The organism is Marinobacter bohaiensis (assembly GCF_003258515.1).
In the GTDB taxonomy this organism is placed as follows: domain Bacteria; phylum Pseudomonadota; class Gammaproteobacteria; order Pseudomonadales; family Oleiphilaceae; genus Marinobacter_A; species Marinobacter_A bohaiensis.
Map to the genome: position 1 here is coordinate 114041 of NZ_QGEH01000001.1, position 113589 is coordinate 227629.

General features: G+C 65.0%; 103 protein-coding genes and 1 riboswitch (2 of these 104 only partly in view). Of the genes, 58 read left to right on the plus strand and 45 right to left on the minus strand.

The window, feature by feature from the left end; genetic code table 11:
* Together DKK67_RS00500 and DKK67_RS00505 are read left to right on the plus strand one after the other, a co-directional pair.
* Positions 1 to 41: the final stretch of an NAD(P)H-dependent flavin oxidoreductase gene (locus tag DKK67_RS00500; protein ID WP_111493340.1), read on the plus strand. Its footprint begins 934 nt before the window's first position; the window shows 41 of its 975 coding nt (coding positions 935-975); the start codon falls outside the window, past its left edge; it ends in the stop codon at positions 39 to 41.
* An 11-nt stretch (positions 42 to 52) separates the two neighbouring features.
* On the plus strand, positions 53 to 952 hold the full coding sequence (locus tag DKK67_RS00505) for an SMP-30/gluconolactonase/LRE family protein (RefSeq protein WP_111493342.1): 900 nt from the start codon (positions 53 to 55) through the stop codon (positions 950 to 952).
* Between the two features lie 11 nt (positions 953 to 963).
* Here DKK67_RS00505 and DKK67_RS00510 read toward each other — a convergent pair whose 3' ends face one another.
* Positions 964 to 2649: a phytoene desaturase family protein gene (locus DKK67_RS00510; protein ID WP_111493344.1), complete on the minus strand. Its 1686-nt coding sequence runs from the start codon at positions 2647 to 2649 to the stop codon at positions 964 to 966.
* Positions 2650 to 2932: 283 nt separating this feature from the next.
* Here DKK67_RS00510 and DKK67_RS00515 point away from each other — a divergent pair, with 283 nt between their 5' ends.
* Positions 2933 to 3340: a globin gene (locus tag DKK67_RS00515; RefSeq protein WP_111493346.1), complete on the plus strand. Its 408-nt coding sequence runs from the start codon at positions 2933 to 2935 to the stop codon at positions 3338 to 3340.
* A 139-nt stretch (positions 3341 to 3479) separates the two neighbouring features.
* On the opposite strand, the gene ccoM is transcribed toward DKK67_RS00515, so the two are convergent.
* Positions 3480 to 3611: a cytochrome c oxidase subunit CcoM gene (ccoM, locus tag DKK67_RS21895; protein WP_265735501.1), complete on the minus strand. Its 132-nt coding sequence runs from the start codon at positions 3609 to 3611 to the stop codon at positions 3480 to 3482.
* Between the two features lie 290 nt (positions 3612 to 3901).
* Between ccoM and DKK67_RS00520 the strand changes: the two genes are divergently transcribed.
* Positions 3902 to 4231 (plus strand): potassium channel family protein, encoded by a 330-nt coding sequence (locus DKK67_RS00520; protein ID WP_162628696.1) that lies wholly within the window; start codon positions 3902 to 3904, stop codon positions 4229 to 4231.
* Here DKK67_RS00520 and DKK67_RS00525 read toward each other — a convergent pair.
* The gene (locus tag DKK67_RS00525; RefSeq protein ID WP_162628697.1) at positions 4223 to 5881 is read right to left on the minus strand and encodes a mechanosensitive ion channel family protein; all 1659 of its coding nucleotides are present in this window, start codon (positions 5879 to 5881) and stop codon (positions 4223 to 4225) included. The genes DKK67_RS00520 and DKK67_RS00525 overlap by 9 nt on opposite strands.
* Positions 5882 to 6320: 439 nt before the next feature.
* Here DKK67_RS00525 and DKK67_RS00530 point away from each other — a divergent pair, with 439 nt between their 5' ends.
* Positions 6321 to 7388: a BMP family ABC transporter substrate-binding protein gene (locus tag DKK67_RS00530; protein WP_111493352.1), complete on the plus strand. Its 1068-nt coding sequence runs from the start codon at positions 6321 to 6323 to the stop codon at positions 7386 to 7388.
* A 280-nt stretch (positions 7389 to 7668) separates the two neighbouring features.
* On the opposite strand, the gene DKK67_RS00535 is transcribed toward DKK67_RS00530, so the two are convergent.
* Complete coding sequence (locus DKK67_RS00535) at positions 7669 to 9027, minus strand: amidohydrolase family protein (RefSeq protein ID WP_111493354.1); 1359 nt, start codon at positions 9025 to 9027, stop codon at positions 7669 to 7671.
* 560 nt (positions 9028 to 9587) lie between these two features.
* Between DKK67_RS00535 and DKK67_RS00540 the strand changes: the two genes are divergently transcribed.
* The 4 genes from DKK67_RS00540 to DKK67_RS00555 all read left to right on the plus strand — a co-directional run bounded on the left by DKK67_RS00540 (position 9588) and on the right by DKK67_RS00555 (position 12448).
* Positions 9588 to 10589, plus strand: a complete 1002-nt coding sequence (locus DKK67_RS00540) for an ABC transporter substrate-binding protein (RefSeq protein WP_111493356.1) — start codon at positions 9588 to 9590, stop codon at positions 10587 to 10589.
* 130 nt (positions 10590 to 10719) lie between these two features.
* Complete coding sequence (locus tag DKK67_RS00545) at positions 10720 to 11724, plus strand: isopenicillin N synthase family dioxygenase (protein ID WP_111493358.1); 1005 nt, start codon at positions 10720 to 10722, stop codon at positions 11722 to 11724.
* 114 nt (positions 11725 to 11838) lie between these two features.
* Positions 11839 to 12168 carry a type II toxin-antitoxin system RelE/ParE family toxin gene (locus DKK67_RS00550; RefSeq protein WP_111493360.1) on the plus strand — a complete coding sequence of 110 codons (330 nt, stop codon included), beginning with the start codon at positions 11839 to 11841 and terminating at the stop codon, positions 12166 to 12168.
* The gene (locus DKK67_RS00555) at positions 12158 to 12448 is read left to right on the plus strand and encodes a helix-turn-helix domain-containing protein (RefSeq protein ID WP_111493362.1); all 291 of its coding nucleotides are present in this window, start codon (positions 12158 to 12160) and stop codon (positions 12446 to 12448) included. The genes DKK67_RS00550 and DKK67_RS00555 overlap by 11 nt, the downstream gene beginning before the upstream one ends.
* 127 nt (positions 12449 to 12575) lie before the next feature.
* On the opposite strand, the gene DKK67_RS00560 is transcribed toward DKK67_RS00555, so the two are convergent.
* The 7 genes from DKK67_RS00560 to xdhA are packed head-to-tail and all read right to left on the minus strand — an operon-like array spanning position 12576 to position 20731.
* On the minus strand, positions 12576 to 13793 hold the full coding sequence (locus DKK67_RS00560) for a urate hydroxylase PuuD (protein WP_111493364.1): 1218 nt from the start codon (positions 13791 to 13793) through the stop codon (positions 12576 to 12578).
* Positions 13774 to 15135, minus strand: coding sequence for a guanine deaminase (gene guaD, locus DKK67_RS00565; RefSeq protein ID WP_204355694.1), 1362 nt, complete (start codon positions 15133 to 15135; stop codon positions 13774 to 13776). Before guaD ends, DKK67_RS00560 begins: the two co-directional genes overlap by 20 nt.
* Before the next feature lie 5 nt (positions 15136 to 15140).
* Positions 15141 to 15485: a hydroxyisourate hydrolase gene (gene uraH, locus DKK67_RS00570; protein WP_111493366.1), complete on the minus strand. Its 345-nt coding sequence runs from the start codon at positions 15483 to 15485 to the stop codon at positions 15141 to 15143.
* The gene (uraD, locus tag DKK67_RS00575; RefSeq protein ID WP_111493368.1) at positions 15482 to 15982 is read right to left on the minus strand and encodes a 2-oxo-4-hydroxy-4-carboxy-5-ureidoimidazoline decarboxylase; all 501 of its coding nucleotides are present in this window, start codon (positions 15980 to 15982) and stop codon (positions 15482 to 15484) included. Before uraD ends, uraH begins: the two co-directional genes overlap by 4 nt.
* Complete coding sequence (gene xdhC, locus DKK67_RS00580) at positions 15983 to 16861, minus strand: xanthine dehydrogenase accessory protein XdhC (RefSeq protein WP_111493370.1); 879 nt, start codon at positions 16859 to 16861, stop codon at positions 15983 to 15985.
* Positions 16846 to 19215: a xanthine dehydrogenase molybdopterin binding subunit gene (gene xdhB, locus DKK67_RS00585; protein WP_111493372.1), complete on the minus strand. Its 2370-nt coding sequence runs from the start codon at positions 19213 to 19215 to the stop codon at positions 16846 to 16848. The genes xdhC and xdhB overlap by 16 nt, the downstream gene beginning before the upstream one ends.
* Positions 19208 to 20731, minus strand: a complete 1524-nt coding sequence (gene xdhA / locus DKK67_RS00590) for a xanthine dehydrogenase small subunit (protein ID WP_111493374.1) — start codon at positions 20729 to 20731, stop codon at positions 19208 to 19210. The genes xdhB and xdhA overlap by 8 nt, the downstream gene beginning before the upstream one ends.
* Before the next feature lie 311 nt (positions 20732 to 21042).
* Between xdhA and DKK67_RS00595 the strand changes: the two genes are divergently transcribed.
* The 10 genes from DKK67_RS00595 (at position 21043) to DKK67_RS00640 (ending at position 31237) form a co-directional block, all read left to right on the plus strand.
* On the plus strand, positions 21043 to 22587 hold the full coding sequence (locus DKK67_RS00595) for an ABC transporter ATP-binding protein (RefSeq protein WP_111493376.1): 1545 nt from the start codon (positions 21043 to 21045) through the stop codon (positions 22585 to 22587).
* Positions 22574 to 23683 (plus strand): ABC transporter permease, encoded by a 1110-nt coding sequence (locus DKK67_RS00600; protein ID WP_111493378.1) that lies wholly within the window; start codon positions 22574 to 22576, stop codon positions 23681 to 23683. The genes DKK67_RS00595 and DKK67_RS00600 overlap by 14 nt, the downstream gene beginning before the upstream one ends.
* A gap of 1 nt (position 23684) precedes the next feature.
* A complete protein-coding gene (locus DKK67_RS00605; RefSeq protein WP_111493380.1) occupies positions 23685 to 24611 on the plus strand; it encodes an ABC transporter permease in 927 nt (308 codons plus the stop codon).
* A gap of 154 nt (positions 24612 to 24765) precedes the next feature.
* Complete coding sequence (locus DKK67_RS00610) at positions 24766 to 25539, plus strand: outer membrane protein OmpK (protein WP_111493382.1); 774 nt, start codon at positions 24766 to 24768, stop codon at positions 25537 to 25539.
* A gap of 56 nt (positions 25540 to 25595) precedes the next feature.
* Positions 25596 to 26288, plus strand: a complete 693-nt coding sequence (locus tag DKK67_RS00615; protein WP_111493384.1) for a TetR/AcrR family transcriptional regulator — start codon at positions 25596 to 25598, stop codon at positions 26286 to 26288.
* A gap of 2 nt (positions 26289 to 26290) precedes the next feature.
* Positions 26291 to 27217, plus strand: coding sequence for an allantoinase PuuE (gene puuE, locus DKK67_RS00620; RefSeq protein ID WP_204355785.1), 927 nt, complete (start codon positions 26291 to 26293; stop codon positions 27215 to 27217).
* Between the two features lie 180 nt (positions 27218 to 27397).
* Positions 27398 to 28414, plus strand: coding sequence for an allantoicase (gene alc / locus DKK67_RS00625; RefSeq protein WP_111493388.1), 1017 nt, complete (start codon positions 27398 to 27400; stop codon positions 28412 to 28414).
* Positions 28411 to 28902, plus strand: a complete 492-nt coding sequence (locus DKK67_RS00630; protein ID WP_111493390.1) for an ureidoglycolate lyase — start codon at positions 28411 to 28413, stop codon at positions 28900 to 28902. Before alc ends, DKK67_RS00630 begins: the two co-directional genes overlap by 4 nt.
* Before the next feature lie 7 nt (positions 28903 to 28909).
* The gene (locus DKK67_RS00635; protein WP_111493392.1) at positions 28910 to 30256 is read left to right on the plus strand and encodes an amidohydrolase family protein; all 1347 of its coding nucleotides are present in this window, start codon (positions 28910 to 28912) and stop codon (positions 30254 to 30256) included.
* Between the two features lie 21 nt (positions 30257 to 30277).
* A complete protein-coding gene (locus DKK67_RS00640) occupies positions 30278 to 31237 on the plus strand; it encodes an isopenicillin N synthase family dioxygenase (RefSeq protein ID WP_111493394.1) in 960 nt (319 codons plus the stop codon).
* Between the two features lie 54 nt (positions 31238 to 31291).
* On the opposite strand, the gene DKK67_RS00645 is transcribed toward DKK67_RS00640, so the two are convergent.
* Positions 31292 to 31849 carry a carboxymuconolactone decarboxylase family protein gene (locus tag DKK67_RS00645; RefSeq protein ID WP_111493396.1) on the minus strand — a complete coding sequence of 186 codons (558 nt, stop codon included), beginning with the start codon at positions 31847 to 31849 and terminating at the stop codon, positions 31292 to 31294.
* A 173-nt stretch (positions 31850 to 32022) separates the two neighbouring features.
* Here DKK67_RS00645 and DKK67_RS00650 point away from each other — a divergent pair, with 173 nt between their 5' ends.
* Positions 32023 to 32649, plus strand: coding sequence for a TetR/AcrR family transcriptional regulator (locus DKK67_RS00650; protein ID WP_111493398.1), 627 nt, complete (start codon positions 32023 to 32025; stop codon positions 32647 to 32649).
* Between the two features lie 59 nt (positions 32650 to 32708).
* On the opposite strand, the gene DKK67_RS00655 is transcribed toward DKK67_RS00650, so the two are convergent.
* The 5 genes from DKK67_RS00655 to DKK67_RS00675 all read right to left on the minus strand — a co-directional run bounded on the left by DKK67_RS00655 (position 32709) and on the right by DKK67_RS00675 (position 38548).
* A complete protein-coding gene (locus DKK67_RS00655; RefSeq protein ID WP_111493400.1) occupies positions 32709 to 33206 on the minus strand; it encodes a 6,7-dimethyl-8-ribityllumazine synthase in 498 nt (165 codons plus the stop codon).
* Positions 33207 to 33420: 214 nt separating this feature from the next.
* Positions 33421 to 33571: riboswitch (FMN riboswitch) on the minus strand.
* Positions 33572 to 33670: 99 nt separating this feature from the next.
* The gene (gene tkt / locus DKK67_RS00660) at positions 33671 to 35656 is read right to left on the minus strand and encodes a transketolase (protein WP_111493402.1); all 1986 of its coding nucleotides are present in this window, start codon (positions 35654 to 35656) and stop codon (positions 33671 to 33673) included.
* Between the two features lie 37 nt (positions 35657 to 35693).
* Entirely contained in the window at positions 35694 to 36653 is a 960-nt protein-coding gene (gene tal / locus DKK67_RS00665; RefSeq protein ID WP_111493404.1) for a transaldolase, read from the minus strand.
* 219 nt (positions 36654 to 36872) lie between these two features.
* Positions 36873 to 37526 (minus strand): dihydroxyacetone kinase subunit DhaL, encoded by a 654-nt coding sequence (gene dhaL / locus DKK67_RS00670; protein ID WP_111493406.1) that lies wholly within the window; start codon positions 37524 to 37526, stop codon positions 36873 to 36875.
* Positions 37527 to 37555: 29 nt separating this feature from the next.
* On the minus strand, positions 37556 to 38548 hold the full coding sequence (locus tag DKK67_RS00675; protein ID WP_111493408.1) for a dihydroxyacetone kinase subunit DhaK: 993 nt from the start codon (positions 38546 to 38548) through the stop codon (positions 37556 to 37558).
* Between the two features lie 439 nt (positions 38549 to 38987).
* Between DKK67_RS00675 and rpiB the strand changes: the two genes are divergently transcribed.
* From rpiB to DKK67_RS00710, 7 genes are all read left to right on the plus strand, one after another.
* On the plus strand, positions 38988 to 39485 hold the full coding sequence (rpiB, locus tag DKK67_RS00680; protein ID WP_111493410.1) for a ribose 5-phosphate isomerase B: 498 nt from the start codon (positions 38988 to 38990) through the stop codon (positions 39483 to 39485).
* A gap of 72 nt (positions 39486 to 39557) precedes the next feature.
* A complete protein-coding gene (locus tag DKK67_RS00685; RefSeq protein ID WP_111493412.1) occupies positions 39558 to 40538 on the plus strand; it encodes a sugar-binding transcriptional regulator in 981 nt (326 codons plus the stop codon).
* Between the two features lie 290 nt (positions 40539 to 40828).
* On the plus strand, positions 40829 to 41941 hold the full coding sequence (locus DKK67_RS00690; RefSeq protein WP_111493414.1) for an MDR/zinc-dependent alcohol dehydrogenase-like family protein: 1113 nt from the start codon (positions 40829 to 40831) through the stop codon (positions 41939 to 41941).
* Positions 41942 to 42028: 87 nt separating this feature from the next.
* Positions 42029 to 42685, plus strand: coding sequence for a DUF2291 family protein (locus tag DKK67_RS00695; RefSeq protein WP_111493416.1), 657 nt, complete (start codon positions 42029 to 42031; stop codon positions 42683 to 42685).
* On the plus strand, positions 42682 to 44226 hold the full coding sequence (locus DKK67_RS00700) for a sugar ABC transporter ATP-binding protein (RefSeq protein WP_111493418.1): 1545 nt from the start codon (positions 42682 to 42684) through the stop codon (positions 44224 to 44226). The genes DKK67_RS00695 and DKK67_RS00700 overlap by 4 nt, the downstream gene beginning before the upstream one ends.
* A gap of 57 nt (positions 44227 to 44283) precedes the next feature.
* Positions 44284 to 45441: an ABC transporter permease gene (locus tag DKK67_RS00705; RefSeq protein WP_111493420.1), complete on the plus strand. Its 1158-nt coding sequence runs from the start codon at positions 44284 to 44286 to the stop codon at positions 45439 to 45441.
* Between the two features lie 60 nt (positions 45442 to 45501).
* Positions 45502 to 46470, plus strand: a complete 969-nt coding sequence (locus DKK67_RS00710) for a D-ribose ABC transporter substrate-binding protein (RefSeq protein WP_204355695.1) — start codon at positions 45502 to 45504, stop codon at positions 46468 to 46470.
* Between the two features lie 287 nt (positions 46471 to 46757).
* On the opposite strand, the gene DKK67_RS00715 is transcribed toward DKK67_RS00710, so the two are convergent.
* The 4 genes from DKK67_RS00715 to proC form a co-directional block, all read right to left on the minus strand.
* Positions 46758 to 48083 (minus strand): TRAP transporter large permease, encoded by a 1326-nt coding sequence (locus DKK67_RS00715; RefSeq protein WP_111493422.1) that lies wholly within the window; start codon positions 48081 to 48083, stop codon positions 46758 to 46760.
* Positions 48080 to 48604, minus strand: a complete 525-nt coding sequence (locus tag DKK67_RS00720) for a TRAP transporter small permease subunit (RefSeq protein ID WP_111493424.1) — start codon at positions 48602 to 48604, stop codon at positions 48080 to 48082. Before DKK67_RS00720 ends, DKK67_RS00715 begins: the two co-directional genes overlap by 4 nt.
* 70 nt (positions 48605 to 48674) lie before the next feature.
* The gene (gene dctP / locus DKK67_RS00725) at positions 48675 to 49736 is read right to left on the minus strand and encodes a TRAP transporter substrate-binding protein DctP (RefSeq protein ID WP_111493426.1); all 1062 of its coding nucleotides are present in this window, start codon (positions 49734 to 49736) and stop codon (positions 48675 to 48677) included.
* A 56-nt stretch (positions 49737 to 49792) separates the two neighbouring features.
* Positions 49793 to 50620 (minus strand): pyrroline-5-carboxylate reductase, encoded by an 828-nt coding sequence (proC, locus tag DKK67_RS00730; protein WP_111493428.1) that lies wholly within the window; start codon positions 50618 to 50620, stop codon positions 49793 to 49795.
* A gap of 279 nt (positions 50621 to 50899) precedes the next feature.
* Between proC and DKK67_RS00735 the strand changes: the two genes are divergently transcribed.
* Both DKK67_RS00735 and DKK67_RS21470 read left to right on the plus strand, forming a co-directional pair.
* Positions 50900 to 51646 carry an AraC family transcriptional regulator gene (locus DKK67_RS00735; protein WP_111493430.1) on the plus strand — a complete coding sequence of 249 codons (747 nt, stop codon included), beginning with the start codon at positions 50900 to 50902 and terminating at the stop codon, positions 51644 to 51646.
* A 221-nt stretch (positions 51647 to 51867) separates the two neighbouring features.
* The gene (locus DKK67_RS21470) at positions 51868 to 52038 is read left to right on the plus strand and encodes a DUF1127 domain-containing protein (protein ID WP_162628698.1); all 171 of its coding nucleotides are present in this window, start codon (positions 51868 to 51870) and stop codon (positions 52036 to 52038) included.
* A gap of 1 nt (position 52039) precedes the next feature.
* Here the strand turns inward: DKK67_RS21470 and DKK67_RS00740 are convergent, their stop codons facing one another.
* The 4 genes from DKK67_RS00740 to DKK67_RS00755 all read right to left on the minus strand — a co-directional run bounded on the left by DKK67_RS00740 (position 52040) and on the right by DKK67_RS00755 (position 56845).
* A complete protein-coding gene (locus DKK67_RS00740; protein ID WP_111493432.1) occupies positions 52040 to 52783 on the minus strand; it encodes a sulfite exporter TauE/SafE family protein in 744 nt (247 codons plus the stop codon).
* 78 nt (positions 52784 to 52861) lie between these two features.
* On the minus strand, positions 52862 to 54898 hold the full coding sequence (locus DKK67_RS00745; protein WP_111493434.1) for a putative bifunctional diguanylate cyclase/phosphodiesterase: 2037 nt from the start codon (positions 54896 to 54898) through the stop codon (positions 52862 to 52864).
* Positions 54899 to 55086: 188 nt separating this feature from the next.
* Positions 55087 to 55866 carry a DUF3750 domain-containing protein gene (locus DKK67_RS00750; RefSeq protein ID WP_111496711.1) on the minus strand — a complete coding sequence of 260 codons (780 nt, stop codon included), beginning with the start codon at positions 55864 to 55866 and terminating at the stop codon, positions 55087 to 55089.
* A 103-nt stretch (positions 55867 to 55969) separates the two neighbouring features.
* On the minus strand, positions 55970 to 56845 hold the full coding sequence (locus DKK67_RS00755; protein WP_111493436.1) for a DMT family transporter: 876 nt from the start codon (positions 56843 to 56845) through the stop codon (positions 55970 to 55972).
* Positions 56846 to 56961: 116 nt separating this feature from the next.
* Between DKK67_RS00755 and DKK67_RS00760 the strand changes: the two genes are divergently transcribed.
* Together DKK67_RS00760 and DKK67_RS00765 are read left to right on the plus strand one after the other, a co-directional pair.
* Positions 56962 to 57858, plus strand: coding sequence for a LysR substrate-binding domain-containing protein (locus DKK67_RS00760; RefSeq protein WP_111493438.1), 897 nt, complete (start codon positions 56962 to 56964; stop codon positions 57856 to 57858).
* A 29-nt stretch (positions 57859 to 57887) separates the two neighbouring features.
* Positions 57888 to 58400 carry a GNAT family N-acetyltransferase gene (locus DKK67_RS00765; protein WP_111493440.1) on the plus strand — a complete coding sequence of 171 codons (513 nt, stop codon included), beginning with the start codon at positions 57888 to 57890 and terminating at the stop codon, positions 58398 to 58400.
* Here DKK67_RS00765 and DKK67_RS00770 read toward each other — a convergent pair.
* The 5 genes from DKK67_RS00770 to DKK67_RS00790 all read right to left on the minus strand — a co-directional run bounded on the left by DKK67_RS00770 (position 58387) and on the right by DKK67_RS00790 (position 61767).
* On the minus strand, positions 58387 to 59697 hold the full coding sequence (locus DKK67_RS00770) for an arsenic transporter (protein ID WP_111493442.1): 1311 nt from the start codon (positions 59695 to 59697) through the stop codon (positions 58387 to 58389). The genes DKK67_RS00765 and DKK67_RS00770 overlap by 14 nt on opposite strands.
* A 10-nt stretch (positions 59698 to 59707) precedes the next feature.
* Positions 59708 to 60430 (minus strand): arsenical resistance protein ArsH, encoded by a 723-nt coding sequence (gene arsH / locus DKK67_RS00775; RefSeq protein ID WP_111493444.1) that lies wholly within the window; start codon positions 60428 to 60430, stop codon positions 59708 to 59710.
* Entirely contained in the window at positions 60427 to 60840 is a 414-nt protein-coding gene (arsC, locus tag DKK67_RS00780; RefSeq protein WP_111493446.1) for an arsenate reductase (glutaredoxin), read from the minus strand. The genes arsH and arsC overlap by 4 nt, the downstream gene beginning before the upstream one ends.
* A 9-nt stretch (positions 60841 to 60849) precedes the next feature.
* Positions 60850 to 61200 (minus strand): ArsR/SmtB family transcription factor, encoded by a 351-nt coding sequence (locus DKK67_RS00785; protein WP_111493448.1) that lies wholly within the window; start codon positions 61198 to 61200, stop codon positions 60850 to 60852.
* A gap of 69 nt (positions 61201 to 61269) precedes the next feature.
* Positions 61270 to 61767, minus strand: a complete 498-nt coding sequence (locus tag DKK67_RS00790; RefSeq protein WP_111493450.1) for a GNAT family N-acetyltransferase — start codon at positions 61765 to 61767, stop codon at positions 61270 to 61272.
* A gap of 124 nt (positions 61768 to 61891) precedes the next feature.
* Between DKK67_RS00790 and DKK67_RS00795 the strand changes: the two genes are divergently transcribed.
* The 5 genes from DKK67_RS00795 to DKK67_RS00815 all read left to right on the plus strand — a co-directional run bounded on the left by DKK67_RS00795 (position 61892) and on the right by DKK67_RS00815 (position 68916).
* A complete protein-coding gene (locus DKK67_RS00795) occupies positions 61892 to 62374 on the plus strand; it encodes a GNAT family N-acetyltransferase (RefSeq protein ID WP_111493452.1) in 483 nt (160 codons plus the stop codon).
* Positions 62375 to 62794: 420 nt separating this feature from the next.
* Positions 62795 to 64264: a DUF1254 domain-containing protein gene (locus DKK67_RS00800; RefSeq protein ID WP_111493454.1), complete on the plus strand. Its 1470-nt coding sequence runs from the start codon at positions 62795 to 62797 to the stop codon at positions 64262 to 64264.
* A gap of 333 nt (positions 64265 to 64597) precedes the next feature.
* Positions 64598 to 65554 carry a BamA/TamA family outer membrane protein gene (locus DKK67_RS00805; RefSeq protein ID WP_111493456.1) on the plus strand — a complete coding sequence of 319 codons (957 nt, stop codon included), beginning with the start codon at positions 64598 to 64600 and terminating at the stop codon, positions 65552 to 65554.
* 463 nt (positions 65555 to 66017) lie between these two features.
* Positions 66018 to 68012: an alkyl/aryl-sulfatase gene (locus DKK67_RS00810; protein ID WP_111493458.1), complete on the plus strand. Its 1995-nt coding sequence runs from the start codon at positions 66018 to 66020 to the stop codon at positions 68010 to 68012.
* A 70-nt stretch (positions 68013 to 68082) separates the two neighbouring features.
* Positions 68083 to 68916, plus strand: coding sequence for a transporter (locus DKK67_RS00815; RefSeq protein ID WP_228160479.1), 834 nt, complete (start codon positions 68083 to 68085; stop codon positions 68914 to 68916).
* 9 nt (positions 68917 to 68925) lie between these two features.
* On the opposite strand, the gene DKK67_RS00820 is transcribed toward DKK67_RS00815, so the two are convergent.
* Together DKK67_RS00820 and DKK67_RS00825 are read right to left on the minus strand one after the other, a co-directional pair.
* Complete coding sequence (locus DKK67_RS00820; RefSeq protein ID WP_111493460.1) at positions 68926 to 69708, minus strand: spermidine synthase; 783 nt, start codon at positions 69706 to 69708, stop codon at positions 68926 to 68928.
* Positions 69709 to 69750: 42 nt separating this feature from the next.
* Positions 69751 to 70821, minus strand: a complete 1071-nt coding sequence (locus DKK67_RS00825) for a transporter substrate-binding domain-containing protein (protein ID WP_111493462.1) — start codon at positions 70819 to 70821, stop codon at positions 69751 to 69753.
* A 310-nt stretch (positions 70822 to 71131) separates the two neighbouring features.
* Here DKK67_RS00825 and DKK67_RS00830 point away from each other — a divergent pair, with 310 nt between their 5' ends.
* The 3 genes from DKK67_RS00830 (at position 71132) to DKK67_RS00840 (ending at position 75982) form a co-directional block, all read left to right on the plus strand.
* Positions 71132 to 73309: a cytochrome c3 family protein gene (locus DKK67_RS00830; protein ID WP_228160480.1), complete on the plus strand. Its 2178-nt coding sequence runs from the start codon at positions 71132 to 71134 to the stop codon at positions 73307 to 73309.
* 156 nt (positions 73310 to 73465) lie between these two features.
* Positions 73466 to 74920, plus strand: coding sequence for a membrane-bound lytic murein transglycosylase MltF (gene mltF, locus DKK67_RS00835; protein ID WP_111493466.1), 1455 nt, complete (start codon positions 73466 to 73468; stop codon positions 74918 to 74920).
* A gap of 168 nt (positions 74921 to 75088) precedes the next feature.
* Positions 75089 to 75982 (plus strand): sulfotransferase family protein, encoded by an 894-nt coding sequence (locus DKK67_RS00840; protein WP_162628699.1) that lies wholly within the window; start codon positions 75089 to 75091, stop codon positions 75980 to 75982.
* Between the two features lie 12 nt (positions 75983 to 75994).
* Here DKK67_RS00840 and DKK67_RS00845 read toward each other — a convergent pair whose 3' ends face one another.
* The 5 genes from DKK67_RS00845 to phnD are packed head-to-tail and all read right to left on the minus strand — an operon-like array spanning position 75995 to position 80358.
* A complete protein-coding gene (locus DKK67_RS00845; RefSeq protein WP_111493470.1) occupies positions 75995 to 76957 on the minus strand; it encodes an HAD-IIA family hydrolase in 963 nt (320 codons plus the stop codon).
* A gap of 2 nt (positions 76958 to 76959) precedes the next feature.
* A complete protein-coding gene (gene phnE, locus DKK67_RS00850) occupies positions 76960 to 77769 on the minus strand; it encodes a phosphonate ABC transporter, permease protein PhnE (protein ID WP_111493472.1) in 810 nt (269 codons plus the stop codon).
* Positions 77766 to 78587 (minus strand): phosphonate ABC transporter, permease protein PhnE, encoded by an 822-nt coding sequence (phnE, locus tag DKK67_RS00855; protein ID WP_111493474.1) that lies wholly within the window; start codon positions 78585 to 78587, stop codon positions 77766 to 77768. The genes phnE (DKK67_RS00850) and phnE (DKK67_RS00855) overlap by 4 nt, the downstream gene beginning before the upstream one ends.
* Positions 78584 to 79396 carry a phosphonate ABC transporter ATP-binding protein gene (phnC, locus tag DKK67_RS00860; protein ID WP_111493476.1) on the minus strand — a complete coding sequence of 271 codons (813 nt, stop codon included), beginning with the start codon at positions 79394 to 79396 and terminating at the stop codon, positions 78584 to 78586. The genes phnE (DKK67_RS00855) and phnC overlap by 4 nt, the downstream gene beginning before the upstream one ends.
* A 14-nt stretch (positions 79397 to 79410) precedes the next feature.
* On the minus strand, positions 79411 to 80358 hold the full coding sequence (phnD, locus tag DKK67_RS00865; RefSeq protein WP_111493478.1) for a phosphate/phosphite/phosphonate ABC transporter substrate-binding protein: 948 nt from the start codon (positions 80356 to 80358) through the stop codon (positions 79411 to 79413).
* 377 nt (positions 80359 to 80735) lie between these two features.
* Between phnD and dctP (DKK67_RS00870) the strand changes: the two genes are divergently transcribed.
* From dctP (DKK67_RS00870) to glcF, 7 genes are all read left to right on the plus strand, one after another.
* Positions 80736 to 81845, plus strand: a complete 1110-nt coding sequence (gene dctP, locus DKK67_RS00870; protein WP_111493480.1) for a TRAP transporter substrate-binding protein DctP — start codon at positions 80736 to 80738, stop codon at positions 81843 to 81845.
* Positions 81846 to 81990: 145 nt separating this feature from the next.
* Positions 81991 to 82698, plus strand: a complete 708-nt coding sequence (locus DKK67_RS00875) for a TRAP transporter small permease subunit (RefSeq protein WP_111493482.1) — start codon at positions 81991 to 81993, stop codon at positions 82696 to 82698.
* Positions 82698 to 84248: a TRAP transporter large permease gene (locus DKK67_RS00880; protein ID WP_111493484.1), complete on the plus strand. Its 1551-nt coding sequence runs from the start codon at positions 82698 to 82700 to the stop codon at positions 84246 to 84248. Before DKK67_RS00875 ends, DKK67_RS00880 begins: the two co-directional genes overlap by 1 nt.
* 108 nt (positions 84249 to 84356) lie before the next feature.
* Positions 84357 to 84782 carry a GlcG/HbpS family heme-binding protein gene (locus DKK67_RS00885; RefSeq protein ID WP_111493486.1) on the plus strand — a complete coding sequence of 142 codons (426 nt, stop codon included), beginning with the start codon at positions 84357 to 84359 and terminating at the stop codon, positions 84780 to 84782.
* Between the two features lie 75 nt (positions 84783 to 84857).
* Positions 84858 to 86315 carry an FAD-linked oxidase C-terminal domain-containing protein gene (locus DKK67_RS00890; RefSeq protein ID WP_111493488.1) on the plus strand — a complete coding sequence of 486 codons (1458 nt, stop codon included), beginning with the start codon at positions 84858 to 84860 and terminating at the stop codon, positions 86313 to 86315.
* Positions 86312 to 87376 (plus strand): glycolate oxidase subunit GlcE, encoded by a 1065-nt coding sequence (gene glcE / locus DKK67_RS00895; RefSeq protein ID WP_111493490.1) that lies wholly within the window; start codon positions 86312 to 86314, stop codon positions 87374 to 87376. The genes DKK67_RS00890 and glcE overlap by 4 nt, the downstream gene beginning before the upstream one ends.
* A 4-nt stretch (positions 87377 to 87380) precedes the next feature.
* Positions 87381 to 88589, plus strand: a complete 1209-nt coding sequence (gene glcF, locus DKK67_RS00900; RefSeq protein ID WP_111493492.1) for a glycolate oxidase subunit GlcF — start codon at positions 87381 to 87383, stop codon at positions 88587 to 88589.
* On the opposite strand, the gene DKK67_RS00905 is transcribed toward glcF, so the two are convergent.
* Positions 88590 to 89999 (minus strand): CHAD domain-containing protein, encoded by a 1410-nt coding sequence (locus DKK67_RS00905; RefSeq protein ID WP_162628700.1) that lies wholly within the window; start codon positions 89997 to 89999, stop codon positions 88590 to 88592. It lies immediately after the preceding gene.
* A gap of 172 nt (positions 90000 to 90171) precedes the next feature.
* Between DKK67_RS00905 and DKK67_RS00910 the strand changes: the two genes are divergently transcribed.
* Positions 90172 to 91071 carry a bile acid:sodium symporter family protein gene (locus DKK67_RS00910; protein WP_111493496.1) on the plus strand — a complete coding sequence of 300 codons (900 nt, stop codon included), beginning with the start codon at positions 90172 to 90174 and terminating at the stop codon, positions 91069 to 91071.
* Between the two features lie 40 nt (positions 91072 to 91111).
* Here the strand turns inward: DKK67_RS00910 and DKK67_RS21475 are convergent, their stop codons facing one another.
* Both DKK67_RS21475 and DKK67_RS21480 read right to left on the minus strand, forming a co-directional pair.
* A complete protein-coding gene (locus tag DKK67_RS21475) occupies positions 91112 to 91492 on the minus strand; it encodes a hypothetical protein (protein ID WP_162628701.1) in 381 nt (126 codons plus the stop codon).
* A 232-nt stretch (positions 91493 to 91724) separates the two neighbouring features.
* A complete protein-coding gene (locus DKK67_RS21480; RefSeq protein WP_162628702.1) occupies positions 91725 to 91958 on the minus strand; it encodes a hypothetical protein in 234 nt (77 codons plus the stop codon).
* A 211-nt stretch (positions 91959 to 92169) separates the two neighbouring features.
* Between DKK67_RS21480 and DKK67_RS00915 the strand changes: the two genes are divergently transcribed.
* Together DKK67_RS00915 and DKK67_RS00920 are read left to right on the plus strand one after the other, a co-directional pair.
* The gene (locus DKK67_RS00915) at positions 92170 to 93111 is read left to right on the plus strand and encodes a LysR family transcriptional regulator (RefSeq protein ID WP_162628703.1); all 942 of its coding nucleotides are present in this window, start codon (positions 92170 to 92172) and stop codon (positions 93109 to 93111) included.
* Positions 93112 to 93240: 129 nt separating this feature from the next.
* On the plus strand, positions 93241 to 93906 hold the full coding sequence (locus DKK67_RS00920) for an SDR family oxidoreductase (RefSeq protein ID WP_111493500.1): 666 nt from the start codon (positions 93241 to 93243) through the stop codon (positions 93904 to 93906).
* 4 nt (positions 93907 to 93910) lie between these two features.
* On the opposite strand, the gene DKK67_RS00925 is transcribed toward DKK67_RS00920, so the two are convergent.
* From DKK67_RS00925 to DKK67_RS00940, 4 genes are all read right to left on the minus strand, one after another.
* The gene (locus DKK67_RS00925; protein WP_111493502.1) at positions 93911 to 95131 is read right to left on the minus strand and encodes a response regulator; all 1221 of its coding nucleotides are present in this window, start codon (positions 95129 to 95131) and stop codon (positions 93911 to 93913) included.
* Positions 95132 to 95212: 81 nt separating this feature from the next.
* Positions 95213 to 97027: a BMP family ABC transporter substrate-binding protein gene (locus DKK67_RS00930; protein ID WP_111493504.1), complete on the minus strand. Its 1815-nt coding sequence runs from the start codon at positions 97025 to 97027 to the stop codon at positions 95213 to 95215.
* A 170-nt stretch (positions 97028 to 97197) separates the two neighbouring features.
* The gene (locus tag DKK67_RS00935) at positions 97198 to 98256 is read right to left on the minus strand and encodes an AraC family transcriptional regulator (protein WP_111493506.1); all 1059 of its coding nucleotides are present in this window, start codon (positions 98254 to 98256) and stop codon (positions 97198 to 97200) included.
* Positions 98253 to 99176: a GGDEF domain-containing protein gene (locus DKK67_RS00940; protein ID WP_111493508.1), complete on the minus strand. Its 924-nt coding sequence runs from the start codon at positions 99174 to 99176 to the stop codon at positions 98253 to 98255. The genes DKK67_RS00935 and DKK67_RS00940 overlap by 4 nt, the downstream gene beginning before the upstream one ends.
* Before the next feature lie 380 nt (positions 99177 to 99556).
* Here DKK67_RS00940 and DKK67_RS00945 point away from each other — a divergent pair, with 380 nt between their 5' ends.
* From DKK67_RS00945 to DKK67_RS00985, 9 genes are all read left to right on the plus strand, one after another.
* A complete protein-coding gene (locus DKK67_RS00945; RefSeq protein ID WP_204355696.1) occupies positions 99557 to 102094 on the plus strand; it encodes a TonB-dependent receptor in 2538 nt (845 codons plus the stop codon).
* Between the two features lie 77 nt (positions 102095 to 102171).
* Positions 102172 to 104094: a phytase gene (locus DKK67_RS00950; RefSeq protein ID WP_111493510.1), complete on the plus strand. Its 1923-nt coding sequence runs from the start codon at positions 102172 to 102174 to the stop codon at positions 104092 to 104094.
* A gap of 3 nt (positions 104095 to 104097) precedes the next feature.
* Entirely contained in the window at positions 104098 to 104880 is a 783-nt protein-coding gene (locus tag DKK67_RS00955; RefSeq protein ID WP_111493512.1) for a DUF3450 domain-containing protein, read from the plus strand.
* The gene (locus tag DKK67_RS00960; protein ID WP_111493514.1) at positions 104880 to 106307 is read left to right on the plus strand and encodes a MotA/TolQ/ExbB proton channel family protein; all 1428 of its coding nucleotides are present in this window, start codon (positions 104880 to 104882) and stop codon (positions 106305 to 106307) included. The genes DKK67_RS00955 and DKK67_RS00960 overlap by 1 nt, the downstream gene beginning before the upstream one ends.
* The gene (locus tag DKK67_RS00965) at positions 106307 to 106879 is read left to right on the plus strand and encodes a MotA/TolQ/ExbB proton channel family protein (RefSeq protein WP_162628704.1); all 573 of its coding nucleotides are present in this window, start codon (positions 106307 to 106309) and stop codon (positions 106877 to 106879) included. The genes DKK67_RS00960 and DKK67_RS00965 overlap by 1 nt, the downstream gene beginning before the upstream one ends.
* Entirely contained in the window at positions 106872 to 107288 is a 417-nt protein-coding gene (locus tag DKK67_RS00970) for an ExbD/TolR family protein (protein WP_111493518.1), read from the plus strand. Before DKK67_RS00965 ends, DKK67_RS00970 begins: the two co-directional genes overlap by 8 nt.
* Positions 107285 to 107950: a TonB family protein gene (locus DKK67_RS00975; protein ID WP_111493520.1), complete on the plus strand. Its 666-nt coding sequence runs from the start codon at positions 107285 to 107287 to the stop codon at positions 107948 to 107950. The genes DKK67_RS00970 and DKK67_RS00975 overlap by 4 nt, the downstream gene beginning before the upstream one ends.
* 1 nt (position 107951) lies before the next feature.
* Entirely contained in the window at positions 107952 to 109151 is a 1200-nt protein-coding gene (locus DKK67_RS00980) for a tetratricopeptide repeat protein (RefSeq protein ID WP_111493522.1), read from the plus strand.
* Positions 109152 to 109185: 34 nt separating this feature from the next.
* Positions 109186 to 111195 carry a PhoX family protein gene (locus DKK67_RS00985; protein ID WP_111493524.1) on the plus strand — a complete coding sequence of 670 codons (2010 nt, stop codon included), beginning with the start codon at positions 109186 to 109188 and terminating at the stop codon, positions 111193 to 111195.
* 625 nt (positions 111196 to 111820) lie between these two features.
* On the opposite strand, the gene DKK67_RS00990 is transcribed toward DKK67_RS00985, so the two are convergent.
* Positions 111821 to 113589 carry the 3' portion of an NADP-dependent isocitrate dehydrogenase gene (locus DKK67_RS00990; protein ID WP_111493526.1) on the minus strand. Its footprint extends 481 nt past the window's final position, so 1769 of the gene's 2250 nt are visible here — the last part of the coding sequence; its start codon lies beyond the right edge, outside the window — the gene reads right to left on this strand; its stop codon occupies positions 111821 to 111823.

Consider the following 113589-nt stretch of genomic DNA (forward strand, 5'->3'; position numbering starts at 1 on the left):
CCGAGACCCTGATTCGTCAGCGTCTGGCCGGGTGCCTGTAAGGAGCTAGGCTATGGCGACGCTGCAACCGTTTGTCGACGGCGGCACCTTTTTTGAAGGGCCGCGCTGGCACGACGGCGCCTGGTGGGTGTCCGACTTCTACGCGCACACCGTCAGCCGTATTGACGCCGGTGGCCGGCGCGAGACCGTGATGGAGGTGCCGGGCCAGCCGTCGGGGCTGGGCTGGTTGCCGGACGGCTCGATGCTGGTGGTGTCCATGCTGGATCAGCGCGTCCTGCGGCGTTGGCCGGATGGTCGGGTGACCACCCACGCCGACATTGGCCACCTCGCGACCGGCCACGCCAACGACCTGGTCGTTGCGCCCGACGGCGGCGCCTGGGTGGGCAACTTCGGCTTCGACCTGATGGCAGGGGAAGCCATGCAGCCCGCCTGTCTGGCCCGGATTGCACCGGATGGCGCAGTCAGCACGGCCGCGACGGACCTCTATTTCCCCAACGGCGCGGTGATCACGCCGGAGGGCCGGACGCTGATCGTCGGTGAGACCTTCGGCAACGCCATGACGGCGTTCAGCATCGGCGCGGACGGCACGCTGTCCGACCGCCGCGACTGGGCCCGCTTCGGCCCGCGCCCGGAGCCGGGCGCCGAGCGCACGGAACTGCTACGGCAACTGGCGGTGGGGCCGGACGGCTGCTGTCTCGATGCGGATAACCACCTGTGGGTCGCCGATGCCTTCAACCAGCGCTGCATCCGGGTCGCGCCGGGCGGTGCCATCGTCGATGAACTGAAGCCCGCCAATGGCCAGGGCGTGTTTGCCTGCATGCTGGGCGGCGACGACGGTCGCACCCTGCTGGTCTGCGTAGCGCCGGATTCCAGCGCGCGGCGCCGCAAGCTCGCGCCGGAGGCGAGCCTGTGGACGGCGCGGGTCGACGTGCCGCATGCCGGCCAGCCCTGATCCGGCCGCGCTCAGCCGGTTTCGGTCACCAACTGGAGGTCGGGGCCGGCGGCGCCCCGGTCGACAAAGATGCGCTTGGCCAGTCCCGCCCCTTTGACACCCCGGATCGCCAGGGTGGTGACCAGTCCACCGATCATGGCCCCGACCACGCCGCAGGTCAGGATATCCTGACCGGTCAGGTAGAGCCCGGGAATCTCTGTTTTCGGCCGCAGCCAGTCCTGGTCGAAGCGCTCCGGGGTGTGCTCCAGCCCATAGATCTCGCCCTGGTCGTAGCGGCAGAACCACGCGGTCGACAGGGGCGTGGAGGTCTCCACGTAATCGATCCGCCCGCGCAGCTGCGGCAGCTTGTCGTACACCGTTTCCAGCACTCTTTCCGTTAACCGCTGCTTCAGGGCGTCGTAGGCGTCACCCCGCTTGCCCCAGGTGGCGTGCTTCCAGGGTTCGAACTGGCTCCAGGTGGTGGGGGCCACTACTTCGATGGTGGCGGTGCCGGGGCAGCGGTTGAGGTAGTCCGGATCCTTGGCCGACGGGAAGGAGATATAGACCACCGGCAGCGGCGCGTTGTCCGGATCCGCCAGGAAGTGCGCCACGTTGGCGTCGTGGTGTTCGTCGGGGTAGATCCAGAAGTTGGTTTTCGGCAGTTCCAGCTCCGCGGCCGTGGCGTTCAGCCCGATGTAGAGGCCGAGGTGCGACATGGACGGTTCAATGTGCCGGCGCTGGCGGGCGTATCCGGTGCGGCGCACCACCTCGGCCGGTAACAGTGTCTCGAACGTGTTGATCACACCCGCGTTGCTGATGATGCGCCCGGCGTGGATCGTGTGGCCGTCCGCCAGGCGCACGCCGCAGGCCCTTCCCTTTTCCACCAGAATCTCGGTGACATCGGCGTAGGTCATCACGTCGCCGCCGCCGGACTGGATGACGGGGATGATCGTGCGGGCCATCTCGGCCGCGCCGCCCACCGGGTAATAGCCGCCGTGGATGTAGTGCTTGGCGATCAGCGCATGGATCAGGAAGCTGGAGTGCTTCGGTGTGACGCCACAGTCGCCCCACTGGCCGGTGAGGGCACCGATCAGCGCGGTATTGTCGGTGAGTTCGGACAGCACCTCGTGCGTGGTCTGGTTGAAGCACTTGGGCAGCATGAGGCGCAGGGCCCGGCGGGTCAGCGGCGACGCCAGCTTTGGCGAGAGTTTGGACAGGGTGTACCACTGCACGCCCGAGGCGACCTTGTCGAGCAGCCGGATGTAGCGGTCGATGGCCTGGGCGTCGTCCGGAAAGGCGTCCACCAGCGATTGCCGGAAGCCGTCCTTGCCCGCCCGCAGGTTGACCACCCGATCCCCCAGGTAGAAACGGTCGTAGTTGTCGTCCATTGGCGCCCACTTGAGCTGGCCGTCGGTGATGGTGTCGAACAGCTTGCGGCCTAGGGTGTGCGGGCTGCCCATATCGCCGATGTAGTGCACGCCCACGTCCCACTCGTAGCCGTTGCGGCCGTAACTGTGGGTAAAGCCGCCGGCGGTGTAGTGCTGCTCCAGCACCAGCACTTTCTGGCCTTCCCGGGCCAGCAGGGCGGCGCTGGTCAGGCCGCCGATGCCGGAACCGATGACGATGGTGTCGTAGTCCGCGTCGACGCGGCTGGCGCGGTAGCGTTTACCGATGCGGATGGTGCTGGGTTTCAGTGAGGTGGCGGCGGTGACGGTCATGGGCATCCTCTTGTTGTGTTGTTTTCGGCTTGTCGTGTCGTTTCTGGCTTGTTGTGTTGTTCTGGGGTCTGGCGTTTCTCCAATGTACGACGAAAGTCGAGAACTGCCCAGTTCACGGTTGCACACCGTTACAGGCGATGCCGCCTTTTCTTGATGGGTGTCAATGAAATGGCGGATTTCGAGGGCGGATACTGACGTAAGCCTGTGGCGGCCTGCGGCGCTCTGCTAAGCTCCCGGCGCCCGCTCGCAGGGCCAACGGCTGAATTAGGGAGGATCACTGACCATGGCTGTGGTTGGTTCGAAAGACAGCGACATTGTTTTCCAGAGCTATGGACGTTGCTGCAACGACGACAATTTTTTCAAGCATTTCTACGACCGCTTTATGGCCAGCTCGGACGCGATCCGGGAGCGCTTCGTGGACACCGATATGCCGGCCCAGCGCCACCTGTTGCGCAACGGCATCATGCAGCTGGTGCTGTATTCGCGGGGGATGTCCGACGCCAAACTCCGGGCCCTGGGAGAGAGTCACTGCCGACACGCCTTCAACATCCGCCCAGAGTGGTACGACCTGTGGATCGAAGCCCTGATGGCCACCTTGCGTGAATACGATCCCCAGTTCACCCTGGACGTGGAGGCCGCCTGGCGCCGTGCGATTGCACCGGGGGTGGAGTTGATCAAGAGTGCCTACTGAGCCTTATCCGACATAAAAAAAATCCCCCTGACGGACGGAGTCAGGGGGAAAAGCTCGATCTGCTTTTTATCGACCGGTTTTCAGTCTGGCTGGTGTCGGACGTGCCCGTCTCTTGCTCCCCGTGTCTCCCTCGGAGCCCTCATTGACGAGGGTCTTTGTGCTTCACCTTCCGGTGGGAATCCTTGTAAATGAACCAGCCCACGCCGCCGAAGAACGCGCAGGCCAGAATGGCCGTGGCAATGCCCGCAATAACGACTGCATCTGTGTACATGACAGCTCCCCCTGTCCCCGTAGTCGATGGTCATACTCTATGACGCGCTCGCCCGAGCCGATTTGATTTGCATCAATTGATCGGACCGTGACCTTTGATCTCAATCAAGGTTTGGGGGGCCGCTGCTAGTGTCTCGTCTGGTTAATTCAATGATCTGCCAAGCCCCGGAAAGCCATGAGAGCAAGGCGGGCGACGCCGGTGTGGTGGTTCCCAATCAAGGGATGGACACTGGCTGCAACGGGTGCACGTGATTAGACTGTAAGCCGTTCCCGTCACGGATGCCGAGGGATATGGCCTTTACCACCGAGTTCCTGCTGTTGTTCTTCCACCATCTGCTGCTGGCGGCCCCCATCCTTGGGTTCCTGGTTCTGCTGATCCTCGGGCTGGGGCTCTGGGCCGGCCGGTTGGAGCGCTGGCCCTGGCGCGATGCGCTGTACTGGGCCTGTATCACCGGCACCACCGTGGGTTACGGCGACCGGGTGCCCGTCCGCGGTTGGGCACGGTTCCTGGCGATCGTCATTGCCCTGGCGGGGCTGGTGCTCAGTGGGCTGATCGTGGCCATGGCGGTCAGCGCCGGCAGCGAGGTCTTCGCTCAGTTGCAGGCAGCCCGTTCAGGTTGAATCCCGCGCGTTGCCGGATTCGTCCGGCGGCCTGGCCGGGGCCGCGTACCACCGTTCCTGTGGCACCAGCTTGGGTTCGTCCGGGTCGCTGATGTAGGCCGGCGTCATGATCGCCACGCCGTATTCGTTGAACACATCCAGGACGTGGCGATGCAGTTCCGCCGCTCTATAGAAGCGATGCGCCGGCGAATCGATGCTGACGTTGAGTTCGTAGGTGACCGCGAAATCCCCCAGGGCCTTTTCCAGCACGAACGGTGCCGGTTTCTCCAGCAGGCCCCGGGTGCGCGCCGCCGCTTCCTTGAGCATGGCTTCCACCTGACGCCAGGGCGTCTCGTAGCCAATCCCGACTGTGGCGCTGAGCATCAGGCCGTTCTCCGCCGCCGACCGGGTCAGGTTGGTGACCGGGCTGTTGAGGATCAGCGAGTTGGGCAGCACGATTTCCTCGTTGCGGAAGGTGCGCAGGTGCGTAACCAGCAGTCGCGTTTCCCGCACGGTGCCGGTGTATTCGCCTACCGTGATGACGTCGCCGATGCTGAAGGCGCGGCGGTAGGTCATGGCGTAGCCAGCCACCACGCTGGACACCGCCGACGAGGCGCCCAGCGATACCATGATGCCCAGCAGGATCGACAGGCCCTGGAAGGCGGCGCTGCCGGAGCCGGGAATATAGGGATAGGCCAGCACCACGGTGAGCAGGACCACGAAGAAACGCAGCAGCTTGTAGGTGGGTTGCGCCCATTCCGCCTCGAAGCCGCCGATGTGGATCCGGCCCCGCTCGATGCCACGGAAGAACAGCTGCATGAGTTTGAGCAGGTAGCGTGAGACCGCCACCAGCACGACCAGGAAAACCAGCTCCGGCAGGTAGTCGAGGAAGGCGCTGACGATGCTGACCACCGGCTCGGTGAACAGCGTCAGCAGGGTGCGGGCGGTGCCGTGGGTCCAGGGGAACTGGTAGAGGACGAACTCCAGGCCCAGGTAGGCCACGACCAGCACGGTGGCGATGCGCAGGAAGCGGATGAACCCGGTCAGGGCCGCCCAGATGTTGTCGGCCCGTACCAGCTCGAAGGATTCGATCTTCAGATCCTGAACCCGTCGCCGGTAATGCTGGTCAAGAAACGCCAGCAGGCGCCGGTAGAGGAACAGGGCCAGCCACAGCAGCGCCAGGGTCAGCACCAGTGCGGCGCCGGCCTTCATGCTGGCCGTGGCCAGATAGTCCGAGCTGCGCTGGTTGCGATAGCGGGTGATGGCGTCCGCCGTCCGGCGCTGGAACGCCTCGGCGACTTCCTCCAGGGGCGCACCCTCCGCCATGGCATCGACGGGGAATACGGTCAGCAGCGGTGTCTGCGCGGCGGCGATCTCGACCCGGCCGTCCCGACCTATGCTGCGAATACTGTCCACCGCCACTGTATGATCGGATGCCACCTCCAGGATGTTGCGGCGGATGTTGGCTGCGCGCTCCGCCGCCGGAAACGACGCCGTGCCGGCGATTCGGAACAGCGGGCGGCCATCGACGTTGACGCTGGCGGTGTCGATCTGGCTGGGGTCGGGCGCCGTCTCCTGGGCCAGTGCCGGGCACGCCAGGAACCACAGCGTGGCCGCTGCAATGAGGGTGGCCAGGCTGTGCCTGATGGAACGTCCGGTCCCGTTGTGCATCGCTGTCATCCTAACGTGACGGGGCCGGTGGCGGCGGTGACGGCCGCGGTCCCTGGCCCGGTATCGTCCTTCGGCCGATGCCCGTGGAGCACGGCATCGGTTCCCGCCATCAGTATAAGAAATTCCCGGCCATCTCACCGAAAGCCTGGAAAAGCGATGGTTATCCGACGTGGCTGGCCTGGTTGCGCTATCGTGGTGCAATAGAGCGTGAGGAGCTGGGGCTTCGATGTGGCGTCGAACAGTGATCCGGCGCGGAATACCGGGTGTCGCGATATTTCCTGAACAATTGGCCAGCTTTTTGCTCAACAAATCCGCAGTGCTGATTCATGCCCGGAATCTGCATCGTGATTCGATAACAGGTTAAACTCACGGGCCACGACTGAGTCGCTCTAAAAAGAAAGTGATATCGAGAAAACGATACCAACAGGAGAGTGTGCGAATGCGCTTTTTCAAGAAACTGGCTGTGCTGGCTGCCCTGGTGATCCCCATGCATGCCCTGGCGGAAGATCCGTTGAAAGTGGGTTTTGTCTACGTCGGCCCGATTGGTGACCACGGCTGGAGTTACCAGCACGATCAGGGACGTAAGGCCCTGGAAGAACACTTTGGCGACAAGGTGCAGACCACTTACGTGGAGAACGTCAGCGAGGGCGCGGACGCCGAGCGCACCATCCGTCGTCTGGCCCAGGCCGGTAACGACGTCATCTTCACCACCTCCTTCGGCTTCATGAACGCCACCGCGCGCGTAGCCAAGGAATACCCGGACAAAACCTTCCTGCACGCCACCGGCTACAAGCGTGCCGAGAACCTGGGCACCTACCTGGCGGTGACCTATGAAGGCCGCTACGTCAGCGGCACGGCGGCGGGCCTGGTGACCGAGTCCAACAAGATCGGCTACATCGCCTCCTTCCCGATCCCGGAAGTCATCCGTGACATCAACGCCACCTTCATGGCGGCGCGCAAGGTCAATCCGGACGTGGAGCTGAAGGTGGTGTGGGTCAGCACCTGGTTCGACCCGGCCAAGGAAGCGGATGCGGCCAACACCCTGATGGATCAGGGCGTGGACGTGATCGTTCAGCATACCGACAGCCCGGCCGCCATGCTGGCCGCCGAGAAGCGCGGCAAGTGGGCCGTGGGCCAGGCGTCCGACATGTCCCACTTCGGTCCGCACGCGCACCTGCTGTCCGTGGTTGACGACTGGGCCCCGTACTACATCGAGACCGTGCAGGACGTCATGGACGGCACCTGGGAATCCGAGGACACCTGGGGCGGCATCGCCGAAGGCGATATCAAGATCGCTTCGATCAGCGATCGTCTGAGCGACGAGCAGCGCGCCAAGGTGGATTCGGTCATCGAGGGCATTCGCAGCGGCGAGATCCAGCCCTACGCCGGCCCGATCTACGACCAGGACGGCACCCTGCGCGTGAAGGAAGGCGAAGTCGCCACCCACGAACAGCTGACCAGCATGGACTGGTACGTTCAGGGCATGACCGCGACCATGCCGAACTGAACGCTGTCGAATCCGGCGGACACCGTGTCCGCCCTGGATGACGGTCAGGCCCGAAGCGTAATGCAACGGGCCTTTTTTGTGGCTGGAGAATGGGGGGTGCTGCGATAAGGGCAGTGCGGTGCAGATTGACCACCCTCAGGTGACACCTCAGGCAGGCCTTTCGGCCTGCTCGGAAGCTGAGGCGTCCGCTACACAGTATGGTGCATCCTTAACCGTTGCCGGTATGGCGGGAGCGTGTAGCCGACGCTTCAGCTTCGGAGGCGCCGTCAGGCGCCCTCATTCAGGCTACTCGAGTCAGCAGATCCCGAAGCCCGTCCCGAACGTTTTCAACCAACGCCCGCTCATCCAGCCCCAATACCGAACCGTCCTCGACCACCGGTTTGCCGTCCACGAAGCTGTGCTTCACCTGCACCGGCTCGCCGCACATCAGCGGCGCGAACAGGGGCGTGTGCACGCCGGCGAACCTGGGCTGGTCGATATCGTAGAGCGTCAGGTCCGCGGCCATGCCGACGGCCAACTCGCCGGTGGCCTCCAGGCCCAGCAGTCGGGCGCCGCCACGGCTGCCCCAGTCGAGCACCCGGTCGAGGGTGGTGGCGTCAGGGCCGTGTACGGCGCGATGGATCAGCCAGGTCAGGTTCAGCTCCTGCAGCATGGAGCCGGACTCGGCGGAGGCGGAGCCGTCCACACCGATGCTGACCGGCACGCCCTGTCGCGCCATCTCGATCACCGGCGCCACGCCGCTGCCCAGCCGGCAGTTGGACGTCGGACAGTGGGCGATGCCGGTTCCGGTCGCCGCCAGGCGCTCGATCGCGTGGGCGTCGCTCTGCACCAGGTGGGCGAACCACACGTCCGGGCCCAGGAAGTCACAGCGCTCGGCGTAATCGATGGCCGCCAGGCCGTACTTTTCCCGGGCCTGGACGTTATCGAAGCCCACTTCCAGCAGGTGCGAATGCAGGCGTAGCCCATGACCGCGTGCGTAGGCGGCGATCTCTTTCAGGAAGTCCGGCGGGCTGGAGTGCACCAGGCTCGTCGGCGCGGCCACCAGACGGCGCATGGCGTCCGGAGCGGCCTGGTGATAGCGGGCGCGGATGCGTTCCATGCGCGCCAGCACCTGCTCGGTGGTTTCCGGTGCGATGTTGTGCCGGGCCAGCCCTTTGTGGCTGCCTTTCTCCACCGCGCTGCCGCGACACAGCACCAGGCGGATGCCGAGTTCGTCCGCCGCCTGCCAGACCGCGTCCTCCAGTTCATCCGGCGTGTCCCGGTGATAGAGGTAGTGATGGTCGGCGCAGGTGGTGGCACCGGAGCGTAGCAGTTCGTACAGGCCCAGGCGGGCGGCGTGGTACATCAGCTCCGGGCGGATCTGCGGCCAGAAGCGGTAGGGCACCGACGCGAGCCAGTCGCCCAGCCCCTGGTTGAGGCCTTCGGGCACGCCCTTGAGAATCGACTGGGCCAGGTGGTGATGGGTGTTTACCAGGCCGGGGTAGACGACGCAGCCGCGGGCGTCGATGACCGTATCGCCGTCTCCGGGCATGAGGTCGCGGCCGAGGGCGACAATGCGGTTGCCGTCGATGCGCAGGGCGTTGGCATCCGGGTGTTGCGGGGCGAAAACCCCGGCGGCGTTGCGGATAAGGTAGGGCATAGCGGGCTCCTTTGCGGGCAAAGAGCAATGTCCCGGAGCGCGGTGTGCGGGCTCCTGACCGCTTCTACTCTTTCGGGGGACGGGGGCGGGAATCACCGGTCGAATCCCGTTCCGTCCAGTTGGTCAGTTTTGTGGATACCCGGACTCAAAGCAACTTTCACTCCAGCACCCCGAGCGCCAGGACCACGGCCCGGGTCCTCGTGAGCGCCCGGTATTGGACCGATTGGCTCAAAAGGTGCCCCCGATTGGTGCGTGGCGTCGTTTGGGTCAGACCCTCAGGAAAACGGCGTGCGATCGCCGGGGCTGATCCGGCGCCGTTTTCCCGCCGCTGGCACGCCACCTGCTTTGTCGGGGATACGTGACTGAGTAGAAGCAGTCAGGTTCTCCTCCGGGGAATCGGGGCATTGCTCATCGCGCATCGGCGGGTGTTGGACACCGCGGCCGGGCGCGATTGGTGCGATGTCCGAGCCGATTGCCCCGCCTCCCGCGAGTCGTCCGACGCCTCCCTTGAACGATGGTCTGCGCATGAACCCAAGACGCAGGCAGCAAGGAGACAGGACATGACATTCAAGCACACACTGCCCCGCGCACTGACCTTCGCGACCCTGACTCTGGGTGCCCAGCTCGGCTTCGCGGCGGACAAAGTGACCTTTCAGCTCGATTGGCTGCCCGGCGGCGACAAGGCGCCGGTATACGTGGGCATCGAGGAAGGTTTCTTCGCGGACGAGGACCTGGAGGTCCGCGTGGTCTCCGGCCGCGGCTCCACCGACGCCATCACCAAGCTGGTCGCCGGTCAGGCGGACGTGGGCCTGTTGGATCTGGTGTCGCTGCTGGTGGCCCGCGCCCAGGACGACAACATCCCGGTCAAGGGCATCTATTCGGTCTTCAGCGAGGCCCCGCATGCGTTCTTCTCGGTGGAAGGTTCCGGCATCGAGTCGGTGAAGGATGTGGCCGGCAAGACCGTCGCCACCTCGCCGTTCAGTTCCTCGAACCTGTTCTTTCCGCTGTTGCTGGACGTGAATCAGGTGGACGAAAGCGGCATCAAGCTGGTCAAGACCGACCCTGGCGCGCTCAACCCGATGCTGCTGACCGGGCGCACCGACGTAGTGATCAGTTGGGTCACCGACACCGAGAAATACCAGGCCATGGCCGACCAGGCCGGCAAGACGCTGAACGTGATGCCCTGGTACGACGCCGGTCTGGCGTTCTATTCCACCTCGGTGATCGCCAGCGAACGCTTTCTGGAAGAACGCCCGAAGGTGGCGCGCCGCTTCGTGAAAGCATACGCCAAGGCCATCGAATACACCTGGGCCCACCCGCAGGAAAGCGGCGCCATGGTGCACGCCCAGGTCCCGGACGTGGACCCGGCCATGGCGGCGGACACCATCCGTTCCATCCGCCCGCTGGTCTACAACGAGGCCAGCGAGACCCAGGGCATGGGGGCGTTCAACCCGGAGCGTCTGGCCACCACCTGGCACTGGACCGCCAAGGCCCAGGAGATCGACGAAGCGTCTTTCGACCCGGAGACGGCCGTGGACCGGTCGTTCATGCCCGGCTCGTAAGAGCCTCAACGGCGGGCCGGGGCACCGGTCCGCGCCCAGTACGGAGTAGAAGCGGCGGGCGAGGGTCAACCTCGCCAGGCATTGCTCCAATCAACGGCGGGGCGACCTGCCAAGCCATTGGAGAAAACGAATGAGTCAAAGCAAAGCCTACGGACTGAAAGAACTGGAATTCGAATCCACCATCGGCGGCGAGGGCATCGAGACCGATCGCCAGATCCCGCTGATCGATCTGAGCGATTTCGACAATCGCCGCGCCGAGATCACCGAACAGTTGTGGCAGGCGGCCAGCGAGGTGGGCTTCTTCCAGCTGGTCCATCACGGCCTGGACGTGGCGCGGGTGCGGGAAGCGTTCGCCATGGCGGAGGCCTTCTTTGCCCTGGACGCCGACACCAAGGGCCGGTTTCCCCTCAAGGAAGGCCTCAATACCGGCTGGGAGTTCAAGTCCCAGGTGCGTCCGTCCACCGGCACCGCCGACGAGAAAGAGTCTTTCCAGGTGACGCTGCCCTACATGGACGACCTGTGGCCGGGCCAGACCACCCTGCCGGAATTCCAGCGCGTGATCCTGGATTTCGAGCACTGCTGCTGGCAGGTGGGCATGGAGATCCTGTCCTGCTTCGCCGACAAGCTCGGTTTCGAGCGCGACTTCTTTACCCGGGCTCACGATCGCAGCTCACCGGAGTACCAGAGCACCCTGCGGCTGCTGCACTACCTGCCGTTGCCGGAAGGCGCCGAGTACCCGCCCGGCACCTGGCGCGCCGGTGCCCACACCGACTTCGACTGCCTCACCATGGTGTTCCAGAAGGAAGGCCAGTTCGGCCTGCAGGTGTGTCCCGGCAAGGACGCCCAGGGCCGCGCGGACCAGGAATGGACCAGCGTGGTGCCGCGGGACGACGTCATCACCTGCAACATCGGCGACATGCTGATGCGCTGGAGCGACGACAGGCTCCGATCCACCCTGCATCGGGTGCGCATGCCGCGCCCCGGCGAGTATCAGGGTCCGCGCTACAGCATGGCGTTCTTCTGCCAGGCGAATAAGGACGTCATGATCCAGGGGCCGGAGCAGAAATACCCCGCAATCTCCGCCCGGGATTACCTGCTGCAGCGGATCAACGCGAACTTCGCCGGGAAGATGTAGATAAGGATGAAGACAAAAGCCCGCGCCGGGAGGTGCGGGCTTTTTTTTGGCTGAACAATTTTGATGCTGTCTCCATTATCATTTATGATAACCTTCAGGAATTAGGATGATTCTATGACATGGGACGTTAGATTTTACGGCGACGTCCAGCAGGACATTCTGGGTATGCCGCCTAAGATCCAGGCACGAATGATCCGGTTGCTGGAGATGATCGAGAAATATGGCGCGAATCTGGGTGCACCTCACACCAAGGCAATGGGTGGCGGGCTTTTCGAGATTCGCGCAAGAGCCAAGGAAGGGATCGGGAGAGGGTTTTACTGCTATATGAAGGGTGAAGCGGTCATGGTGCTTCACGCCTTCGTCAAGAAGACCCAGAAAACGCCTTTGAAAGAGCTGAGGCTTGCGCAAGAGCGGCTTCGGGAGGTGAAACAGTATGAGTCTTAAGGCACTTAAGCAGAAAGCATTTCAAAATAAAACGGTGCGGAACGAATACGACAAGCTGGCGGGTGAGTTTGAATACATTGAGCAACTGATCAGCATGCGTGCTCATGCGGGACTGACTCAGGACGACTTGGCCAAGCGGATCGGAACCGCCAAAAGCAATATTTCTCGCCTGGAAGGCGGTCGGGGCAACCCAAGCTGGAGCACCCTGAGGAAATACGCCTCGGCCTGCGGCTACCGAATCAAGCTGGAAGCTAACGAGGACACTAGCTCTCGTCCATAGCGAGCAGCCGCCATCGTTTGCGTGAGCTCACGTAGTGGTCACTCTAGCTTCCGGGCAGGCCGCAGGGCCTGCCCGGCAAAAGCTCGAGGCGTGAAGTCTCTGCGACACGGACTTCCCGGATCTTCCTTTACTTGTGCGCCTGCAACCAGGCCCCCAGCTTTTTGCGATCCTCCTCGGTCATGCCGGTGGTGTTGCCCAGCGGCATGTACTGGCTGTTCACCGCGGCCTGCATGATCTGGTCGTTGTGCTGCACCACTTCGTCCAGGGTGTCCAGGGCGATGCCGGCCGGCGCGGCCTGGAACGCCGGGCTACTGGGCTCCTTGGCGTGGCAGCCCGCGCAGTGGGTGCTGACCAGGGAGTGAATGTCCGCGTCGCTGACCTCGCCGGCTGCCTCGGCCGCCGCTGCCGCCTGGGCCGCGGCCTGTTTGCCGGTGGGCGGGGCGATCACGCCGATCAGGATCACGGTCATGATGCCGCAGGCGAGGATGATCGACGGCCGGTACGCGCCGCGATGCTTCAGGTTGAAGAAGTGGCGCGCGAAGGCGGTAATGAACCCGATGGCCGCCAGGATAAGCCAGCCGTGGGCGTGGCCGTACAGCATCGGGTAGTGGTTGCTGATCATGATGAAGATGACCGGCAGGGTCAGGTAGTTGTTGTGGGTCGAACGCAGCTTGGCCAGGGCGGCCAGCTGGGCCACCCGCTCGTCCGGCTCCCGGCCCTGTTCCACGGTTTCCACGAGCGCCCGCTGGGACGGCATGATACCAAGGAACACGTTGCCCACCATGAGGGTGCCGATCACCGCGCCCACGTGGATAAACGCGCCACGGCCGGCGAACACCTGGAACAGCGCCCAGTCGACCACCAGCAGTAGGGCGAATAGTACCGCCCCGAACGCCATCCCGTTCCGGGCCAGCGGGCTGCGGATCAGCAGTTCATAGACCAGCAGCACACCGCCGATGAAGCCCAGACCGATCAATGCGGCGGACAGGGTGGACAGTTCCACCTTGGCGTTGTCGATCAGGTAGCCGGGGGAGCCGAAGTAGTACACGGAAAACAGCAGCGCGGTGCCGGACAGCCAGGTGCTGTAGGCTTCCCACTTGAACCAGTGCAGGATGCCGGGCATTTTCTCGGGCCCCAGCTTGTACTTGGCCACTTCGTAGAAGCCGCCGCCATGGACGGCCCACAGGTCGCCCTTGATGCCTTTTTTCTTCTTCCACTCGGGCGGATCTTCCAAGTGGTTATCCAGCCAGATGAAATAGAACGACGCCCCGATCCAGGCGACGCCTGCAATCACATGGAACCAGCGGATGAGCAGGCTGAGCCATTCACTGAGGTAGGCGGCCATCGGTTACTCCTTTCTCTGAAATAGGGTCTGCATCCCGATCGAACCGACACTGGCCGGCAATGTAGGTGCGTTGGATGACCCGGTCGTCGCCCAGGATCATCAGGTCGAACAGCCTGTCGCGCAGGCTGGTGCTGTGCTGCTTGAGGCTCAGCATGGGGGTGGCGTCCGTATCCAGCAGTACGAAATCGGCGATCTTGCCGGGGGCGAAGTTGCCGATCTCGTCGTCCCGGTGCAGCGCCTTCGCGTTGCCCAGGGTGGCCAGGTAGAACGCCTGGAAGGGTGTCAGCGCCTGCTCGCGCAGCTGACAGACCTTATAGGCCTCGGCCATGGTCTTGAGCAGCGACAGGCTGGTGCCGCCCCCCACGTCCGTGGCCAGACTCAGGGGGACGCCCGCCTGATGGGCGCTGCGCAGGTCGAACAGGCCGCTGCCGAGGAAGGTGTTGGACGTTGGACAGAAGGCGATGCGCGCGCCCGTTTCCACCAGCCGCTGGCGGTCGCCGTCGTTGATGTGGATGCCGTGGGCCAGCACCGCCCGGTCGTTGAGCAGGCCGTAATGGGCGTAGACGTCCAGGTAATCGGCCCGGTCCGGGAACAGTTCACTCACCCAGGCGATTTCCGCCTTGTTCTCGGCCCAGTGGGTCTGCATCAGCACGCCCGGGTTGTCCGCCACCAGTTTGCCGGCCAGCTCCAACTGACGCGGCGTGGAGGTGGGCGCAAAGCGCGGGGTCACGGCGTACTGCAGCCGGCCCTGATGGTGCCAGCGGTCGATCAGCGCCTGGCAGTCCCGGTAGCTGCTCTCGGCCTCGTCGCACAGGCCTTCCGGGGCGTGGCGGTCCATCATCACCTTGCCGGCGGTGATGGCCTGGCCGCGGGCCTCGGCGGCCTCGAACAGGGCGTCCACCGACTGCGGATGCGACGTGCAGAACACCAGCCCGGATGTGGTGCCGTGGCGCAGCAACTGGTCGAGGAACCGATTGGCCTGGCTCCTGGCCCAGTCGGTCTCGGCAAAGCGCATTTCCGCCGGGAAGGTGTAGGTCTCCAGCCAGTCCAACAACTGGGCACCATAGCTGCCGATCACCCCGAGCTGGGGCAGGTGCACGTGGGTGTCGATAAAGCCCGGCAGGATCACGTGCTCCGGCCAGTGCTCGATCGGCGTGCCTTCAGGCAGCGATCCGATCAGCTCATCCGCGGAGCCGACGGCCTTGACCCGTCCGTCCTCGACCACCAGCAGCCCGTCCTCGAACCACTCGTAACTGTTGTCCGCCGGTGTCTCCAGGCCGGGATCGGCCAGGAAATGCAGCAGCCTACCCCGGTAGGCCTGCACCGGTTGCGATGACGCCATGGTGATCAGCTCCCGCGGTAGGTCGAGTAGCCCCACTGATTGAGCAGCAGCGGCACGTGGTAGTGGTCCTGGTCACCGCTGACGGAGAAGTCGATGGTCACCTGGGGGTAGAAGCAGTCCTTGCCGTAAGACTGGAAGTAATCGCCTGTGGCAAACGTCAGGCGATACAGGCTGGTCACCAGCGGGCCGTCGAACCATTGGCCGATGCGGCCGTCGCTGTCCGTGGTGCCCTTGGCCACCTGGGTCCAGCCGTCGCCGTCCTGCTGCTCGAGGGTCACGACGACGCCTTCGGCGGGGTAGCCGCTGCCGAGGTCGAGGATATGGGTCGTAATCGGGCTGCGTTCGCTCATACCAGTTTATCCAGTCTCAGGTGGGTGATTTTTGCCTGCTCGCGGCCGGCGTTCTCGATTTCCTGCGCGCGGGTGTTGGGCAGGCGCGCTTCCAGCAGGGCCAGCATCTCGTCGGCGGACTTGCCCGTGGCGCAGACGATGAAGATAAAACCGAATGTCTCGTGATAGGCGTCGTTGCCGTCTTTCAGGCGATGCAGCACGTCATCGCTGGCGACGGCCGTGGAAGACTGCTCGCCGCTGGCCAGGGCGTGGGTGTTGGCGTACTTGGCCTTGAGACTTTTCACGTCGCCGATCTTGGGGTGGGCGTCGAACGCCGCGAGCCAGTCGCTCTCGGTCATGGTCGGCCACAGGGCCTCGGCCTTGCGGTGCAGGTCGTCGCGATCGGTAAACGGACGGGCGGCGACCATGCCCTCGATCCAGCGGTCGGCGGCGCAGCAGGTGCGCAGAACTTCGGCAGCCTCGGTCGCGCTCATCGCGTTGAGGGATTCCAGGGACATTCAGTTCTCCAGCTTCGGGTTTGACGTGGGCGCCGGTTCGGCGTCTTCCCGCATCAGGGTTTTCAGGTTGGACCAGGACAGGCCGCGGCGGGACGGTTTGTCCGTCGTTTCGGTCGCCAGTGTCAGCAGCTCGGCGGATATCGACACCGCCACTTCCATAGGCCGCTTGCCGGGCACGTCGCGCCGGCCGACCGGACAGCGGATGCTGTCGATCTGCGCGTCGCTGTAGCCGCGATGGGCCAGCCGCTGTCGGAACCGTTCGGCCTTGGTGTCGGAGCCGATCAGGCCGATGGAGGCGGCGTTGCCCGCGTCCAGCAGGGTGCGGCACAGGTCAAAGTCCAACTGGTGATTGTGGGTCAGGATCACCACGTGAGCGCCATCGGCCAGCGCGGCGGCATCGCCCACCGGATCGTCGGTGTGATGACGGCGCACGTTCACCGGCAGCTCGTCCGGGAAACTGTCGGCGCGGTTGTCGACCCAGGTAATCTGCCAGGGCAGCTCGCCCATGATGGTGATCAGCGACTTCGCCACGTGACCGGCGCCGAACACCAGCAGTCGGCCATCGCCGCCGGCATGGCCTTCCATCAGGACCGCCACACTGCCGCCGCAGCACTGACCGAGGCTGGCGCCCAGCGGGAAGTGGGCCATCTCGTAGGTGTAGTCCCGCGCCGCCAGACGCTCCCGGGCGCTGGCGATGATGCGGTACTCCAGGTGGCCGCCGCCGATGGTGTCGTGGCTCTGCTCGCCGGTAACCACCATCTTGCTGGCGGGTTCGCGCGGCACCGAACCGGTCACACCCAGCACGGTCACCAGCACGTAGGGTTCACCGCGCCGCTCGCAGTCGGCCACGGCTTCGTACCAGTTCAGGCGCTTTTGCATGAGGAATCGCCTCCGTTTTCGGCTAGCCACTGCCGGGTCGCGGTAACGGCCTTGAGAACCTGCTCCGGCGTGGCCGGGCTGTCAAAAGGCGGGCTGTAACGATAGTCCGCCAGACTGGCGACGGCGTCGCGCAGGGCGCACCAGACCGCAATGCCCAGCATCAGCGGCGGCTCGCCCACCGCCTTGGAGCGGAACACCGTCGCTTCCCGGTTGGGGCTGTGGGGTAGCAGGGACACGCGGAAATCCTCGGGCGCGTCGGACACAGCCGGGATCTTGTAGGTGGCCGGACCGGTGGTCATCAACTGGCCCTTGTCGCTGTACATCAGTTCCTCGGTGGTCAGCCAGCCCATGCCCTGGATGAAACCGCCCTCGATCTGGCCGATGTCGATCTCCGGATTCAGGGACTGGCCCACATCGTGGAGGATGTCGGTGCGCACCACCCGGTACTCGCCGGTCAGGGTGTCCACCACCACTTCGGAGCAGGCCGCGCCGTTGGCGTAGTAGAGGAACGGGCGGCCCTTGCCGGTTTCCGGGTCGTAGTGGATCTTGGGTGTGGCGTAGAAGCCGGACGACGACAGCGACACGCGGGCCATGTAGGCCTGCTGCACGAAGTTGGCCCAGCCAAAGAGGTCCTTGCCCACACGCACCTGGTTGTTGGCGAATTCGACGTCGTCGGCCGAAACACCGTAGGTCTCAACCGCAAACTCCACCAGTCGCGCCTTGATCTTCTCGCAGGCGTCCAGCGCCGCCATGCCGTTCAGGTCGGAGCCGGAGGAGGCGGCAGTGGGTGACGTATTCGGCACCTTGTCCGTGCGGGTGGCGGAGACCTTGATGCGGTCGATGTCCACCTGGAACGCGGAGGCCACCACCTGGGCGACCTTGATGAACAGACCCTGGCCCATCTCCGTGCCGCCGTGGTTCAGGTGGATGCTGCCGTCGGTGTAGATGTGCACCAGCGCGCCCGCCTGGTTCAGGTGCTTGGCGGTGAAGGAGATGCCGAACTTCACCGGCGTCAGCGCCAGCCCGCGTTTGACCACCGGGCTGCGGCGGTTGAACTCGGTAATGGCCCGGCGCCGCTCGCGGTAATCGGAACTGGCCTCCAACTGCTCGATCAGTTCGGGCAGCACGTGCTGTTCCACGGTCTGGCCGTAGTGGGTCTTGTCCCGGTCCGGGCCGTAGAGGTTGCGCTTGCGCACGTCCAGCGGGTCGAGGCTGCGGTGGCGGGCGATGTCGTCCATGGCCCGCTCGATGATCATCATGCCCTGCGGGCCGCCGAAACCCCGGAACGCGGTGTTGGACACCGTGTGGGTCTTGCAGCGGTGACCGACCACCCGGGCCTGGTCCAGGTAATAGGCGTTGTCGGCGTGGAACATGGCGCGGTCGACGATGGCGTCGGACAGGTCCGGCGAGTAGCCGCAGCGTCCGGCCACCATGATGTCGGCGCCGTGGATCAGGCCCTCGTCGTCGAAGCCGATGTCGTAGGTGTTGTAGAAGTCGTGGCGCTTGCCGGTCTGGACCATGTCGTCCGGCCGGGCCATGCGGTATTTCACCGGCCGGCCGGTGTGCCGGGCCAGCAGGCTGGAGATACAGGCCAGCGGCGCCGCCTGGGTTTCCTTGCCGCCAAAGCCGCCGCCCATGCGGCGCACTTCCACCTGCACTTCGTGAATCGGCAGGGCCAGCACCTCCGCTACCAGCTTCTGCACCTCGGACGGGTGCTGGCTGGAGGTGTGCACGAACACGCCGGCGTCCTCGGTGGGTTCCACCAGACACGCCTGACCTTCCAGGTAGAAGTGTTCCTGCCCGCCCACGTCCATCTCGCCCCGCAGTCGGTTCGGCGCCTCGGCCAGGGCCTTGTCCGGATCGCCCCGTTCCTGGGTGTGGGACGGGCGCACGAAAAACTGTTGGGCCAGCGCGTCTTTCGTCGTCAGCACCGGTTCCAGCGGCTCGTACTCCACCTTCGCCAGCCGGGCCGCCTGACGCGCGGCGCGCAGGGAGGTGGCCGCCACCGCGAACAGCGGCTGGCCGATGAACTCGACGATCTCGCCGGCCAGCACCGGGTCGCCGGGAAACACCGGGCCAATGTCCGTGTGGCCGGGCACGTCGTTGACGGTCAGCACGGCTTCCACGCCGGGATAGGCGCGCACGGCGCTCAGGTCCATGGACTTGATGCGGGCGTGGGCCTGGCTGCTCTGACCGACGGCGGCGTGCAGCAGACCGGGCGGCTCGGGCAGGTCGTCGATGTAACGGGCCTGGCCACTGACGTGCTTCCAGGCGCTGTCGTGGGCGATTTTCGAGCCGGCAGTGCCGCGTGCCGACACCGGCGGCTGAACGAGATTATCGGGCAGTTTACGCATGAGGGCTCACCTCCACAGGAGCAAGATCGGTCACCGTCAGGGGCGTTGATGAATCAGAGGGGCCGCCCGTTTCCAGCAGGGCGCGCTGCAGCAGGTTGCCGGCCACCTGCAAGCGGTAGTCGGCGGAGGCGCGCACGTCCGACATGGGGGTGAAGTCGCCGGCCAGGGCGGCGATGGCGGCGGTAACCGTGGCGTGGTTCCAGGGCTGTCCCTGCATGGCCTGCTCCGTGGCCGCGGCCCGCCTGGGAATGGCGGCCATACCACCAAAAGCGAGGCGACAGTCGCTCACCGCGCCGTTATCCAGTTGCAGCCAGAAAGCACCGAGCACGGCGGAGATGTCGTCGTCCAGACGTTTGGAGATCTTGTACAGCAGCAGGTGCTCGCCGGCTTTCGGCAAGGGCACCCGCACGCCGCGGATGAATTCGTGGGGCTGCAGCTCGGTCTGCTTGTAGTCCCGGAAGAAATCCGCGAGAGGGATCCGGCGCACGCCGTCCAGACTGTCCAGTTCCAGCTCGGCGTTCAGGGCGATCAACGCGGGGGGCATGTCGCCGATGGGGGAGGCGTTACCGATATTCCCGCCCAGGGTGCCGCGATTTCGAATCTGTAACGATCCCAGACGTTCCAGTAACGGTGCAAAGTGGGGCCAGTAACCGGGCAGCACGTCATTGAGCTGGCGGTAGGTCAGACCCGCACCCAGGTAGAGGTGATCGTCCGTCACCTCCAGTCGCTGCAGGTCAGCGACCCGCTCGACGCTGATCAGGTGATCCAGGTCGCGCAGCTGCTGGGTGATTTCCAGCGCCAGGTCGGTGCCGCCGGCGATCAGGCGGGCTTCGGGGTATTGCGCGCGCAGGGTGCGCAGCTCGTTCAGGCTGCCCGGAAGGTCGTGACGGTGCCCCGGGCTTTGCAGTCCGCCTCTCTCGCCCTGGATGCGTTTCAGGGTGGCCTGCATGGCGCTGTCCTGCAGCCAGGCGGGACCGCTGTGGGGGCGGTCCTTGCGGCTGGGTTCCCAGGTTTCCACGCAGGCGCGGCGGCCGGCCTCGACGATCGGCCGGTAGCCGGTGCAGCGGCACAGGTTGCCGGCCAGGGCTTCCAGCAGCTCGTGGTGGGACGGTGGCTGGGCCAGGCGCTGCGGATTCGCCTGCCGCTCCGTGTGCAGGGTAAACAGGGACATCACGATACCCGGCGTGCAGAACCCGCATTGCGCACCGTGACAGTCGATCATGGCTTTCTGGACCGGGTGGACAGGTTCTTCCTTTAGGACATCCACGGTGACCAGATGTTTCCCGTGCAGGCTGCCGATCAGGGCAATGCAGCTGTTGACGCTTTCATAGCGCAACCGGCCGCTGGCGCCGTCCGGGACGCCAATGCTGACGGTGCAGGCGCCACAGTCGCCGGAGGCGCAGCCTTCCTTGGTGCCGGTGAGCCGCATTTTGGTGCGCAGCCACTCCAGGATGCTCAGGTTTGGGTCGGCCTCCGTCAGTTTCTGCGGCTCGCCGTTGAGAAAGAATTCGATCACAGGTCTCACCATCTTGCGTATTATGTTCGCCCTGAAAGTTTGCCGGAGGCCGTTCGTGGCGGGGCTCCGGGGCAGGCGGTTTGTATGGCGTAACAGGCAGATGCCCGTTATTGAATCCACCTTCTGACCGATGGTTTTGCAATTTTCTGACCAATTAGTCGAGTTTATAGCAAATTTGATTTTTCTCGCCACTTGGCAAGCAAATTGCTAACAACACGAAATGTTGATTATCTGGTCAGTTTATTGGGAAGTGACAGGACGGTTCATTTCCATAACAACGAATCCGGTCACTTTGATTACGAGGTAAAGACATGACGGCAGTGGCTCGGCTACGTCTGGAGAACATCGTCAAGGAGTACCCGGGGTGCCGGGCCAACGACGGTGTCGACCTGACCGTGGCCCCCGGCGAAATCCACGCCCTGCTGGGTGAGAACGGCGCTGGCAAGAGTACCCTGATGAAGGTGATATACGGGGTCATCCAGCCCGACGAAGGCACCCTTTTCTGGGACGGTGAAAAGTTGACCCTGCAAGGTCCGGCCCATGCCCGCCAGTTGGGGATCGGCATGGTGTTCCAGCACTTTTCCCTGTTCGAAACCCTGACCGTGGCGGAGAACATCGCCCTGGGGCTGCCGGCCAGTCAGGCCAGGGATCGCAAGGCGCTGGAACAGCGCATTCGCGAGGTGTCCCAGCATTATGGCATGGCTCTGGACCCGCGCCGCTTCGTGCACAGCCTGTCGACCGGCGAGCGCCAGCGGGTGGAGATCGTGCGCTGCCTGATCCAGGACAGTCGCCTGCTTATTCTCGACGAGCCCACCTCGGTGCTGACCCCGCAGGAAGTGTCCGATCTGTTCCGCACCCTGCGCCAGTTGGCGGGTGAGGGCTGCAGCATCCTGTTCATCAGCCACAAACTGCAGGAAGTGCGCGACCTGTGTCACCACGCCACGGTGCTGCGCAACGGCAAGGTCACCGGCGAATGCGACCCCACTGAAACCTCCACCGACGCCATTGCCCGTCTGATGGTCGGCGACGAAACACCGCTGACCACCGAGGTGCCGCCGGCCAGCCCGGGCGAGCCGCTGCTCAGGGTGCGCGGACTGACCCACAAGAGCAGCGACCCGTTCGGTACCAGCCTGAATAACGTGGCCATGGAGCTGCGCGCGGGCGAGATCGTCGGCATTGCCGGGGTGGCCGGTAACGGCCAGGACGAACTGCTGCGGGCCCTGTCGGGCGAGCTCAAGGCCGCACCGGAACAGGTGCACCTGGCGGGCCAGTCGATCGGTCAGCTGGGCCCCGACGCCCGCCGTCGTGCCGGCATCGCCGTGGTGCCGGAAGAGCGCCTGGGCCGGGGCGCGGTGCCGGACATGTCACTGGTGGACAACACCCTGCTGACCGCGTCCGCCCGCGGCCTGGTGAGCCGGGGCTGGGTGTCCTACCGCAAGGTGCGCGATTACGCCCGCCGGGTGCGCGAGCGCTTCCAGGTGAAATCGGACGGCGTCGACGCCACGGCGCGCAGTCTGTCCGGCGGTAACCTGCAGAAATTCATCATCGGCCGCGAGGCCCTGCAGGAGCCGCAATTGCTGGTGGCCTCGCATCCCACCTGGGGCGTGGACGTGGGCTCCGCCGTGGCCATTCACGAAGTGCTGGTGGAGCTGCGCGACAAGGGCGCGGCCGTCCTGCTGATTTCCGAGGACCTGGAGGAGCTGTTTGAACTCTGTACCCGCATGGGGGCCATCTGCGCGGGCCGTCTGTCGCCCATCGTGCCCACCGAATCCCTCACCATCGAGCAGCTCGGACAATGGATGGCCGGCGACTTTGACGACCAGGCGGCCGGGGAGGTAGACCATGCTGTTGCTTGAACGCCGCCAGGTGAATTCCCGCCTGATGCAGTACGCCTCGCCGATCCTGGCGCTGGTGCTGACCCTGATCACCGGCTTCCTGATTTTCCTGGGCCTGGATCGGGATCCCGTCGAAGGCCTGCGTCATTTCTTCATCACGCCAATCAGCGACGCCATCGGCTGGGCGGAATTGGGCCTCAAGGCCGCTCCACTACTGCTGTGCGCCGCCGGCCTGACGGTCTGCTACCGGGCCAAGCTGTGGAACATCGGCGCCGAGGGGCATTTCCTGATGGGGGCCGTGGGCGCCACCATCGTCGCTCTCCAGATCGGTGAGAGCAGTGGCTTCTGGGTCCTGCCGCTGGTGTTGCTGGCGGGGATCGTCTTCGGGGCGCTGTGGTCGGCCATCGCCGCCTTCCTCAAGACGCATTTTCACTGCAACGAAATCCTCACCACCATCATGCTCAACTACATCGCGCTGAACCTGCTGCTGTTCTGCGTGCACGGGCCGCTGAAAGATCCCTACGGCTTCAGCTTCCCGCAGTCGGCGATGTTCGGCGACTCGGCCCTGTTGCCAATGCTGATCCCCGGTACGCGCCTGCACATCGGCCTGCTGTTCGCGGTGCTGGCGGCGGTGGCCGTGGGCGTGCTGTTCGCACGCACCTTCATTGGCTTCCAGCTCAAGGTGCTGGGGGAAGATGAACAGGCCGCGCAGTTCGCCGGCTTCCCGCGCAAACGGCTGATCTGGTTCGCCTTCCTGGTCGCCGGTGGGCTGGCCGGTCTGGCCGGCGCGTCGGAGGTGACCGGCCCGATTGGCCAGCTGGTGCCCCAGGTATCGCCGGGCTACGGCTACACCGCGATCATCGTGGTGTTCATGGGGCGCATGAAGGCGGTCGGCCTGATCCTGGCCAGCGCGCTGCTGGCACTGACCTTCCTGGGCGGCGAGATGATGCAGATCGCCATGAACCTGCCCAAGGCCATGACCGGCCTGTTCCAGGGGCTGTTGCTGTTCTACCTGCTCGCCTGTGACGCGTTCATCCACTACCGGGTGCGTCTCAAACACAAGCCGGTGGCCGAGAGCCGCCCGGCGTCCACCCCCGTCGCCACACAGGAGAGCTGAGATGGAACTGGATATGATCGTCAACATCCTCTCCGCCACCGTGGTGGCCGGCACGCCGCTGCTGATGGTGGCCCTGGGGGAACTGATCTGTGAGCGCTCCGGCGTCCTCAACCTGGGGCAGGAAGGCATGATGCTGATCGGCGCCGTGGCCGGATTCGCCGCGGTGTTCGCCACCGGCAGCCTGTTGGCCGGCGTCATCGTCGGCATGCTGGCGGGTGTCGCCATGTCCCTGCTGTTTGGTTTCATGGCCATCACCCTGGCGGCGAACCAGTACGCCGCCGGCCTGGCCCTGACCATCTTCGGCACGGGTCTGAGCGCCTTCATCGGCGCCGACTACGTGGGCAAGACCATCGACGGTTTCACCAAGATCGCCATTCCCGGCCTGAGCGACATCCCCGTGCTGGGGCCGGTGCTGTTCAACCACGATCTGCTGGTTTACGTCTCCCTGGGGCTTTTCGTGGCGGTCTACGTCTTCCTGCGCCACAGCCGGGGAGGCCTTTTACTGCGGGCGGTGGGCGAGTCGCCGGAATCGGCCAACGCCAACGGCCTGCCGGTGCTGCTGATCCGCTACCTGGCGGTCAGTTTCGGCGGTGCCCTGGCGGGCCTGGCCGGCGCCTACCTGTCCCTGGCCTACACCCCGCTGTGGACCGAGGGCATGACCGCCGGCCGCGGCTGGATCGCCCTGGCACTGGTGGTGTTCGCCACCTGGCGGCCGGTGCGGGTGCTGCTGGGCGCCTACCTGTTCGGCCTGGCCAGCATCCTCCATCTGGTGCTGCAGGGCTTTGGCTGGGACATCTCGCCGGAACTGCTGGCCATGCTGCCTTACGTGGTCACGGTGGTGGTGCTGGTTTTGCTGTCCGCGAATCCGACACGGACCCGGTTGCACACGCCGCTGTCCATCGGTCAGCCCTACCGGCCCAATCGGTAACAGAGAAGAAAGCAAGGGAGCGCGGCTGTGGAGGGACAGCCGCGTTCCCAAGCGTGCGAGTAGATAGAGAGCCCGTCAGAGGTTCCGCGATTTCAATAACGAGAAATGCCACTGCCAACGATGCCTAGAAGAAACGACAGAGGATAGATTGACCATGAAGGCACTTCGTAAAACATTGCTAGCGACCTGTGTTATGGCGGCCTGTATGCCGGCGGCGCATGCGGAAAAGTTCTTCGGCGGCTCCAGCATCACCGTGCTGCACAGTGCGGACTATGAGGATTTCGGCGGCAAGAAAGAGGACACCTTCTTTACCTTCGAAAACGTCACGGCCCACAACTGGGGCGGTACGTTCTTCTTCATCGACCGCAACCACGGCCACGGCAGCTCCGAGGGTGACGACGACGTATACGGCGAGTTCTCTCCCACTCTCAGCATGAACTGGCTGAGCAACAACGACCTCAGCTTTGGCCCGATCAAGGATGTGCTGCTGACCGGTACCTACGAGTTTGGCGGCGGCACCGAGTCCAACAACTATCTGGTTGGCCCTGGGCTGGCGTGGGATGTGCCGGGCTTCCTGTACTTCAACACCCTGTTCTACTACGCCAACAACAACGCCGACGCGCCGGGCTTTGACGATCCGGGCGACGACTGGCAGACCACCATCACCTGGGGGCTGCCGTTCGAAGTGGCGTCCGCCAAATTCCTGTTCGACGGTTACATCGACTGGTCCACCGCCACCCGCGACCACGCCAGCGAATTCCACTTCAACCCGCAGTTCAAACTGGACATCGGCGACTTCGCCGGTCATCCGGGCATGCTCTACGCCGGTATTGAATATTCCTACTGGAACAACAAGTACGGCGAAGCCGATGATAGCGTGATGGACACCGAGAGCGCGGTCAGTGCCCTCGTGAAGTTCCATTTCTAAACCCTGTTGGGGAGGCCGGGATTCCGGCTTCCCCGCTTTCAAAGCGATGGACGCTCATGACTCAGCAGCCTGAAGCCAGAATCAACGAGATCGGGGACGCGGCGGAAAACGGCCGGGGCCGTCGATACCGTCCGGGGCGGATTCGGGAAAAGAACCGTGAACGGATTATCGCCGCGGCGGAGGAAGAGTTCGCCCAGCACGGGTTCCGCGGCGCGACCATACAGAACATCGCCGAACGGGCGGAGCTGCCCAAGTCCAACGTGCTTTACTATTTCAGCAACAAGAAGCGCATTTACTCGGCGCTGTTCGACGACATCATGAGCCGCTGGAATGCGGTGTTCTCCGAGATTCGTCCGGAGGACGATCCGGCCGAGGCGCTGGAGACGTTCGTGCGCACCAAGGTGGAAATGTCACGCCAGCATCCCATGGCGTCCCGCCTGTTCGCCCAGGAAATCATCCAGGGCGCCCCGTTCCTCAAGGATCACCTGCGCACCAACATGCGCGAATGGGTGCGGGGACGGGCCAAAGTGATTCAGCAGTGGATCGATGACGGTCGCATGGCGCCGGTCGATCCGGTGCAGCTGATTTTTTTGATCTGGTCCTCGACCCAGCATTACGCGGACTTCCAGGTCCAGATCCTGATGGTGGAAAACAAGGCCGAATACGAACCGCAGGACTTCGAGCACGCCGCCAATTTCCTGACCGGCGTCATCCTGCGCGGCTGCGGACTGGAGCCGACGAAACGATGAGCATCCACGACGATTATCCCCGCGACCTGCGCGGCTACGGGGCCGAGCCGCCCCACGCCAACTGGCCGGGAAAAGCACGGATCGCCGTACAGTTTGTCCTCAACTACGAGGAAGGGGGCGAGAACTGCGTCCTGCACGGCGACAGCCACTCGGAAATGTTCCTGTCCGAGATCATCGGCGCCCAGCCGTATCCGGATCGCCACATGAGCATGGAGTCGATCTACGAGTACGGCTCCCGTGCCGGGGTCTGGCGCGTGCTGCGGGAATTCCGCAAGCGCGGCCTGCCGCTGACGGTCTTTGGCGTGGCCATGGCCCTGCAGCGCAACCCGGACGTGACCCAGGCGTTCCTGGACGACGGCCACGAGATCGCCTGCCACGGCCTGCGCTGGATTCACTACCAGGACATGGACGAATCCCGCGAGCGCCAGCACATGGAACAGGCCATCGCCATTCAGGAAGAACTGACCGGCAGCCGCCCGCTGGGCTGGTACACCGGCCGCGACAGTCCCAATACCCGCCGCCTGGTGGTGGAGACCGGTGGCTTCGAATACGACAGCGACTACTACGGTGACGACCTGCCGTTCTGGACCACCGTCGAAACCCGCGACGGCGAGGAGAAGCCGCATCTCGTGGTGCCCTACACCCTGGACACCAACGACATGCGCTTCGCCACCAACCAGGGCTTCAACTCCGGCGAGCAGTTCTTCCAGTACCTGAAGGACGCGTTCGACGTGCTGTACGAGGAAGGCGCCGACACGCCCAAGATGCTATCGATCGGGCTGCACTGCCGCCTGATTGGCCGGCCGGGCCGGTTCCGGGCGCTGCAGCGGTTCCTCGACTACGTCCAGAAGCATGAGCAGGTGTGGATCTGCCGGCGGCTGGATATTGCGCGGCACTGGAAGGCGGAGCATCCGTACAAGCCAAAATGAATCGATAACAGGGCAATGAGGGGCACCTGCGGTGCCTCAGAAGCTGAAGCGTCTGCTACACGCGCGAGTGAACTGGAAATGTAGCCGACGCTTTAGCTTCGGAGCAGCCTGCAAGGCTGCCCTGATTCAATAACGCGCATTCACGCCGCTGCCCCGGAACAACCAGAGAGCCAACACAACATGAGTGATGTACAAGTCGCCCCGATCATCGAAGGGCCTGATTTTTCCCGGGACTACCTGAACCTCGCCGACGGCAGCCTCGGTGCCGAGGTTACCTGGGTCACCGACGAATTCTTCGCGCCGCGCGAGCGTATGCTCGACCCGGAACAGCCGCGCTTCTACCCGGACAAGTACGACGATCACGGCAAGTGGATGGACGGCTGGGAAACCCGTCGCCGTCGCAACACGGGCCACGATTGGTGCATCCTGCGCCTGGCCATGCCGGGCGTGCTGCACGGTGTGGATTTCGACACCAGCTTCTTCACCGGCAACTTCGCCCCGGCGGCCTCCGTCGAGGCCTGCTGGTCGCCGGACGGCGATCCCGACAACGACGCCGACTGGCAGGAAATCCTGCCGGCGCTGTCCCTGTCCGGCAACGACCATCGCTTCGAGGCCCTGGCCGCCTCCGGACCCTGGACCCACCTGCGCCTGCACATCTGGCCGGACGGCGGTATGGCCCGCTTCCGGGTGTACGGCCAGCCATTCTGCGACTGGGACAACCGCAGCGCCGACGAACGCCTGGACCTGCTGGCCCTGGCCAACGGCGGCGACCAGGTCGCCTGGAGCGACGCCCACTACGGCGAGCCGCGCAAACTGCTGCGTCCCGGGCGCGGCATCAATATGGGCGACGGCTGGGAAACCCGACGCCGTCGTGAGCCGGGCAACGAGTGGTGCATCCTCAAGCTGGGACACAAAGGCGTGGTGGACGGCATCGACATCGACACCGCCCACTTCAAGGGCAACTTCCCGGACCGCTTCTCGATCCAGGCGGCCTGCGTGGAGCAGGGCACGCCCCAGTCCATCATCACCCAGAGCATGTTCTGGGAGACCCTGATCGACGAGCAGCCGCTGACCGCCGACGCCATCCACGAGTTCCGCGAGCTGAACGATCTGGGCCCGATCACCCACATCCGCGTGAACAGCATTCCCGATGGCGGCATCAGTCGGGTGCGCCTGTGGGGCAAGGCGGTCCGATGAACGCGCCACGGACGATCCCCAGCCAGCCGCTGACCCGGGAGGCGTTCGCGCCGTTCGGCGACGTGATCCAGACCGAGGGCGCGGCGTCGTTCCCCATCAACGCCGGTCGCACCGAGCGCTTCCACGCGCTGGCGGCGGTGGAGACCCTGGGCGAAGGCGCCGACGCGATCATCTCCATCTTCCGGGGCCAGCCGCTGGCGCCGCTGGTCATCGACCTGATGGAGCGCCATCCGCAGGGCAGCCAGGCGTTTGTGCCGATGGGCGATCAGCCTTACTGGGTGGTGGTGGCACCGCCGGGCGACTTCGATCCGGCGCAGGTGCGGGTGTTTCGCGCCGGACCTGGGCAGGGCGTGAACTACCGCGCCGGCACCTGGCACGCGCCGCTGCTGCCGGTGAACGCGGATGCGGATTTCCTGGTAGTGGATCGTCGCGGCCCCGGTGACAACTGCGATACCGTCGACCTGGACCCGCCGATCCGGCCGGAGTGAGCTTGATATGACCCGTTTTGCGATAACCCACGTGGCCGTGTTCACGGTCGATCCGAACAACACGGTGATCCCGGACGCCACGGTACTGGTCGAGGACGACCGCATCGCCGCCGTGGGCCCGGCCCAAACCATCGATGTGCCGGACGATCTGCCCGTGGTGGACGGCCGCGGCAACGTGCTTATGCCCGGGCTGGTGGACGCCCATTCCCATTCCAGCCTGATGCGCGGCGTCACCGAAAACATGCCGCTGATGCAGTGGCTGCCGTATTACCAGCTGGAGCATCGGGCGCTGACGGAGGAGGACGCCTACCATTCGGCCCGCCTGTGTTACCTCGAAGCGCTCAAGGGTGGCACCACCTGCGTCATGGACATGTTCCGCTTCATGGACCGCTGCGCCGACGCGGCTGGTGAGGTCGGCCTGAGGGTCAATCTGGCGCCCTACGTGGCGGACCAGCCGGGCAAGGATTTCTTCGCCACCCGCGACGAGAACAAGCGCCTGATCAAGACGCACCACAACAGTCAGTCCGGACGCATCCAGGTCTGGATGGGGCTGGAGCACCTGTTCTACTGCAGCGAGGACGCCTATCGCGACGCCGTTCGCTGCCAGCGGGAATACGGCGTCGGCATCCACACCCACGCCTGTGAACAGAAGGAAGAGGAAGCGGCGGTGCTGGAAGCCTTCGGCCGTCGCTCCATTGGGATGCTGGACCACTACGGCGTTCTCGGGGAAAAGACCCTGATCGCCCACTGCGTCTGGCTCAACGACGACGAGATCAAGCGCCTCGCCGATACCGGCACCGCGATTGCCCATTGCCCGGTCAGCAACGCCAAACTCGCCAGCGGTGTGGCCCGCACGCCGGACATGCTGGCGGCGGGGCTGACGCTCGGGCTGGGCACCGACGGCCCGGTGTGCAACAACAGCCTCGACCTGTTCGAGGAAATGAAGTTCGCCTCCCTGATCCAGAAAGCCACGCGGCTGGACGCCACGGCGTTGCCGGCGGACCGTATCCTGCGCATGGCCACCATCGACGGCGCCAGGGCGCTGGGACTGGACGGGGAGATCGGCTCGATCGAGGTGGGCAAGAAAGCCGACCTCGTGATGCTGGACCTGGGCGCGCCCAATCTGACGCCCCACGACATCAGGGACGATGGCGGCAACCTGTTATGGAATCTGGTCTTTGCCGCACGCGGCAGCAACGTTACCCACGTCTGGGTGGACGGACGCTGCCTGATTGAAAACGGTCGGTCGACACAGGTCGACGAGGGCCATGTGGTCGCCACGGCACAAGCCCGTGGTCTGTCCCTGTATGAACGATGCCGTGCTCTGGATCATCTCCGTGTGGATATGGTCTAGAGGGGCTCTTAGGAGCATAGAATGAAAGAAATTCCCCTGATTTCCATTGCCGGTCTGCGCAGCGACGACATTGAAGAGCGCCGCAACACTGCCGCCGAGCTGGGCCGGGCCTGCCGCGAGGTGGGCTTTTTCTACGCCGTGGATCACGGCATTCCCCAGTCGGTGATCGACACGGCGTTTGCCGAGTCCCAGCGCTTCTTTGCGTTGCCGGTGGACGACAAGCAGGCGCTGTCCATCAAGCGCTCGCCCCATAACCGCGGCTACGTGGCCATGGCGGACGAGAAGCTGAACCCGGAATCCGGCGCCGACATGAAGGAGGCGTTCAACCTGGGTGTGGAGTTGCCGGACGACCATCCGGAAGTGGTGGCGGGCAAGCCGTTCCGTGGTGTGAATTTCTGGCCGGAGCTGGACGGCTGGCGCGACAATCTGCTGGCCTATTTTGACGCGTGCCTGGATCTGGGCCGGGTCATCCATCGCGGCTTCAGCCTGGACCTGGGGGTATCGGAAGATTTCTTCGCCAAGCACCTGGCCGAGCCGGTCGTCACCATGCGCATACTGCGCTACCCGGCCAGTGCCGGTGAGTCCGATCGCAAGGACGGCGGTGCCGGGGCCCACACCGATTACGGCAACCTGACGCTGTTGGCCACCGACAAGGTGGCGGGGCTGGAAGTGCTGACCCGTCAGGGTGAATGGATCGACGCGCCGCACGTGGAGGGCGCCTTTGTCTGCAACATCGGCGACTGCCTGATGCGCTGGAGCAACGACACCTACGTGTCCACGCCGCACCGCGTGCGCCCGCCGCAGCAGGAGCGTTATTCCATTGCCTATTTCCTGGAGGCCAACCCGGATTCGGTGGTCGACCCCAGGGATATTTACCCGGACGAAACGCCCAGGTACGCGCCGGTGACCTTCGCGAATTACCTCAAGTCACGGCTGGACGCCACCTACGAGCACCGAGCCGAGGACAACGCCTCGATGTAAGCTGGGAACCAACGGCCGGCGCCTGGGCACCGGCCGGGGAGCAGAGCGCCGCTATCAGGCGCCTTGCTTGGTCCAGGCAAACGGTTTGGCGGCGTCGTCCAGCGGCGTGTCGGCCACGTGGTTGATGTAGTTGCTCATGACCTTCTGGGACAGGCCGAGAATGACTTCCAGCACGTGGTGCTTCTCGTACCCGGCGTCGTAGAACGCGCTCAGGTCCTCGCCGTTGACGTTGCCGCGCTTGCGGACCATCGCCAGGGTGAAGGTGCGCAGCGCCTCCAGCTTGTTGTCCGGCAGCGGGGTTTCGTCCCGCAGGGCGTTGCTGATCTCGTCGGAGACGCCCATCTTCTTGGCGATCCCGGTGTGGGCCGGAACACAGTAGTGGCAGGCGTGCTCGACGTTGATGGTCTGCCAGACCACGGTTTTCTCGTCGTTGTTGAAGCTGCTTTCCAGAAACAGCTGGTGCAGCTGCTGGTAGCCGTCCAGCACCCCCGGCGCGTCGGCCATGATGGCGTGCAGGCCCGGAATACGGCCGAACCCTTTCTCGGATTTTTCCAGCAGCGCCTTGGATGCCTCCGGTGCGGATTGCTTGTCGTGCATGGTGAAATCGGTCATGACGGTTTTCTCCTGTCGTTCGACGATGTAACCCTGTGGCTGTTTCGTTGCCCGTCAGCCATGATTTTTGAGCGATCGATCAATTATGGGTCAACGCTAACTGTTATTGAGTGATCGTTCAAGTTAAAATTGAGTGAACACTCAATAAAGCGCCCCACGCCGGAGTCGATGCCATGCCCCGCAAAGCCCGCTACAGTCGCGAAGAAGCTCTGGACCGCGCCGTTGCCCTGTTCTGGTCGCGCGGGTATCACGCGACCTCGCTCAAAGACATCGAGCGCGCGTTGGATATGCGCCCGGGCAGCCTCTACGCCACCTTCGGTTCCAAGCAGGCGCTTTTTATCGAAGCGCTGGACGTCTATTCCCGGCGCATGGTCGCCGATCTGGACGTGGCGATGCAGGGCGCGGAGGGCCCGCTGGACGGGATCTGCCGTTACCTGAGAAACCTGGCCGGTGCCTGCATCGACGTGGACCGCCACGGCATGGCGGCGCCGGCCTGCATGATCGTCAAGACACTGCTGGAGTCCACCGGCCAGGATGCGGAACTGTCGGAGGCCGCCAACGGCTTGCTGGATGGTGTCGAACGCCGCCTGGCCGGTCTGCTGGAGCAGGCGCGCGAGGCCGGCGAGCTAAGGCCGGACGCGGATTGCGAGCGTCTGGCGCGATTGCTCCAGGCCCAGATCATGGGCATGCGCGCGTTCGCCCAGCGCCGGGTGGACGCCGACAAGGTGACGGCCCTGGCGGAGGATATGGTGGCGATGCTGGCGGGGTATCGGGCGGTTGAGGGTCTGACGAGCGGATGACGTGAAGAGGTGGGGGTGATGCCGGGCTGTCTCAAACCGTGAGACAGCCCGGCGTCCTGTCACTGCGCCGTCAGCGTGCGCGTCTTTTCCATGTTCGCCAGGGTCATCAGGCAGGCCCGTGCGACTTCGACGCCCTTCTCGGTGAAGTGCTTGTAGAAGTAGTCGTGGTGAGTGGCGTGCTCGTGGAAATGGTGCGGCGTCAGTACGGCGGACAGCACCGGCACGCGGGTGTCCAGCTGCACCCGCATCAGCCCGTCGATCACCGCCTGGGCGACGAACTCGTGGCGGTAGATGCCGCCGTCCACCACGAAACCGGCACCGACAATCGCGCCGTAGTGCCCGCTCTCGGCCAGCAGCTTGGCCTGCAGCGGGATCTCGAAGGCGCCGGCCACGGTGATGACGTCCACCTGATCGGCGTCCAGCCCATGCTGGCTGACTTCCGCCAGGAAGGCTTCGCGGGCCTGGTCGATGATGTCGAGGTGCCAGTTGCCCTGGATAAAGGCGATGCGCTGGTTGCGGCTGGCGTCGGAAAGGTTCAAGGATTCTTGCTGATTCATAGTTGCTCTCTCATCGGGAGCCTCTGGCTGGCTCCGGTCACTAGGAATCAGGGCATGCGGCTCGCGTCTGGCAAAGCCGTGGTGGGATCGCCTCAAAGTGCAGGCTGGGGATGAACCGCAGGCGGCCGCGCGCCGTCGCAGGTTCCGGAGATCCGGTCTGCCCGCTCGACACGCCACCGCGGCGCGATGCACCGCAGATTGGACTTCTCTGGTGATTCCTTCTCTTCCATCCGGACTGTCACCGTCGGCTTCGGAATCGCACCGAATCTGCTGACCCTGGCAGACATGCCTGCCAGGCGCTCGCGGGCTGAGGCGAAAATGCCATCACCGCCGGTGGGGACTTTCACCCCGCCCTGAGAACGAAGCCCGCGGTTACCCACGGGCGGCGCCATTGTATGCGGTTGCGCGTTTTTCCACCAGCCCCGAATGCGACCGGCCATGATCCGGGCCATGGCCGGTCCGGTTCAGTTGAGCAGCGATTCGGCGACCGCTTGCACGTTGTCCGCGGTAAAGCCGAAGGCCTTGAACAGATCCCCGGCGGGGGCGGACTCACCGAAGGTGGTCATGCCGATGACGCGGCCGTCCAGGCCCACGTACTTGTACCAGCCGTCCGGATGCCCCGCCTCGACGGCCAGCCGGGCTTTCACGGTGGCGGGCAGCACCTGCTCGCGGTAGGTGGCGTCCTGGGCGTCGAACACATCGCAGCAGGGCATGGACACCACACGCACGGCGCGGCCCTGCTGGGTCAGGGCCTCGGCGGCGGCCGTCGCCAGGCTGACTTCCGAGCCGGTGGCGATGAGGATCAGTTCCGGTTGCCCCGCGCAGTCTTTCAGCACGTAGCCGCCACGGCGGATGTTCGCGAGCTGGCCGCGGTCGCGCGGCTGGTGCGGCAGCCCCTGGCGGGACAGCACCAGCGCGGTGGGGCCGTCGGCCCGCTCCAGGGCGGCCTGCCAGGCGGCGGCGGTCTCCACCGCGTCGGCCGGGCGCCAGGTGGACAGGTTCGGAGTGGCTCGCAGGGTGGCCAGTTGCTCGATGGGCTGGTGCGTGGGCCCGTCCTCGCCCAGCCCGATGGAATCGTGGGTGAACAGGTGAATCACCCGCTGCCTCATCAGCGCCGCCATGCGCACCGCGTTGCGCATGTATTCGGAGAAGATCAGGAACGTCGCGCCGTAGGGCACGAAGCCGCCGTGCAGAGCAATACCGTTCAGGATCGCGGCCATGCCGAATTCGCGCACGCCATAATGCATGTAGTTGGCACCGGGGTGCTCGGCGCTGATGGGTTCGGCGCCGTCCCATACCGTCAGGTTGGACGGCGCCAGGTCGGCGCTGCCGCCCAGCAGCTCCGGCAATTGCGGGCCCAGGGTGTTGAGACAGCCCAGCGAGGCCTTGCGCGAGGCGATGGATTCTTCGCGGTCCAGGGCGGCGCCGGCCAGGTCGGTTTCCGCCAAGGCATCGGGTAACCGGCCCGCCATGCGCCGTTTGAACTCGGCAGCGGCGCCCGGGAAGGCTTCGGCGTAACGGGCGAAACGGGTGTTCCAGTCGTTCTCGCGGCGGGCGCCGGTGGCCCGGGCGTCCCAGCCTTCGTAGATGGATTGCGGTACGTGGAAGGCGGCGTGGGGCCAGTCCAGGTGGACCCGGGCGGCGGCCACTTCATCCTCGCCCAGCGCGGCGCCGTGACAGGACTCCTGGCCCTGTTTGTTGGGCGCGCCGAAGCCGATGATGGTCTTGCAGATCAGCAGGCTGGGACGGTCGTCGGCCCGGGCCTGCTCAATCGCGGCGCGGACCTGCTCCGGGTCGTGGCCGTTCACCTGCTGGACCTGCCAGTGGTAGGCCTCGAAGCGCTTGGCGGTGTCGTCGGTGAACCAGCCTTCGACCTCGCCGTCGATGGAGATACCGTTGTCGTCGTAGAACACGATCAGCTTGCCCAGGCCCTGGGTGCCGGCCAGGGAGGCGACTTCGTGGGAAATACCCTCCATCAGGCAGCCGTCGCCCACCAGGCAGTAGGTGTAGTGATCGACGATGCGGTGGCCGTCGCGGTTGAACTGGGCGGCGAGCGTGCGTTCGGCCAGGGCCAGCCCCACGGCGTTGGCCAGCCCCTGGCCCAGCGGCCCGGTGGTGGTTTCGACGCCGGGCGTGTAGCCGAACTCCGGGTGGCCCGGGGTTTTGGAGTGGAGCTGACGGAACTGCTTCAGGTCGTCCAGGCTCACCTCATAGCCGGACAGGTGCAGCAGCGCGTACTGCAGCATGGAGCCGTGGCCGTTGGACATGACGAAACGGTCGCGGTTGGGCCAGTCCGGGTTGCCGGGGTTATGGCTCAGGAAGTCGTTCCACAGGACTTCGGCGATGTCGGCCTGACCCATGGGGGCGCCGGGGTGGCCGCTGCCGGCTTTCTGTACGGCGTCCATGGCCAGGGCGCGGACGGCGTTGGCCAGTTCGAAACGGGATGGCATGGCAAAGCTCCTTGTGGCGGTTCAGTGGGGGGCCGGATCAGTGTTGAGCCAGGCGTTCGGCGATCAGCCGTTCCAGGCGTTCCTGGTCGGCGGCGAAACGGCGGATGCCTTCGGCCAGCTTGTCGTTGGCCATGGCGTCCTGGTTGTGGCCCCAGCGGAAGTCGGCTTCCGACAGCGCCGGGGTGGCGCGGCCCTGGTCCGGGGCGACGTGTACGGTCGGGCTGACGTCGCCGTCGGTGCCGGCCAGTTCCTCCAGCAGCGCCGGGGAAATGGTCAGCCGCGGGCAGCCGGCGAGTCCCAGCACCTGGCCGGTGTTGCGGAAGCTGGCGCCCATGACCACGGTGTCGTAGCCGCCGGCATTGAGCCGTTCGCACACGCCGCGCACGAAGCGCACGCCGGGATCGGTCTCGGCGGTGTACGCTTCGCCGGTGTGCTGCTTGTACCAGTCGGTCACCCGGCCCACGAACGGCGAGATCAGGAACACGCCGGCGTCGAAGCAGGCCTGGGCCTGGGCGTCGCTGAACAGCAGCGTCAGGTTGCACTGGATGCCTTCCTTTTCCAGTACTTCGGCGGCGCGGATGCCTTCCCAGGTGGAGGCCAGTTTGATCAGCACCCGGTCACGCCCCACGCCACGCTGCTCGTATTGCCCAATCAGGTCAAACGCCTTGCGGATGCTGGCGTCGGTGTCGAAGGACAGGCGCGCCGCCACTTCGGTGGAGACCCGGCCGGGGACCAGGCCGGCGATCTCGCACCCCATGGCCACCGACAGGGTATCGACCGCTTTCTCCACCTGCTGCTCGCGGGTGTCGCCGGTGCCTGCAAGGGCAGCCAGCTCCCGTTCGATCAGCGGCTGGTAGTCGGGCAGCTCGAAGGCCTTGAGGATCAGGGACGGGTTGGTGGTGGCATCCTGCGGCTGGTAGCGGCGGATGGCGGACAGGTCACCGGTGTCGGCGACGATCAGGGAATGGGCTTTGAGCGCGTCGAGTTGCGATGGCATGACAAGGCTCCTCTGTCGGGAAACGGCGAAATATGAAGGCTGCGAACGGTGACGTCGTCGAACGCCGAAACCGGCGAGCGCTGCGCCCGGTTGCGTTAACGTTCGGCGATGACCGTGTCCGCCAGCGCGACGTCGTGAACGTCGCGGCGCCGGCGGTTCGAAGCGGGAAAGGCGAGTCGGGCGCCGTCGACGAATGGCAGCGCCCCGGAATCAACGGTCTCAGGCGGCCCGTGGCTGCAGGCGGGCCTCGGTGCTGTCCGCCAGTTGCGTCAGCAGCAGGCAGCAGGACACGGCACCGGCGTCCAGATGACCCCGCGAGCGCTCGCCCAGGCGCGCCGAACGTCCGATTTTCGACACCAGGTCGCGGGTCGACTCCTTGCCCTGTTCCGCGCTCTGGCGCATGCGTTCGAGGGCGCCGGCAAAGTCGGCGCCGTCCACGAGCGCGGCCTGATAGGCCTCGACGGCGGGCACCAAGGTGTCGAGCAGGCACTTGTCGCCCACCTGGGCGTCGCTGATGTCCTGCAGGGATGCCAGGCCGCCGGCGAGCATGTCGCCGAAGGTCTGCGGATCGACGATCTCCTTGTCCTTGACCGTGGTCGCCATCCCCAGGAACAGGCTGCCGTAGAGTGGTCCCATGGAGCCGCCGATGGAGCCCATCAACACGCTGGCCAGTTTGCCCAGCCCCTTGGCCAGGGACAGGGACTGGCCGTCGATGGCCTCGCCGCACTGGCGGAAGCCCTTGGCCATGTTGATGCCGTGGTCGCCGTCGCCGATGGCACCGTCCACTTCGCTCAGATATGTACGGTTTTCCATAATGATGGCGACCAGATCCTGCAGGATCTCGTCACCTTTTGATGCGTCCAGATAATGCATGAGGGTTCTCCCGGCGGTGGCCTGTGGGATCACTGGCTCAGGGCCAGGGATCGTGCGGGGGCGTCGAGCAGCGTCTTCAGCTCGTCGTCGAGCTGCATCAGCGTCAGGGTGGCGCCCATCATTTCCAGTGAGGTGAAGTAGTTGCCGATGTAGGTGCGGTGCACCTTGATGCCGGCCTCGTCCAGAATGTCGGCGATCTCGGCGTAGAGCAGGTTCAGTTCCATCACCGGTGTGGCGCCCAGCCCGGACACCAGTACCGCTACTTCGTCGCCGCGCTTGAAGGGACGGTCTTCCAGTACCGGTTTGCACAGTGTTGCCGCCATTTTCCTGGCCGAGGGCAGGTCGGTGATTTCAATGCCGGGCTCGCCATGGTGGCCGATGCCCAGTTCCATTTTGCCCGGCTCGATGGAGAAGTTGGGTTTGCCGTTGGCGGGAATGGTGCAGCTGCTCAGGCCGGCGCCGATGCTGGAGCAGGCGTCCACCGCCTTCTGGGCCAGGCGGATCACCTCGTTCAGGTTGTCGCCGCGGGCGGCAGCGGCCCCACCGATCTTCCACATCATGATTTCGCCGGCTACGCCGCGGCGTTTGTCGCGCTGGTCCGCCGGCGCCGAGGCCACGTCGTCCCGGGCCACCACGGTCTGGACTTCGATGTCCTCCAGCTCCGCCATCTTGCGCGCCAGCTTCACGTTCATGTTGTCGCCGGCGTAGTTGCCGTAGAGGCAGGCCACGCCACGACCCTGGTTGGCGGCATCGAAAGCCTGGAAGAAGGCGTCGGCGGTGGGGGAGGAGAAAATTTCGCCGATGGCCACGGCGTCGCACAGCCCCTCGCCGACGTAGCCGAGGAAGGCGGGTTCGTGGCCGGAACCGCCGCCGGTGACGACACCGACCTTGTTGCGGGGTTCGCCCGCGTACTTCAGGACCCGGGGATGGTCGGTGGCGGCGTAAAGAGTGGGGGAGGCGCGCAGGTAGCCGCGTACGGCGTCGTCCACCACGTTATCGGGATCGTTGATGATGCGTTGCATGGGATCTTCCTCATGGATGGCTTGTTGTTGTGAATCCAGGGAGTGATCGGAACCCTCATCCTATGCGGGTTCCGACTCGAGGCCCAGCACGCGGGTTGATGAGCGCCATGACGGATAGTGCGATCGATCATCCCGGTGATTAATGTTCTATATGCGATCAAATGTTTAGGGATCTTGCCGGTCTCTGTCAAGCGGCAACTCCGGTTTGCGGGTTCGCCTTTTGTCTATATTTTGTCCTTTTCTCTTGGCGTTTAATCCTCAATCCATTGAAAATAATGGTTTTATTTATATTTTCTGGTTTTTCGATCGTAAGATCGGTCATCGAATAAATGTTGCAACGGATGTCCTTCGTGGTTTACAAATGATCTAACAATGATAATTTGTAAATTCGATCGACCGGTATTGGGCCGGCGACTCCGACACCAGTGGAGGGCTACCTATGTCTGAACCAACCACGGCCAGGCCGGCCACCATGCGAATCGCTCTGGGCGCGGACGAGGCGGCGTTCGAGCTCAAGGAGGCCTTGATCGAGCACGTGCGCGAACTGGGCTTCGAAGTGGTGGATTTCGGGACCTATAACGCCGAGCCCGTGCTTTATCCGGATGTGGCGGTGCGCGTGGCTCAGGCCATTAGCGCCGGAGAGGTGGAGCGCGGTGTGCTGGTCTGCGGTACCGGTATCGGTGTGGCGATCTCCGCCAACAAGGTGCGGGGCATCCGCGCCGCCCAGGCGCACGATACCTATTCCGCCGCCAAGGCTCGTTCCAGCAACGATGCTCAGGTGGTGACGCTGGGCGCGCGCGTGGTCGGTCCGGAGCTGGCGAAAAGCATTGTTGCGGTGTTCCTCGGCGCGGACTTCGGCGGCGGTGCCTCGGCGGACAAGGTGGCGCGTATCGCCGATTACGAGCGTGAATTCTTCCGCGACGCCCCTAACAACTGATCAGTGAGGGTTCGCCTGTTCATTATGGTATCGTTGCCCGGTCATTGAATTCCGACCGCATGAGACGTTGCCATGGAAGAGAAAGTCGATAACGCCGATATCAGCCTGATGACCGAGATCGCCACTCTCTATTACGTGGAGGGCGAAACCCAGGAGGTCATCTCCCGGCGGCTCAAGGTGTCCCGGGTGAAAGTGGGGCGCCTGCTCAAGCGGGCCCATGCGGAGGGTGTGGTGGACGTGCGCGTGCGCCAGCATCCGGCGGCCAGCGCGGAGCTGGAGAAGGAGCTGATGCGCCGCTTCAATATCAAGCGGGCGCTGATTGCGCTGGATCACGTGGATGAGGATGTGCAGCGTTCCGGCGTAGCCAGCCTGGTCGCGGATCATTTGTCCCGTAACCTGCACGACGGTTCCATTGTCGCGGTGGGGATGGGACGCAACGTCGGTGCCGTCGCGGAGAACACCTTCGATCAGGGAGAGCGCAAATGTTCGTTCGTCTGCGCCATCGGGGGCTCCATCCGCGCTGGTGAGTACATGAACCCGGATCACATCTGTCGGCGCCTGGTGATGAAGTACGGCGGTGACAGCGAGACGCTCTACGCGCCGGCGCTGGTGCAGGACTCGGCCCTGCGCGATGCGATGTGCGAGAACCCGACGGTGCGCCAGACGCTGGATCGGGCGCGGCGGGCTGATGTTGCCCTGATTGGTGTGGGGGATATCAGCGAGAACAGCAATATGGTGCGAATGGGCTGGTTCTCGGCGGAGGAGATTGCCGAGGCCCGGTTGTCCGGTGCTGTCGGCGACATGATGGGGTACGACTTTATCGACCTGTACGGCAAACCCTCGGTGACGCCCATGCAGGGACGAGTGATCGGTCTGACGATCGGTGACCTGGCCCGTATTCCGGATGTGATTGCCATTGCCAGCGAGAACACCAAGGCGGTGGGTATCCTGGGGGCGCTGCGTACCGGTGTCATCGATACCCTGGCGACCAGCGTTACCAATGCCCACACCATTCTGCGCCTGGATGAGGCCACGCCGAACCTGGACTCCTGAGGTCGGCGTCGGCCAGGGAGTGGTCGTGATTCCCGTATTTCCTGCCTGAACATATGTGCGCGATCTGAATATAGGATTGCGACTTAGCCTGCTGGTTTTTCGGCCTGCTTTTCCTTTAATTTTTGGCTATTTATTAAAAATACAACAATAACAATAATTTAAGATAATAAGACTAAAGTCTTACAAAAAAGTTTTACCGTCTCATTGACGGCGGCTTTCCTAAAGTTCTTAATGCAAATGTACACAACAAGATCAAATGAAAAGGCATTGTCAGCCTAGAGGAGGCCCTCATGAACGACACCCTCGCCCAACCCGAATCCTCGCAAGTGTCCATTCCCAAGACCATGAAGGCCATCGTGGCCTATGCGCCGGGCGACTATCGCCTGGAAGAGGTCGATGTCCCGGAGATCGGTGAAAAGGAAATCCTGGTCAAGGTGGAAGCCTGCGGTATCTGCGCCGGCGACCTGAAGGCCTACGAGGGTGCGCCCAGTTTCTGGGGCGATGAGAGCCAGCCTGCCTACATCAAGGCACCGATGATTCCGGGGCACGAGTTCGTGGGGCATGTGGTCAAGATGGGGCCGGGGGCCAAGGGCTTCGAGATCGGCGACCGGGTGATCTCCGAACAGATCGTGCCCTGCTGGGACTGCCGTTTCTGCCATCGCGGCCAGTACTGGATGTGCGAGAAGCACGACGTCTACGGCTTCCAGAACAACGTCAACGGCGGCATGGCCGAGTACATGAAGTTTCCCAAGGAAGCCATCAACCACAAGCTGCCGGACGATGTGCCGGTGGAAAACATCGTACTGACCGAGCCTTTCTCCTGCTCCATGCACGCGGTGGAGCGCGCCCAGATCCAGTTGGGTGACGTGGTGGTGCTGTCCGGCGCCGGCACCCTGGGCCTGGGTATGATCGGCCCGGCCAAGAAATCCGGCCCCGCCAAGCTGGTGGTCCTGGACCTGCACGGCGAACGTCTGGAACTGGCGAAGAAGTTCGGCGCCGACGTGGTGCTCAATCCCAGCGAAGAGGACGTGGTCCAGATCGTCAAGGACATGACCGACGGTTACGGCTGCGACATCTACATCGAAGCCACCGGCGCGCCCAAGTCGGTGGAACAGGGCCTGGCCATGCTGCGCAAGCTGGGCCGGTTCGTGGAATTCAGCGTGTTCAAGGACCCGGTCACGGTGGACTGGAGCATCATCAGCGACCGCAAAGAGCTGGACGTGCTCGGCGCCCACCTGGGGCCCTACTGCTATCCCCACGTGATCAAGGGCATCGAGAGCGGTGATTTCCCCACCGACGGCGTGGTGACCCACAAGCTGCCGCTGGAGGAGTTCCACAAAGGCATCGACCTGATGAAGCACGATAGCAGTGCCCTCAAGATCATGCTGGTGCCGGGCGCCTGATCGCATCGTTCAAACGTCGCGGCCGTTCCGGCCGCGACGCGCCCAAGACCCTCAAGCGACTAACAACAAAAGCCAGAGGTCCACATCATGAACCCATCGGCCAGTCTTCCATCGGCCCTGTCACCGCGACAGTCCCCCGCGCGTCTGGCGGCCATCGTCGTTGGCGTGGCCGTGCTGATCCTGATGGCGCTGGACACGACCGTCGTTGAGATCGGCTCGGCACAGGATGCCCGGGACGACGGTTTCAACCCCGAGCAATACGGCCAGAGCCAGTTTCCCGCTATTCGTTCCCATGTCGAGGAACGCGCGGTCAGCGCCGCCACCCTGGCGTCAGCCATCGCCGAGGACCAGACCGCGGCCGGCCAGGAATACGGCACACCGGCCGGTATCGGGCCGATCATGCCCGTAACCTTCACCGGTGTGGCCGGGGAGGGCAAATCCGGTATCTATCCCGTGACGGTCGACGGCGTGCCCGGGAAAGTCACCGTGCGAGTCCAGACCGGCCCGGCCATCAACGGTACCGACCTGCGCGACGCCACCGGCGAGATCGAATTCGGCCAGTTCACCAACCAGATCGAGTACCAGAACGCCGGCGCGGCGATCAACAACGCCATGAAGGCGGACGTGCTGGCGGATGTCGACACCGACAGTCTGGCGGGCAAGACCGTCACGGTCACCGGTGTGTTCAAGCTGATCAATCCGAACAACTGGCTGGTGACGCCGGTCAGGATGGACGTGCAATGACCCCAGAGACCGTATCCAGCGATGCCGGCCCGGACGAGGTGGTGCTGTCCGCGCGCAATGTGGCCAAATCCTTCGGCAACGTCCATGCGCTCAAGACCGTCAACTTCGACGTGCATCGTGGCCAGGTCACCACCCTGTTCGGTGAAAACGGCGCCGGCAAGTCGACGTTGATGAAAATCCTGTCCGGCGTGATCCAGCCTACCTCCGGCGAGGTGTTGCTGGAGGGCGAGCCGGTGTCGTTCGCCTCCACCACCGACGCCCAGCGCCGGGGGATTTCGATCATCCACCAGGAGCTGAGCCTGGCGCCCAACCTGAGCGTGCGCGACAACATCTTCATGGGGCGCGAGCTGGTCCGTCGCGGCGGTATCGACTACGCCGAGGAAGAACGCCAGACCCGCCTGCTGATGGAGGAACTGGACGAGCCCATCGATCCGCGCACCCCGGTGGAGGACCTGCGCCTGGGGCAGCAGCAGATCGTGGAAATCGCCCGGGCGCTGTCCGTGGACGCACGCATCCTGATCATGGATGAGCCCACCTCGGCGCTCAGCGCCTCGGAAGTGGAGGTGCTGTTCCGGGTGATCCGCGATCTCAAGAGCCGCGGCGTGTCCATCGTCTACATCTCCCACCACCTGGAAGAGGCCCTGCAGATCACCGATCACGCGGTGGTCCTGCGCGACGGCACCATGACCGCCTACGCCCGGCGCGAGGACATCGACCTGGAGTGGATCGTGCGCAACATGGTGGGGGAGAACTTCAACCTGGGCGAGCCGCCCACCGGCCACGCCTTCGGCGAGGTGGCCCTGTCCCTGGACCGGATTTCCGTGCCCGACCCGGTGCTGCCGGAGCGCCGCGTGGTGGACGAACTGTCGCTGGACGTGCGCGCCGGCGAGATCGTCTGCATCTACGGCCTGATGGGCGCCGGCCGCACCGAACTGTTCGAGTGCGTGGCCGGGCGGATGCCCCGGAGCGAAGGCGTGGTGCGGCTCGACGGGCACGACGTGTCCGCCCTGAGCATCGCCGAGCGTATCGAACGCGGCCTGGTGCTGGTGCCCGAAGACCGGCAGCGCGATGGTCTGGTGCAGACCATGTCGGTGGGGGAGAACCTGTCCCTGGCCAGCATCGGCGCCTTTACCCGGGGCGGGCTGACCTCGTCCAGCCGCGAGCAGGGTGTGGTGCATGAGGCCATCCGAGATGTGCACATCAAGACAGACGGTCCCGAGGCGGGCATCGGTTCCCTGTCCGGCGGCAACCAGCAGAAGGTGGTGATCGGCAAGATGCTGGCGACCCAGCCGCGCGTGGTGCTGCTCGACGAGCCCAGCCGGGGGATCGATATCGGCGCCAAGGCGGAAGTCTTCCGCCTGCTCAGCGAAGGCGCCGAACAGGGCCTGGCGGTGATCTATTCCACCTCGGAGGTGGGGGAATGCCTGAGCATCGCCCACCGCATCCTGGTCATGAGCCGCGGTCGCATCGCGGCGGAGTTCGGGGCCGATGCCAGCAAGGCGGAGATCATGGCCGCCTCCGGCGAGGCCGTGGTCGCCTGACCGGCCCGAACCATCGATAACAGCCCCGAACCAACAATAACAGCGGAGTCCAGAACCATGTCCGATACCAGCCAAGCGGCCAGCCGGCCGGGATTCCCGTTCCCGGGCGGCCAGTTCGACCTGGGGCGCATGCTCCTCGATGGCCGGGCGTTCTTCGCCCTGATCGCCATCATCGTGATCTTCTCGGTCCTGTCGCCGGTCTATTTCTCGACCAACAACTTCCTGACCATGTCCTCCCACGTGGCCATCTTCGGCCTGCTGTCGATCGGCATGCTGCTGGTGATCCTGACCGGCGGGATCGACCTGTCGGTGGGCTCGACCCTCGGCCTGGCCGGCGTGGTGGCCGGCTACCTGATGCAGGGCGTGCAGATCGACGCCCTGGGCGTGGTGCTCTACCCGCCAGTGTGGGTGGTGGTGATCCTTACCTGCGCGCTGGGGGCTTTTGTCGGCGCCATCAACGGCGTGTTGATCGCCTACTTCAAGGTGCCGGCGTTCGTGGCCACCCTGGGGCTGCTCTACGTCGCCCGCGGCGCGGCGCTGCTGATGACCGACGGCCTGACCTTCAACAACCTGGGCGGCTCGGCGGAGCTGGGTAACACCGGCTTCGAGTGGCTCGGCTTCAACCGGCTGTTCGGCGTGCCCATCGGCGTGCTGGTACTGGCGGCCGTGGCCATCCTGGTGATGCTGATGCTCAATCGCACGCCCTTCGGTCGCTGGGTCTACTCCACCGGCGGCAACGCCCGGGCGGCGGAACTGTCCGGGGTGCCGGTCAAGCGGGTGCAGGTGTCCGTGTATGTGCTGTCCGGTATCTGCGCGGCGATTGCCGGTCTGGTGCTGTCCTCCCAGCTCACTTCCGCTGGCCCCACCGCCGGCACCACCTACGAACTGACCGCCATCGCCGGCGTGGTGATCGGCGGCGCGGCCCTGGCCGGCGGCCGGGGCAACGTGCGCGGCACGCTGCTGGGCGCCTTCGTGATTGGTTTCCTGTCCGACGGCCTGGTCATCATCGGCGTGTCGTCCTACTGGCAGACTGTGTTCACCGGTGCGGTGATCGTCCTGGCCGTGTTGCTCAACAGCATCCAGTACAAGGGCCGCAAGAAACAGCCGCCGGCCGCCGAGTCGTCGAAAAGCGCGTCGCGGCCGGCGTCGCCGGATGCTTCTCCGTCTTCTCCATCTTCGCACGATAGCGCCCGGGAACAGGCAGTCGGGCACTGATGCGCAAGCCATCGCCGGTACGCCGGTATAACAAGCACAATAGAAAACAAGGGTGAACCAATGATGTGGAAAAACGCAAAGCGCCTGCTGATCGCCGCCGTCATGACGACCACCTCGCTGTTCGCGACGGTCGCCGCGGCCGAGGATCAGGGCCTCATCTCGATCATCGTCAACGACACCTCCAACCCCTACTGGTTCACGGAAGGCAAGGTTGCCAAGGCCACCGCCGAGGAACTGGGCTACCGCGCCAACGTGAGCTCCCACAAGGGCGATACCAACACCGAGAGCAATCAGGTGGATACCGCCATCACCAACCAGGCCAAGGCGATCATCCTGGATCCGGCCAACGCCAACGGCTCCATCGGGGCGGTGCGCAAGGCGGTGAGCGCCGGTATCCCGGTGTTCATCGTTAACGCGGAAATCAACAAGCAGGGTCTGGCCAAGGCGCAACTGGTGTCCAACAACGCCCAGGGCGCGGCGCTGGGGGCGCAGAAATGGGTGCAGGCCGCCGGTGACGGCGCCCACTACGTGGAGCTCAAGGGCGCGCCTTCGGACAACAACGCGGCGACCCGTTCCAACGGTTTCCGCACCGTGCTCAGCCAGTACCCGAGCCTGGACCGGGTGGCGTCCGACGTGGCCAACTGGGACCGCACCCAGGGGTACAACAAGATGCAGAGCATGTTGCAGGCCAATCCGGACATCGACGGGGTAATCAGCGGTAACGACGAGATGGCGCTGGGCGCGATCGCCGCCCTGAAGGAAGCCGGCAAGCTGGACGGTGTGGTCGTCGGCGGCTTTGACGGCTCACCGGACGCGGTGGAAGCGGTGCGCGAAGGCGAGCTGGCCTACACCGTGCTGCAGCCGGTGGCCATCTTCTCCGCCGAAGCGGTGCGCCAGGCCGACCACTTCATCCGCACCGGCGAGACCGGCGTGGAACGTGAGAAGCAGCTGTTCGACTGCGCCCTGATCACACCGGACAATGTAGACAAGTACTCGTCCGCCTTCGTGCTGGACGGTCAGGGCAGCTGATCGACGGCACTCTTCCAGAACCGGAAAAAAAAGCCCGCGGGATGCGCTCCCGCCGGGCTTTTTGGTTTGTGGGCCGCCGCCCAATGGCTCAGCGATACGCCCACGGACGTGAAGAGGGTGATGGCGTCATCCCGGGTGCGGCCGGGATGCACGCCACTGCCAGTTCAGCCAACTCCGCCTGAATGGCCCCATCTCAAAAACACCGTCCTTAACGGCTGTCCTTATCAGCATAGTGCACATCGCCGGCTTCGCCCCGGGGGGGCTGCCGGCGTCGTTTGCACGTCGGCTTACCAGGACGGTCCGCCGGTAATGCCCGGCAGCCACATGACCGCCGGCTCGTAGAAGAGCACCACGGCCAGCACGATCAGCTGGATCACGATGAACGGGATCACGCCCTTGTACATGTGCTTAAGGGTGATCTCCGGCGGCGTGATGGCCCGCAGGTAGAAGATCGACGGAGCCAGTGGCGGCGTCAGGTAACTGGTCTGCAGCACCACCAGGAAGGCCACGCAGAACCAGATGTCGTCGAAGCCCAGGGCGCGCACCACCGGCATGGCGACCGGGATCACGATCAGGACCACGGACATCATGTCCAGCACGAAGCCGGCCAGGAAGGCGATCAGCAGGATCAGGCCGATGATGGCCCAGGGCTCCAGGCCGGTGGCCATGAGCATGGACTGCACCGTGGCCATGCCGCCTGCGGCGAAGAACACGCCGGCGAACATGTGCCCGCCCAGCAGGATCAGCAGGATCATGGCGGTGATGTTGACCGTGCGCCCGCAGGAGTCCCAGAACACCTTCAGGTTCAGGTTGCGGTAGAAGGCGGACAGCAGCAGCGCGCCGGCAGCGCCGCAGGCGGCGGCTTCGGTCGGCGTGGCCAGGCCCATGAGGATGGTGCCCAGCACCGTGAAGATCAGGGCCGCGGTCGGCAACAGGGCGTAGACGGTGACCTTCATCTTCTGGCCGAGGGAATAGTGCACCGCCTCGTCATCGACGCGCGGCGCCATGGACGGCTTGAAGTAGGCCACGCCGATGATGTAGATCACGAACAGCGCGGCCATCAGCAGACCCGGGATCAGCAGACCGCTGAACAGGGAGCCGACGGAGACGCTGGCCACCGGACCCAGTACGACCACCGTGATCGACGGCGGAATCGCGGTACCCAGGGAACCGGCCGAGCAGATCACGCCGGACATCAGGCTCTTGTCGTAGTGGTGCTTCATCATCACCGGGATGGCGAGCATGCCGATCACGGCTTCGGTGGCTCCGACGACGCCGGACGACGCGGCGAAGATGGTGCCCAGCACGATGGCGCCCACGCCCAGCCCGCCGGGCAGGCGCACGGTCCACATGTGGACCGCCTTGAACAGGCGCTCGGCGATGCCGGATTTTTCCAGCATGGCGCCCATGAAGATAAACAGCGGCACCGCCGCCAGGATGGCGTTGGAGGCGGTGTCCTCGATCTTGGTGAGCAGTTGATAGGGCGCGGTCTGACCAAAAATCATCAGGCCGAACACCGCCGCCACCAGGATCATCGAAAACGCAATCTGGAAGCCCGCGAAGATCAGCAGCATCAACAGCGGGAACATCAACAGCGACAGGTAATCGCTCATACCAGTTCCTCCCGGTGCTCTGTCTGGCCGTCACCCTTGATCAGGGTGCAAATGGATTTCAGGAATTCGGCCAGCAACTGCAGGCACATCAGGGAAAAACCGACACACCAGACCAGGTACACCGGCCAGACGATCGGGTTCCAGGCCGAGCGTCCGGAACGCTCGCCGCTTTCCCAGGCGTCGTGGAAGTACTTGAACACTTCCCAGGTCAGCCAGATCATCAACGGCAGGAAAAACAGGTAACACAGGGTGCGGATGGCGGCGTTGACACGCGGCGACAGCTTCAGGGTGATTACATCCACGCTCACGTGCTGACCGACGCGAAGGGCGTTGGCCATGCCCAGCATGAAGATGGCGCCCATCACCATGTAACTTGTTTCGAAGGCCCACAGGGTGGGGGAGCCCAGCACGTATCGGCTGAAGACTTCGTAGACCAGGGCGGCTACCAGGGGAAGTATGAGGATGGCCGCCAGGTGCCCGGCGTACCGGGTGAGGCTTTCTATAAATGCAATCAGTTTCATGAGCGTGTTCCGGACAAATAAAAGCCGGGGTAGCCGACGGACGGCCACCCCGGTTGTTTCTTAGTGGAAATCAGTCTTCAGACTTGCCGATCGTCAGGCGGTACTGAGGCCAGCTTTCCATGTCCTTCTTGAACTTGCGCTGGGATTCGAGAACCTTGGCGAACCAGTCGTTGTCCTTGGCCTTTTCGTTTTCCCAGGCTTCGGTCTCGTCGTAGATTTTTTCAACGAAGGCCGGGTCCAGGCGAACGATTTCGTTCGGGCCTTCTTCCAGCTCGCGGTAGGCTTCCAGATCCGAGTAGGAGGCGGCCAGCCAGGAGTCGAAGACGGTCAGCTTGGCGGCTTCGCGCATGACGTTTTTCTGCTGGTCGTTCAGCTCGGCCCAGGCGTCCTTGTTGATCTGACACTCGAGCACGCCGCCGGACTGGTGAACGCCCGGTACGATCACGTACTTGGCGACGTTCTGGAAACCGGTCGGCTTGTTCATCTCCGGGCTACCCCACTCGGCGGCGTCGATCACGCCACGTTCCAGAGCGGTGTAGATGTCGGAGCCGGCCATCACGACGGTGGACGCCCCCAGACGCGAGGCGATTTCAGCCCAGGCACCGGAGGTGCGCAGACGCAGGCCCTTGAAGTCTTCCAGGGTCTGAACCTTCTTGTTGGAGTGCAGGAAGATCTCGGTACCCAGGATGGAGCACGGGAAGGCCACCACGCCGAATTCTTCCATGCGGAACTCTTCGTAGAGCTTGGCGCCGCCGCCCTGGTACATCCACAGCATGAACTCTTCCGGAGTCAGGCCGCTGGAGTGGCCAGCCAGCAGGGCCGCGGTGGGATCTTTGCCGTAATCGTAGGCCAGGTAGTTGTGGCTGACCTGGGCCACGCCGCTTTCCACGGTTTCGGTGACTTTCAGGGCGCTGCCCAGGGTGCCGCCCGGGAAGACCTGCAGGTTGATTTCGCCGTCGCTCAGTTCGGTGACGTGGTCGGCGAAGTCCTGGGCGTCACGTTCCAGCCAGGGGCCGCCGCTCCAGGGCGTGGCCATACGCCAGGATTTCTCCTCGGCCTGAGCCGGGGCAATGCTGCCGGCGATGGCTGCCGACAAAAGCGCAGCGGAAGCGAGTTTGTGCATCGGTTTCATAGTTGTGCCTTTCTTTTTTTGGTGGGAAGAGCCCGCAGGTGTCGTGGGTGCACCCGTCAGGATGAAAACTCTTTCTGCATTTCCTGAGCGCGGTTGGCGCAGGCGGTCATGGCTTTTTTGAAAACCTCGTTCAGGTCGGACGCCTCGAAGCTGGCGATGGCCTGCTCGGTGGAACCCTTCGGCGACATCACGTTGCGCTTGAGCTGGGCCGGCGACTCGTCGCTGGCCAGGGCCATGCAGGCGGCGCCAAAGCCGGTCTGCAGCGCCAGGCGGCGGGCCGTGTCCCGGGGTAGGCCGAGGGACGCACCGGCTTCTTCCATGGCCTCGAAAATCTGGAAGAAGTAGGCCGGGCCACTGCCGGAAACGGCGGTCACCGCGTCCATCAGGGATTCCTGCTCGATCCACTCCACCTGGCCGACGGCGGCCAGCAGCTCGCCGGCACGGGCGCGCTGGTCTTCGGAGACCCGGTCATTGGCCCACAGGGCGGAGGCACCGGCGCGGACCAGCGCGGGGGTGTTGGGCATGCAGCGCACGATGGGCAGGTTTCCGCCCAGCAAGGTGTCGATGTGTTCGCCCAGCACTCCGGCCGCGACTGAGATGATCAGCGGTGCCGTGTCGCGGGACTGGATGGTGTCTTTCAGGGGCTCGCAGACGGCCTTCAGGATCTGCGGTTTGACCGCCAGGACCAGAACGTCGGCGGTCGCAGCGGCCTGGTTGTTGTCGGCGTGGGCGTGGATGCCGAACTTGTCGCGAACGTTGTCCTGGGCGGCCGTGTCCGGGGACGTGGCGGTGATCCGGTCGGCGGCCAGGCCGCTATCGATCAATCCTCCGATGATGGCGCCGGCCATGTTGCCGGCACCGATGAAGGCGACTGTCTGGTTCATGGTGTTGCTCTCTGGTTACGGGCGGGAGCCAGCTTCATCGGTTGGCGCTGGGCCCCATGAATGACGGCATGAACGATGCTTCATACGATTGTCGTAAGGGGAACCCGTAACGGTCTTGCTCAGGGGTGCGGGGTTTTTGTGTCAAGCTCCTGAGTTGATCAAGAATATGTCTATCGAAACGATAAAAAACGATAAGTTGGATGTTTTTTGGTTTATTGTTTGCATAGACTTCGTCTATCGGTAAGATCATCCATGTTAGCATCGAAATGATAATCAGTTATGACGACGCGCATCCGGACGTTCCCCCTTCCCAATAGTTGTCTGCATCATGATCACGACTACCACCAGCTGGTAATCGCCATGAAGGGGCAGGCGGAATTCGAGATCGCCGGCAAAGGCGGTCGCGTGGACGCCCTGCATGGCTGCCTGGTGCCGGGTGGGGAAGTGCACTTCTACGAGGGAATCGGCGAGAACACGCACATTGTCGTGGACCTGCCGTCCGAACATGTCGGGGCCAATGTGGTGCGACTGTTTGACGGGCCGCGCTACTTTGAGGCGGATTCCGGTCTGCGTCTGCTGCTGACCTATATCCAGCGCGAAGCCTCCATCTGGCAGGACTATCCCGAAGCGGCCGACGGCATGGCCCAGGGGCTGCTGGCGGCGCTGCATCATCGCACGTTCGACCGCGATCTCGACCGCAAGTCGTTCGGCAAGCTGGATCTCGCGGCTCTTGATGCCTTCATCTACCGCCACCTGCACGAGCCCCTGCCGGTCTCCCGACTCGCCGGCGTGGTCCACATGAGCGTGGGCCATTTCCATCTGCTGTTCCGCGACATGACCGGCATGACTCCCTATCGCTACCTGCTCGAAGCGCGCCTGCGCCGGGCCCGGGAACTGCTCCTGCAAAGCACCCTGCCGCTGGCGGATATCGCCTGCCAGGTGGGATTCTCCAGCCAGAGTGCCCTGACCCACGCGTTCCGCCGCCAGTACGGCGAAACGCCGGGACGCATGCGCCGCCTGCACTGAGTGCGGCCAGCCGGGGGCGCCGTCGCATCCCCTGCCGCCGAAGCGGTTTCTGTCCCCCGGAAACTGTGATGGATACAGAGGCTCAATCCCGACCCACTGTCACGCCCACAATGCCCTTTCCTGTGTCTGCCCGAACAACCGTCGATTGGCGATGCTGTGTGCTACCGGGCCCGTTCCATCCGGCCCGGTTCGTCTTCACAGTTTCAGCGGAGGAAAGCATCATGTCCGGTACCGTCGTCCAGACCCTGCGAGTCTGGCAGCAACGCGCAGCAACACGGCGCTCACTCAGGCGCCAACTGGAATGGTCCGATTCGGGACGAATCGAGAAGGATATTGGCCTGCGGCCCGGCAGCCTCTACCGGGAAGCGCGCAAGCCGTTCTGGATGGCGTAGGCTAGAACCAGACGCCCTTGACCACCAGCAGGCAGCCGGAAACCAGCAGCAGACCGCGGCAGATGCGGATAAACGTGGCGCCGTCGAAGTGCTTCTGGATCCGGTAGCCGAGCTGGATGCCGATCCAGGCGGCCGGCAGCAGGCACAGGGAAACCAGCAGCAGCCGGCCCTCCCAGAACCCATTGATCTGGTAAGGCACCACTTTGGTCAGGTTCATCAGCCCGAACAGTACCGCGGCGGTGCCCAGCCAGCGCAGCTTGTCCAGTTGCTGGCCCAGGAAGTAGACGCTCAGCGGCGGGCCGCCGGCGTGGATGAGTGTGCTGGTGACCCCGGAGACGCCGCCCCAGAACCAGCCCGCCCGCTGGAAGCGCTGCAGCCAGCCGGCCAGGTTCTGCCAACTGGCGAACAGGATCGAGACCACGCCGGTCATCAGTTCCAGCCGGTCCGTGGACAGCGCTCCCAGCAGCAACCCACCCAACCCGATGCCGATCAGAACCCCTGGCGCCAGCCGCTTCAGCTCCGCCCGGTCCGCGTGACGCCAGTACAGGTGGATGGCGCGAACGTCCATGAACAGCAGCACCGGCAGCATGATCACCGTCGCCATGGGCAGGGGAATGACCAGTGCCAGCAACGGCACGGCGAGCACGCCGGCGCCGCCGGCAAAGCCGGACTTGGAGATGCCGGTCAGGATGACGCCGATGACGGCCAGCAGCCAGAACAGCGGGGTATCAAAGGGTGGGGCCATGAGGGATTCAGGATTCCATGCGACGTCGAACGGCGACCAGTCTGCGGTAAAGCAGCCGCGCTGTCCAAGTGGGCGGCGTCAGCTCGACAGCCCCAGAACCTCGTGGCCCGGTTTGGGGCGGGCGAAGAAATAACCCTGGCCCATGTCGCAGTCCATTCCCCTGAGGATGCGGGCCTGGGCCGCCGTCTCGATGCCCTCGGCGGTGATGCGCAGGTTGTTGGCCTTGGCGATGGCGATTACCGAGCGCACCAGGGTGGCGCCGCGTTCGCTCTGCAGGTCGTCGATGAAGACCTTGTCGATCTTGAGTTCGTCCACCAACAGGTGGCTCAGGTAACTCAGGGAGGAATAGCCGGTACCAAAATCGTCGATACTTACCTGGATGCCCTGCGTGCGTAGCCGTTCCATCACCTGCGTCGTGGTCTGACGCATCTGCATGACCATGCCTTCGGTGATTTCCAGCTGCAGCGATTCAGGAGGAAACTTGTACCGGCGCATCAGCTGCTCCAGATACTCCGGCAGTGCCAGATCGGAGAAGTGTCTGGCGGTGACGTTGACGGCGATCACCGGGACGGGGCGGCTCTGCTGCCTGCAGCGGGCGATGAGCTGGGCGGCGCTGTTCAGCACGTAGCGGTCGAGTTTTTGACCCAGGGCGCTGCGTTCGGCAATGGGGATGAAGTCAGCCGGCGAGATAAAGCCCCGTTCGGGATGCTGCCAGCGCACCAGCGCCTCGTAACTGTGAACGGTGTGGTCGTCGAGTCCGATCTTGGGCTGGAGGTAGACTTCGATGTCCTGATTATCGAGCGCCTCCTTGAGGCCCTGCTCGATTTCCATCTGCTTCTTCAGGTCCTCGTGGTAGTCGGCGTCGAAATACGCCGCCGTCGCGCCATGGTCGCGGGCATCCCGCGCCGCGGAGCTGGCCATGTTCTGCAGTGTTTCCTGGGAGGCCGAATCGGCCGGATACAGGGCAATGCCGCAGACCACGTCCAGGCGCAGGCTGGAGCCATTGACCCGGTAGGGGCGCTCCAGGCTCTGCACCAGTTGCAGGGCCGTGTCGTGGGCTTCTTCGTTATCCCGGACGCCGATCACCACCAGCATGTCGCTGCCGGTTCGGGCGCACAGGTTGGGCCGGATCAGAGTGAGGCGTATACGCTTGGCGGCCTCCACAATGACGTTGTCGCCGGCGTCATAGCCGTACTGTCGGTTGATCATCTCGAACCGGCCGCAGGCCAGGTGGAGCAGCGCGTAACGGCGACGGGGCTCGATCCATGCTTTCATTGCGCTGGAAAAGGCGCGCATGTTCAAAAAGCCGGTCAGGTAGTCGTGGTTGCGCAGGTACAGGGCCTGCTGCAGGGCGGCTTCCTGTTGCGAGATGTCGATGCCGAAACCCTGCAGCTCCGGTTCCTGCGGGTCGCCGGCGCCGTCCACCCGCTTGAACGACCAGTCCACCAGGGCACCGCTGTCCCGGGACTTCATCGTCACCTTGATGTTCACCTCGTTCAGGTTGCCGTGGGCCCGGAACATGCCGGCGAGCAAGTGGCCCAGCCGGTGTTCGTCGTCGTCCGCGATTTCCGTCAGCGGAAGGCCCATCAGGGCGTCGTGCTGGACGCCGATCACCTGGGAAAACGACGCGTTGGCGAAGGTGATACGCAACTGGCTGTCGACGCGGCAGATCAGTTGCTTCTGGCTTTCGACGATGTCGCGGTAACGCTGTTCGGTTTCTTCCAGCTGCTCGACGATCTCACGGTATTTCGACAGGTCGTGGCAGATGCCGATAAAGGTACGTTTGCCCTCGTGAACGGCCTCGCCGACGGAGAAATGCAGGGGAATGCGCGAACCGTTCCGGTGTTGGCCCTCGACCTCACGACCGATGCCGATGACGCGGGGTTTTCTCGTGCTCAGGTAGTTCTGCAGGTATCGATCGTGTCGGGCGGCGGTGTCCGGGGGCATCAGCAGGTTCACCTTGCGCCCCACCACCTCGTCCCGGGAATAGCCAAACAGTCGCTCGGCGGCGCTGTTGAAACTGGTGATGAAGCCCTGCTCATCGATGGTGATGATGGCATCGACGGCGGCTTCCAACAGCGTTGAGTAAAGATCGCCCAGCTCGGAGAGTTTCATGGTGCCTGCGCCTCGTGACCGACCTGGTGACAGGTCAATTTCCCTGGCGACAGACCCTGTTACGACTGCTTCGCTGCAACGCGCTGCCGCGCACCCTGGTGAATCCTTGCCATTGCAGTTTAGACCGCTGTCCCCAGTCTCGCTAAACCTGTCTCTGTTAAAGTCACAAGATTGTGCGGTCGGGTCTGTCAGGGCCCGGTGACCGGCGTCGACGCAGGCTCCCAGGGATCCAGCAGGCTGAGCTGGCCAATACCCGGCAGTTTGATTCCCAGGGCCAGCGGATCAATGCCGAAGGACAGGCCCAGCAGGTTGATCTCCAGTCCCTCATAGGCGCTGGCGAGCACGCCGGCATAGCCGAAGGCGGACACCTGGAAACCGGAATCGCTGGGCGTTTCCGCGACGAAAGGCGGGTCCAGATAGTCCTTGCCGATGGCAATGTTGGGCAGCGCCACGTCGAAGTCCGGCACGGCGCGGATCACCCAGGCGGTAAAGGTGTTGCTGTTGGGGCCCGGCCAGGCTTCGTATTCGCGCTGGTAGGGGTAGTCGGTGATCGCCGCCTCAATCTTTGGGATCAGCTCGGCCGCCTTGTCGCCGCGAATGTCCGCGATCAGGTGGGGTTCGTTGCCGTACCAGGCGCGATCCGGGTCGCCGGGGCGGGACCGGACCTTCTGGCGGCTCCAGCCAGTCACTTCATGCACCTCATAGGTGCCGGCGCCGGCCGGCTTGGTGGCGATCCAGGTGTGCACCGCGAAATAGCCGCGCCAGCCGAAGGCGCGGGCGTGGTAAACCTGCACGATGGCTTCCGGCGCGTCCTCCGGCTGCGGCGCGATGCCCGCACTGGAGCGGTCCGCGTCGTACCAGTTCTGGGAGGTGGCCAGGCCGCTGCAGGCGGCCATCAACAAGGGCCCGATGAGGAGTGCGATGAGCAGCAGGACGGCGCGCAGCGTCCAGCGGAACGTGAACTTCATGGAATGGTGCATCGTGTAATCCGGGATCTGGGTGACCTCAATCAATAAGCGAGAACCGTTCCAATTTACGCTTTTTCGATCGAAGCCGACCAGTCCGGATCGATCAGGTTGTCCCGGGCCGGATGCGCATCCCCTGTGACAGCAGCGCCCCGGCTACCACCGCCGTGGCCGCCAACGCCAGTTGATAGCTGGCCGGGCTCCAGCCCAGCAGGACCAGCAGCAACGCCGCCAGAACCGGTACCAGATAGGTCATCAGCCCCAGCAACGTGGCGGGTCCGCGCTGCAGGGCGAAGCCCCAACTGATGAAAGCCGCGCCGTAGGGGCCCAGGCCGATCAGGCCGGCCACCGCCCAGTCGCGGGACGTGGCGGCTTCGGGCAACTGCTCGAACAGCCCGTGCATCGCCAGGGCAACCAGGCTCACGTGCAGGAACAGGGAGCGGTAGCCGTGCAGGGACAGGGCGCCGGCCTGCCGCAGGTACACGGAGAACGCGATCCAGCAGATGCCGGCGGCCAGTCCTGCGGCGTAGGCGATGAGCGACGTCGCCTGGCCCTCGCTGCCGGACAGCACCAGCGGCGCCAGCCCGGTGAAGGCGATCGCCGAGCCCAGCAGCAGCCGCAAACTCAGGCCCTGGCCGGCGAGACGGTTGGCGATCAGCACAAAGCCCAGCGGCCAGGTGTAGGTTACCAGGGTGATCCTGGCCGGATCGCCGTTCTGCAAAGCCAGGAAGTAGAAATACAGCGCGCCGGCCAGGCCGCCCACGGCCATCAGCCAGTAACGTCCTTCCCGGATCCGGCTGGTGTCCTTGCGCACGTAATGCAGGCTGGCCATATGAGCCAGCCCCGCGGCGCAGATCATGGCGACGGCGGCGATCAGCATCGGCGGTAGGTGCGCAAAGCTGCGCAGGACCGGCAGACAGGACCACAGGAGGACCGTCACAAGCCCCGCCAAAATGCCCGCGTACTGACCTTTATGACACATCGATGTCACTCCTGTTAACGCTTGTCCGATGCCATTACCCGGCGTATTTTGGAGAACACAGCTCAATCGGTGAAACGAAGTCTTTCGATCAATCGATCATGAAACGTGATGCAACGATGCCGAACCCGAGACCCCTCGATCTGGCGGTGCTGAAAACCTTCGTCACGGTGGTGGAAAGCGGTGGCTTCACCGCCGCCGCCGAGCGCCTGCACCTGGCCCAGTCCACGGTCAGTGCCCACATGGCGCGGCTGGAAGACACGCTGGATCGCCCGTTGCTGCAGCGCGGGCGCCGCGCCGCCGTGCCCACGCCAGCCGGCGAACGATTGCTGGCCCACGCCCGCCAGATGCTGCGCCAGAATGCCCTGGCCTGGCAGGACGTGCTGGACCAGCGCCTCGACGGCGTGGTGCGGCTGGGCATCCCGGACGACTACGTGGTGTACCTGCCGGAGGCCCTGGCCGAGTTCGAGGCCCGCTATCCCGGCGTGGAGCTGGAGGTGCGCTGCGGTCTGAGCGTGGAGTTAATGGAAGAGGTCAAAGCCGGGTCGCTGGATCTGGCCATCGTCACCCGGCAGCCGAAAAGCCCGGGCGGGGAAGTGCTGGTGCGCGAGCCCATGGTCTGGGCCGGCGCCACCGGCTACGACACCCACCAACGCTCGCCGCTGCCGCTGGCGGTCTCCCGGGAAGGTGTGTGCGTCTTCCGCGAACGGGCGCTGGCGGCGCTGGACGCGGCCGGCATCCCCTGGCGCATCGCCTACACCAGTGCCAGCCTGTCCGGGTTGTCGGCGGCGGTGCGCGCGGGTCTGGCGCTTACCGTGCTGACGCCCTCCATGGTGGGGCCGGAGATCCGCACGCTGGGCGTCGACGATGGACTGCCGGACCTGCCCCACACTGAAATCACCCTGCACCGCAGCCCCGGCCGTCCCAGCGAAGCGGCGCGGCAACTTGCCGCCCAGTTGATGGAACGGTTCGAGCGCCAGTATGCGGGGGACGCACGACGGCCCGCCGCCGTCTGAAGCCACAAACGCCTGACCCGGGAAGATCGATGCGATTACGCCGGCTCCGCCACGACGACAGCGACGCCTTGCTGGCGTTCGAGCGCGACAACCGTCACTGGTTCGAGCGATTTATCGAGAGCCGTGGGGAGGCGTTCTACTCCGCCCGAGCGGTGGCGGAGCACGTCCGGACGAGTCTCGCCGAACACGCCGACGGGGTGATGTTTCCCGGACTGGTGGTGCAGGGCGGCGTGCTACTGGGGCGGGTGAATCTGCGGGAGATCGACCGGACTCGCGGCACCGCGCGGCTGGGCTACCGTGTCGCCGAGAATGCGGCCGGGCAGGGCGTGGGCCGCTTCGCGGTGAGCGCGATCGTCGATCTCGCCAGAACGACCTACAAACTGCGCCAGCTCACCGCGTTTGTGTCTGTGGATAACCCTGCCTCCCGACGGGTGCTGGAGAAGCAGGGTTTCCGGGTCGTTGGGCGGCGCCCCGGTATGGCTGAGGTCGGCCCGCGTCGGATCGACTGTCTGGAGTACCAGCGCTGCCTCAGCCGCCGTTAACCAGCGGCAGCCACCAGGCCAGGGCGAGCAGGGTGACCAGCAACACCGGCGGTGTGATGATCAGCCCCACCTTCATGTATTGCCCCCAACTGATGCGATGGCCGCTGCGCGCGAGCACGTGCAGCCAGAGCAGCGTGGCCAGGCTGCCGATGGGCGTGAACTTGGGCCCCAGGTCGTTGCCGATCACGTTGGCGTACACCATCAGCTCCCGGATCAGCGGCGACACCGGCGCCTGGTCGATGGCCAGCGCGCCCACCAGCGTAGCGGGCATGTTGTTCATGATCGAGGCCAGCAGCGCCGAGGCGAACCCCGTCCCCACGGTCGCGACCAGCGGCCCCTGCTGCGCCAGCCAGCCCAGCAGTTGCGCCGCCCGGTCGGTCAGGCCGGCGTTGCCCAGGCCGTAGACCACCAGGTACATCCCCACCGAGAACAGCACGATCTGCCAGGGCGCGTGTTTCAGTACCCGTTTCAGGGAAATCACCCGGCCGCGCTTGGCGACGTACCAGCGTCCGGCGATGGCCATCAGGATCAGGGCCGCGATGCCCGTGACCAGCGCGATGGGCAGATCCAGCGGCGCGGTCACGAAATAGGCCACCATCAGGATCGTCAGCAGCGGGAAGCCGGCGCGGAACACCTGCGGATCGCGAATCGCCGTGGCCGGCTCGGCCAGCGCGCTCACGTCGTAACGCCGGGGGATGCGCCGCCCGAAGAAGCACCAGAGCACGGCCAGAGTAGCGGCCAGGGATGCCAGGTTCACCGGCACCATCACCAGGGCGTAGTGCTCGAAGGAGATATCGAAGTAGTTGGCGCTGACGATGTTGACCAGGTTGGAGATCACCAGGGGCAGGCTGGTGGTGTCCGCCACGAAGCCGGTGGCGATGATGAACGCCAGGGCTGCCGGCGGCGGGAACTGCAGCCGCAGCAGGATCGCCATGACGATCGGCGTCAGCAGCAGGGCGGCGCCGTCGTTGGCGAAAAACGCGGCGATGAAAGCGCCCAGCACCACGATCAGCGGGAACAGCACATGCCCGCGCCCGCCGCCCCAGCGAGCGACATGCAGCGCCGCCCAGGCGAAGAAGCCGGCCTCATCCAGAATCAGGGAAATGATGATCAGGGCGACGAAAGTGAAGGTGGCGTCCCAGACGATGTCCCAGACCACCGCCACATCCGGCCAGTGCACGACACCGGTGGCCAGCGCCACGGCGGCCCCGCCCAGCGCGCTCCAGCCGATGCCCAGCCCCCGGGGTTGCCAGATCACCAGCACCAGGGTGACGACGAAGATTGCGAATGCCAGCATATCGATTCCGTCAGATGGACGTCTGGTTGACGCGCCTGGACACGGCCTCGGCGCTCTCCACCCGCTCGGAATAGCGGTCGGTCAGGTAGGCGTCGTGGCCTCGGGTCAGCCAGGTGAATTTCACCAGCTCCTCGCACACGTCCACCACCCGCAAGTAAAGGGGCGAGGGTTTCATGCGGCCGGCGTCGTCGAACTCGTTGAACGCCTTGGGCACCGATGACTGGTTGGGGATGGTCAGCATACGCATCCAGCGGCCCAGCACCCGCAGCTGGTTGACCGCGTTGAAGCTCTGGCTGCCGCCGGACACCTGCATGATCGCCAGGGTCTTGCCCTGGGTGGGGCGTACACCACCCAGGGACAGTGGAATCCAGTCGATCTGGGCCTTCATCACCGCGGTCATGGCGCCGTGCCGCTCGGGGCTGACCCACACCATACCTTCGGACCACTCGGCCAGGTCACGCAGTGCCCGCACCCTGGGGTGGTCCGCCTCGGCGGCGTCGGGCAGCGGCAGGCTGTGGGGATCGAACGTGCGCACCTCGCAGCCGAACCAGCGCAGCAGGCGGCTGGCTTCCTCCGACAACAGTCGCGAGTAGGACCGCTCCCGCAACGAGCCGTACAGAACCAGGATGCGCGGCGCGTGTCGCGGCGCACCGGGTGCGGCCAGGCGGTCGTGGTCGATGGGCCGGAGCTGCTCCGGGTCGATGTTGGGCAGATCGTGTAGGGACAGGCTCATAAGTCATTATCTCCGGAGACCACGACATCCCCGTCTTCCTTGACGAAGCGTGCGGGAGGGTGGGGCAGCAGAGTGAATACAGTCTCGGACGGACGGCACAGCCGGATGCCCAGGTCGGTTTCCACGATGGGCCGGTTGATCAGGATTGGGTGTGCCATCATGGCGTCGATCAGCTCGCCGTCAGTCAGCGCCGGGTCGTCGAGATTCAGGTCGTCGTAAGGTGTGCCTTTGCGTCTTAGCAGTTCCCGGGGCGGCATGGCCATCGCCTGTAGCATGGCTTCCAGCTTTTGCCGCGAAGGCGGCGTTTTCAGGTATTCGATGACGTGCGGTTCCTCACCGGACGCCCGGATCATGGCCAGGGTGTTGCGCGATGTACCGCAGTCGGGGTTGTGATAGATCACGGTGATCATGTCAGTCTCTCAGGCGTCTGTTTTCGGGGTACAGCAGGGCGCCAGGTCGTCTATCAGCGGCTGGCACAGTTCCGCCCGGCCACCGCAGCAGTCCTGGACCAGGAAGCGGATTGCCTGGTGCACGGTTTCCAGGTCGGCACGGTAGATGATGGAGCGGCTGCGGCGTGCCGAACGCACCAGACCGGCGCGGCTCAGCACGCTCAGGTGGGCCGACATCGTGTTGTGCGGCACCGACAGCTGACGGGCCACATCGCCGGCGGCTAGCCCCTCCGGTTCGTGGGCGACCAGCAGGCGGAAAGCGTCCAGACGTGTGGGCTGAGCCAGGGCCGCGAATGCTTCGATGGTGTTTGATGTGTCCATATGTCCAATATTATCGACATATAATTCCATCTGCAACAAGGTGTGCCTTGAACACGAGGGCCTTTGGCGCTACCGGTCGGCCGTCAGGGTGCGCTGCCAGAGACCCACATCGACCCAGCGGTCGAACTTGTAGCCTACCTCGTGCAGCTTCCCCGCCGGTGTCATCCCGAACTTCTGGTGCAGGGCCTCGCTGGCGGGGTTGGGCAGGGCAATCAGCCCGATGACGGCGTGCACGCCGAGGCCCATCAGTGCCTCGAACAGCGACTCATAGAGCTGCGAGCCCAGGCCCCGCCCGCCGGCGTCGGGATCGAGGTACACCGTCACTTCCACCGAAAAACGATAGGCGTAGCGCGGGTGCCAGGGGCCGGCGTAGGCGTAGCCCAGCACGGCACCGTCCTCCTCCGCCACCAGCCAGGGGAAGCCGGCGTTGACGCCGCTTTCGATACGCTTGGCCATGGTGCCGGCCGTGATCGCCTCTTCCTCAAAGGTGATGACCGTATCGCGGATGTAGTGGTTGTAGATGCGGACGATGCCTTCGGCGTCGTCGGGTGTGGCAGGGCGAATCATGCCTGTCGCACCTCCTTGTGATGCCTTGTAAACGGATTCCTGTGACTCAGCTTACCACGGCCGCGACTGGCCAAACTCCGGCGATTGTGATGGCATGGTCGACCCCCTTATTCCCGGAGTCACCATGTCCGCTATCGAAATCCGCACCGCGACCGTCGACGACGTGCCGCAAATCCTCGCCTTCGTGCGCGAGCTGGCCATCTACGAGAAAGCCGAGCACGAGGTCGTGGCCACCGAGGCGACCGTCGCCGAATCCATCTTCGGGCCGGATTCCACCGTCCACGCCCTGATCTGCGAGAAAGCCGGCCAACCCATCGGGTTTGCGGTGTATTTCTACAACTATTCCACCTGGCTGGCGAAGAACGGCCTGTTCCTGGAAGACCTCTACGTCACCCCGGACGAGCGCGGCAGCGGCGCCGGCAAGGCACTGCTCCGGCACCTGGCGCAGATTGCCGTGGCCAGGGGCTGCGGCCGTTTCGAATGGAACGTGCTGGACTGGAACGAACCGGCGATCAATTTCTACGAATCCATCGGCGCCAAGCCCCAGAGCGAATGGATCGGCTACCGCCTGACCGGACAGGCCCTGCTGGATCTGGCGGAATCCTGACGTTCCGGGGTACCTGTCACTCAATCGGGAGTGGCCCGGTCGCTGATGGGACCAGGGTCCTTGGCCGAGTGCTGATGCGGTGGCATTTGCCTGAAACCTTTCTACGCTTATTGAGTAATCTGCATCGGATTTCGAGGTTTCCACCCGCCATTGGCGCGAGGGTAACCGTGCCCCAGGCGCTGTGATCAGCGCCGTCGTTGCAGGATGCACTGGAGGTCATGGCAAGCGGTGTCGTTGGCTGACTCCCGCTGCTGGGAGCTACAGAGCCTTCCTGCTTCCTCCTGAAGGATAGCGGCCCGGGTTGCGGGTCGTTCGTTCCGAAGTGACATGGAAGGCACGCTGTTCGGTATTTGCCTTCCCCGTAGTTGTATTGACGCAGGCGCATCGACGCCTCTGTATCAACGAAGGGGAGCATCCGACATGAAAACGGTTATCGATAGATTTCTGTGCGCGGCTTTCTCGGTCGTGCTGGGGGTGATCAGCGCGGCGGCGCTTGCAGCCCCCGAGAAACCCACCTTCGACGAACTGGCCAAACCGAGTACGGACGTCAACATGACGCCGGCGTACGCGAAGATGCTGGCTCGCAAGGCCTACGTCTGGGGTTGGCCGATGGTCAACATGTACAACCGCCGGGCGACCATTACCCAGGCACCAAAGCCCGGCCTCCTGGGCGGCATCCTGCCCGTTGCACCGCAGGGGCAGATCGCGATGCTCAGCGATTATATCGATCCCGCCGAAACCTTCGTGACGTGCCCCAACCAGGACGTGGTATATGGACTGGGGTTCTTCGACCTGGACAGCCAGCCGATCGTTATCCAGGTGCCGGATTTTGGCGACCGCTTCTGGATCTACGCCTTTTACGATGCCCGCACCGACCAGTTCGGCGAACTTGGCAAGCCTTATGGCAGTCAGCCCGGCTTTTACCTGGTCGTCGGACCCAACTGGGAGGGCGAGACGCCGGATGGCATCAACGGTGTGATTCACGGCACCACATCGCTGGCCAATGTCATTCCACGGGCGTTTATGGACGATACGGAGGCCGACCGCGCGGCGATTCAGTCCGCGGTGGATCAGATCGTTGCCTATCCGCTGTCCGAGTTCGATGGCTCGATGAAGACCATGGACTGGAGTGAACTGCCGTCGATTCCCAATCCGAATGCGGACCAGGGCGGCGGTGGAGAAACCCAGTGGGTGGTGCCGGAAAAATTCTTCGACGAGTTGGGGACGGTGCTCGACATCGTGCCGCCGCTGCCGGGCGAGGAAGCCCTGTACGCGCAACTGCGCTGGTTACTGGCCGTGGCGGAAACCAATCCGGACATCAGACAAGTCATCGTCGACGAGGCCGTCGCCGCCGACAAGGACGTCATCAAGCCGTTCTTCCGTTGGGAATACAATGGCAAACCCGCCGGCAACGGCTGGAACCGTTCGGTGCATAACTCGGAGTGGGGCATTGATTACTACAACCGCACTGGCACCGCCAAGTCGAACATGTTCGACAACCGGCCCAGTGAGACCCAGTATTTTTACACCGACTACGATTCCGACGGCGAGCAGCTCGATGGCTCGAAGACCTACGCCGTGACCTTCGCCAAAGGACAGGAACCGCCGGTGAACGGATTCTGGTCACTCACCCTCTACAACGACAAACACCTCTTTTACCCCAATGATCTGCACCGCTATTCCCTGGGGACCAAGAACAAGAACCTCAAGCGCAACGACGACGGCTCGCTGACCCTGTACGCGGGGGGCACCTCGCCCGGCGCGGACAAGGAGAGCAACTGGTTGCCGGCGCCTGACGGTGAGTTCTCCCTCTATATCCGCGCCTACTGGGGCAAACAGGGGATTCTGGAAGGGTCCTGGCAGCCGCCCGAGGTGGACGTGGTGGAGTAAGTTTACAGACGCGGGGGCCACCCCCGCGGCACGTGTCTGCTTCCCCTCGACGATGTGGGCCGGTGTCTGTTCCGGTTTCGAAGCGGTCTGCACTGCGGGCCCGCCAGGTCAATCAACGTCCCGAGCGGTTTGGCCTCATGCCCGATTGTGAACTGGACGAAACGCACCGTGCCGACAACACTGGAGTCACGCTTTCAGGGATGGGAGATCAGGGTGCGGGGTAGGAGTCTGGGATGGCGTCTGGTTTGCGGTGCGTGTGCCTGTCTAGTCCCGTTATTCGGGGCGGGCGCTGAGAGAGTCACTCAGTCATCCGAACCGGCACCGTCGCCCTGGGTGGTCGCTCCCAAGTTCAGCAGTGACCCGAAAGTTGGCACGTCGCTGGGTTTCCTGGCCGGTTACCTGTTCAAGCTCGATCCCGGCTCCACATCGTCGATGGCCGGGGCCATGGGCACCTACAGCAACACCGATTCCTACCTCGCCACGGCCTTCCTGCGTTCCTACTGGGACAAAGACCGCAAGCGCCTGACGGCGGCCATCGGCGGCGGTCGGATCAGGAACGACTATTCCGATTTCCTCGGCTCCGGCCTGCCCGCCTCCACCACCGACGAGATGAAACTGGCCTACGCGCGCTACCTTCAGGCCGTGCGGTCCGACTGGTTCGTGGGTGTTCAGGGTGTCTACACCAACTACCTGGCTGTGGGCGATGACTTCCGCACCGACGAAGTCCTCAAGGCCCTGGGGTTGAACGGCGTCGATTCCGGCGCGCTGGGGCTCGTGCTGATGTACGACGACCGCAACAACCAGAACGACCCCAGCGCCGGTAAACTGCTCGACATCAACAATTTCGCCTACCGCGAAGCGTTCGGTGGGGAAGAAAACTTCGATACCCTTAATCTCGATTTCACACATTACATCGCCCACGCCAAGGGCGCTGTGTTTGCCTATCACATTGCCGGACGCTGGACGCACGACGCCCCCAATAGCGGTTATTCCAGTGTTCACCTGCGCGGTTACACCCGGGGGCAGTACCTGGCGCCGCATTCGGTGAGCCTGGAAGTGGAAGAACGCCTGCCGTTATACGAACGCTTCGGTGTCAACGTGTTTGCCGGCGTCGCCTGTCTATATGGTGACGGGGAAGACTGTGGCGAGCGCGATAACCTCTATCCCAGTGCGGGTGTGGGGATGTCCTACCTGCTCAAACCGTCGGAACAGATGGTGGTGACGCTCGACTACGCCAAGGGCGAAGGCGAAAACAGCGGCTTTTACGTGCGCTTTGGCCGGGCTTTTTGAGTCGTCCCGGACGTCCGGTAGAGAGCTCCAGGCTGTTGTACAGTGGATATTTTTCGAACGCCTTCTACGCTTACAGGAGGCGTTTCAATGAAACGTCTTGTTTACGTCTGAGGCGGTTGGCCCGTTGAGAGGGAGTCCACGGGCCACCGAAGTAGCGACGGTGAGGCAGGGTCTTTGCCCTGCGCCATTGCAGATGGAGTTGCTGGTCATAGCTGTCGGATGCCTCAAGTGTGTCGAGGCCATAGAGTCACTCCGCATCCTGCCTGAACCAGATCGATATCGCGTGCCGTCCTGCCGTACCCGAACAACAGGTTATCTCGAATTGCGGTCGGGCGTGTGTGACGCCCTCCTGTGATGGTCGATGCGCCGCACCCGTTGGCGCCGATCCCAGCCAAGTGGAAGGCACGTGGTATCGGTTTTCGTCTTCCCTTGAGTCTCAAGCTCGAAAGGGAGTCATCCAGACATGAATATGCAACACCTGTTCCAACGCCATCGGCTGCTTTCCGGCCTCGCCGCCGGCTTGCTCGCATTCGGTGCGGGCACTGCCCCGGCTCAGGACGCCGCCACGGACGCGACGCGATCCGCCAACCAGAAACTCCTGGAAGAACTGCCGTTCAGCGACCGGCAGGATTTCGATGATTCCAGCCGGGGCTTCATCGCTCCGTTACCCGACAACGGCGTCATCAAGAATGAGAAGGGCGATACCATCTGGGACGCCAGCCAGTTCATGTTCGCCAGGGACAAGGACGCGCCCGACACGGTCAACCCCAGCCTCTGGCGTCAGCTCCAGTTGCTGGCCCAGCCCGGGCTGTATGAAGTCACCGATCGCATCTATCAGGTGCGCGGGGCCGATCTCTCCGGTATCACGTTCATCGAGGGCGATTCGGGGATCATCGTGATTGATCCCTGTATCTCTGCGGAAACCGCCAAGGTGGCTCTCGAACTCTACCGCGAGCATCGCGGGGACAAGCCGGTCACGGCGGTGATCTACACCCACAGTCACATCGACCATTTCGGCGGCGTTCGCGGCGTGCTGGATGAAGCCGACGTCGAGGCTGGCAAGGCCAAGGTCGTGGCGCCGGAAGGTTTTGTCGAGGAAGCGGTCAGCGAGAACGTTTTCGCGGGTAACCACATGACTCGCCGCGCCGGTTTCATGTACGGCAACCTGATTGAAAAAGGGCCGCAAGGCAGTCTGGGGACAGGGCTGGGGCTCTCCACCTCGACGGGCACCGCCACATTGATTGAGCCCACCGATCTCATCACGGAAACCGGACAGAAAATGACCCTGGATGGCGTCGAGTTCGAGTTCCTGATGGCGCCGGGCAGTGAGGCGCCGGCGGAGATGCATTTCTACGCGCCCGAGCTGAAAGCGCTCACCACTGCGGAGAACGCCACCCACACCATGCATAACCTCTACACCCTGCGCGGGGCCAAGGTGCGCAACGCCAAGGCGTGGTCCGGTTACCTGCACGCCTCCCTGGAACGCTGGGGCGATGAGGTGGAGGTGCTCTACGCGCCGCACCACTGGCCCATGTGGGGCAACGAAAACATCGTCAACCACCTCAAGAAGCAGCGAGACCTGTACAAGTACATCAACGACCAGACCCTGCGTCTGGCCAACCAGGGCTACAACATGATCGAGGCGGCGGAGATGATCGAGCTGCCGGACGAGCTCGACCAGTACTGGCCCAGCCATGGCTACTACGGCAGCCTTAACCACAACGTGAAGGCCACCTGGAACTTCTACCTGGGCTGGTTCGACGGCAACCCGGCGCGCCTGCATCCGTTGCCCCCGGTGGAAGCCGGCGACAAGTTCGTGGAGTACATGGGCGGGGCCGACGCCATCCTGGAAAAAGCTCAAAAGGACTACGACGAAGGCAACTACCGTTGGGTCGCCCAGGTGCTGGACAAACTGGTCATGGCCCAGCCGGATAACCAGGAGGCCAAGGATCTGATGGCGGCCGCCTTCACGCAAATGGGCTACCAGGCCGAGAGTGGGCCGTGGCGTAACTTCTACCTGTCCGGGGCCAAGGAACTGCGTCAGGGCGTCAAGGTATTGCCGATGCCCAACACCAGTTCGCCGGATATCGTGAAAAGCATGCCCATGGAAATGTTCTTCGACTTCCTGGCGGTGCATGTGGATGGCGAGAAAGCGGCCGGGAAAACCATCGTCATGAATATTGAACTGCCGGATCTGGACAAGCGCTATGGCCTGGTGCTGGAGAACGCGGTTCTGAACTACTACGCCGAACCGCAGGATGAGGCGGATCTGTCGATTTCGGTCACCCGCGAGAACTTCAACAAAGTCATCATGGGGCAGTCGTCCCTGCAGGATCTGATCGAGGCGGGCGATGCCACGATCGATGGGAATTCCAGCCAGTTCGACGAATTCCGGTCGACGCTGGTTGAGTTCGACCCCTGGTGGCCGATTGTGACGCCTAAACAGGCCGCTATGTAATGGTTTGCGGCGCCGGCACGCATAGTGCGGCCGGCGCCCGGGATGTGTTGGCCAGTCAGGGAGAATCATAATGATGGAAATAAGGCGTCTATCGGCGCGAACCGGTAACTTTGCGGTAGGTCTGGCGGTGGCGCTGGGGGCCAGTCTGTCCAGCCCGGCAGCCTGGGCGCAGGACGCGTCCGACCTGGCCAAGCAGTTGGCCAATCCCGTCGCCAGTCTGATTTCGGTGCCGATCCAGTCCAATTTCGACTGGAACATCGGCCCGGAAGACGACGGCGAACGCCTGACGGTCAACGTCCAGCCGGTGGTGCCCTTTTCGCTGAATGACGACTGGAACCTGATCAGCCGGACTATCCTGCCGATCATCGACCAGAGCGATATTTTCCCCGGGGCGGGCAGCCAGTCCGGGCTGGGGGACACGGTCCAGAGCCTTTTCCTGTCGCCGGTGGAACCCACCGCCAACGGCTGGATCTGGGGTGCCGGGCCGGTGTTCCTGTTGCCGACCGGAACGGACGACCTGCTGGGCTCGGATAAATGGGGCCTCGGCCCGACGGCCGTGGCGCTCAAGCAGTCTGGCCCCTGGACCACCGGCGGCCTGGCGAATCACATCTGGTCCGTGGCCGGGGACGACGACCGCGAGGACGTGAGCCAGACGTTCGTCCAGCCGTTTTTCACCTACACAACACCCACCGCGCTAAGCGTTACCCTGACCGCCGACTCCACCTACAACTGGAAAACCAACGACTGGACGATCCCCGTCGGGCTGTTCGCCGCGCAGGTGTTCAAGGTCGGATCGCAGACGATGCAGGTCCAGGCCGGGCCACGCTATTACGCCGAAAGCCCGGACAGCGGCCCCGAAGGCTGGGGCGCGCGGGTCAACATCGTGTTTCTTTTTCCCAGGTAGAATCGTGGATCAGGCGGTCGTTTCCTCCGCCTCAGCCATCGCCCGATACTGCGGCATCAGCTTCTCCACCAGTCCGCTCCAGCCGATGGGCAGACGCTTTTCCAGCGCGGCCAGGGTGGGGTCACTGGATGGGGGGATCGCGACCGGCTGCTTGCTGGCGTAGATCACGTAGTTGTTGGTCCGGGTGCGGTAGAGCATGACTTCTGGAAACAGCCGCGCCAGATGGCGGACGAGGGTGCCGTCCCGGGCTGGGGCCAGGTGGAAGTTCATGGCCAGCCAGCCGGTGTCGCTGAGCACCCGGCTGCACTGGTCGATGAAGCGACGGTGGGCCTGCACCGGGCTCATGCGGTCGGCGCTGTAGAGGTCGGTGAGGATCAGGTCGGTGCTGGCGTCAGGCATGTCGCGCAGGGCCGGACGCACGTCGGAGACGCTGATGCGCACGCGCGGGTCGTCCGGCATGTGGAAGTACTCCCGCGCCACATCCACCACCGCCTGGCGCAGCTCCACGCCGTGGATGTCACAGTCCGGCAGCAGCCGGTGCAGGGCGCCGATCATCACGCCGCCGCCGACACCCAGCACCGTGGCCCGCGCCGGCTCCGTGAACGCCAGCGGCAGCAGCATGGCGCGGTTGTATTCGTGCACCGGCAGCCAGGGTTTCCGGCGGGCGATCTTGCTTTGTTCGAACACCGAGTCGAAAGTCAGCACCCGGTGCTTGCGGTAATCCAGGACGCGGATGGGACCCAGGGCATCCCCGGTCTCGTAGGTGACGTTGCCGTTGAGGCGGAAGGGCATAATCAGGCTTCTTGCGAGTGTCCGCCCCTATCCTACGCCAGATCAGTCCCGCCGTCCCAGGTAGCGATCGATGGTCGCCTGCCAGCCGGGGGATTCGGTGACCGCCAACACTTCCGCCGATACGGACTCACGCAGCGGGCTGCCCTCGGGCAGGGCCAGGGCGTAGAGCTGCTGTTCGAACACGCCCGGCAGCACCGTCAGCGGCCGGCCTTCCTGCTGGTTGCGGTATTGCAGCAGGGCCTGGTCGTAGACGATGGCGTCGGTGTCGCCGCTGGCGGTGGAGCGCAGCGCGCTGGTCAGGTCGGGGTACAGCGAGTGGCGCACGCGCTGTTCTTTGAGGTACTCCTCGCTGGCGGTGCCGGCGACGGTAGCGATGTGGTTTCCGGGCAGATCGGAGGGACCCTGGATCTGGTTCTGCAGGTTGCTGACGGTCAGCGACGAGGTGATCGCCGCGGTAAAGCTGGCCACCATGATCAACCCGGCGAACATCCACACCAGCGCAATCAGGCGCCCGGCCAGGGACACCGGCGCCTTGTCGCCATAGCCCACGGTGGTCATGGTCACCGCCGCCCACCAGAAGCTGGAGCCGATGCCCTGGGCCGGTGTGCCGCCGAATTGCTCCGGATTACGCCGCCGCTCCACCAGCCACAGCGCAAAGCCCACGGCCAGCAAGAGTGCCGCGAGGCCCACGATGACGCTTAGGAACTGCCAGCTCACCAGCGCCCTGAACGTGCTGAACAGGCTGGTTTCCGGCACCGGCGGAATCGCGATGGACAGGCCGGTCTGATAGAACGGGTGGCTGAAATCGAAGCGGTTTTCCCGGTCGGCGGTCATGGTCAGCGCGCCCACAGCGACGTCGATCTCGCCGCTTTCCACCTGCTCAAGCAATTCGCGAAAGGGCAGGGGCTCGTACTCGAAGTCCCGTCCCAGGTCGTCGGCGATCTGCTGCCACAGCTCGATGCTGATCCCGGACCACGTGCCGTCGTCGTCCTGGATGACAAACGGGGGGACTTCGGTGATGCCCACTTTGAGGGGCGTGGTGGATTGGCCGTGGGACAGGGAACAAAGCAGGGTAAGCGCAACAAGAGTCAGCAAACGTCCGGGTAACCGCATCGTGAATCCTTGGTTTTCGATGTTGTGTGTTGTCTAAACGATAGGTTTCCAATGCATACGTCGCAAACGGCTTCCGGATGCATGCCGCGCGGAATACAGCCCGACCAGTGGCAATCTCCCGGTTTCCTTCTAGGCTTATCTCAGGCGTCTCGAAATGTATAACGGCTTGGCCAGCAAGGGAATTACCGCCGGGTCGACGAGCGGGGTGCCGTTCAGTGTTCGCCCACCGGGTACCACTCCCTGAGCAGAGGTTGATGTCTTGAGCAGACGATGGATGTGTCTGGTTTTGTTGTGCCACGTGGGTGTCGTTATGGCGATGGAACGGGGTGTATCCCTGCCGGATGCGGCCGGCTACGTTGGTACCGAAACCTGCGCCGGCTGCCACCAGACAGCGACCGCCGACTGGCGGGAGTCCCACCACGATCTGGCGATGGAGCCGGCCACGCCGGACACCGTGCTCGGCGATTTCGACGATGCCCGCTTTGACTACTACGGCACGGAATCCCGCTTTTTTCGTCGCGGCGAGGATTTTTTCGTCCGTACCGACGGCCCGGACGGCGAACTGGCGGACTTTCGCATCGCCTACACCTTCGGCGTGGAACCGCTGCAGCAGTACCTGATTGAGATGCCCGGCGGCCGCCTGCAGGCGCTGAGTATCGTCTGGGATGCCCGCCCCGAAAGCGACGGCGGGCAGCGCTGGTACCACCTGTTTCCGGACGAGCCAATCCGGGCTGGCGATCCGCTGCACTGGACCGGGCGCGACCAGAACTGGAACTTCATGTGCGCCGACTGCCACTCCACCAACCTGCAGAAAAACTACGACCGCGAATCGCACACCTACGCCACCACCTGGAGCGAGATCGATGTCGCCTGCGAAAGCTGCCACGGGCCCGGTCAGACCCACGTGGAAGCGATGCAGGCGGACAACTGGGATCTGCCTCACAGTGGTTTCCAGCTCTCCCTGTCCCGGGCGGAAACCCGGGTCTGGGCCATCGACCCGAAAACCGGCAATCCGCACCCCTGGCAGAGCGGCCCCGAAGCCCAGCCGGAGCTGGAAGTCTGCGCCCAGTGCCATTCCCGCCGCGCCACCCAGTTCCACGGCGCGCGCCCGGACGACGGCCTGTTCAACCATTTCATGCCGTCCCTGCTGGAAGATGGCCTGTACCACGCCGACGGCCAGATCGACGGGGAAGTCTACGTTTACGGCTCCTTCGTGCAGAGCAAGATGCATCAGGCGGGCGTGACCTGTTCGGATTGCCACAACCCCCACAGCCTGGCGCTGAAAGCCGAGGGCAACGCCGTCTGCGGCCAGTGCCACCAGGTCTCCAAGTACGACGCGGAAACCCATCACGGCCACCCCCAGGGCAGCCCAGGCGCCCAGTGCGTGAATTGCCACATGCCCGAGAAAACCTACATGGGCGTCGACGACCGGCGCGATCACAGCTTCCGCATCCCGCGTCCGGACCTGAGCGTCGAGCTGGGCGTGCCCAACGCCTGTACCCAGTGCCACGACGACCGCGATGCCCAGTGGGCCGCCGAGGCCCTGGAGAAGCGCCACGGCGAACCGCCGCAGGGGCATTTCGCCCGGGCGCTGTACGCCGGGCGCTACGGTGGACCGCAGGCGGAACAGCGGTTGTCCGACCTGATCCTCGATACCACCCAGCCGGCCATCGCCCGGGCCACGGCGGTGTCGCTGCTGCCGCGCTACCTGTCCCAGCAATCGGCACCGGTGCTGCAGCAGGCCAGCCGCTCCGACGATCCGTTGATCGCTTTGGGTGCCGCCGAGTCGCTGGATGGCCTTCCCCAGCAGTACCGTCCCATGTTTGGCCTGCCCGGCCTGTACGATGGTCACCGGGTCATCCGCAGCCTGACGGCCAGCAGCCTGTCGCCCTCAAGTATTCCCGCCAATCCGCCGGATCTGCGGCAGCGCTATGACGCGGCGCTGGACGAATACATCGAATCCCAGCGCAACAACGCCGACCGGCCGGAGTCGTTGACCAACCTGGGGGACATCCGGGGCCGGCAGGGAGACGCCGAAGCATCGGAGGCCAGCTACCGCGACGCCATCGACCTGGCGCCGGAATACACCCCGGCCTACGTCAACCTGTCGGATTTCCTGCGCAGCCAGGGCCGTGATGAGGCGGGGCGCGAGGTGCTGGAACAGGGATTGAGCCGCGTGCGCGATCCGGCGCCGATTCATCACGCCCTGGGGCTACTGCTGGTGCGCCAGAAGCAGCTTGGCGCCGCGTTGCCCCACCTGCGTCAGGCGGCGGAGGCGCCTTCGGCCAGCACCCGCTATCGTTATGTGTATGCCGTCGCGCTGCAGTCCAGTGGCGATGTGCGCCGGGCCATCGAGGTGTTGGAAATGGCCCACAACGACGATCCCGGCGACCGCGACGTGCTGGCGGCTCTGGTGTCCTACCTGCGCGCGACGGGGCAGGCACAGAAGGCGGATTTCTACGTCCGTCGACAGGCGGGCGGTGGTTAGCGGGCATCCGTCGGGCACCCGCTGACGTAATCGGCTGGAAAAAGAAAGCAATCAGGAAAACAGAATACAGGAAGCAGGAAGCAGGAAGCAGGAAGCAGGAAGCAGGAAGCAGGAAGCAGGAAGCAGGAAAAATCAGAACAACGGGGAGATCCCATTATGAGATCGACGGTTCCCTGCCTGGCCACGCTGTGCTTATCGCTCACGCTGGCCGCGTGCGACACACGGGATGATACTTCGAAGGATCAGGCCGCCACCGCCGGCGGGACGGACTCGCCACCGGCCGAAGCGCCGCGTGAAGAGCAAGATCGCCTGCAGCCGCCCGGCGAAAGCGGTGTGTTGCGGGTGGTTACCCGCAACGGCTCCACCACCTACTACCTGGACCGTCTGGAGGAGCCCGCCGGTCCCGAACACGACCTGGTGCAGGCGTTCGCCCGGCAGCAGGGCTGGGCGGTGGAATGGGTTGTGGTGCCGTCCACGGCCGAGGTGCTCCAACGTTTGCGGGCCGGTGATGTGCATCTGGCCGCCGCCGGCCTGACCCATCTGGCCTCGCGGGACGCCGCGTTCCTGCGCGGTGGCCAGTATCGCGCCATCACCGAGCAACTCGTGTGCAACCGGGCCCTGCGCCCGTTGCCGGATACGGCGGCGGAAATGGCCACCTTTAACATCCGCGTTACGGCCGGCTCCAGTTACGTGGAAACGCTCGCGGCGCTGCAGGCCGAGAACCCGGAGATCCTGTTCGAGGAAGACGACCGCATGAGCACCGAACGCCTGCTGGGCCAGGTGGAGCAGGGCAAGCTCGACTGTACGGTCGCCGACTCCAACATCGTGCAGGTGAACCGGCGCTACATGCCACACCTGGACATCGCCATGGATCTGACGCCGTCACAGTCGCTGGGGTGGTACCTGCCCAAGGAGTACGAGGCGCTGGCCCAAACCACCCGCGCCTGGTTCGACAGCGATAGTGGCGCACTGGCGGCCAACAGCGTCGACTACCGCTACTACGCCTACATCAGCGAATTCGACTTCGTCGATTTGCGCGCCCTGAACCGGCGCATCGACGACCGGTTGCCCAAATACAAACCGCTGTTCCTGCAGGCGGAAGAAAGCACCGGCCTGCCTGCCGACCTGCTGGCGGCCCAGTCCTACCAGGAGTCCCATTGGGACCCGCAGGCGCGCAGCCCCACCGGTGTGCGCGGGTTGATGATGCTGACCCTGAACACCGCCAAGGCCTGGGGAGTGGAAAACCGGCTGGACCCGGTGCAGAGCGTGGACGGCGGCGCCCGCTACCTGGCCGACCGCCACGAGCGCCTGCCCGAGACCATCCCCGAGCCGGACCGTACCTTCCTGGCGCTGGCCAGCTACAACGTCGGCCGCGGCCACCTGCTGGACGCCCGCACCCTGGCCCGGAAACTGGGCAAGAACCCGGATTCCTGGTCGGACATGAAAGACGTGCTGCCGCTGCTGGCGGAAGAGGAATACTACGCCCAGTTGCGCTACGGCTACGCCCGGGGCTATGAGCCGGTGCACTACGTCACGCGCATCCGCAACTACCGGGACGTGATCGAGGGTGCGTTTACCGGGGCCGGGGTGACGACCACGGACGGGGATTAAGGCGCCCGTTGAAACCGCACAATTGGCCCGCTACGGAGCGGTGCCCGGCCAGGGATGGCAAGCTGTAGAATACACACTCTTTACTATCGTAAAGTTAGGTTAATTAGGTTGTGGCTATGGAAACGGCCTCCATATACTGCTCGTGATTGCTGTCTATGGAGTTGCCGTATGCCCCGCCTGAGGTCACGCCTTAAACCTCGTTCGCTCGCCCGGTCCCTGTTTTGCCGCTTGCCCCTGCCCGGCGTAAAACGCCCGGTGTTTATCGTCGGCTGCGGCCGTTCCGGCACCACGATTTTCGGAACCGCGCTGTCCCGGCACGACGCGGTCACCTATCTGAACGAACGGCGTGATCTCTGGTTCTCGGCGTTTCCCGAAACGGATATCTGGAGCCGCAAGGCGGTCCGGCGTGGTGGCCGGCTCAGCCTGGACGAACAGCACGCCGACCCGGTCCGGAGCCGCAAGCTGGCCCGCCTGTTCCGCTTCGAGACCCTGCGCCGGCGGCGGCCGATACTGGTAGAAAAACTGCCCATCAACAATTTCCGGCTGCCGTTCATCCGCGCCGCTTTCCCGGATGCCCGCTTCATCCACATCTACCGCAACGGCCTGGAAGTGGCCCGCTCCATCGAACGCTTCAAGGCCGAAAAGCCCTGGTTCGGCGCGGACGGCTACAAGTGGCAGCGCCTGGCGCATTTCGCCGGGAGCCATCCGGACTACGCATCGCTGGCGCCACACTGCCTGAGCGACTTCCAGCGCGGGTTGCTGGAGTGGCGCATGAGCACCGAAGCGGTGGTGGATTTCCTGGCGACCCTGCCGCCGGAGGATTTCATGGAGATCAGCTACGGCGAACTCATGTCACGACCCTGCGAGACGCTGGAATGGGTGCAGGATTTCATCGGCCTGGAACGCGATCCCGCCGTCGCCGGGTTCGCCCGGCAGGCGCTGTCACGCCGCAGTGAACCGGTGGGCGGGGAGGACTTTCCGGACGAGCTGCGGACCCTGGGCGGCCCCTTGCTGCCGAAGTCCATGGCGGGGTTTGGAGGGCTGGTAGCAGGCCTCGGCTGACAGGGGCCGGCTTCAGATCGCCGGCGCCTGATACGTCGGGAATATGCCTGAACGCTCCATACAGCGGCCCGCGTCGAGGCCCTTCAGGGCGCCGTGTTCGGTCACCAGCAGGGTGCTCATGCCGGCGCTTTGCCCGCCCAGGATGTCGGTATGCAGGGTGTCGCCGACCATCAGGACCCGATCCGGATCGGGGTTGCCAAGACGCGCCAGCGCCGCCTCGAAAGCGGGGGTATAGGGCTTGCCATAGAACACCGGCGTGATACCGGTGCGGTCCACCAGTTGATGGGCGAAGAAACCGGGTTCCAGGGTCAGGCGGTCGCCGCGCGGGGCCACCAGATCCGGGTTCGCCACTTCCAGCGGGCGCGGGTAGCTGGACAGGCTGGCTTCCAGTATGGACTGGTGGGATCGGGTCCAGTCCTGGGTGCTCAGGAACAGGAAACCGTCGCAGCGGTCCATGCGTTCGCGCAGGCTGCGATCGGCGTTGCCGTGAATGGCGAGGGCGTTGACCGGCAGGGTTTCCGGGCGCGCATGGGGCGGGGCAATCACGCCCCACAAGCCCTGGCGCGGGTTCTCGGCGAGGGCCTGTTCGAGCAGCCAGCGGCTGCAGATCAATTGCTCCGGTTCGATGGCGAAGCCAAAGCGGCGGTACTTGGCGACCAGGTCGCGGGTGCTGGCGGTGGCGGCGTTGGACAGGATCAGGCAGCGTTTGCCCGCCTTCTGCAGTTCGGCGAAACGGAACACCGCGTTGGGCAGCGGCCGGTCGCCGGTGTTGAGCACACCGAAGGCGTCGAACACAAAGGCGTCGAACAGCGCCGTCAGACCATCCAGCGAGTGGTAGACCGACGGTGGGCGCGTGGTGGCAAGTGGCGAACGGCGCGGCAGGCGATGGCGAATGCGTTCGTATTCCGAAAAGGCCCAGCGGGGCGTCGGCGGCATCAGGTCGTGCACCGCCGATAACGATTCCGATGTTGTCATGACTACAGGACTGCCTGTCTCACCCGGGCCGAAACCCATTCCGAGAGTACCACCGTGGCCAGGATGACGATGAAGATCATGGTCACCTGGGGCCAGGCCAGTACGTTAAGCGATGCCTGTAACTGTAGACCCAAACCACCGGCGCCGACCAGCCCCAGGATGGTGGATTCGCGGATGTTGATGTCCCAGCGGAACACGCTGATGCCCCAGAAGGTAGGCAGCACCTGCGGCACGATGCCGTAATCGATGATCTGCAGCCCGGAACCGCCGGTGGCGCGCACCGCCTCCACCTGTTTCTCGTCGATTTCCTCGATGGCCTCATACAGCAGCTTGGCGACAAAGCCGATCGAGCGCAGGCCGATGGCGATGATTCCCGCCAGCAGTCCCGGGCCGATGATGGCCACCAGCAGCAGCGCCCAGATCAGCGAGTTGATCGAGCGCGAGGCGACGATGATCAGCAGCGCGACGGGCCGCACCAGGTACACGCTGGGCGTGGTGTTGCGGGCCGCCAGGAAGGCCACCGGCACCGCGATGATGACGCCCAGCAGCGTGCCCAGGGTGGCGATGTTCAGGGTGTCCCAGAGCGGCTCCCACAGGGTGTTGATGTAGCCCCAGGCCGGCGGCACCATGCGCCCGCCGATGTCGGCCGCCTGGCGCGGGGCGTCGGTGACGAAGGCCCAGATGGTGTCCCGGGTCATTACCTGCCAGCAGAACACGGTCAGCGCCACCAGCCAGAACCAGCCCACCCAGCGCAGCAGGCGCTGCTTCGGGGTGCGGTATTGCCATTGTGATTCGAGGGTCCCGGTCGTCATTGCACCCACCGCCTTACATGGGAGGAGCTGTATTCCACCAGCAGCACGATGGCGATGATGATGATCAGGATGGCGCCGGCGGAGTCGTATTCGTAGCGGTCGATGGCGGTGTTCAGGGTAGCGCCGATGCCGCCGGCGCCGACGATGCCGATCACCGCCGATTCGCGGAAGTTGATGTCCAGCCGGTACAGGGACAGGCCGATCAGGCGCGGCATCACCTGGGGCTGCACGGCGTAGTTCACCACCTGCCACCAGCCCGCGCCGGTGGCCCGCACCGCTTCGATCTGCACCGCGTTGCAGGCTTCGATGTCCTCGGCCAGCAGCTTGGAGAGGAAGCCGATGGTGGCGAACGCCAGGGTCAGGAAGCCGGCAAACGGGCCAAAGCCGAACATGGCCACCAGCAGGATGGCGATGATGATCTCCTGGAACGAGCGCGACACGGTGATGATCGCCCGGCACAGCAGGTACACCGGCATGGGTGTGAGGTTGCGGGCGGCGCCGATGCCGATCGGCACCGAAATCAGGATGCCGGCCACGGTGGAGGTCACCGTCATGGTCAGGCTCTCGATCAGTCCGGCCTGGATGTCGTCCCAGCGGCTGGTGAAGTCCGGCACCAGGAAGCCCTGCACGAAGCGCCAGCCCCGTTCGAGGCCTTCGTAGACGCGCATCCAGTCCACCTCAATGGACTGCACCGCCAGGACCAGGTAGACCAGCGCGCCGATGTAGATCGTGCGGCGCCAGCCGGTGTGAGTGAACAGCGCCGGTGGGCGTTTCCAGGGGCGCGGCGCGTTGGATTCGGGGGTGGACGACGCGGTCACAGGCCCTCCGCCACGGACAGGTTGCCGGCGTCGGATTCGGCGTGCTCGCCGTCCCCGCGCAGCTGGTTCCAGTCCTCGTCGCCATAGATGGTGGTCAGCACCTCGTTGCCCAGATCATCCGGCGGTCCGTCGAACACCACCTGCCCGTTACGCAGGCCGATGATGCGGTCGGCGAACTGCTGCGCCAGCATCACGTCGTGGATGTTGATGATCGCCGGCAGGTTGCGCTCGCGGCACATGCTCTGGATCAGGCGCATGATCTGGCGTGAGGTCTTGGGATCGAGCGACGCGGTGGGTTCGTCCACCAGCAGCAGCTCGGGATTCTGTTCCAGGGCGCGGGCGATGCCCACCCGCTGGCGCTGGCCGCCGGACAGGGCGTCCGCGCGCTTGTTGAAATGGTCGCCCAGGCCCACCCGCTCCAGCAGGGCGAAGGCCTGGTCGATGTCCGCCTGGGCGTAGCGGCGCAGGAAGGAGCGCCAGGCGGAGACGTAGCCGAGGCGGCCGGAGAGCACGTTCTCCATCACCGTCAGCCGCTCCACCAGGGCGTACTCCTGGAAGATCATGCCGATGCGCCGGCGCGCCTGGCGCAGCGCACGCCCGTTGAGGCGGGTCAGGTCGGTGCCGCCGAGCAGCACCTGACCGGCGGTGGGCTCCACCAGCCGGTTGATGCAGCGGATCAGGGTGGATTTGCCCGCACCGGAAGGGCCGATCAGCCCCACCACCTGACCGGCGGGAATGGTGAAGCTGACGTCGGTCAGCGCCTGGTCGCCGGTCTTGTACGTCTTGGATACGGCCTTGAGTTCCAGCACGGGCTATCCGGTCCTTATTGGCAGTTGTACTGGACGCCGTTGGCGGCGTCGATCTTGCGGATCACTTCCCATTCCTTCTTGAAGGTGATGGGGATGAACTGCGCCTCGCCGGACTTGGAGAACTCCTCCTGCAGGGAGGTGCCTTCCCAGTCGAAGGTCGCGAACGCGTCCTTGATCTGCTCCTGCAGCTCCGGCTTGAGGTTGTAGGCCATGCCGTAGCCGGTGGTGGGGAAGGTCTGGGAGGTGTAGACCGTCTTGATCTGGTCCTCGCTCACCACGTCACGGCGCAGCATGCGATCCAGTACCGAGTTGGCGATGGCGGCGGCCGGATAGTCCTTGTTGGCCACGCCCAGGATGGAGTTGTCGTGCTTGCCGGAGAACACCGGTTCGAAATCCTCGCCGGCGATCATGTTGTAGTCGGCCTTGAGGATGGCGGACGGCGCCTTGAAGCCGGAGTTGGAGGTCTGCGAGGTGAACGCCAGCTCCTTGCCCTTGATGTCTTCCACTTCCTCGATGCCCGACCCCGGGTACGTGATGATCTCCATCTCGTAACCGAAGGAGCCGTCCTCGGAGGCCATCATGGTGAACGGGCGGAAACCGGCGCAGGCCACGGCCAGCGGGTTGGAGCCGGTGTTGAAGCCGGCGATGTGCAGACGCCCGGCACGCATGGCTTCGATCTGGGCGGCGTTGGACTGTACCGGGAAGAACTGGACCTTCTTGCCGGTCTTCTCGGACAGGTAGTCGAGGAAGTCCGACCAGGCGTCCTTGTAGACCGCCGGGTCTTCCACCGGGGTGTAGGCGAAGATCAGCGTGGACGGGTCCACCTGCTGGGACGGGTCGCTGGGAATGTCCGCCACCAGGTCGCCGTCGGCGTCGGTGTAGCGGCTGTCGAGTTTGAATTCAGCGTGGGAGAGCGCCGGGCACAGCAGCGCAGCACAGGTAAGGGCGAGCAACTTTTTCATGGTTTTTTATCCCTGGTCGTTGAACCTGGTTTGTTGTTCCGGCAGTCGCCGACAACCTCCGCGGCACTGCACGGTCTCAAGTCGCTCCCTACGTTATAGCAGCCAAATGGCAGTTTTGTGACAGCACGGGATAACTGCTTTTCCCTCAATTGGTTACACGTTCATGGCTGGCTAATTGTGGTGATAGCCTGGGTTTATTGCTCAATTTCTGGACGAAACCGCGATCTGTGACGATGCTCTAGTTTGGTACAGCAACAATCAGAAAAAGCATCTTTCCAGAAACAGCCGGACCCTCCCGGGCCCGGATTGCCTGTGCCCGGAGGAGCCTCCGACAAGGCCCCGAAAGCTGACAACAACAAAGATTGGGGACAACGCAAATGACGACACGTGCAAGCGGAATCATCCGAAAGACCGTGGCTTTTCGCCGTGGTTTCCTGAGCGCCCTGGCGCTGGCGACAGCCTCCCTGTTCGCGACTTCGTCCGCCTCGGCGGCCACCACCTGGAAGATCCAGTCCGTCTGGGATGCCGGCACCGTGGGCTATTCGCTGTTCGAGGATTGGTGCGACAGCATGGAGAAGAAGAGCGGCGGTGAGCTGGTCTTCAAGTGCTTCCCGGCCAAGGCGGTGGCGGCGGACAACAACGCCCTGTTCGAAGCGGTGCGCAACGGCGTGCTGCAGGGCATGAACCCGTTCACCCTTTACTGGTCCGGCAAGATCCCGGCGACGGTGTTCCTGTCCTCCTACCCGGCGGGCCCGGATCAGCCGCACCAGTGGGACACCATGTTCTATTCCCTGGGCATGCTTGAGAAAACCCGGGAAATCTACCGCAAGTACGGCCTGTTCTATGTGGGGCCCATCCAGCATGACGCCAACATCATCCACTCCAAGGAGCCGGTCAGCAGCCTGGACGACCTCAAGGGCATGAAGATCCGCGTGCCCGGCGGCATGGTGGCCGAAGTGTTCCAGCAGTTCGGCGTGTCCACCGTCAGCCTGCCCGGTTCCGACATCTTCCCGGCCCTGGAGAAGGGCACCATCGACGCGGCCGACTACGTGGGCCCGGCGGTGAACTGGGAACTGGGCTTCTCCCAGGTGACCGACTACATCCTGTTCGGACCGCCGGGGGTGATGTCCATCTACCAGCCGGTGGACCTGATGGACCTGACCGTCAACCTGCGCGCCTGGAACAACCTCTCTCCAGCGTTGCAGCAACTGGTCGAGGACGAAGTGCGCATCTACTCCCAGAAACACTACCTGACCATCCAGAAGCGCAATGTGGAGGCCATGGAGAAGTTCAAGGAAGCCGGGGACACCGTCTCGCGCCTGAGCACGGACGACCTGCAGCGCTTCCGCCAGGCGGCCATTCCCATCTGGTACAAGTGGGCCAACAAGGACGAGGACGCCCGGGCCATCTTCGATATGCAGCTCGAATACATGATGAATGAGACGGTGGGGTACGTGAGCCCGGAAGATATCGAAGGCATGGAGTAACACCCGCGAACAGCACCGCCGTATCGACCGGCGGTGCCTGCGAGGTCGATAAAACAACAACAGGCGGGTGGGCTGGTTCAGGCCCGCCCCATCGAGCCCCCGGCGGCTGAAACGCCGGGGGCTCGGGCGTGTCCCGGGGGAAACCATGTCCGATCTGGAAGGCTTTGGATTCGTACTGCCGCACTGGCTTTATTGGGGCTGGCTGGCGGTCATGCCGTTGCTGATGATGGCACTCGACCGCTGGTACCAGAAACGCAAACCGGCCGAGCCTCGCGATGAGACGGCCACACCCGGCGAGGGGCAGGACGCGGAAGACACCGTCTACACGCGCCACCCGGACGCCGGCGTCAATTGGTTTACCCGCACCATCGACTGGATCAGCGAACACTCCGGCGTGTTCGTGGCCTTCTGGACGGTGAACGCGGTGTGCTTCTATTTCTTCGAAGTGGTGATGCGGTATGTGTTCAACATGCCCACCATCTGGGTGCACGAGGCCAGCTTCCTGCTACTGGGGATGCAATATCTGCTGGCCGGCGCCTTCGCCATGCTGCACGGCGCCCACGTGCGGGTGGACGTGCTCTACAACCTGCTGCCCGAGCGCGGCCAGGTGGGCATGGACATCTTCACATCCATGTTCTTCTTCATCTTCGCGCTGATCCTGGCCATCACCTCCTGGACCTTCTTCCAGAACTCTCTCTCGATGAAGGAAACCACCGTGGAAACCTGGGGCATCCAGTATTACCCGGTGAAGTTCATGATGCTGGTGGGCGCGGTGCTGATCTTCCTGGCGGGCCTGTCCAAGCTGATCAAGGACATTGCCCTGTTTGTCCGTCTGGGTAAGGAGGGCGCCTGATGAGCACCGACACCGGCAAGTACAATCCGGCGGCCAGCGCCGCGAACCGCATGATCGGCCAGTTCGGTACCTGGTTGATGATCATTGCCACGGTATCCCTGGCACTCATCATCGCCGTCGAGCTGATCAACATCCTGTTCTACGATCCCTACGGCGATGAGTACTTCCTGTTCCGCCTGGCGGGCAGTCTCTACGGCGTGGAAATCAGCACGCTGACCTTCCTCATGTTCGGCTCCCTGCTGGTGGCGCTGATGATGGGCCTGCCCCTGGCGTTCGTCACCGGCGGCCTGGGGGTGGTGTTCATCTACCTGGTGGGCGACGCGCTGATGCTCAACATCGTGCCCAGCCGCATCTTCCCGATGATGACCAACTCCGACCTGGCGGCGATCCCGCTGTTCATCTTCATGGCGGCGATGCTGGAGCGGGCCGGGCTGATCGAGGAGATGTTCAACGTGGTCTACAAGTGGATGGGCGGCCTCAGCGGCGGTCTGGCCTCGGCCACGATCCTCGCCTCCACCATCCTCGCGGCCATGGTGGGCGTGATCGGCGCGGCGGTGGTCACCATGGGCATCATTGCCCTGCCGGCCATGCTCAAGCGGGGCTACGATCACCAGATCGCCCTGGGGTCGATCATGGCCGGCGGCACCCTGGGCATCCTGATCCCGCCGTCGATCCTGGCGATTCTCTACGCGGTGGTGGCGCAACAGTCGGTGGGCGAGCTGTACCTGGGCTCGGTGGTGCCGGGGCTGATGCTGTCGGGCATGTACATCGCCTACGTGCTGATCCGCACCGCCATCAACCCCAAACTGGGGCCGCCGGTGGCGAAAGAGGAACGCATCTCCCTGGGCCAGAAACTGCTGCTGCTCAAGGACCTGATCGCGCCGCTGATCCTGGTGGCGTTGGTGTTGGGGCTGCTGTTCGGCGGCATCGCCACGCCGGTGGAGGCGGCCGGTATCGGCTCCTTCGGGGCCATGGTGGTGGCGGTGATGCACAAGTCCTTCTCCATCCAGACCCTCAAGGAAGCGTCGATCACCACCGCCAAGGCATCGGCCATGGTGCTGTGGATCATGTTCGGCGCCTCGGTGTTCGTGGGCTTCTACATCCTGCAGGGTGGCCAGGACTTCATCACCAACGCCATCCTGGGCACCGGCCTGTCGCCCTACGGCATCCTGTTCCTGCTGATGTTCCTGCTGGTGGTGCTGGGCATGTTCCTGGACTGGGTGGGCATCCTGCTGCTGGCGGTGCCGATCTTCATCCCCATCGTCGAGTCGCTGACCTTCGACGGCCTGTTCGGCCTGCCGGCGGTGCCCGGCGAGGACGTGGTGCTCTGGTTCGGTGTGCTCTACCTGGTGAACATGCAGATGTCTTTCCTCAGCCCGCCGTTCGGTTACGCGCTGTTCTACATTCGCGGCGTGTGCCCGCCGGAAATCTCCATGGGCACCATCTTCCGTTCATCGCTGGTGTTCCTGGCGCTGCAGTGCGTGGGGCTGGCTATGTGCATCCTGTTCCCGGCGGTGATCACCTGGCTGCCGAGCATCGTCTATGGCTGACGGTAAGCGGGGATGAGGACGGTTCCGATAAAAGTCGCATGATGGATCAGGCCGTCCCCGGTTATAGTCGGGGACGGCTTTCCATCGAATGAACAAGGAGACACTGCAATGCTGACACTCAAACGCCTGGACATCGCCGACGCCCGCATCCTGATCGAAGGCGCCGCCGCCAAGGCCCGCGAGATCGGCGTGCCCATGTGCATCGCCATCACCGACGAATCCGGCAACCTGGTGGCGTTCGAACGCATGGATGGCGGGAAGACCTCCAGCGTCATCATCGCCCAGGACAAGGCCTACACCGCCGCCGCCGCGCGCAAGGCCACCCACGAGTACAACGCCGCCAACCAGCCGGGCCAGCTGGCGTTCGGTATCCACACTGAAGTGGGCGGGCGCATCAGCTCCGTCGGCGGCGGCCTGCCGGTCAGTGTCGACGGCGAGGTGGTCGGCGGCATCGGTCTGAGTTCCGGCACCCCGCAGCAGGACATGGAGTGCGCCCAGGCCGGGCTGGACTATTTCCTCGAAAAGCGGGGTTGATTCGGCCGCTTCTCCCTGTAAATCTAAGAACAACGACAATAATAGATCGGCCATTCATGGCCGGGAGAGAGCCCGATGGCTACCGAGTCCACGGTCGATCGTGCGGAGCTGGCGCGCCGGTTCCGGACGTTCATCGACCCCGATTTCGTCATCGAGGATGACGAAACCATCCGTCCCTACGAATGCGACGGCCTGTCGATGTACTGCGAGATGCCGTTGCTGGTGGTCCTGCCCGAGACCGTCGAGCAGGTACAGCAGGCCATGCGCCTGTGTCACGAGCTCGGCGTACCGGTGGTGGCCCGCGGTGCCGGTACGGGTTTGAGCGCCGGCGCCATGCCCCACAGGGACGGCGTGGTGCTGTCCCTGGCGAAGTTCAACCGCATCCTCGAGATCGACCCGCTGGCCCGGACCGCGCGCCTGCAACCCGGCGTGCGCAACCTGGCCATCAGCGAGGAGGCCGCCCAGTACGGCCTCTACTACGGGCCCGATCCGTCCTCCCAGATCGCCTGCACCATCGGCGGCAATGTGGCCGAGAACTCCGGCGGTGTGCACTGCCTCAAGTACGGGCTGACCGTGCACAACATCCTCAGCGTGGAAATGGTCACCGTGGACGGCGAGGTGGTGATCGTCGGCAGCGACGGCCTGGACAGCTGTGGCATGGACCTGCTGGCGCTGATGACCGGCTCCGAGGGGCTGTTGGGCATCGTCACCGAGGTGAAGGTCAAACTCCTGCCCAAGCCGGAGAAGGCCCAGGTGGTGATGGCCGGTTTCGACTCGATCCAGAACGCCGGCGACGCGGTGGGCGGCGTGATCGCCCAGGGCATTATTCCCGGCGGCCTGGAAATGATGGACGGCTACGCCATCTCCGCCGCCGAGGATTTCGCCCACGCCGGCTACCCGCGCGAGGCGGCGGCCCTGCTGCTGTGCGAGGTGGACGGCACCGAGGAGGAAGTGCAGGAGCACATCGAACAGGCCGAGAACCTGTTCCGTTCGTTCGGCGCCACCTCGGTGCGCACTTCCCAGAGCGAGCAGGAGCGGGCGCTGCTGTGGAAGGGGCGCAAGTCCGCGTTCCCGGCGGTGGGGCGCATCTCGCCGGATTACTACTGCATGGACGGCACCATTCCTCGCGGCCAGTTGGCCTACGTGCTGACGGAAATGCAGAAGATGTCGAAGGAATTTGGCCTGCGGGTGGCCAACGTGTTCCACGCCGGCGACGGCAACATGCACCCGCTGATCCTGTTCGATTCCAACGTCCCCGGCGAGTTCGAGCGCACCGAAGCCTTTGGCAGCCGTATCCTTGAGCTGTGTGTCAGGGTCGGTGGCTGTATCACCGGCGAGCACGGCGTGGGCGTGGAGAAGATCCGCCAGATGGCGGTGCAGTTCGGCGACCTGGAGCTGACCCAGTTCCATGCCCTCAAGGCGGCCTTTGACCCGCAGGGCCTTCTCAACCCGGGCAAAGGGGTGCCCACCCTGCGCCAGTGCCAGGAATACCGCGCCCTGGAACCCAGACAAGCCCCTGCGGAGGCCGGATGAGCGACCAGACCGAACACCTGCAGGCGCAGGTCCGCGCCGCGTTGCAGGACAATCGCAAGCTGGCCATCGTCGGTGGCGGCAGCAAGGCGTTCATGGGGCGGCTGAGCGACGTGCTCTGTGATCCGCTGGAGCTGTCCGGCCACAGCGGCATCGTCGACTACCTGCCGGTGGAGCTCGTGCTCACGGTGCGCGCCGGCACGCCCCTGCGTCAGATCGAGGCGGCGCTGGCGGAGCATAACCAGTGCCTGTCCTTCGAGCCGCCGCATTTTTCCGAAAGCGCCACCATCGGCGGCACCCTGGCCTGCAACCAGTCCGGCCCCGGCCGGCCCTGGACCTATTCCGTGCGCGACCAGGTGCTGGGGCTGCGGCTGATCAACGGCCATGCGGAGCACCTGCGCTTTGGCGGCCAGGTGATGAAGAACGTGGCGGGCTACGACGTGTCCCGCCTGCAGGCCGGCGCCCTCGGCACGCTGGGGGTGATCACCGAGATCAGCCTGAAAGTGATGCCGCGCCCGGCCCACAGCCTGACCCTGGTGCAGCCGATGCCAATGGAGGATGCCATTCCCTTCATGAACCAGCGTGCCGGCGAGCCCAAGCCGTTGACCGGCGCCTGCTGGCTCGACGGCCAGCTCTACCTGCGCCTGTCCGGCGCCCGGTCGGCGGTGGAGGCCACGGCCCATCACTGGCCCGGCGAGGTGATCGAGGACGCCGAACGCTTCTGGGCCGACCTGCGCGACCAGCGCCTGGATTTCTTTGCCGGCGACGCGCCGCTGTGGCGCTTCTCGGTCAGTCCGACGGCTCCCAATCCCCCGCTCGACGGCCCCTGGCTGCTGGACTGGGGCGGCGCCCAGCGCTGGTATCGCGGCGAGGCTAACCTGTCCGATATGGAGCCTCTGGCGGCCGCCGCCGGCGGCCAGGTCAGCCTGTTCCGGGGCGGCGACCGCAGCGGCGAGGTGATGCATCGCCAGCCCGAGGCCCTGCGTGGCCTGCAGCAGCGCCTGAAACAGGCCTTCGATCCCCAGGGTATTTTCAATCCCGGACGTCTCTACAGCGGGTTGTAATCCTATGCAGACCAATCTCGTTCAGGCTTTCAGTGCCACCGAAGAAGGCCAGGAGGCCGAAGCCATCCTGCGCGCCTGCGTGCACTGCGGCTTCTGTACCGCCACCTGTCCCACCTATCAGGAGCTCAACGACGAGCGCGACGGCCCACGCGGTCGCATCTACCTGATGAAGCAGTTCCTGGAAGGCGGCGAGGTGACGGAAAAGACCCAGACCCACCTGGATCGCTGCCTCACCTGCCGCAGCTGCGAGACTACCTGCCCGTCGGGCGTTCAGTACGGGCGTCTGGTGGACATCACCCGCGGTTTCATCGATCAGAAGATCGAACGCCCGCGCCGGGAACGGCTGCTCCGGTGGGCCCTGCGCCGCATTGTGCCCAACCGCGAGCTGATCACGCCGCTGCTGGCCCTGGGGCAGCTGTTCCGCCCCCTGCTGCCGACCGCGCTGAAGGACAAGGTGCCGCCCAAACAGACCCCGCGCGCCTGGCCCAGCGCCCACCACGAGCGGGTGGTGATCGGTCTGGCCGGCTGCGTGCAGGCGGCCGCCACGCCCAACACCAACGCCTCGGCGGCGCGCGTGCTGGACCGGCTGGGGATTTCCTTCGAGGAAGCGCCGGACGCCGGCTGCTGTGGCGCCATCAATCACCACCTGTCCGCCCACGAAGCGGGTCTGGAGCAGATGCGCCGTAACATCGACGCCTGGTGGCCGCAGGTGGAGGCCGGCGCCGAGGCCATCGTCATGACCGCTTCCGGCTGCGGTGCCATGGTGCAGGACTACGGCCACCTGCTGCGCAACGATCCGGATTACGCCGACAAGGCGGCGCAGATCAGCGCCATGACCTGCGATCTGGGCACCTATCTGCTCAAGCAGGATCTGTCGCTGCTGCGCCCGGGGGAGCACACCGGCAGGGTGGCGTTCCACTGCCCCTGCACCCTGCAGCACGCCATGAAACAGAATGGGGTGGTGGAGCAGGTGTTGCGCCAGGCCGGCATCGATCTGGCGGAAACCCGCGACAAGCACCTGTGTTGCGGGTCAGCGGGGACTTACTCCATCCTCCAGCCGGAGATGAGCCAGCGCCTGCTGGGCAACAAGCTCAAGGCCCTGACCGTGGACCAGCCCGACCGCATCGTCACTGCCAACATCGGCTGCCAGCTGCACCTGGGCAGCCGCGCCGACCGGCCGGTGCAGCACTGGATCGAACTGCTCGACCGCTGATCAGGCGCCTTCCGGGGCCGGGCGGGTCTTGCGGGCGCGGGTCACCGGTTCCGGTGGATCGATGGGGGCCAGGGTCAGGATGTGCTGGCGGGCGGCCTGTTTCTGGCCGGTCAGGCGCTGGATCAGCGGCGTCAGCCGTCCGTCCGGGTCGCTGTCGCGCTGGTAGGCCTGCATGAAGGTTTCCTGCACATGGCGGTCCTGGAATTCCCCCAGGATCGACTGGCGTTGCTTGAGATCCTTGCGAAAATCCGACGGCAGGGCGCGGTCCAGGTCCGCCAGGTAGCGGATGCGCTTGAGGTTCTTGCGCAGACGATGGAAGTCCTCGTCGGCGGACAGGTCCGACAGCGCCACCAGCCGCGCGTTGTGGTCGGCGATGCGGGCGTCCAGGGCCTCGCGGATGAGGTGCTTGTTCTGTTGCTTGAGCGTCTTTTCCAGGGTGGCGGAGTGCATGAATTCCCTCAGGTTCTCCATGTCGTCCAGGTAGACGCGGGCCTGGATATGCCCGGCGAACCCGGTCTGGGCCGCCTGCTGGCGTTCGCGGAAGGCGGCCAGGGCGCCGGTGTCGGCCAGCGCGTCACGGTAATCGGGATCCCGCTCCCAGTCGGCCAGGGTGTCCATGAACACGTCCAGGTCGCGCAGGTTACTGGTGGCCCGGGCGTGGCGCTTGAGTCGCTTCACCGACGGTTTGAGGGCCTTGTCGCCGGACAGGGCGTAGAGGGTTTCCAGCACCGCGCGTACCTTGCGGATACTGATCCGGTACTGGTGCAGGAATTCGGGGTCGAAGCCCAGCGCCGCGCCGGGTTCCAATGCCTGTAACCGTGTCATCAGATGCTGTAGCGACAGCGCCATGCCGCGCAGCGCGCTGCCGCCCTGTTTCTTGCCGGGGTCGCCGGGCTGCTTGCGCTGGAACTCGTGATAGCTCACCCAGCCCGGTTTCAGATGTTCGCCCAGGGCGCCGGTGTCGGGCTCCAGCTCGGACCAGTGCTGGATCGGCAGCAGGATGTGCACGCCGCTGCCCGTGGGCAGGGCATCCACCGGCTTGCGCAACAGGCGGTTGGCCAGCTCTTCCAGGGCGGGGTTGTGGCCCACAAGGGTCACGCGGTCTTCGTCGCGCTTGAGCAGCCATTTCCACAGGGTGTCGGCGCTGAAGGTGTAGAGTCGGGACTTGAAGTGAACCCGCGGCGGCAGGCGGTCGTCGTTGAGGCTGGCGATCATGCCTTCGATGGTTTGCCGGGCCCGCATGGCGTTGCTGGCGTAGATGACGCCGTTGAACGCGCCGATCCGTCGCAGGGCGCCGGCCATAAGGCCGAGCTGGCGCTGGCCGCGCTTGTTCAGGGGGCGTTCCCAGTCCTCCAGCGCGGCATCGGACCAGCTGGACTTGCCGTGGCGTATCAGGAAGAGATGCTTCATGAATGGCTCGGAACCCATGATGTGTCAGCCAGCTTAGCACGCCTTTTGTGACGCGACTGTTTCGTGGACAAACGTCAACGCGTTGACAGTTTAGCCGTCTGGCCGGCTGGTAGGCTGTCCATAATCGCCGCTGCGGTGGACGAATAACAACAATCATTCAGGTGTTCCGATCATGACCAGTTCCGTGTTCTCGCAGGTGATTCTTCCCCTGAGTCTGTTTGTCATCATGTTCGGCATGGGGTTGTCGCTCCGGGTGGCGGATTTTACCCGCGTGGCCCGTTTTCCCCGTGCCGTCCTGCTGGGCAGCGTCGGCCAGATGCTGCTTTTACCTCTGATGGGGTTTGCCGTGGCCGCCTGGCTGCTGCCGACGCCGGCACTGGCCATCGGTTTGGTGCTGCTGGCGGCCTGTCCCGGCGGCACCACCTCCAATCTGGTCACCTATCTGGCGCGGGGCGACCTGGCGCTGTCGGTCAGCCTCACCGCCATCAGCAGCCTGCTCACACTGGTCACGATTCCACTGATTACCGGCCTGGCGTTTGTCGCCTTTGCCGACGCCCGGACTCAGGTGGAGGTGCCGGTCAGCACGATGATGGGCGCCCTGTTCCTGATCACTCTGCTGCCGGTCATGCTGGGTATGGGGGTGCGCGCCCGGGCCGAGCGCGTGGCCGCCTGGCTGGAGCCCAAGGTGAACGTGTTCGGCGCGTTGTTCCTGGTGTTCCTGATCGTGGTGATCGTGGCCCAGCAGGGCGAAACCATGATCACCCAGGTGGCGGATACCGGGCTGGCGACGCTGGTGCTCAATGCGGGCATGATGGGGATCGGATTCGGTCTGGCCCGGGCTTTCCGTCTCAATGCCGACCAGTCCACCTCCATCACCCTCGAAATTGGCATCCAGAATTCCACCCTGGCGATCCTGGTGGCCACCACCTTTCTCGGGAATGCCCAGATGGCGGTTCCGGCGGCCGTGTACTCCCTGGTGATGTACCTGTCCGGTGCGGCGGTGGTGGGCTGGCGCTACCGCCAGAGGCAGCAACTGCAGGGCGCCGTACTCCCCGAAAACGACCCGGCCTGAGGCGCCAGATGCGGGCGTTCAGTTTTGCTGAACGCCGACGTCAAAAACCTTTCGATGGATCGGGACAGGGCAACTGCGTTGTCATGGTGTTGAGCCAGTATCCAACACCGTCGTCATCGGGAGGTTTGCCATGAAACCGAATCGCACCCACCAACTCGAGCAACTGATCCACACCCAGGGCACCGCGGCGGACCCCACCCGCCGGGCCCGCGCGCAGTTCCTGCGCAGCCTTCTCCAGCGTCGCCGCCGGACGGCCACCGCGCCGCAGCCCGCGCTGAAGCGCGTGCCGTCCGCGTGACTGGGCTGTGGCGGTGATCGGAAGCGAATGGGTGATCTTGTCGATGCGGCTACTAACGGCCATCCCTGGCGTTGTTCGGCAAGCACACGCATTCGCTTCCCGCTTGAGCTGACCGGTGGCCATATCCGAAGGGTCCCGCAAACGAGCAGGCGGGATCCTCCGCCGCCGTCAGCGTGCTCTCCGTCTTGTGTTACCCGTCAAACCGCTTTCTGAACAGGCCTTCCGGGCACTGAATGTCTGTTGGAGACATGCCCGCGTACACCATGCCCCTGAATAAAAGTCCCGCACAAAAAAAGGGGTGAGCCGGCGCAGCTCACCCCAAACGGGGCCGTTGGGCCCCGCGACAGGCCGGGGATCATTCCTGCCAGAACGGCTTGTTCATTTCGCGCTGCAGGCTACCGGGTTCGAGGCCGATATCCCGTTCCATGTGTGCCAGCCAGGCCGGTGTGGCGCGGCCGAATTCGTCACGCAGGGCGCGCCGGTTGGCGGCGCGGCGGCGCCAGATGCGCCAGCGGCGGACCAGGGTCAGGCGGGCGGGATCGAAACCCCGCAGCGAACGGCGATGGGTGTTCAGGATCATGGTGGACATGGCAGTTCCTCCCTGTAAGCGTCGGCGGTGCCGCGCTGGTCAACGTCCTTTGATGCTAGGCACTGAGCGTGCGGGGCGGAATCTATTAATTCTTCACGCGGCGTTAAGAAATCCTGAACGTGGGGAAGGGCGGCGCGGCAGACGCCGGTGTCGCACCCTGCTATTCTGCCGGGAGCAGTCGGAAGGAGAACCGGCTGGAAGGGAGGGCGAGATGCACATACAGATCGACAAACTCCGTTCCTTTGCGTTGATTGCGGAGGAAAAGAACCTGACGCGGGCGGCGGAACGGCGCTTTTCCACGCCGGCGGCGGTCAGCGCCCAGCTCAAGCAACTGGAGGACGCGCTCGAGCTGCAACTGTTCGAACGCACCAGCAAGGGCATGCTGCTGACCGACGCCGGCTGCCGCCTATTGCCCCTGGCCAATCGTATCCTGGGCAATCTGGCGGAATTCGAGACCACCGCCAAGGCCATCGCCGGCCGGGCGCGCACCCAGTTGCTGTTCGGTCTCAACGCGCTGCCCGAGCTGCTGCGCTTCGAACCCCTGATGGACGCCACCGCCAAGGCGTTGCCGGACGTGTCGCTGGTGATCCGCTCCGGCACCTCACCGGATAACCAGCGCGCCGTGCTGGCCGGGGAACTGGACGCCGGGTTCGTGTTCAGCGGTCGCGACCACCCCGACCTGCTGCGCATGGAGCTGGGCCATGTGACCATCGTCACCATCGGTCCGCCCTGTGGCGACCAGGGACCGCTGCCCACCGACGTCAGCGAGCTGGCCCGCCGTCCGTGGATCTCGCCCACCGAGCAATGCCCCTACATCAACCTCATGCGCCAGACCCTGGGGCACCATTATGCCGGCGCCAACGTGGTGGCCACCTCGGACGACGAGTATTCCACCATCGCCATGGTGAAGGCGGGGCTTGGGTTGGGGCTGGTGGAAATCAACCTGGCCCAGATGGCGGCTTGCCGCGGCGAAGTCACGCTCTATTCGGAGACCAATGCACGGGTTCCGCTGTACCTGGTGATGCGCTGCGACCGCCATCACGACCTGCCGGAACTGGAGGTGTTCGCCCGCCTGGTGCGCGACCAGTGGCAGTCCGAGCGGCAGGGCAAAGCACCGGAGCAACCGCCTGAACTGGCGATTACCGCTTCCTGAGGATCCAGTTATGGGCTGACTGGGTATTTGTCGCGGGGGACGTCGCTGTTATAGGGTCTCGCGCAGCGTGTTACGCCTTATGCATTGATCCGCCAATCAGGTTCAGCGGATAACGATCAGGAGAGACAGATGGAACGGGTACTGATTACCGGAGCCAACCGAGGTGTCGGACTGGAACTGGCGCGCCATTATGCCCGCCAGGAATGGGCCGTGATTGGCGTTTGCCGGCAGTCGTCTGAGGAGCTGGCCGCGGTGGCCGAGCAGGTCATCGACGGCGTGGACGTGACCCAGGCGGCGGGCATTGAGCGGCTGGTGTCGGCGGTCAGCCAGACCGACGGCCTGGACCTGCTGATCAACAACGCCGGCCTGCTGCACGATGAAGTGCTGGGCGACATCGACTTCGACTCGATCCGCGCCCAGATGGAAATCAACGCCTACGCGCCGCTGCGGGTCACCGAGGCTTTGCTGCCCTATCTGCGCGAGGGCGCCAAGATCGCCAACATCACCAGCCGCATGGGCTCGATCGCCGACAACGACTCCGGTGGCCGCTACGGGTACCGTGCCTCCAAGGCGGCTCTCAACGCCTTTGGCCGTTCCCTGGCCATGGACCTCAAACCTCGCGGAATCGCCGTCGCCCAGCTGCATCCGGGCTTCGTGAAGACCCGCATGGTCAACTTCGGTGGCCTGATCACACCGGCCGAATCGGCGCTCGGGCTGGCCACCCGCATCGAGGCCCTGAATCTCGACAACACCGGCTCCTTCTGGCACAGCAACGGCGAAGAACTGCCCTGGTAACCGGTTACGAACGCGCCGACTGCAACCGGGCCCGGCGCCGGGCCTTATGGCCCAGGGCCTGAACGGTCAGGGTCAGCTGTTGCGGCGGCACCGGCTTGATCAGGAACAGCTCGGTCAGCAGGCTCGCCGCTTCCAGTTCCCGCCAGTGCTGGATCTCACCCGAGATGAACACCATGGGTGTGAACTGGAAGGCCTCCTTCTCGCGAATGATGCTTGCCAGTTCCGGGCCGGACACGTCCGGCATCATCACGTCCAGCACGATCACGTCGGGCCGGAAGCCGTCGAGGCCGTCAAAGGCATCCAGGGGGCTGGCGATTTCCCGCACCTCCAGTCCGGCCACGCGCAGGCTGGCGGCGGCCGCCGCCAATAGATCCACGTCATCGTCCACCAGCAGGACCCGCAGCGGTGTGTCGCTATCGGGGTTGCTGAACGGCTCCAGCAGCCGCAACAGCGTCTCCCGCTCCACCGGTTTGGTCAGGTAGCGCGCCGCACCGGCGCGCAGGGCCCGCAGGCGGGCTTCCAGGGTATCCATCACCGATACGAAGAGGATGGGGATGGCGTGGGTCCAGTGACGCTTGAGCCGTTTCAGGTATTCGGCCCCGGCGTAGGTGGCGCCGTCGAAGCGCATGTCCATGATAATGGCGTCGGGTCGTGTCAGGCCGGGGAACAGGTCCGCGTAGACGGCGATGGAATGGAAGGTTTCGGTGCGGTAGCCCGCCTCCGTCAGCCAGTGCGCGATGAGAGCCGTCTGCTGGGGATCGTCATCGACGATATGGATGTGGCGCGTCTGCGGGGGCGCCTCCGGCGGCAGGACCGAGATCAGCATCTGGTCTGGCGGCTGATCGCGCAAGGTGGTCAGGTGATCCGCGAGGAACCGGAGTTCGCGCCACTCGATGCTGTCGCTTGGCGCCGTTTCCAGCGCCTGGCGCCGGAGTAGCCGGGCCATCGCTTCGGCGGTACGACCCACTTCCCGGTATCCGTAGGTGCTGGCGGCGCCGATCAGGTTATGCAGGCCGTCGCCGGCCCGGCGGGCCGCCGCCTGCGCGCCGGGGTCTTGCTCCGTGCCCTGTATGCGATGGATGGCGGCGACAATGGCATCGATCCGGGCCGGGAGATGGGCGCGGAATTGCTGCTGCAGATGCTCCAGCTTGCGCGCCAGGCTGCTTTTTTCCTCGAAATCGCGGGTGCTGCGGGATTCGGATGCATCGAACGTGTCGTCGTCCATGGTTGCTTCCTCCCTGATGTTGGGCCGTGCTATCCGGCGGAGCCTCCGATGGCTAACCGGGAGTATAGACCCTGGCGTCGATCACTGGGTCCATGCCGCTCCCGGTGGTCGGTTATCGGCTTTCGCCTCATCGACCTTCGCTTTCTCAACCCCGTTGTTACCCGTCTCAACGCCCGGACCCTCGAAGTAGCGATCGGCCTGGTCCCACAGCGCCACGGACTCGCGCACCTGGGACAACTGATTCCAGAGTTCCTCGCTGAAGCGCGGGTAGGTGCGGTAGAAATCCCGGCTCAACAGCAGGTAGCTGGCTTCCTCGCCGATCGCATCCGCCGTCTTGACGATGGTGTTGCGCAACCGGGGTGAACGGCCAATCAGGTAGTCGGCGTGCAGTGGATCGGCGACCACCGTGTTGACCCGGGCCCGTTCCAGCATCCCCAGGCGGCTGCGCAGGTTGTCGTTGTGTGACAGGTCGACGCCCTTGCGCGCCAGGTCCTCGGCGATGCGCGTGCCCAGCGGGACCGCGATGGGCATCAGGCGGTAATCGACGCCGGTTGGACTGTCGGCCCGGCGATAGACGGCCAGGTCCCAATGCATGAGCGCACGGGAAGGATCCGGCCGGCCGTCCTCCACCGGATAGACGGCGATGTTGTCCAGCTCCGGGCTGATTGATTTGACCAGCAGGGCGTCGGCCTCGTTGCGGCCCAGGCTGTAGATTCCGCGGCGCAGGGGCTGGCGCTCGTAGTGGAAGGGCACACCCAGTTCCTGGCTGGCCAGGTTGAGGGCGTCGATGACCAGTCCGGGTCGGTTGTCGCCGCCGGTTTGGGGGGCGTTGGTGATGTAGGGCCACTGTGGGGTATCGGGCAGCAGCACGCGGATGCTGAGGGGGCGGCGTTCGGTGGCGATGGCGCTGCCGTCGCTGTCGCTGACGATCAGCCGGCCGGCCAGGATGTCGTTGCGCACCTGGTCCACCGCGTCGTGCATGGCGCGGGTGATCAGCGGTGCATTGTGCTCGTCCATGGCCAGGCCGACGCCGTCCTGGGCCAGTCCCAGATGCTTGACGCGATTGCGCCACAGCCCCCAGCGCTCGCTCACCAGCGCCACGTAGACCGCCCGGTCCAGCTTCTTGAGCACCGAGGTCAGTACATGACCGGGGGCCACGTCATTCTGGTTGCTGTCCACTCCGATGCCCAGGGCACCGGCTTCCGCCAGAGCGCGCAGAGTGCCTTCGCCGCTACTGCCGGCGGCGGAGAAGACGATGTCGGCCTGGTCGGCGAGTAGTTTCCGGCCGGCCTGGTAGCCGGCGTCGGCGTCGTCGAAGGGGCGCGCACTGTTGTCCGACAGGTACAGCGTGCGGGTTCGGATCACCGGATTGACCGATTGGGCGCCGGCAAAGAACCCCTCCCGGAAATCCTCGATGGCAGGGATTTTCATGCCGCCGACGAAACCCAGCACCTGGCTTTCGGTGCGATAGGCGGCGAGGACCCCGGCCAGGTAGGCGGCTTCCCGTTCGCGGAACAGGATCGAGCGCACGTTGGGGAGGTCCAGCGAGTAGTCGATGGTGATGAAGGTGGTGTCCGGATGGGCCTCGGCGGCGGCACGGACGATACGTGCGGTGGCGGCGCCGGGGGCCAGAATGGGGTTGCGGCCGCCGCGGATCAGCGTATCCAGGTAGCGGTGGTACTGTCGCGGGTTGGCGGAGGCTTTGTAAGCGTAGTCGATGCCCTTGCGTTCAGCGTAGGTCTGCACGCCTTCCAGCAATTGCTGGTTAAAGGCGTTGTCCTGCACTACGTCGGAGTTGAAAAGGATCGCGGGGCGGAACGAGCTGTCGGCGTGGGCCGTCAGGGTAAGGAGCAGGGTAATGATCAGTGCCGTGAAAGTTGCCCGGTGCAAGCGCATGCGTGGTTCCGCGTAACGATTCTCCCTCCATTTTGCCCGTTGGAGTGGATGTGTCGCAATCCGGGCTGTGTCGTCGATTCCGGACGGCCTGATGCGGCGGCAGGTCGTCCCCGACGCAACGTCCCGGGTGGGCGACAAAGGACGCTTGGAGCCCTGGTTCACGGCCGGGGTCAGGGCGTCAGGATCTGGCCGCGGTAGTCGCTGGGGGTACTGCCGGTCCAGCGCTTGAAGGCGCGCCGGAAGTTGGTGGGGTCATTGCAGTTGAGGTAGTCCGCCACCTGCTCATTGCTCCAGGCCTTGATGTGGAACAGGTACAGGCTGGCGTGCAGGCGGGCTTCGTCGAGCAGACGCTGGAAGCTGCACTGGTGGTGCTTGAGTTTGCGTTTGAAGGTGGCCGGACTCATGCCGAAATGACCGGCGACCTGCTCCAGGCTGAGCGGCCGCGACAGGTTCTGGTAGAGATGGCGATAGACCACTTCCAGGAAACCGCGTCTGGCACCCAGCTCAGCCAGCAGCGTATCCGCCTCGCCGCGGGCCACGGTGGTGATCATCTCGGAACCGGGGCGCCAGCGCTGGTGCAGCCACTGGCGTTCGATCAGCATCACGTCCACGGCCGCGCTGAAGCGCAGGTGTTCGCCGAAATAGACGTCGTACTGGGCCCGGTGGGCCGGGGCCTTGCCGTGGAACAGGTAGCGCCAGGGCAGCTTGCGGCCGGCCAGCCAGGCGCTGACCGAGGCGACCGCGCTCATGGCGGTTTCGGTCAGGAACGGGCGCAACGCGCCGGTGCCGATGGGGTCCAGCCAGACCAGGTAGCACCAGCGTTCGTCCTCCACCACCTGCGGCACCAGCCAGGGAAACAGCAGCGGCTGGTAGCGGCGAATCACTGCGAGCATGTCCGCCAGGCTCCCGGCCTGCTGCAGCAGGGTGCTGATTGCGCCGTAATGGCCCGGAAACAGGCGGCTTCCCCAGAGGAATCCCAGTTCCTGGCCACGCTCCATCTGCCGCGCGTTGTCGATCAGACGCAGGGACTGGGCCGGGCTGATACAGGCCTGGCCGCGGTACAGGTCGTCCAGGAACAGGCCGGTGTGACGCAGCAGCTTGTGGCTGCGGGCGCCGCGGTCCTGGGCCAGCTCGATCAGCAACGCGGGCTGGTGATGGGCGGCGATAAACCGGCTGTCGGCATCGTACCAGCGTGTCTCGACCGCGGCCTGGGACGGGGTGCGGCTCATGCGACCCGGTCCGGGGCCTTGTCCGACTTGGCCCAGGCCAGGTCGCGGTTGGCCCGTTCCAGAAGGTCCTGGGGTGAGGCGTTCAGCGCCAGCGCGGTGCCGACGCTGACGGTGTGATAGGCGGTCTCGCCCTCCAGGCTGGTCTTGTAGGCGAAATGGCTCGCCGCCGCCTCGATCTGGCGGGCCAGGATCCGCGCCAGCACCTCGCCGGTGTTGGGTAGCAGTACGGCAAACCGGTCGCCGGCATAGCGGCATACCAGGTCGGTCTGGCGGATGTTCATCACGATCAGCTGTGCCATGGCCTGCAGCAGCCGGTCGCCTTCCCGGGTGCCGAAGCGGCGGTTGAGGTCGTCGAAACGGTCGATGTCCACCATCAGCAGGCACACCGGCGTACCGGCTTCCCGTGCCCGGCCCAGCTCCTGACCCAACTGGCGGCGCAGGTAACCCACGCTGGCCAGTTGGGTCAGCCGGTCCACTTCCTTGTGCTCGCGAAAGTGGCGCTCGCGTTTGCGCAGCTGCTCGCTGATCACCAGTTGCTCCCGATGCCAGTGGAACAGCCCCAGGGTCAGCAGCGCCATGCCGATGGGCAAAGAGGCGGACTCCAGCCAGGTATCCCACCACTGGCCGGGGGGCATGCGGATGAATTCATCCAGCGCGTCCTGCCACATGGCGAGAAAGATGAAGGCGATGCCAGCGAACATCAGATTGCTGACCCGGCCGGCGGGCCGGCTGCCCAGCACCATCACCAGCCAGGCCAGCACCATCAGCGCGCCGCCGCCCTCGCCGAACACGTCCAGCCACTGGATCTCGGCCCAGGTCTTGGTGTCGCCCAGCGCCAGGCAGGCCACCAGCGACAGGTTGGCGACCAGGCCCAGGGCCACCAGTTTGGGACCGTGCAGTCGCAGGTTCCGGGGTGCCATCGCAATCTCCTGAAGGGGTCATGATGTTTGTGTAGTCCTGTCTGTATCAGGGGCGGATGACAGGTCCGTGACAGGGCAGGGGGTCAATTTGGCTCACTCTTCCGAGGGGCAGACGGGGAAATTTTCGTATCCGATCGGGCGGCGGAGCGGGGCACGGGCCCGCCAATACAGGGGACGCATGGCCGGGCGGGACCTCGGTGAGGCGGTCAAAAAAGCTCACCGGCAGCCTGAGTCGCCTCTTAACTTGCTGATTTTTAGGCCTTGTTCAAAAAGCTGTCACGGTTCTGACATCTGTCCTGCCTAGCGTTGCCGACAGCTCCAACGCCGATGGCCGGATGCGCCGGCCCGTTCAGACACCGAAACGCAAGGACAACCTGATCATGACTTCCCCTTCTGTGACAGCCCGTCCCGCGACTGTTGCGTCATGCCGGCGTGCCCGCCTGTGGCTGGCGGTCGTGGCCTGCAGCCTGCCGCTGACAGCGCCGGCCCAGACCATGGCGTCCGACGACGCCACCAGGTCCGGTGGTCAATCCAGCAGTGACCAATCCAGCAGTGAGCAATCCAGCGCCGCGAGTGATACCACCGCCCTGGAAACCATCACGGTGGTGGGCCAGGCCGCACGCATCCGCTCCGCCCTCAACCAGCAGCGCGAGGCGGAGAACCTGGAAACCGTGGTCAACTCCGACGCCATCAACGCCCTGCCGGACAAGAACGTGTCCGAATCCCTGCAGCGCCTGCCCGGCCTGTCGGTGGAGCGGGATCAGGGGGAAGGGCGCTTCGTGCGGGTGCGCGGCACCAGTGCCGACCTCAACACGGTGACCGTCAACGGCACCCAGCTGCCGGCGCCGGAAGCCGACCGTCGTGCGGTGGCGCTGGATGTGCTGCCATCCGACCTGCTGTCCTCGCTGGTGGTCACCAAGGCTCTGACGCCGGACATGGACGCCAATTCCATCGGCGGCAACATCGAGCTCAAGAGCGTCTCCGCACTGGACAAGGACCGTCCCTTTTTCAAGGCCAGCGTGGAAGGCAGCTATAACGAGCTGACCGACCAGACCAGCCCCGGCGGCTCGGTGTCCGGCGGTCGCACCTTCGACTTCGACAACGGCCAGCGCCTGGGCGTGGCGGGGGCGCTGAGCTGGGAGAAACGCAAGTTCGGCTCCGAGAATGTGGAAACCGGCGGGGCCTGGGATTTCGACGAGGATCCGGCGACGCTGGAGGAACTGGAACAGCGGGACTACAACATCACCCGCGAGCGTCTGGGCGCGGCGCTGAACCTCGATTACGAACTCGATCCCGACAACCGGGTGTACCTCCACACCCTCTACAGCCGCTATTCCGACACCGAGGAGCGGTGGGCCCACATTGTCGAGTTCGACGAGCCGCAGACGCCGGGCGAATCCGGCGACGCCGAGGCGGCGCGCGAACTGAAATCCCGCGAGGAGACCCAGGAGATCCTGTCCGCCACCCTGGGCGCCGAGCACCACCTGCGCGACTGGACCATCGAGTACAGCGCCAGTGCCAGCGAAGCGTCGGAAGAGAACCCGGATGAGATCAACGCCACCTTTGCCGGCAACGACACCTTCAGCGGCGTGGGTTACACCGGTACGGTCTCGCCCGACATTAGCGCGCCGGCGTCTTTCTACGCGGCGGATGCCTACACCCTGGACGAGGTCGAGCAGACCGAATCCGACGCCACCGACCGCCAGAACAGCGCCCGGTTCGACATCACCCGCCACCTGTCGATCGACAACAACCCGGCGCGGATCAAGTTCGGCGCCAAGGCCAGCCGGCGCAAAAAGGAAAACGACGAGAACGTCTGGGTCTATGAGGATCTCGATGACGCGAACGCCAACACCGGCGCCAGCGCCCTGCGCTCGATGATCGCCGCGCAGGGGCAAGCCGGCAACGAAGACGAGGAAGGTTCACGGGTCAACGACTATCGCATCGACGAGGACATCAACGCCGGCTACCTCATGGGCAGCATCAACATCCGCGGCCTCAACATCCTGACCGGCGCCCGCTACGAGCACACCGACACCGAAGCCCGCGGCACCCGGCTGGAAGACGGCACCTTCAGCGACCGCCGCGTGGAGAACAGCTACGGCAACCTGCTGGGCTACTTCCACACCCGCTACGAGCTGACCGACAGCACCCAGGTCCGCGCCGCCTTCACCCAGTCCATTGCCCGGCCCACGTTCGAGCAGCTCTCGCCGGCCTATGTGATCGACGGCGACGAGGCCGAGTTCGGCAACCCCGACCTGGACCCGATGGAGTCGAACAACATCGACCTGGGCATCGAGCACTACTTCGGCCCGGACAGCGCCGTGTCCGCCTACATCTTCTACAAGGACATCCAGAACTTCGTCTACACCCGCGACCTGGCCGGTACCGGCGACTTCGCCGCCTTCGACGAAGCGATCACCTACCGCAACGGCGAGGACGCCACGCTGCGCGGCCTGGAAGTGGCCATCAACCACAAGTTCAGCCGCCTGCCCGCGCCCTGGAACGGCCTGCTGATCGGTGCCAACGCCGCCTGGACCCGGTCCGATGCGACCATCGACACCCGTTCCGGTGAGCGTGATATCTCCCTGCCAGGCCAGTCCGACACCACCGGCAACCTGACCCTGGGCTACGAGGACGACCGCCTCAGCCTGCGCCTGGCGGGCAACTACAAGTCCGACTACCTGATGGAAGTCAGTGACCCGGACGACGCCCGCTACGACGTCTACCAGGACGACCAGTTCCAGCTCGATTTCAGCGCCGGCTACTTCGTGACCGAGAACCTGCAGGTGCAGTTCGACGCGGTGAACATCACCGACGAGCCGTACTACACCTACGCCGGCAGCTCGGACTACAACGCCCAGTACGAAACCTACGGCCGCACCTACCGGCTGGGACTGACCTACACCAATTTCTGATCCCGATCCCGGGGAGCCGCGTTCCGGCGCGGTTCCTCGCGGGGCCGGGCGATCGTTTCACGCACACAGGCAACAACATGATCAACAACCGAAAAGCACAGCTGGCCGGCCTGGCGTCCTCGCTGCTCGCCGTCACGCTGCTTGCAGGATGCGAAAGCCAAACCCGCCAGGATACGTCCACCCGCGCCGACACCGTGGAGAACGTGGCCTGGCAGACCCGCGACCTGGCCGGCGAATGGGCCTACCCGCTGGATTCGGAGCGCTGGCTGAGCGTGGGCGAGGCCAGCGGCATCCGCCTTAGCGACGGCGCCGACACGCTGGATCACCACCCTGTGGCGGCGGAGTACCTGGACCAGCGCGGCGGGCTGTTCGTCAGCTTCGACAGCGCGAACGGCCGGCTGCTGTTCTATCGCGTGGACGACGCGGCCTTGTCGTTCCAGCCGGTCACCCAGCCAGCCCCGATCAACGATCCCGTGGAGGGCCTGTGCCTGTATCGGGACGCGGACCAGGACCTTTACCTGTTCGTCCTGAGTGAGCTGCACCGGGCCGACCAGTACCGGGTTCGTGAGGATGGCCCGGAGCTGTCCCTGCAACCGGTGCGCAGTCTGCCGATTCCGCCGGAGTCGGCGGGCTGCGCGGTGGACGATCGTTCGGGCAGGTTCTACGTGGCCGAAGCCGGCGTCGGCGTCTGGGGCTATGACGCCGATCCCGAAGCGGCCATCGAACGCACACCGGTGGCCATGGCAACGCCGTTCGGCGTTCTGGCGGGCGGACCGGTGGCGCTGTCCGCGGCCCCGGGGCGCCTGTTGGTGCTCGCCGGTGACCGTCTGCAGCTACGTACGGGCGATACCCGCGACATCGCCCTCGATGGTGCCGAAGCGCCGGAGACCCTGAGCGTGCGTTGGTCGCACGACCGCGCGCAGGTTGCCATTCTCGACGACAGCACCGGTTTCTACCGGAGCGCGGAGCTGGCCGCCCCGACGCCGTCGGCCGAGCCCGTCGAACGCCTGCCGGCGGTGGCGCCGCTGGTGGAGACCGCGCCCGTACCCAACGCCGGGGACGCGGCCGACGATCCGGCGGTCTGGGTCAACGCTTCGGACCCCGGCGCCAGCCGCGTGCTGGGCACCAATAAGCGCCAGGGTTTGCACGTCTACGACCTGAACGGGCGCGAACGGCAATCCCTGCCGGTGGGTCGCGTGAACAACGTGGACGTGCGCTACGGCGTCGACTACCGCGGCCAGGTTGCCGACGTGGCGGTCGCCAGCAACCGCACCCGCAACAGCCTGAGCCTGTTCGCCATCGAGCGGGACAGTGGCACCGTGGTTCCCGTGGTGGAGCTGGCCACCGACCTGCCGGAAATATACGGCCTGTGCCTCTACCAGCCGGGGCCGGACCGGCTCTACGCCTTTGCCAACGACAAGTCCGGCCGCTACGTCCAGTACCGTCTGGACCTGACCGAAGACCACTGGGGCGGCGAGGCGGTGCGTGAATTCAGCCTCGACAGCCAGCCGGAAGGCTGCGTCGCCGACGACGACCGGCAACGCCTGTTTGTGGGCGAAGAGGGCTACGGGATCTGGGTGCTGGACGCCGAGCCGGATGGCGACGACCGCCTGACCCTGGTGGATGCGGTGGGCGAGCGCCTGCACGACGACGTGGAGGGCCTGTCGCTCTACGCCGGCGATTACCTGGTGGCTTCCAGCCAGGGCAACAACAGCTACGTGGTCTACGACGCCAAACCGCCGTTTGCGCCGGTGGGCGTATTCCGTATCGGCGCCAACCACGGCGCCATGATCGACGGCGCCTCGGAGACCGATGGCCTCACCGTGGTGGCCAGCGACCTGGGCGGCCCCTGGAGTGACGGCCTGCTGGTGGTGCAGGACGGTCGCAACGTGCTGCCCGCCGACACCCAGAACTTCAAGCTGGTGCCCTGGCGCGCGGTGCGCGACACCCTGGGCCTGCCCGCTCATGACGGCCCGGCGTTGCCCGGACAAGGAGGCTAGCCTGTGAACATTGGCCCATCCCACCCCATAACCCTCCGGCTGGTTACCGCCCTGCTGGTGCTGGGCAGCGCCGGTGCGCCGGCGGCCGACCTGGCGGATGTCGACCGCCAGGCCCAGGCCCGGGTGCAACAGAACCAGACCGCCGAACGCCAGGTGACCGAGGTCGCCGGCCAGACCCGCTCGATGGAGCTGGAATACCGCCAGTTGCTGGCGGAGCTGGACCAGGTGCAGCAGTACAACACGCTGCTGCAGACCCAGGTGGACAGCCAGAGCGCCGAGCTGGCCGACATCCAGGCGTCCATCGAATCCTCCGCCGGCCTGGAAAAGCGCCTGCTGCCGCTGGTGACGGACATGATTGATGGCCTGGACCGCTTCGTCGGTCTGGACCGGCCGTTCCTGCTGGATGAACGCAAGGCGCGCGTCGACGCCCTGCGCGCCAGCCTGGAAGACCCGGACGATGCCCTGGCCGCGACCCTGCGCAAGGTGTTCGCCGCCTACGATGCCGAAGCCGACTACGGCCGCACCCTGGAAACCTACCGCGACCGCATTGCCCTGGACGGCGGCGAACGGGAGGTGGACATCCTGCGCTTCGGCCGGGTGGCGCTGCTGTATAGAAGCCTTGACCACCAGGCTCTCGGCGCCTGGAATCCGGACAGCGCACAGTGGCAGCCGCTGGACGCCGGCGTCTGGGACCGACGCTTCGAAAACGCCCTGCGCGTGGCCCGCAAACAGACCGCGCCGGACCTGCTGGCCATGCCGGTGTTCAACATCGAGGAGGGCGAGTGATGAAAACCCTGTCCCGCATTCTGATCTGCGCCTGCCTTCTGGGCGCCGGTTCCACGGCGCTGGCGCAGGAGGACGCCCTGTCCCTGGACGGGTTGCTGGACTCCATCCAGCAGGCCTCCCGGGAAGACAGCCGCCTCAACCAGCAGCGGCTGGCGCGCTTCCGGGCCGAGCAGTCGGACCAGGCGGCGCAGCTGGAGGCGTTGCGGGCCGAGCTGCAACAGGCTCGGGCGCGCAGTGAGTCGCTGGAGCAGGCGTTCGAGGACAACGCCACCGATCTGCAGAGCCAGCGCGCTGAACTGAAACAGACCCTGGGCGACCTGCAGGAGCTGTTCGGCGTGCTGGGCCAGGCGGCCAGCCAGGCCCGTGCCCGGTTCCAGGATTCCCCGAGCCAGGTGCAGTTCCCGGAACGGACCGACTTCCTGGCGACCTTCTCGCAGCAGCTGGAGAACACCAACCGTCTGCCGGCCCTGGCGGACATCCGCCGGCTCTGGTTCGAGATCCAGCGGGGTATCGTCGAGTCCGGCCGGGTGGTGCGCTTCGAGGCGCCGGTGGTGGGCCTGGACGGCGCGACCGAGGACAGGACCGTGGTCCGCGCCGGCCCCTTCAACGTGTTTGCCGACGGCCACTACATCCAGTATTCCCCGGCCACCGGTCAGCTCAACGCCCTGGCGCGCCAGCCGGGCAGCGGGTACGCCACGCTGGCGGCGGATGCCAGGCCGGATGGCGAGCCTGTGGTCGCCGCGCTGGATCCGGCCCGCGGCCAGCTGCTGGACATGCTGTTGCAGTCGCCCAGTGTGACCGAGCGGATCGGGCAGGGGGGCGTTGTCGGTTACATCATCCTGGGGCTGGGCGCACTGGCGCTGCTGGTGGCTCTGGAGCGGCTGCTGGTGTTGGGTGTGATGGGCGCGAAGGTCGCGCGCCAGGCGCGCCACCCGACTGCGCCGGGCAACAATCCCCTGGGCCGTATCCTGCAGGCGGCGCAGCGCTACCGCCACCGCTCGCCGGAGGTGCTGGAAACCGCCATGGGCGAGGCCATGCTGCGGGAACGGCCGCGCATCCAGCGCGGGCTGGGCTTTATCAAGATCATCGCCGCCGTGGCGCCGTTGCTGGGCCTGCTGGGAACCGTGGTGGGCATGATCCTCACCTTCCAGTCGATCACCCTGTTCGGCAACAGCGATCCCAAGATGATGGCCGGCGGTATTTCCCAGGCGCTGGTGACCACCGTGCTGGGGCTGGCGGTGGCGATCCCGGTCCTGCTGCTGCATACCCTGGTGGCGGCGCGCTCGCGCTCGGTCTGGCAGGTGCTGGAGGAACAGGCGGCGGGGCTGATCGCCGAGCAGCTGCTGCCGGCGGCCGACGCGGCACCGACCGGCCCGGCGCGCCGCCCGCATCCGGCCAGGCCGGCGACCGAGCCGCAGGAGGGATGATGCCTGACCTGTCTTCCGCGCTGATCCAGCCGCTGGCGGCCTTTCTCAACCAGGGCGGGCCGGTGATGTGGGTGATCGCCCTGGTGACCGTGCTGCTCTGGGCGCTGATCCTGGAGCGGGCAATCTACCTGCTCTGCCCCCATCGCCGCTTCGAGCGCCAGGTGCTGCAACTCTGGACCAGCCTGCCGGCGGCGGACGCCTGGGGCAGGGACCGCCTGCGGGCGAGGCTGGTGTCGATCGTCGACCAGCGCCTGCAGCGCGGTATCCCGATGATTCGCTCGCTGGTGGCGGTCTGCCCGCTGCTGGGCTTGCTGGGGACGGTCACCGGCATGCTCGTGGTGTTCGACGTGCTGGCGTTCACCGGCACCGGCAACGCCCGCGCCATGGCCGACGGTGTATCCCGGGCCACCCTGCCGACCCTGGCGGGGATGGCCGTCAGCCTGACCGGGCTGATCACCGTGTTGATGCTGCAGCGGCAGATTCGTGTACGGCGCCAGCGCCTGGACCGGCGACTGGCCGCCGGCGATTTGCCCCCAGTCCATGCCGCCCCGGAGGGCGTTGCCCATGCGTAGATTTGCCTGGAACGAAGCCGAGGACAGCGCCGATACCGGCATCGACGTCACCCCCATGCTGGATGTGGTGTTCATCCTGCTGATTTTTTTCCTGGTCACCGCCTCGTTCGTGCGCGAGACCGGCATCGAGGTGAACCGGCCCGAGGCCACCACCGCCGAGTCCCGCGAGGACGCCGCCATTCTGGTGGCTATCGACGCCAGCAACCGCATCTGGATCGACCAGCGCCAGGTGGACCCCGCCGCACTGACCGCCAACGTGTCGCGGCTGCACGCCGAGAACCCGCGTGGCACCGTCGTGATCCAGTCCGACGCCGCTGCCACCACGGACGCCCTGGTCCGCGTGATGGACGCCACCCGCCGGGCCGGTGTGAGCGATATCGCCCTGGCCACCCAGGGGAGTGGGCAATGACCGCCGCGACCCGCATCCAACAGCGATTGCGCACCGGGCCGCGCGTGCCGGGCGTGCTGCTGGCGCTGGTCGGTGGTGTGCTGGCCAGTGTGCTGCTGGTGTCCGGCATCCGCCTGCTGGTGGCGGTGGACGGCGCCGCCGGTGACCAACCGCGTAGCGGCAGCCGGCTGGACTTCGTGCGTCTGCCGCCGCCTACGGAAGCGCCGCAGCCCCGAGAGCAACCCGATCCACCGCCCAAACCCGAACCCACGCCCACGACGCCCTCGATGCCGGTCATGGCCGCGCCGGCGGCGCCCCGCGCGGAGCTGCCACCCATCGACGTACCCGGCATCGACCGGTTCGCGGTGGACGGCTCCGGCTTCAACCTGGGGCAGCGCCAGGCGGGGGAGTTCCAGCCGCTGGTCAAAATCGCGCCGGTCTATCCCGGCCGGGCGCTGAACCGCGGGGTGGAGGGCGACTGTACGGTCCGTTACACCGTCACGCCGCAGGGCACAGTGACCGATGTGGTGGTGGTCGAGGACGCCTGCGACAGCTACCTGTTCGAGACGCCTTCCATCGACGCGGCGCGGCGGTTTCGCTACCAGCCACGGATGGTGAACGGCGAAGCGGTGGCCGTGCCAGGCGTGCGCAACAAGTTCGAATTTCGCATACAGGAGCAGTGAGATGACGCCTTCCCGTTGGCTGGCCTGCGTCGCCGGCCTCCTGCTGCTGCTCGGGACGACGCCGACCCAGGCCCAGGCAAACGCCATGCGCGAGTCGGTGTACAACGGCCTGGAAAAGGCCCGCGACCAGGTCGGCCAGTCGCGGTACCCGGCGGCGATGGCCGCGCTGGAGCGCCTGGCCGGACTGGACGACCTGAGCGGCTACGAGCGGGCCCAGATCCTCAACCTGCAGGGCTATGCCCTGAGCCGGCAGGGCCGCTCGGCCGTGGCGGTCAAACGCTACGAACGCCTGGTGGCCATCCCCGGCTTGCCCGACGCCCTGCTCCAGAGTGCCCGGCGCAACCTGGCGCAGCTCGCTTACCAGCTCGAGCGCTACGAACAGGCCCTGAACTGGCTGGATGCGCTGCCGCCGTCGGTGCTGGCAGACGACATCCCGCTCCAGCGCCTGCGTGCCCATTGTCTCTACCTGCTGGAGGCGTACGCCGACGCCGCCGCTCAACTGGAGAAAACCGTCGCCCAGCAACCCGAGGAAGCATCCCTCAACCTGTTGCGCGCGGCTTACCAGCAGTTGGGGGACTACGCGTCCGCCGCCGACACCCTGGAACGGTTGGTCGACCGCTACCCCAAAACCGACTACCTGCGCGCGCTCGCCACCCTGTACGGGATGCTCGACCAGCCGCGCCGGCAGCTGGGCCTATTGGCGTCGTTGCACAGCCAGGACGCCCTCGATGCCCCGCAAGAGTGGCAGGCGCTGGCCAGTTTGTACCTGCAGCAGGACATGCCCTGGCGCGCGGCGCGGCTGATGGCCTCCGGCATCGAGCGCGGCCAGCTTGCAGCCAGCGTCGAGAACCGCCGCTACCTGGCCCAGGCCTGGTTCCAGGCCAACGAGAACGATCAGGCGTTGGCCGTGTTGGAGGATCTGGCCCGATCCACCGACGACGGCGCCGCCGAGATGCTGATGGGGCGCACCTACCTGCGCCAGTTGCGCTGGGCCGAGGCCGCCGGGGCCTTCGAACAGGCCCTGGCGGAACAGGTGGACGACCGGGCCCGCGCCAACCTGCTGCTGGGCGTGGCCCGCCTGCGCGCGAATCGACTCGAGGCGGCCCGCCAGGCGCTGGCCCGGGCCGCCAACGACCCTTCAACCCGATCCGCGGCGCAGCAATGGCTGACGTTCCTCGACCAACGCGTCGCCGCCCACTAACGCGAGTCGGCCCGAGCCGAACAAGGAGACCCTGATGAGCCTGATCCATTCGAACCCCGCGTCCGACGCGGATTATCACGACGCCATCGAGCGTGTGGACGACACGCCGGACCACACCAGCGCCGAGCCAGGTCTGGACCAGGTGATCGGCCGCTCCCGCCGCCGGTTCCTGCAGGGTGGCCTGGGCGCCGCGGTGGGCGCTTTCTTCCTGGGCGGTGTGCCGGCGCCGCGCGCCGAGGCGGCCCAGGCGCACACCCTGTTCCCGGGGCTGGCGGATGGCCACATCGGTTTCAAACCGCTGCCACCAATGCTGGATCCGGATTTCGACCGTGTGCGGGTGCCGGACGGCTACCGGGCCGAACGCTTTTTCTCCTGGGGCGATCCGGTGGTGAAGGGCGCGACCGCATGGAAGGCCGATGCGTCCGACGACTGGCGTGCCCAGGCCGAACAGGCCGGCCAGAACAACGACGGCATGGCCTACTTCCCGTTTCCGGAGGCGCCCAACGACCACGGCCTGCTGGTGATGAACCACGAGTACATCAACCCGACCCTGCATCCCGGCGGCTTTACGTCCAGCGCGTCGGACGATGGTCGTATCAGCCGGCCCGAAGCGGAGGTGAAGAAGGAACAGGCCGCTCACGGCGTGAGCGTGATCGAGGTGCGCCGCGACGCGGACGGCCATTGGCAGCAGGTCAGCGATTCCCGCTTCGGACGCCGCATCACCGCCACCACACCCATCGCCATCAGCGGACCGATGCGTGGCGCGGAGGCCATGAAAACCGCCAGTGATCCCGCCGGCGAGACCATTCTCGGCACCCTCAACAACTGCTCCATGGGCGCCACGCCCTGGGGCACCTATCTGGCCTGCGAGGAGAACTGGAAGAATTACTTCGTCAATCGCGACCCCGAGGATTACGCGCACCGCATCGGTCATAAGCGCTACGGCGTGGCCAGTGGCCAGAACAGCGAGTACTACGCCTGGGAAAGCGTGGATGCCCGCTTCAACGCCACGCCCGACGACGACCAGCCGCACCAGGGCCACGTCAACGAGACCAACCGTTTCGGCTGGGTGGTGGAGATCGATCCGTTCGATCCGGACAGCCAGCCGCGCAAATGCACGGCCATGGGCCGGCTGGTCCGCGAGTGCGCCACGGTGGCGGTGGACGACGACGGCACCATGGCTGTCTATTCCGGCGACGACACCCGGGGTGAGTACGTCTACAAGTACGTGCCCGCCGGCCGCTATCGCCAGGGCGACACGGCGGGTCAGCGTCGACTGCTCGACGAAGGTACCTTGTACGTGGCGGTGTTCCATGAAGACGGCCGCGGCGAATGGCGCGCCCTGCGCCACGGTAACCTGGGGCTGACCGCCCGCAACGGCTTCCTCAGCCAGCAGGACGTGCTGGTCAACGCCCGCGCGGCGGCGGACGTGCTGGGGGCGACGCCCATGGACCGGCCGGAATGGGTGGCGGTGCACCCCCACTCGAAAGACGTCTACGTGACCCTGACCAACAACAAGCATCGCGGCAACAAACCGGACCAGCCGGTGGACGCCGCCAACCCGCGCCCGACCAACCTGCACGGCCAGATCGTGCGCTGGCGCGAGCAGGGCGGTCGGCTGGACGCCACCGAATTCACCTGGGAGGTATTCCTGTTGGCCGGCGACCGGCCTGAAGCGGGCAGCCCGGACCACCTGACCGGCACCATCAAAGGGGACATCTTCTCCTCGCCGGACGGTCTCTGGTTCGATCCGCAAGGGCGGCTCTGGATCCAGACCGACTATGGCGATGACGACGCGCAGAACGCCAACATGGGAACCAACCAGATGCTGTGCGCCGATCCCGCCACCCGCGAGGTGAAGCGATTCCTGGTGGGGCCGCGCGGTTGCGAGGTCACCGGCGTCACTGGCACGCCGGACGGGCGCACCCTGTGGGTCAACATCCAGCATCCCGGCGGCAGCTTCCCGGCCTCCGACGGCCAGACCCGGCCCCGGTCGTCGACGATGCTGGTGACCAGGGACGATGGCGGGGTGATCGGGACCTGAGTTCTTGGGAGATCGTCGGGCCCTTCTTCCGGGAAGGCAACGGCCACGCGCCCTCGTCGCCGAAGCTTGAGCTTCGGAGCCGGCGGAAGCCTGCCGGAGGGCTTGTGCCGGGCCGTAGGTCAGGGCAGGCCGCTGGCCTGCTCGGAAGCTGAAGCGCCCGCTACATGGACGGAGTTCACTGCCGTTCTGGTGGATTGTGTCGGCATGGTGTGGATGAGCTTGAGGCGAAGGTTCTAATGTGGCCGAAGCTTGAGCTTCGGAGCGGGCGTAAGCCTGCCGGAAGGCTTGTGCCGGGCCGTAGGTCAGGGCAGGCCGTTGGCCTGCTCGGAAGCTGAAGCTCCCGCTACATGGACGGAGTTCGCTGCCGTTCTGGTGGATTGTGTCGGCATGGCATGGTGTGGATAAGCTTGAGGCGCAAGCTCTAATGTAGCCGAAGCTTGAGCTTCGGAGCGGGCGTAAGCCTGCCGGAGGGCTTTTGCCAGGCCGGAGACCGGGGCAGGCCATTGGCCTGCTCGGAAGCTGAAGCTCCCGCTACATGGACGGAGTGTTCCTGATTTGGAAGTACGGCAGACACAAAAAAGCCCGGTCGGGTTTCCCCGGCCGGGCTTTCTGTTTCAGACGGCGCTTACGAGTTCTTGGCCGCTTCGCCTGCCTTGGCGAGGATGCCGTTGAGCGTTTCGCTCGGCTGCATCACGGCGCAGACCTTGTCGGACGGCGCGTGGTAGTAGCCGCCGATGTCCGCCGAATTGCCCTGGATGACGGTCATCTCTTCCAGGATCTTGTCCTTGTTGGACTCCAGCTCCTTGGACAGGCTGGCGAAGAAGTCGCGCAGCTTGGGATCCTCGTCCTGCTTGGACAGAGCTTCCGCCCAGTAGCGGGCCAGGTGGAAGTGGCTGCCGCGGTTGTCCAGCTCGCCGGTCTTGCGTGACGGCGACTGGTTGTTTTCCAGCAGGCGCTCGGTGGCCTTGTCCAGGGTCTGGCCCAGCAGACGGGCGCGGGCGTTGTCTTCCTTCTCGCCCAGCTCGTCCAGGGAGACCGCGATGGCCAGGAACTCGCCCAGGGAATCCCAACGCAGGTGGTTTTCCTCGATCAGCTGCTGTACGTGCTTGGGCGCGGAACCGCCGGCGCCGGTTTCGTACAGGCCACCGCCGTTGAGCAGCGGCACGATGGACAGCATCTTGGCGCTGGTGCCCAGTTCGAGGATCGGGAACAGGTCGGTCAGGTAGTCACGCAGCACGTTGCCGGTCACGGAGATGGTGTCCAGGCCGCGGATCAGGCGCTCCATGGTCCAGCGGATGGCGCGGACCGGGGACATGATGCGGATGTCCAGGCCGTCGGTGTCGTGATCCTTGAGGTAGGCCTCGACCTTCTTGATCAGCTGCGCGTCGTGGGCACGCTCATCGTCCAGCCAGAACACCGCCGGCATGCCGGTGGCGCGGGCGCGGTTGACGGCCAGCTTGACCCAGTCGCGGATCGGCAGGTCCTTGGTCTGGCAGGCGCGCCAGATGTCGCCCTTCTCGACGTTGTGCTCGGTCAGGACGGTGCCGTCGGCATCGACGATGCGCACGGTGCCGTCTTCGGGGATTTCGAAGGTCTTGTCGTGGGAGCCGTACTCTTCGGCCTTCTGCGCCATCAGGCCCACGTTCGGCACGGTGCCCATCTTGGTCGGGTCGAAGGCGCCGTGGGTCTTACAGAAGTTGATCACTTCCTGGTAGATGGTGGCGTAGGTGGACTCCGGCATGACCGCCTTGGTGTCCTTCAGCTTGCCGTCGCGGGCCCACATCTTGCCGGAGTTACGGATCATGGCCGGCATGGAAGCGTCGACGATCACGTCACTGGGCACGTGCAGGTTGGTGATGCCCTTGACGGAATCGACCATGGCGATTTCCGGACGGTGCTCGTAGCAGGCGTGCAGGTCTTCCTGGATTTCTTCCTGCTTGGACTCCGGCAGCTGCTTGATCTTCTCGACGACGGAAGACAGGCCGTTGTTCGGGTTGACGCCGATCTCGTCGAACAGGTCGCCGTACTTGTCGAACAGCTCCTTGTAGAAAATCTTCACCGCGTGACCGAACACGATTGGGTGGGAGATCTTCATCATGGTCGCCTTGACGTGCAGGGAGAACATGACACCGGTGTTCTGGCAGTCCTCGATGGCGTCGGCGAAGAACTTGCGCAGCGCCTTGCAGCTCATGAACATGCCGTCGAGCACTTCGCCTTCCTGCAGGGCCAGGTCGGACTTCAGCACGGTCTGCTTGCCGGCCTTGTTCTCGAAGACGATGTTGACGCTGGTGGCCTTGTCCAGGGTCAGGGACTGTTCGCTGGAGTAGAAGTCACCACCGCGCATGTGGGCCACGTGGGTACGTGACGCCGGGCTCCATTCGCCCATGCTGTGCG

Bases quoted from the DNA above. Each gene is read 5' to 3' on its own strand.
- DKK67_RS00515 (WP_111493346.1), top strand. From the start codon at position 2,933: ATGGCTGTGGTTGGTTCGAAAGACAGCGACATTGTTTTCCAGAGCTAT.
- DKK67_RS00740 (WP_111493432.1), bottom strand. From the start codon at position 52,783: ATGGCCCCACCCTTTGATACCCCGCTGTTCTGGCTGCTGGCCGTCATC.
- DKK67_RS00520 (WP_162628696.1), top strand. From the start codon at position 3,902: ATGGCCTTTACCACCGAGTTCCTGCTGTTGTTCTTCCACCATCTGCTG.
- DKK67_RS00930 (WP_111493504.1), bottom strand. From the start codon at position 97,027: ATGCGCTTGCACCGGGCAACTTTCACGGCACTGATCATTACCCTGCTC.
- glcF (WP_111493492.1), top strand. From the start codon at position 87,381: ATGCAGACCAATCTCGTTCAGGCTTTCAGTGCCACCGAAGAAGGCCAG.
- DKK67_RS00975 (WP_111493520.1), top strand. From the start codon at position 107,285: ATGACCGCCGCGACCCGCATCCAACAGCGATTGCGCACCGGGCCGCGC.
- DKK67_RS00540 (WP_111493356.1), top strand. From the start codon at position 9,588: ATGACATTCAAGCACACACTGCCCCGCGCACTGACCTTCGCGACCCTG.
- DKK67_RS00720 (WP_111493424.1), bottom strand. From the start codon at position 48,604: ATGAAACTGATTGCATTTATAGAAAGCCTCACCCGGTACGCCGGGCAC.
- DKK67_RS00635 (WP_111493392.1), top strand. From the start codon at position 28,910: ATGACCCGTTTTGCGATAACCCACGTGGCCGTGTTCACGGTCGATCCG.
- DKK67_RS00600 (WP_111493378.1), top strand. From the start codon at position 22,574: ATGCTGTTGCTTGAACGCCGCCAGGTGAATTCCCGCCTGATGCAGTAC.
- DKK67_RS00950 (WP_111493510.1), top strand. From the start codon at position 102,172: ATGATCAACAACCGAAAAGCACAGCTGGCCGGCCTGGCGTCCTCGCTG.
- glcE (WP_111493490.1), top strand. From the start codon at position 86,312: ATGAGCGACCAGACCGAACACCTGCAGGCGCAGGTCCGCGCCGCGTTG.
- DKK67_RS00925 (WP_111493502.1), bottom strand. From the start codon at position 95,131: ATGGACGACGACACGTTCGATGCATCCGAATCCCGCAGCACCCGCGAT.
- rpiB (WP_111493410.1), top strand. From the start codon at position 38,988: ATGTCTGAACCAACCACGGCCAGGCCGGCCACCATGCGAATCGCTCTG.
- arsH (WP_111493444.1), bottom strand. From the start codon at position 60,430: ATGAGCCTGTCCCTACACGATCTGCCCAACATCGACCCGGAGCAGCTC.
- DKK67_RS00845 (WP_111493470.1), bottom strand. From the start codon at position 76,957: ATGACAACATCGGAATCGTTATCGGCGGTGCACGACCTGATGCCGCCG.
- DKK67_RS00890 (WP_111493488.1), top strand. From the start codon at position 84,858: ATGGCTACCGAGTCCACGGTCGATCGTGCGGAGCTGGCGCGCCGGTTC.
- arsC (WP_111493446.1), bottom strand. From the start codon at position 60,840: ATGATCACCGTGATCTATCACAACCCCGACTGCGGTACATCGCGCAAC.
- DKK67_RS00530 (WP_111493352.1), top strand. From the start codon at position 6,321: ATGCGCTTTTTCAAGAAACTGGCTGTGCTGGCTGCCCTGGTGATCCCC.
- DKK67_RS00745 (WP_111493434.1), bottom strand. From the start codon at position 54,898: ATGAAACTCTCCGAGCTGGGCGATCTTTACTCAACGCTGTTGGAAGCC.
- DKK67_RS00545 (WP_111493358.1), top strand. From the start codon at position 10,720: ATGAGTCAAAGCAAAGCCTACGGACTGAAAGAACTGGAATTCGAATCC.
- DKK67_RS00630 (WP_111493390.1), top strand. From the start codon at position 28,411: ATGAACGCGCCACGGACGATCCCCAGCCAGCCGCTGACCCGGGAGGCG.
- DKK67_RS00905 (WP_162628700.1), bottom strand. From the start codon at position 89,999: ATGAAGCATCTCTTCCTGATACGCCACGGCAAGTCCAGCTGGTCCGAT.
- mltF (WP_111493466.1), top strand. From the start codon at position 73,466: ATGAGATCGACGGTTCCCTGCCTGGCCACGCTGTGCTTATCGCTCACG.
- DKK67_RS00640 (WP_111493394.1), top strand. From the start codon at position 30,278: ATGAAAGAAATTCCCCTGATTTCCATTGCCGGTCTGCGCAGCGACGAC.
- DKK67_RS00700 (WP_111493418.1), top strand. From the start codon at position 42,682: ATGACCCCAGAGACCGTATCCAGCGATGCCGGCCCGGACGAGGTGGTG.
- DKK67_RS00715 (WP_111493422.1), bottom strand. From the start codon at position 48,083: ATGAGCGATTACCTGTCGCTGTTGATGTTCCCGCTGTTGATGCTGCTG.
- DKK67_RS00945 (WP_204355696.1), top strand. From the start codon at position 99,557: ATGACTTCCCCTTCTGTGACAGCCCGTCCCGCGACTGTTGCGTCATGC.
- DKK67_RS00675 (WP_111493408.1), bottom strand. From the start codon at position 38,548: ATGCAACGCATCATCAACGATCCCGATAACGTGGTGGACGACGCCGTA.
- DKK67_RS00965 (WP_162628704.1), top strand. From the start codon at position 106,307: ATGCCTGACCTGTCTTCCGCGCTGATCCAGCCGCTGGCGGCCTTTCTC.
- DKK67_RS00550 (WP_111493360.1), top strand. From the start codon at position 11,839: ATGACATGGGACGTTAGATTTTACGGCGACGTCCAGCAGGACATTCTG.
- DKK67_RS00880 (WP_111493484.1), top strand. From the start codon at position 82,698: ATGAGCACCGACACCGGCAAGTACAATCCGGCGGCCAGCGCCGCGAAC.
- DKK67_RS00705 (WP_111493420.1), top strand. From the start codon at position 44,284: ATGTCCGATACCAGCCAAGCGGCCAGCCGGCCGGGATTCCCGTTCCCG.
- DKK67_RS00610 (WP_111493382.1), top strand. From the start codon at position 24,766: ATGAAGGCACTTCGTAAAACATTGCTAGCGACCTGTGTTATGGCGGCC.
- DKK67_RS00560 (WP_111493364.1), bottom strand. From the start codon at position 13,793: ATGGCCGCCTACCTCAGTGAATGGCTCAGCCTGCTCATCCGCTGGTTC.
- DKK67_RS00790 (WP_111493450.1), bottom strand. From the start codon at position 61,767: ATGATTCGCCCTGCCACACCCGACGACGCCGAAGGCATCGTCCGCATC.
- DKK67_RS00795 (WP_111493452.1), top strand. From the start codon at position 61,892: ATGTCCGCTATCGAAATCCGCACCGCGACCGTCGACGACGTGCCGCAA.
- tal (WP_111493404.1), bottom strand. From the start codon at position 36,653: ATGCCATCGCAACTCGACGCGCTCAAAGCCCATTCCCTGATCGTCGCC.
- DKK67_RS00770 (WP_111493442.1), bottom strand. From the start codon at position 59,697: ATGCTGGCATTCGCAATCTTCGTCGTCACCCTGGTGCTGGTGATCTGG.
- DKK67_RS00960 (WP_111493514.1), top strand. From the start codon at position 104,880: ATGAAAACCCTGTCCCGCATTCTGATCTGCGCCTGCCTTCTGGGCGCC.
- DKK67_RS00830 (WP_228160480.1), top strand. From the start codon at position 71,132: ATGGCGATGGAACGGGGTGTATCCCTGCCGGATGCGGCCGGCTACGTT.
- DKK67_RS00970 (WP_111493518.1), top strand. From the start codon at position 106,872: ATGCGTAGATTTGCCTGGAACGAAGCCGAGGACAGCGCCGATACCGGC.
- uraH (WP_111493366.1), bottom strand. From the start codon at position 15,485: ATGAGCGAACGCAGCCCGATTACGACCCATATCCTCGACCTCGGCAGC.
- DKK67_RS00840 (WP_162628699.1), top strand. From the start codon at position 75,089: ATGCCCCGCCTGAGGTCACGCCTTAAACCTCGTTCGCTCGCCCGGTCC.
- xdhC (WP_111493370.1), bottom strand. From the start codon at position 16,861: ATGCAAAAGCGCCTGAACTGGTACGAAGCCGTGGCCGACTGCGAGCGG.
- ccoM (WP_265735501.1), bottom strand. From the start codon at position 3,611: ATGTACACAGATGCAGTCGTTATTGCGGGCATTGCCACGGCCATTCTG.
- DKK67_RS00885 (WP_111493486.1), top strand. From the start codon at position 84,357: ATGCTGACACTCAAACGCCTGGACATCGCCGACGCCCGCATCCTGATC.
- DKK67_RS21475 (WP_162628701.1), bottom strand. From the start codon at position 91,492: ATGGCCACCGGTCAGCTCAAGCGGGAAGCGAATGCGTGTGCTTGCCGA.
- DKK67_RS00650 (WP_111493398.1), top strand. From the start codon at position 32,023: ATGCCCCGCAAAGCCCGCTACAGTCGCGAAGAAGCTCTGGACCGCGCC.
- DKK67_RS00820 (WP_111493460.1), bottom strand. From the start codon at position 69,708: ATGCCCTTCCGCCTCAACGGCAACGTCACCTACGAGACCGGGGATGCC.
- DKK67_RS00535 (WP_111493354.1), bottom strand. From the start codon at position 9,027: ATGCCCTACCTTATCCGCAACGCCGCCGGGGTTTTCGCCCCGCAACAC.
- DKK67_RS00645 (WP_111493396.1), bottom strand. From the start codon at position 31,849: ATGACCGATTTCACCATGCACGACAAGCAATCCGCACCGGAGGCATCC.
- alc (WP_111493388.1), top strand. From the start codon at position 27,398: ATGAGTGATGTACAAGTCGCCCCGATCATCGAAGGGCCTGATTTTTCC.
- DKK67_RS00765 (WP_111493440.1), top strand. From the start codon at position 57,888: ATGCGATTACGCCGGCTCCGCCACGACGACAGCGACGCCTTGCTGGCG.
- dctP (WP_111493480.1), top strand. From the start codon at position 80,736: ATGACGACACGTGCAAGCGGAATCATCCGAAAGACCGTGGCTTTTCGC.
- DKK67_RS00615 (WP_111493384.1), top strand. From the start codon at position 25,596: ATGACTCAGCAGCCTGAAGCCAGAATCAACGAGATCGGGGACGCGGCG.
- DKK67_RS00875 (WP_111493482.1), top strand. From the start codon at position 81,991: ATGTCCGATCTGGAAGGCTTTGGATTCGTACTGCCGCACTGGCTTTAT.
- DKK67_RS00800 (WP_111493454.1), top strand. From the start codon at position 62,795: ATGAAAACGGTTATCGATAGATTTCTGTGCGCGGCTTTCTCGGTCGTG.
- DKK67_RS00685 (WP_111493412.1), top strand. From the start codon at position 39,558: ATGGAAGAGAAAGTCGATAACGCCGATATCAGCCTGATGACCGAGATC.
- DKK67_RS00825 (WP_111493462.1), bottom strand. From the start codon at position 70,821: ATGCGGTTACCCGGACGTTTGCTGACTCTTGTTGCGCTTACCCTGCTT.
- DKK67_RS00935 (WP_111493506.1), bottom strand. From the start codon at position 98,256: ATGAGCCGCACCCCGTCCCAGGCCGCGGTCGAGACACGCTGGTACGAT.
- dhaL (WP_111493406.1), bottom strand. From the start codon at position 37,526: ATGCATTATCTGGACGCATCAAAAGGTGACGAGATCCTGCAGGATCTG.
- DKK67_RS00980 (WP_111493522.1), top strand. From the start codon at position 107,952: ATGACGCCTTCCCGTTGGCTGGCCTGCGTCGCCGGCCTCCTGCTGCTG.
- phnD (WP_111493478.1), bottom strand. From the start codon at position 80,358: ATGAAAAAGTTGCTCGCCCTTACCTGTGCTGCGCTGCTGTGCCCGGCG.
- DKK67_RS00555 (WP_111493362.1), top strand. From the start codon at position 12,158: ATGAGTCTTAAGGCACTTAAGCAGAAAGCATTTCAAAATAAAACGGTG.
- DKK67_RS00920 (WP_111493500.1), top strand. From the start codon at position 93,241: ATGGAACGGGTACTGATTACCGGAGCCAACCGAGGTGTCGGACTGGAA.
- DKK67_RS00910 (WP_111493496.1), top strand. From the start codon at position 90,172: ATGACCAGTTCCGTGTTCTCGCAGGTGATTCTTCCCCTGAGTCTGTTT.
- DKK67_RS00510 (WP_111493344.1), bottom strand. From the start codon at position 2,649: ATGACCGTCACCGCCGCCACCTCACTGAAACCCAGCACCATCCGCATC.
- DKK67_RS21470 (WP_162628698.1), top strand. From the start codon at position 51,868: ATGTCCGGTACCGTCGTCCAGACCCTGCGAGTCTGGCAGCAACGCGCA.
- tkt (WP_111493402.1), bottom strand. From the start codon at position 35,656: ATGCCATCCCGTTTCGAACTGGCCAACGCCGTCCGCGCCCTGGCCATG.
- DKK67_RS00815 (WP_228160479.1), top strand. From the start codon at position 68,083: ATGATGGAAATAAGGCGTCTATCGGCGCGAACCGGTAACTTTGCGGTA.
- DKK67_RS00755 (WP_111493436.1), bottom strand. From the start codon at position 56,845: ATGTGTCATAAAGGTCAGTACGCGGGCATTTTGGCGGGGCTTGTGACG.
- DKK67_RS00915 (WP_162628703.1), top strand. From the start codon at position 92,170: ATGCACATACAGATCGACAAACTCCGTTCCTTTGCGTTGATTGCGGAG.
- DKK67_RS00710 (WP_204355695.1), top strand. From the start codon at position 45,502: ATGATGTGGAAAAACGCAAAGCGCCTGCTGATCGCCGCCGTCATGACG.
- DKK67_RS00760 (WP_111493438.1), top strand. From the start codon at position 56,962: ATGCCGAACCCGAGACCCCTCGATCTGGCGGTGCTGAAAACCTTCGTC.
- proC (WP_111493428.1), bottom strand. From the start codon at position 50,620: ATGAACCAGACAGTCGCCTTCATCGGTGCCGGCAACATGGCCGGCGCC.
- guaD (WP_204355694.1), bottom strand. From the start codon at position 15,135: ATGGCGTCATCGCAACCGGTGCAGGCCTACCGGGGTAGGCTGCTGCAT.
- DKK67_RS00655 (WP_111493400.1), bottom strand. From the start codon at position 33,206: ATGAATCAGCAAGAATCCTTGAACCTTTCCGACGCCAGCCGCAACCAG.
- dctP (WP_111493426.1), bottom strand. From the start codon at position 49,736: ATGAAACCGATGCACAAACTCGCTTCCGCTGCGCTTTTGTCGGCAGCC.
- DKK67_RS00810 (WP_111493458.1), top strand. From the start codon at position 66,018: ATGAATATGCAACACCTGTTCCAACGCCATCGGCTGCTTTCCGGCCTC.
- DKK67_RS00695 (WP_111493416.1), top strand. From the start codon at position 42,029: ATGAACCCATCGGCCAGTCTTCCATCGGCCCTGTCACCGCGACAGTCC.
- phnE (WP_111493472.1), bottom strand. From the start codon at position 77,769: ATGACGACCGGGACCCTCGAATCACAATGGCAATACCGCACCCCGAAG.
- DKK67_RS00785 (WP_111493448.1), bottom strand. From the start codon at position 61,200: ATGGACACATCAAACACCATCGAAGCATTCGCGGCCCTGGCTCAGCCC.
- DKK67_RS00940 (WP_111493508.1), bottom strand. From the start codon at position 99,176: ATGGCACCCCGGAACCTGCGACTGCACGGTCCCAAACTGGTGGCCCTG.
- DKK67_RS00985 (WP_111493524.1), top strand. From the start codon at position 109,186: ATGAGCCTGATCCATTCGAACCCCGCGTCCGACGCGGATTATCACGAC.
- DKK67_RS00605 (WP_111493380.1), top strand. From the start codon at position 23,685: ATGGAACTGGATATGATCGTCAACATCCTCTCCGCCACCGTGGTGGCC.
- DKK67_RS00750 (WP_111496711.1), bottom strand. From the start codon at position 55,866: ATGAAGTTCACGTTCCGCTGGACGCTGCGCGCCGTCCTGCTGCTCATC.
- DKK67_RS00735 (WP_111493430.1), top strand. From the start codon at position 50,900: ATGACGACGCGCATCCGGACGTTCCCCCTTCCCAATAGTTGTCTGCAT.
- DKK67_RS21480 (WP_162628702.1), bottom strand. From the start codon at position 91,958: ATGTCCACCATGATCCTGAACACCCATCGCCGTTCGCTGCGGGGTTTC.
- DKK67_RS00595 (WP_111493376.1), top strand. From the start codon at position 21,043: ATGACGGCAGTGGCTCGGCTACGTCTGGAGAACATCGTCAAGGAGTAC.
- DKK67_RS00505 (WP_111493342.1), top strand. From the start codon at position 53: ATGGCGACGCTGCAACCGTTTGTCGACGGCGGCACCTTTTTTGAAGGG.
- DKK67_RS00525 (WP_162628697.1), bottom strand. From the start codon at position 5,881: ATGCACAACGGGACCGGACGTTCCATCAGGCACAGCCTGGCCACCCTC.
- uraD (WP_111493368.1), bottom strand. From the start codon at position 15,982: ATGTCCCTGGAATCCCTCAACGCGATGAGCGCGACCGAGGCTGCCGAA.
- DKK67_RS00690 (WP_111493414.1), top strand. From the start codon at position 40,829: ATGAACGACACCCTCGCCCAACCCGAATCCTCGCAAGTGTCCATTCCC.
- xdhB (WP_111493372.1), bottom strand. From the start codon at position 19,215: ATGCGTAAACTGCCCGATAATCTCGTTCAGCCGCCGGTGTCGGCACGC.